The following is a 109,795-nucleotide window of genomic DNA, read 5'->3' as shown; positions in this document are numbered from 1 at the left end:
CGCCTCATACTCCGTCATTGCGAGCGCAGCGAAGCAATCCAGTCTGCCGCCGCGGAGGGATTCTGGATTGCTTCGCTGCGCTCGCAATGACGATGTGGAGAGAGTGTGTGCCACACTCCGCTCCCGTGCCCCGGACGCAGCGCAGCGCTCTTGCGGTACGCTGGAGAGCCGGGGCCCATGTCGCGACATGGGACCGTGTCGCCATCTGGATCCCGGCTCTGCGCTGCAAGGCTTCGCGCTGCAGCTTGTCCGGGATATGAGAGACGAAATTGTCCGCAGCGCAAGCTCCGCGCGCGGAAATCACGCGTGCCTCACCCCTGGTTCGCCACGCGCGCGCGGTCGAGATGCTCCTCGATCTTGGGACGGTCGCGGGTGCGCTCGAAACTGGTGCAGAGCAGTTCGGTCTCATCCAGCGAAACCGGGGCGCGATACAGGCGGCACATGAATTCGGCCGTAGCGCGTCCCTTGCCGGTACCCGGCCCGCGTTCGGCGAGAAACATGCAGTCCCGGCAGATGCTGGCATCGAGCCGCTGATGTGCCGCGTCGAGGTGATTGAGGATCTCGCGCAGCGAATCGCGAAGCCTGACGCACTCGTCGGGTCCGAGCGCCGTGACCGCGTTCAGCACGTGATTGATCGGATCGTGCTGGCTCAGGCACTTTTCGCCCTGCGCAGTGACGTGCAGCACGACAGAACGCTTGTCTTCGTGCGACGGCTTTCGCACCAGGAAGGACTTGCCCTCCAGCGTCTTCACGATCTGCGATGCGGTCGCCCTGGTGGCGCCGATGAAGCCGGCAAGCGCGGACGGCGTACGCGAAAACCTGTTGGCGCGGCCGAGAAAGCGCAGCGCCATCCATTCCCGGTCGCGCAACCCATGTTGATTGCCTTCGAAATACCAAGCCCTCGCCGCCTGAACCAGCAGCTCGACGGCTTCTCTTGCCAATGGCATGAATTCCTACCTTGCCCCGGGAGTCACGTTTGCGGCGCCCCGGAGCCGCCTTCCGTCGTTGCGCACGAGCCGTTTGCGAGAAGTCGTACCGACCGCGATATCCGACACATGCACCGTGCTCTTCTCTCGCGTGAAGGCACGGCCTGCCTGGCGCCCGACATGGACGGATGGGCACTGCAGGTTATGACGCGGGAAGCGGTGTTGCTGTTGGTATGCCATTCGCGGCGTCGTCGCACGGGAGCCCGAATAGCCGTCGCCAGCAGACGATGGATCGGAGTAGTTCAACCGAAGCCCCTAAGGTTCAAGTCACACGCAGACGTTTCTTATGTTCGACGAAACGATGAATGAGCTTCTCAACAAAATCAAGTAGAGACCCTCTCTGAGACAGGATGTCGTCGCAGGCGAATGTAACGTTCAAGACAATCTCGCACTTCGGGGACACATGATGGTGAACGCAATACCCTGTCCCACGAGCAACATGCACGTGACTATGCGACGGTTTTATTGCACGGCACGTTGTTGGCTGTCGTTGATGCAAGTTGGTCGAAGCTTGTGCATGACGACGATGTGCGTCGGCATGTCATCCACAACTTGTGCGTTCTGCCAAGGATTGTCTGAGGGAACTCACAGGAATTACACGCGGCGGTTGTCCGGACCGAATCGAGGAATCGCCGTTTAGTCGCATTCGGCGCGGCTGCGCGATTTTCTCACCCGAACGGCGGAGGCGATCGCGGCGGAAACCAGAGATGGTCGCGCATGCGCGGCAAGCGTGGCTACATGCGCAAGCGCCTGTCGAAAACCACGAGCAGGGTGCGATCGCGGGGCGCCTCGCCGACTCAAGCTGAGACTTGCTAGTCGCCCTTGAGCATGTCCCGCAGCTCGCGGAACGGATCGGCGCTTGGCGGAGCCGAAGCGTCCTGCCGCATCGCGCCGTAGATTCTTGGGACCATGTCGACCGCCTGGTCGAGCCCCGAATCACGTCCCGCCTGGTATCCGCCCATCAGGCGAAGGTCGCGCGTGTCCTCGTATTTCGCGATCATGGCGCGCAGTTTGCTCACCAATTCGCGCTCTTCGGGGTCCCAGACGTTATGGGCGAGGCGGGAGACCGAACCCAGAACGTCCACGGCCGGGTAACGCGCCTGGTCGGCGATGTGCCTGGAGAGCACGATGTGTCCATCGAGTGTGCTGCGGATGGTATCGGCGATCGGCTCGTTGTGATCGTCGCCGTCCACCAGCACGGAGAAAATCCCGGTGATCGTCCCGGATCCCTCCTCACCAGGTCCGGCGCGCTCCAGAAGGCGCGGCAGATCGGTGAAGACGGTGGGTGCGTAGCCGCGCGCGACCGCGGGCTCACCCGCGGCGAGCGCGACTTCACGGGCGGCGTGGGCGAAGCGGGTGATCGAATCGACCATGAGCAGGACCGATTCGCCCCGGTCTCGGAAATATTCGGCAACCGCCATGGCCGTCTTCGGCGCCAGTCGCCGCATCATCGGGCTCTCGTCTCCCGTCGACACGATCGTGACGGCGCGGTGACGGTCGGCGCCCAGCACGTCCTCGATAAATTCGCGCACCTCGCGGCCGCGCTCGCCGACCAGGGCCAGCACGACGGTGTCAAAACCCTGACTGCGGGCGAGCATCGCAAGCAGCGTCGATTTGCCGACGCCGGAGCCGGCAAAGATGCCGACGCGCTGGCCGGCGCAGATCGGGGCGAACAGGTCGATGACGCGTACGCCGGTGCGCAGCGGCTTGTGGACCCGCGCGCGCTTCATGGCCGAAGGCGCCTCCGCCTCGGCCGAGACCGGACGCGACCCGGGGGCGAGAGGGCCCTGTCCGTCCAGCGGCGCTCCGAGCGCGTTGATGACGCGGCCCTTCCAGCTCGGATCCGGCGCAAAGGACATGGGGGGCATCCGGTAGGCGACGGAGCCGAGGCCGCCGGCGAACTGCCGGTCGAACGGCTTGGCGATGATGCCCTCGCTGTCGATCCGCACCACCTCGCCGATCTGGGGCTTGCCGCCGGAGTTGACGCCGATCAGTTCGCCCAGCCTGACGAAGCGCGACAGGCCGGAGACGCGGAAATGCGTCGACGCGATCTCGGAGATCGCGCCGCTGACGCTTGCCAGGGGAGTGCTCTGCTGAAGCTCCAGCAGCGCCCACTCAAGTTGCCGAAGAGCGTTCAAGGAAACCGTCCAACCTCATTGCGCGCGGGGCGCGCAGTCTATTTGCCGGGTTCGCCCAGCGTCCGGATTGCGTTCTGGAGCGAGCTCTCGGTGCCCTCGATCATCGAATTGGTGCCGTCGAAGGCGCGCGAGGCCGCGATCAGCTTCGTCAATTCCATCATCGGATTGGCGCCGGAACCTTCGACATAGCCCTGCTTGAAGCCGTCGCGGGAGAAGTCGGCGATGGCGGTCGCAGGCCGGTCGGGCGTGACGCCCGAATTGCCGTAGCGGTCGAGATTGGCGTCCGCGGGAATGTTGAACAGGCCGATGGTGCCGATCTCGTTGTTGTCCTGGGTGATCGCGCCGCTCCGCGCAATCGAGACCGGTCCGCCGTTCGGATCCAGGGTGATCTGCGCGCCGCCGGAATCGATGACGGGGAAGCCGGACACGGTCTGAAGGTCGCCGTTGGCGGCGATCTGGAAGCGACCGTCGCGCGTATAGACCGTGCCGTTCGGACCGGCGAAGGCGATCCAGCCCTGTCCGACCACGGCGACGTCGAGCGGGTTGCCGCTCTCGGTGATGCTGCCCATCTCGCGCGAGATGATGTTGTCGCCGGGCGAGGAGAAGGCGACCGGGTTCGCGCCCGCCTTGGACAGCACCGTCTCGAACTTCACCACGTCGGTGCGGAACGCCGCCGTGTTGACGTTGGCGACGTTGTTGGCGATCGTCTGGAGGCGCTTTTCGAGGGCGACCTGCGCCGACAATCCTACATAGAGGGCCGATTGCATGACTTACCTGTTGAACTTGATGTTCTGAAGTGTCGTGAGCACGTTGGTATCCATGCCGATCGACGTTGTGGCGCCGCCGATCAGGACCAGCGCCGGGTTGGTCGAGTTATCGCTCTGGGCCTGGGTCGCATCCCACAGCGCCGCGAAGCGCTGCACGAATTTGGTGACCTTGGCCGGGTCCTGGAAATCGGTCAGCTTGATCTTGCTCGCGATCATCTTGGCCTGGGCATCGATATCAGCCGAGCTGACCGTCGACGGCAGGCCGAGCGCCGTCTGGACCACTTGCGTCATCGCCTTGTCCGCGAGGATCTGGTAGGAATTGGTGATCGTGGAGGCCTTGCGCGTGAAATAGAGCGCCAGCCGCAGACCCTCGTTCTGGTCGCCGGCCTTCTCCTCCATCGTCTGCATGACGAACTGGGTCGCCGTGCCAGTCGTGGCCGCGGCGGTTTGGGTCGCCTTGTCGCCGAGGGCGGCGAAATTGAATGCTGCGGCGATTTGCCGGTAGCGGGTGTCGGTCAGCTTGTTGGCGAAGGTCTTGTTGTCGGCGATACCCTCGGTCAGCACCTTGCGCATGAACGCCTTGGCGTAGGTCATGTCGCTGAGGCCATATGCCTTCATCGCGTAGGAATAGAGGCGATAGTCCTTCAGGAAGTCGTCGATGGTCTTCACGTTGCCGATGTGGCTGAGGAAATAATCGGTGTCGCGGCTGACGTCCGGCTGCGTCGCGACCTGTGTCAGCGACTTGCCCATGTCCTTGGTCAGTCTGGTGTAGTCCGCGATGGTGGATAGCATGACACGCGCCCCTCTGGCCGCTCTCGCGACGTCGTCCCAAGCTGCCGTGAATCGCTTGCGCGAGGCTGGCGAGGGGGAAGCCAGCCTCGCGCAAGGCTCGCCGACTAGATATTCCCGATGGGATCGGTGATGGAGCGGCGCGTTGGGCAGTTTCGTGGGGATCGTCATCACGGTAGCGGCACTGCTGGGCGGATTCGCCGCCATGGGCGGGCATCTGGGCGTGCTGATGCAGCCGTGGGAGTTCGTGATCATCATGGGCACCGCGGCCGGCACCTTCATCATGGCCAATCCCTGGAAGACGGTCGCGGATACCGGGCTTGCCTGCGTGCAGGCTGTGACGGGGGCGGTGCCCGGTCAGCGCTACTATCTCGATCTGCTCGGTGCACTGCACGCGCTGATGCGGGAGCTGCGGGGCAAGGGCCGCAACGAGGTCGAGGCGCATATCGACGATCCCGCGTCCTCCGAGATCTTCAAGGCGTTCCCGAGCGTGCTCGGAGATCCGTCGCTGCTCCAGTTCATCTGCGATTACGTCCGCCTCATCATCATGGGTAACGCGCGAACGCACGAGATCGAAGCGCTGATGGACGAGGAGATCCACACCATCGTGAAGAGCAAGCTGGCGCCCTACCACGCGCTGGTGGTGGTCTCGGAAGCGCTGCCTGCGCTCGGCATCGTCGCCGCGGTGCTCGGCGTCATCAAGGCCATGGGCGCGCTCGACCAGTCGCCGAAGCTGCTGGGCGGCTTCATCGGCGCCGCCCTCGTCGGCACTTTCGCTGGTATTTTCCTGTCCTACGGCATCATTTCGCCCTTCGCGATGAAGGTGAAGATGACGCGCGAGAAGCGCTGCCGGCCCTACATCATCGTCAAGCAGACGCTGCTGGCATTCATGAACGGCGCCATGCCGCAGATTGCCGTCGAGCACGGCCGCAAGATGATCGCGAGCCCCGAGCGGCCCTCGATCGACGTCGTCGAGAACGAGACGATCGCGGGCCCCAAGGCTGTTGTGACCGAGGTTGAACCGAAGGCTGCGCGCGCATCATGATGGAAGCCCTCGACGTCGATCAGCGCAAACCGCTGCCGAACTATCTGCTGGACGCCGCCGGCATCTCGATCGAGCGCATGCCGATGCTCAATGTGATCTTCGATCGCATGGCGGCATCGTGCACGGACAGCCTGCAGCCGATAGCGGGAACGCCGTGCTATTTTTCAGTCAACGGCATCACCAACGACCGTGTCGGCGACATCATCAAGGACTACGAGGCCAATGCGGTTGCGGCTGTGCTCTATGCCGAGCAGTGGGATTCCCGCATCATCATCATGCTCGACCGCGACTTCGTGTTCACCATGGTCGAGGCGATGTTCGGCTCCGACGGCGCCGAACCGCCGCTCGACGTCGAGCGCAGTTTCTCGAACATCGAGATCCGCCTGGTCCAGGCGCTGTTCGAGCGGTTCGCCAAGGCGCTGCAATCCGCTTTCGCCGGCACCTCCAACGTCACCTTCCGCGTGGAGCGGGTCGAGACCGCGATGGCGTCGCTGGCGATCGGGCGGAGCGGCAACATGTCGATCTGCGCGAACATCATGCTGCAGGCACTCTACCGCGGCGGCCAGATGTTCCTCATCATTCCGCACTCCGCGCTCAACCCGCTCAGGCAGAAGCTCGCGACCGTCGTCGTCAGCGACGGCCGCGCGGCCGATCCGCGCTGGCGCGAGCAGATGGAGACCGAGGTTCACCGCACCGAGGTGACGCTGAGCGCGGTGCTGGACGAGAAGATGATTTCGCTCGGCGATGTCGTGAAGTTCCAGGTCGGGCAGGTGCTCGAACTCGAAGCCACGCCGCGCACGCTGGCTCGGCTCGAGAGCAACAACCAGGTGCTGTTCTGGTGTCAGATCGGCCAGCTTGATGGCTATTACGCCATGCAGGTGGCAGATCCCGTCGATCAGAAACGGGAGTTCGTCGATGATATCCTATCTCGTTGATGCCGTGCTGCTGATTGCGCTCGCCTTCACCAGCATGCGGGTGACCAGGATGCATCGCGAGCTGGCGCGGTTGCGCAGCTACCAGGGCGAGTTCTCGACCATCGTCCAGGAGACGGCGGGCGCCTTCGACACGGTCATCACCGCGGCGCATGATTCCACCGCAAATCTCGGACGGCTCGCCAACGTGCTGAGCACGAAGATCGATCAGGCCCACGAGGCGATCGCGGCGCTCGATGCGAGGAGCGGGCTCGCATCCCCGGCGACCGCGGGCGGCGCCGACGTGAACAAGCATTGAAGCCGAAGCCGGCGGAATAGATACGATCGGAACGTCGCGGCGCTCCGGGAGCGGAAATACCAAGAGGCGATACCAGATGGCGCAATCCTTCGATTATGAGTCAGCATCGGCGTCCGACGACGGGCATACCGAGACATCTCCGTTGGAGCGGCTGGCGGAGATCGCCGCGCGCACCGCGGAAGAGACCGGCAAGTTCGCCAATGTCGATGCCATCCTGCGCATTCCCGTGACGATGCAGGTGGTGCTGGGATCGGCCACCATTCCGGTGGCGAACCTGATGAAGCTCGGCCGTGGCGCGGTGGTTCCGCTCGACCATCGGGTCGGCGAACCCGTCGACGTCGTCGTCAACGGCCGCGTCGTCGCCCGCGGCGAGGTGGTCGTGGTTGAAGAAGACAATTCCCGCTTCGGCGTCTCCCTCACCGAGATTGTCGGGCCGTTGGGGCAGGGTGATACCTGACCATGGCGGCACAGGTCGGCATGGCTCCCATCAAGCAGCGAGGCGTTGCCACGCTGGGCGGGACAGAGAAGGTCGCGGCACTCCTGCTCGCCATGGGCCGGCAGGCGGCCGCGAGCGTGCTCGCGCAGTTCGAGCCGCAGGATATCCGCACCGTTACAAAGGCCGCGGCCGAGCTGCGGCCGATCACGGCGCAGGAACTCGAAGCGATCGTCGAGGAGTTCGCCCAGCAATTCTCGATGGGTGCCAACATTCTCGGCACCCTCGGTGGCCTGGAAGCCGTGCTCGGCGACGTGCTTCCGGCCGACCAGGTCTCGGCCATCATGTCGGACCTGCTCGGCAATTCGAGCCGGTCCGTGTGGGACCGCGTCTCGTCGGTGTCGGAAAACTCGCTGGCAAGCTACCTGTCCAAGGAGCATCCGCAGACCGCGGCGCTCATCCTGTCCAAGGTCAAGCCGTCCTGCGCCGCCAAGGTCATGAGCCAGCTGCCGTCGAGCCTGCGCAACGAGCTGATGCGGCGCGTTCTCAGCCTCAAGCCGATCGTCGACGACGCCCTGAGGGTCCTCGAGAAGACGCTGCATGAGGATTTGACGCTGAACTTCGCCCGCAACCTCGGCGCGGACACCTATGCCCGCGTCGCCGACATCATCAACAAGATGGAGCGTGGACACATCGAGGACATGCTCAAGAGCCTGTCGGAGAAGCGGCCGAAGTCGGCCGAAGTACTGAAGGAGCTGCTGTTCACCTTCGACGACGTGACTAACCTGACGCCGAAGGCGCGCACCATGATCTTCGACCAGGTGCCGACCGATCGCATCGTCATCGCGCTGAAGGGCACCGACAAGCACTTCCGCGAGATGATCCTGTCCTCGGTCGCCTCGCGCGTCCGCCGGGTCGTCGAGCACGAACTCGCCATTGGCGAACCGTCGAACCAGCGCGACGTGCTGGAGGCGCGGCGCGTGATCACCGACCTCGCGCTCGACCTCGCGGAAAAGGGCGAAATCGAGCTCAACCCCGAGCAGGAGGATGAGCTGGTCTTCCGCTGACCGCTGAACGGGCATGGCAGAAACAACCGATCAGGAGAGCAAGACAGAAGAGCCGACCGAGAAGAAAGTCCGCGATGCGCTCGAACAGGGCAAAATCCCGGTCTCTCGGGAGGCTTCCATCTTCGCATCGATGGCGGCTCTGATGGTGATCCAGATGTTTCTGATCGGCCAGGGCGTGCAGCAATTGACGCCGATGCTGACGGGCTTTCTCGACGATCCCGACGGCTTCCCTCTCAGCACCGGGGCTGACGCACTCAATCTCCTCACCGTAGTGGGCCTTCAGGCACTGCGGTTCCTGACGCCGCTGGTCGTCACCCTGGCGGCGTTCGGGCTCGCAGCCTCGCTGTTGCAAAATGCTCCCAGCCTGGTGCTCCAGCGTATCACGCCGGATCTGTCGCGAATCTCTCCGCTCAGCGGCTGGAGCCGGCTGTTTGGATCGCAGGGTCTCGTCGAGTTCGCGAAGTCGCTGTTCAAGCTCGCTGCGGTTACTATCGTCGTCGTGTTCGTGCTGCGCTCGTCGGAAGCGAAGGCGTTCGAGGCGATGTACACCGATCCGGTCGCGCTGCCGGAGATGATTCTCAACATCGCCATGCGAATCGTTTCGGCGATCTGCATCGCGACCATCGTCCTGGTCGCGGTCGATCTCGCTTGGGCCCGCTTCCACTGGCGGCGCGAGCTGCGCATGACGCGGCAGGAGATCAAGGACGAGCACAAGCAGGCCGAAGGCGATCCGCTGATCAAGGCGCGCCTGCGTTCGCTGGCGCGCGACCGCTCGCGCCAGCGCATGATCGCTTCCGCATCGCGCGCGACGCTGGTGATCGCGAACCCGACCCACTTCGCGATTGCGCTGCGCTACAATCGCGAGGAAAATCCGGCGCCGATCGTCGTGGCGAAGGGTATGGACGTAATTGCGCTGAAGATCCGCGAAGTCGCCGAGCAGAACCGGATTCCGGTGATCGAGAACAAGGCGCTGGCGCGCGCGCTCTACGAGGCGGTTCAGGTCGACCAGGTGATTCCGGCGGAGTTCTTCCGGCCGGTCGCCGAGATCATCTACTTCCTGCAGTCCAAGCAGACGCCGCGGTCCGAGAAGGTCCAGTAGAATTCCGAGGACGGCGTCCCTTCCATCAGCCTGACGAAAGCTTGCGACCCTAAGGTTACACCGTCTGAACCAGAATGGTGCTGCCGTGGGACCGCTCTATCTCTTCGAACTAGCATCCTCGCAGGCGCGATACCTCGAGCTCCGCCAATCGACGATCGCCACCAACGTGGCCAACGCCAACACGCCGGGCTTCAAGGCGCGCGACGTCGAGCCCTTCAACAAGGTGCTCGATGGCACGCCGGTGAGGCTCGCGACGACGGCGCCATCGCACCTGCAGCTCTCCGCTGCCGAAAGCGACACGCGGGCGACCGCGAAGAAGGACAGCTGGGATGTAGTTCACTCCGGCAACTCCGTCAGTCTCGAGCAGGAAATGATCAAGGGCAGCGACGTCAGTCGCGATTACTCGATGAACTCGGCAGTCGTGCGGTCGTTTCACCGCATGCTGCTGTCGAGCGCGAAGACCTGAGGTGAACTGACATGCTGGACTCACTGCAATCCTCCTTGACGGTCGCGAGCTCCGGGCTCGAAGCGCAGTCGACGCGCATGCGCATCGTCTCGGAGAACCTCGCCAACGCGACGTCGACGGGGCGCGTCGCCGGCGCCGATCCGTATCAACGCAAGACGATCACCTTCGATGCCGCGATGGACCGCGCGTCGGGCGCGCAGCTGGCGAAGGTCAAGGAAATCGGGGTCGACACCACGCCGTACCGCGTGGAGTACGATCCGGGGCATCCCGCCGCCGACAAGGCCGGCTACGTCAAGCTGCCGAACGTCAACATGATGATCGAGATGGCCGACATGCGGGAAGTCAACCGGTCCTATGAAGCCAATCTCCAGGTCGTGAAACAGGTGAGGTCGATGCTGGGCATGACCATCGACCTGCTGAGGAGCTGACAATGCTTGAGGCAATATCATCCACCGCGATCTCAACTGCGCAGGCGGCGAGCCGCGCGACCGAGACGCAGGCCATCTCGCCGGCGGCGACGCCCGCGATCCAGTCCGGCGGCGACGTCGGATTCGAATCGGTCATGAAGCAGGTGACGACCGACGCGATCGGGACGCTGAAGGCGGGCGAGGCGGCCTCGATCTCGGCGATGCAGGGCAAGGAATCGACGCGGCGCGTCGTGGAGGCGCTGATGTCGGCCGAGCAGGCCTTGCAGACGGCCGTCGCAGTTCGCGACAAGGTCGTGCAGGCCTACCAGGAAGTCGTTCGGATGTCGATCTGATCAAGGAGTGACGCTGTGAAATCGCTTGCCATCGCGGCCACGGGCATGAACGCCCAACAGACCAACATCGAAGTCATCGCGAACAACATCGCCAACATCAACTCGACGTCGTACAAGCGGGCACGCGCCGAGTTCACCGATCTGTTCTACCAGATGGACCGCATGCAAGGCGTTGCGAACACCAGCGGCTCCTCGCCGATCCCGGAAGGTGCCAATCTCGGCCTCGGCGTCAAGTCGGCGGCGATCCGCAAGCTGCACATCCAGGGTGCTCTCACCCAGACCGGCAATCCCTACGACATGGCGATCAACGGCCGCGGCTGGTTTCAGGTGCTCGGCCCGAACAACGAGGTGCAATACACCCGCGCGGGTTCGTTCAATACCAATGCCAACGGCCAGCTCGTCACGATCGACGGCTACCTGCTGGATCCGGCCATCACGGTGCCGCAGGGGACGGTTCAGGTCACGGTCAACCAGACTGGACAGATGTTCGCCAAGCTGGACACCGAAGTGAACCCGCGGCAGATTGGCCAGCTCAACCTCGCCAATTTCGCCAACGAGGCTGGCCTCGAACCGCTGGGCAGCAATCTCTATCGCGAGACCACGGCGTCCGGCACGCCGGTCGTCGGGCTGCCCGGCGATTCTGGCTACGGCAAGATTAACCAGCAATATCTCGAAGCCTCGAACGTCGACCCGGTCAAGGAAATCACCGAGTTGATCTCTGCCCAGCGCGCCTACGAAATGAATGCCAAGGTCATCCAGGCCTCGGATGAAATGGCCCAGACGGTCTCGAAGGGCATGCGCTAGTTCCGGTGTATCCATGTTGAACAGGATGGGCTTGATGGTGCGCGGGTTGGCCGCCGTGCTGCTGGTTCTCGTCTCGGCGCGTCTCGCCGCGGCCGAGGAGAAGCGGCTCCCCGTGCCAGCCGTCTCGATCCGCGCCGGCGAGCTGATCCGGGACGACATGATCACCGAGCGCGCCTTTGCGCGGAACGTGCTCGGCGTCGCCATGTTCATCGAAGGACGCCAGGTCCTGGTCGGTCGCATGGCGCGCCGCCTGCTGCTGCCCGGCCAGCCGATCCCGACCAACTCGGTGGAGGATCCCTGGACGGTCGCCCGCGGCGCGATGGTCAAGGTCGTGGTCGAAGACAGCGGCCTGTCGATCGTGACCTACGGCGCGGCGATGCAATCGGGCGCGCCCGGCGCGCTCATCCCGATAAGAAACACCGATACGGGCGTGATCATCAGGGGCGTCGTCCAGCCGGACGGCACGGTCAAGGTCGTGGACGGGTCATGACCAGAGTCCTGCTTGCGCTCGTCCTGCTCGTTTCCGCCGTCAGCGCCCAGGCCGCCGTCCGCATCAAGGACATCGCGGACATCAAGGGATTGCGCGAAAACCAGATCGTCGGCTACGGCCTCGTCATCGGCCTGAACGGCACCGGCGACACGCTCCGCAATGCGCCGTTCACGGAGCAGTCCCTGCAATCGATGCTCGAGAACATGGGCATCAATGTCCGGAACGAGACCACCAGCACCAACAATCCGCCGCGTCCGACGACGCTGCGCACGCGCAACGTCGCGGCCGTGATGGTGACCGCGGACCTGCAGCCCTCGATCGGTGCGGGCGAGCGCATGGACGTGACCGTGTCGTCGCTTGGCGATGCGACCTCGCTGCTCGGCGGCACCCTGGTGATGACGTCGCTGCGTGCGGCGGACGGTGCGGTCTATGCAGTGGCGCAAGGCGCGGTCACGGTCGCCGGTTACAGCGTCGGGGGCCAGGCCCAGAACGTCAGCCAGGGCACGCCAACCGCGGGCCGCATCCCGAACGGCGCGCTGGTTGAGCGCGAGGTGCAGGGTAGTCTCCATGAAATGGAGTACCTCGTGCTGGAGCTCAAGAATCCCGACTTCGTCACCGCAACGCGAATCCTCGACGCCATCAACCGCTACGCGGGCGGACGCTACCGCGCCCAGATCGCCTTCGAGCGCGACTACCGCACCATCGTGCTGTCGAAGCCGCGCCACATCGGACCTGTCCGCTTCCTTGCCGAGATCGGCGAGCTGACGGTCGAGCCGGACACGCCGGCGCGGGTGGTGATCAACGAGCGTACCGGCACAGTGGTGATCGGACGCGACGTACGGATATCGACCGTTGCCGTAACGCATGGCAATCTGACGGTCCGCGTCACCGAGCTTCCCGTGGTGTCGCAGCCGGCGCCGTTCTCGCGGGGGCAAACGGTGGTGGTGCCCCAGACAGTGGTCGAGGCCAACGAAGCCGGATCGCAGGTGGCGATCCTGAGCGGCGTCGATCTGCAGCGCCTGGTGCGCGGGCTGAACCAGATCGGCCTGAAACCATCCGGCATCATCGCGATCCTCCAGGCGATCAAGACGGCCGGCGCCCTCCAGGCGGATGTCATCGTGCAATGACGCGTAAGCGCCGTGCAAGCTTGCTCGCTCAATGCTCTCTCGACCGAGAATCTCGCGCGGGCCGATGTTGAAGCTGGATCATAAAGCCAAACTCCTCCTCCTGGTCGCGGCCTCCGCGCTCGCGAGCGCTTCGCCCGTTCTGGCGCTGGATGAGGCCAAGCCGTCGAAGCCGCTCAACCTGCTGTCCTTCGCGCGCGCCCGCGCGCCTGGCCCGCAGAAGCCGATCTCATCGATCCCGAGCGACAATGCGTCGATGCGGGCGACGGCGTGGGCAGCCGAAGATTCGGGACCGGCGACCACGGGTGCCGTGCCGGCCTCCGAGAAGCCCGCGCCCGCACCCACAGCCGCGCCGCGACCGGCCAAGCCCGGCAGCGTCACGGCGCCGCCGAAGCCGGTGCCGCCCCCGGCCGCTGCAACCGCGGACAACGAAGTCGCCCTGTTCTGCAGCAATGTCGCCGACCCCGCAGTCGATGCAAGGCTGGCCTGGCAGCTCAAGGAGCTGGAGAAGGCCGAGAACCAGCTCCGCGAGCGGATCGCCGAGGTCGAGGCCAAGCGCGCCGAATATGAGAAGTGGATGGCGTTGCGCGACGACTTCCTGAAGAAGGCCGAAGCGAGCGTCGTCGAGATCTACTCGCGCATGAAGCCGGATGCCGCCGCAACCCAGATCGCCGGGATGGCGGACGAGACGGCTGCGGCCGTGCTCGCAAAGCTCAGCCCGAGGAGCTCGAGCGCAATCTTCAACGAGATGGAGACGGGGCGCGCGGCGCACCTCGCCGATCTGCTCGGCGGAATGCGTCGCGTGGATGACGGAAAGACCAAATAGATGAAGAATCTGATCCTCATCCTGTCGCTGTTATCGCTTGCCGGATGCGTCACTGATCCGGCCGAGGTTCTGACGGGCCCGCGATTGTCGCCGGTCGGGAGCGGCCTGAGGACGCAGGCCGATCCGATTCCCGTGACGCCCCGCATGCGCTCGCCCGTCAGCTATCGCTCGACCTGGGACGACGGCACCGACCTCTACCGCGATCCCCGTGCCCGGCGGACCGGCGACGTCGTGACAGTCATCATCTCGATGCAAGACAAGGCCAAGCTTGACAACAAGACCGACCGCTCGCGCGATTCGCAGATCAAGTTCGGGCTCGACTGGCTGATGGACGTTGCGGGATGGCAGGACAAGGGCTCGACGAGCGCCAACCTCAACACCAACACCCAGATCAAGGGCAACGGCCAGATCGACCGCACAGAGGATATCAAGCTGTCGATCGCGGCCATCGTCACCGACGTGTTGCCGAACGGCAATATGATGATCAGCGGCTCGCAGGAATTCAAGGTCAACACGGAGATGCGCGTGCTCAACGTCGGCGGCATCGTGCGTCCACGCGATATCTCGCGAACCAACACGATCTCATACGACAAGATCGCCGAGGCGCGCGTGGCCTATGGCGGTCGCGGAAATCTCTCTGACGTGCAGCAGCCTGGATGGGGACATCGGATCTATGACGCCGTGGCACCGTTCTGAGATGCGCGACCGTCGGGCCGGGTCGCGGGGGCAGGGGACGGCATGCGCCTGATTGCAGCCATCCTGGTGCTGACCCTGATCGCGATCGGCGCGGGCGCGCTTGCCGGCCTGCATCTGTTTGCGGCCGCCGAGCGCGTCGCGGATGCGAAGAAAACCGCCACGCCGCCACCTCTTGCCTCCAGCTACGCCGGCAGCGCGCGGCTCAGGAAGCTGTCCCCGATCGTGACCAATCTCGGCGCGCCGGCCAACAACTGGGCCCGCATCGAAGCCTCCATGGTGACCGACAGCATGAGCGACGAGGATGCCGGCATCCTGGCGGCCCATATCAGCGAGGACATCGTCACCTATCTGCGCTCGGCGACGGTTGCGCAGTTCGAGGGATCTCGCGGGCTTCAGCATCTGCGCGACGACCTGACCGAACGCGCCAATATCCGCTCCTCGGGCAAGATCCGCGAATTGATCATTGAGACGTTGGTGATTCAGTGAAACTGAGAGTCCTGCTGCTTGCGTTGCTCCTGGTCGTGCTGCCCGAAGTGGCGCTGGCCCAGATTCCGGACCTCAATTCGCTGCTGCCGCCGGGCAACGGCTCGACCAGCGGGCGCATCATCCAGCTGATGGCGGTGATCACGGTGCTGTCGGTGGCGCCGGGACTGCTCATCATGGTGACGAGCTTCACGCGATTTGCGGTGGCGCTGTCGTTCCTGCGCGCCGGACTCGGCCTGCAGACCACGCCGGCCAACCTGGTGCTGATCAGCCTCGCGCTGTTCATGACCTTCTACGTGATGGCGCCGACCTTCGACCGCGCCTGGGAGACCGGCATCCAGCCGCTAATGAAGAACGAGATCTCGGAGGAAGAGGCCTATCTGAAGATCACCGATCCGTTCCGCGAATTCATGCTGGCCCATGTTCGCGACAAGGATCTGCAGACGTTCGAATCGCTGGCCGCGGAGAGCTTCCGCAGGAAGTTCGATGACAAGCGCGTCGACATGCGCGTCATCATTCCGGCCTTCATGATTTCCGAGCTCAGGCGTTCGTTCGAGATCGGCTTTCTCATCATCCTGCCGTTCCTCGTCATCGACATGATCGTGGCGACGCTGACCATGTCGATGGGCATGATGATGATGCCGCCGACGATCCTCGCACTGCCGTTCAAGATGCTGTTCTTCGTGCTGATCGACGGCTGGAACCTGCTCGCCTCCGGGCTGGTGCGGTCGTTCTCTTGACGGCAACGAGCGCCAGGCCGGATGGTTATGGTTAGCGAGAAGTACCGGCCTATGGTTAGCAATAAGTAACGTTAACCATCTGATTTTACAGCACAATTCAAGTCGATCTTAATCTGCGCGCAAGATTCGGCATGTTAGCAATGCGTCACGGCGGGTTGGACCCCACCCACATCAGTCCAAAGGCATGATGCCGCCCCTCCGTACCGGTGAAAGCCCGGTATGTCCCCTCGTGAAAATGTAACGCGTACATAAAGGGACATTCGCAATGTCAAGCCTGCTTACGAACTCGACTGCCATGACCGCTCTCCAGACCCTGCGGTCTGTGAGCTCGCAGCTCTCCACCACGCAGACCCGCATCTCCACCGGCCAGCGCGTCTCGACCGCTTCGGACAACGCTGCGTACTGGTCGATCGCGACCTCGATGCGCGCTGATAACGCCGCGCTCTCCGCCGTCTCCGACTCGCTTGGTCTGTCGGCTGCGACCGTCGACACCGAATATACCGCTCTGACCACGGTCATCGGCGACAAGGACTCCGGCCTGACCAAGCTCCAGTCCCTGCTGGTCGAAGCCAAGACCGCCGGTATCGACCGCAGCAAGATCCAGGCCGACGTCACCCAGATCCAGCAGCAGATGAAGGCGACAGCCACTGCGGCGACCTTCAACGGGATCAATTGGCTGAGCACGACCGCCACCACGCCGACGACCTTCAGCCTCGTGTCGTCGTACTCGCGTGTCGGCGGTACGCCCACCATCGGCTCCATCACCGTGACGACCGCGAACTATTCGCTCTACACCTCGACGCAGACCGGCATTCTGGATACGGCCGGTTCGACCGCTCCGTCGATCAACACGATGAGCATCTCCGCGTTGACCGACTCGGCAGCTGACCAGACCACGCTCGATGGCTACATCGCGCAGGTCACCGCTGGCATCAATTCGGTGGCCTCGGCCGCCGCCAATCTCGGTGCCGTCAAGAACCGCCTCTCCACCAACACGGACTTCGTGAAGTCGCTGATGGACTCCGTGGACCGCGGTATCGGTCAGCTCGTCGACGCCGACATGAATCAGGAGTCCACCCGCCTGTCGGCCCTCCAGGTCCAGCAGCAGCTCGGCGTGCAGGCGCTCTCGATCGCCAACAACAGCAGCCAGAGCATCCTGTCGCTGTTCCGCTAAGCCTCAAACGATTTTGGGGAGGGCCGCGCTTCTCACGAGGCGCGGCCCTTTCATTTTGGCGTGACATCGCGCGCCGCAATTTCGGCCGCCTTGTTGCGGCAAAGACACAGAGCCACAAGCCCCGCACAAGCTTCGCGGGCTATCGTCGCCGTTACGACAGGTTGGGCCTTGACGCTTTTGCGCAGCCCAAAGGCATGACGCCGCCCTGCCGTACCGGTGTAAGTCCGGTATGTCCCCAAATCTAATTCAATCTCCAAAGGGACATCAAAATGGGTTCTAGCCTCCTCACCAACTCGTCTGCAATGACCGCGCTGCAGACCCTTCGCAACGTTAGCTCGCAGCTCGCGACCACGCAGAACCGGATCTCGACCGGTATGCGCGTCTCGACCGCTTCGGACAACGCTGCCTACTGGTCGATCGCAACGTCGATGCGCTCCGACAATGCCGCGCTCTCCGCCGTCTCCGACTCGCTCGGTCTGTCGGCTGCGACCGTCGACACCGAATATACCGCTCTGACCTCGGTTATCGGTGACAAGGACTCCGGCCTGACCAAGCTCCAGGCGCTGCTGGTCGAAGCCAAGACCGCCGGTATCGACCGCACCAAGATCCAGGCTGACATCACCCAGATTCAGCAGGATATGAAGCTCAAGGCCAACTCGGCGACCTTCAACGGCATCAACTGGCTGAGCACGACCGCCACCACGCCGACCACCTTCAACCTGGTGTCGTCGTACTCGCGTGTCGGCGGTACGCCCACCATCGGCTCCATCACCGTGACGACCGCGAACTACTCGCTCTACACCTCGACGCAGACCGGCATTCTGGACACGGCCGGTTCGACCTCTCCGTCGATCAACACGATGAGCATCTCCGCGTTGACCGACTCGGCAGCTGACCAGACCACGCTCGATGGCTACATCGCGCAGGTCACCGCCGGCATCAACTCGGTGGCCTCGGCCGCCGCCAATCTCGGTGCCGTCAAGAACCGACTCGCGACCAACACGGAGTTCGTCAAGACCCTGATGGACTCGGTGGACCGCGGTATCGGCCAGCTCGTCGACGCCGACATGAACGCGGAATCGACCCGCCTTCAGGCGCTCCAGACCCAGCAGCAGCTCGGCGTTCAGGCGCTCTCGATCGCCAACCAGAACAGCCAGAGCATCCTGTCGCTGTTCCGCTAAGCGGCGGCTTCGAAAACGACCGTGCTCCTCAGGGAGCACGGTCTCCGCCATGAACGGCGGATCTGACGGCACACGAAGTGCCCACATCGGTCTCCTGACGCCACCTTCCAGGCAACACGCCGTCGCCGATCGCACCGCGATGCGACCGGCCGTCCGCTTGTTGCCGACGCGCGCGATCGCGTCACTCAGTCTCTTGTAAAATTGCAACGCCTCGCCGGCGAACCGACACATTCGTGATCTCGCGCAACCTTCAGACAAGGTTGGCAGCAGAGTGTCCTCTACGTTCGCATTGGTACGAGGTCACATGCTGCTCAGTCGTGCGCAGGTACAGCAACTGCTCAACAATCTGCTCGAGCTTGGGCCGCGACGCCTGATGGCCTTGGGATTGATCGGTTTCGCCGTTCTCGTCACCGTCGTGGGCGGCGCCTATTATCTGAGCCGGCCTGAATTCGAAACGCTCTATACCGGCCTTTCCCGCGAAGACGTGACGCGTATGGGTGCCGCGCTGCGCGAGCAGAACATCACCTTCGACGTCAACACAGCCGGCGACGCGGTCTCGGTGCGTCCGAGCCAGACGATGCAAGCGCGGATGCTGCTCGCCGAGAAGGGGCTGCCGACCAGCGCCAATTCCGGCTACGAGCTCTTCGACAAGATCGGCTCGCTCGGTTTGACCTCGTTCATGCAGGAGGTCACCAAGCTCCGGGCGCTGGAAGGCGAAATCGCCCGCACGGTGCAGTTGATGAAGGGCGTGAAGGCGGCGCGGGTGCATATCGTGATGCCGGTGCGGGGGTCGTTCCGCGCGACGCAGCAGCCGCCTTCGGCATCGGTCGTGCTGCGCACCGACGGCGCAATCGAGGCACGCACGGCGCAGTCGATCCGTCATCTCGTCGCGGCGGCCATTCCGGGCATGAGTCGCGACAAGGTCACGGTGCTGGACGCCGACGGTTCGATGCTGCTTGCCGAAGAGGATGAGGCGACGGCTGCTCCGACCAAGATGGCGAGCCTGCAGAAGACGGTCGGCGGGATGGTGCAAGAGAACATCCGCAAGGCGCTGACGCCGTATCTGGGCCTCGACAATTTCGAAGTGAGCGTTGCATCGCAGCTCTCCACCGACAAGCGGCAGATCAACGAGACCGTCTACGATCCGGAGAGCCGCGCAGAACGTTCGGTGAGGAACGTCCGCGAGAACGAGAAGTCGCAGAATGCGGACCGTTCGCAGCCGACCACGGTGCAGCAGAACCTTCCCGACCAGCAGGTGAACGCCGGCGGCACCAAGAATTCCAGCGAGGACAAGACCCGCCGCGAGGACGTCACGAATTTCGAGGTCTCTTCCAAGACCACGACGACGGTGAGCGACGGCTATTCGGTGAAGAAGCTGTTCATTGCCGTGCTGGTGAACCGCGGGCGGCTCATTGCCGACCTCGGGGACAAGAGCAACCAGGCCATCGTCGACAGCAAGCTCGCCGAGATCAGCCAACTCGCAGCCACGGCCGGCGGGCTGGACAAGGCGCGCGGCGACCAGATCCAGGTGACAGCCGTCGATTTCATCGAAGGCTCTCGCGAACTGGCACCGGTGCCGCCGATCAGCTTCGTCGAGATGATCAACAAGCAGCTCGGCAGCGTCATCAACGCAGTGACGATCCTGGCCGTCGCTTCGATGCTGGTGTGGTTCGGACTTCGTCCTGCGGTCAACGGCATTTTGACCCATCGTGCGGCGCAGGAGCAGACCGAGGCGGCGGAAGCTGCCGAGCTCGAGTCGGCCGCTGGCGCCCTTGCATTGGCGGACAACGAGGAGGCCGAGCTCAACCTGGTCGAAGACCTCGAAGGCAAGATGCAGCGAACGCCGCAGAAGCGGTTGGAGCAGATCGTCCGTCTCGATCAGATGCAGGCGGCAGCGATCCTTAAAGACTGGATGCGACGCGAGGAGGCGGCATGAACGCGGCAATCGGAAAGCTCCTGACGCAGTTCGACGCGAACGGGCGGGTCAAATCGCCTCCACCTCCACCGCCACCCAAAATCCAGGACGTGCTGACGAGGCCGAAGGAAGCCCGGCGCGAGCCTCAGCCTCAGCCTCAGCCGCAGCCCCAGACCCATTCGCAACCGCAGTCGCACCCGCAGCTTCAGTCGCCGCCTCCGGCGCCGAAGGCGGAAGCCCCGGCGGTCAATCTCCTGGACGATGCCTTTCGGCGCGGCCATGCGGCCGGCGTCGCGGAGGGCGAGTCCAGGATCGCCGAGGAACGAGTGCGCAGCGCAATCCGGCTCGGCGAAGAGCGGGCCAAGTGGTCCGACCAGCAGGCGGTGGCGGTCGTCACCGGTTTCGAGACGGCGTGTCGCGAAATCGAGACCAACATCGCGAGCTCCGTTGCGCGGATATTGCTGCCGTTCCTGGCCGATGCGGTCCGCGACAAGGCGATCGGGTCGCTGGTCGAGCAGATTGCGGCGCTGACCGGAAATTCGCCGGTGCCGGTGTTCAAGGTCACGGGCCCGAGCGAACTGCTCGACCTGGTGAAGACGCAGCTCGGGACGGCCCGGCGAACGGGCTTCGAGTATGAGGCCGCCGATACTTTCGAGGTTCGCGTCGTGGCCGACCAGACAGTGATCGAGACGCAGATCACGGCCTGGAGCGAGCGCCTGAAAGAGGCGCGCCGGTAGTCCGTCATGAATGAGGTCAAGTCAGAACTCGTCATCATCCGCCGGCGGAGCGCCTTCGACGATGAGAAGCCGCACGGCGGCGTCTGGAAGATCGCCTATGCGGACTTCATGACCGCGATGATGGCGTTCTTCCTGGTGATGTGGCTGATCAATGCACTCAACCAGGACCAGAAGCAGGTGGTTGCGAGCTATTTCAATCCGATCAAGCTCGCGGAGAACGCACCTGCCCCGAAGGGGCTCAAGGATCTCTCCAAGAAGGAGCCGTCGTCGTTCGACGGCCAGGACGGCAGGCGTCAGCCGGGAGGACCGAGCGAGGAACGTCGCGGTGACTCTCCGACCGCCGAGAAGCCGCCCTTCTACGAGGAGAAGGTCCTGTTCCGCGATCCCTATACGACGCTCGCCGAGATCGCCAGCAGCGCGAACCAAGCCTCGGGCCAGCGGCGCGCCGGCGCTCTGACGTCCGCCGAGGAGGACGGCCTCAAGGGAGGCGACGCCTACCGCGATCCGTTCGATCCCGGCTATTGGAAGCTTGCGCCGCAGGCAGCGAAGGACGCCGATCGCATCATCGAGGGCGAACCCAAGCCCGAGTCCAAGCCGAATGCGGCCGCGCGCGACACTGCGCCTGGCACGGGCCAAGGCGAGACGCAGGCACGCCGAGCCAGGCAGGACGATGCTGGCGGAAGCGTGGCTCCGAACGCCGATGCGTCGTCCGCAAGCCTGTCGGCCTTACTGCCGCCGGGGCCCGCGCCGTCGCAGTCTTCACGCGAAGGGAGCGCGCAGCCGGGTGCCCAGGCCGGTAATCAAGCCAATGCCGTCGCGCAGCCGCGTCCCAACGACACGACCAAGGAATCCGAGCGCGACGCGATTCAGGCCCAGCAGCTAGCGATCAGACAGCTTCAGTCGGCGATCGCGGATGCGCTGTCGGACGTCAAGGCCGGCGCGGGACCGGTGGCCGAGGTGCGCCAGGTCGAGGACGGCCTGCTGATCAGCCTGACCGACGATGCAAACTTCGGCATGTTCGCGGTCGGCTCGGCTGAGCCGCGACCCGAACTCATCCGTGTGATCGACAAGATCGGCCCGCTGCTGACGAAGCGTCCCGGCGTGATCATCGTCCGCGGCCACACCGACAATCGGCCATACCGTTCGGAGACCTACGACAACTGGCGGCTGTCGACGGCGCGTGCGCAGATGGCCTATTACATGCTGGTCCGCTCCGGCGTCGATGCGCAGCGCATCGAGCATGTCGAGGGCTATGCCGATCGGCGGCCGAAACTTCAAAACGATCCGGCGGCCGCGCAGAACAGACGGATCGAGATCATGGTCCGGGAGAAGCGTCCTTGATCAGGCCTCTTCTCCGCGCTGCGCTGCTGATGCTGCTGTCGTTCACGGCGGCAGGCGCATTCGCCGAGGCGGCACCGACATCGAGCGAGCCGTATGAGCTCGTTCGGGCGTTGCAGGCCGTGCAAGACGGCATCGCCAACGGCGATAATGCGGCGCACGGCAGCCACGGTGCATTGATCCGGCAGATCGGCGAAAAACTTCTCGCGGCCGATCCGGCCGTGTGGAGTAATCCGCAGAACGGCCAGGCCGCCGTCATCTACCTGCTCAGCGGCGGCGCGCCGCAAATCATCCGCAAGCTGCCGCGCGACAAGCTGAATGTCGACGGACGGCTGTTCGACGGCGCGCTTGCCTATGTCGAGGGTCGTCAGGACGAAGCGCGCGAACTGCTCAAGGATGTCAAGCCGCGGACGATTCCGTCGGGTCTGGGCGGGCAGCTCGCGCTGGTCCAGGGCGCCCTGTTCGCACGCGCCGAAGCATCGTTTGCCATCGAGCGTCTGGATGACGCGCGCCTGCTCCTGCCGGGCACATTGGTGGAGGAGGCCGCTCTGCGGCGCGAGATCCTGCTGGTCGGGCAAGCAGAGGATTTCGACAAGTTCGAGTTCCTGGCGCTGGCCTACATCCGGCACTATCACAAGTCAGTCTATGCCGGGGACTTCTGGCAGCGGTTTTCCACGGGTCTGACGCAATCGAGCCTCGCGCTCGACGAGCGTCGGTTTGCGCGGATCTCCACCCTCCTGGAGCAGATCGACCGCGCGAGCCGCCTCAAGCTGTATCTCGTGATCGCGCGCACCGCGATGGTGCGCGGGGGGCTGGTCGTGACCCGGCTCGCCGGCGAACGCGCGCTGACTCTCAGCGCCGATGCCTCGGCGGAGCGCGAGCGGGCGCATTTGTTCCGCGGCGTGGCGCGGGCGCTCACCGACGAATATGACGGCGGTCTCGCCGAGTTGAAGGCGCTCGAGCGGTCGAAGCTGCCGGAGCGCGACATTCCCTTTCTCAATGCAACGATGCAGCTCGCACTCGACGTTCGCAAGCCGTTCGCCGGCGGATCCGCCGCCGCAGCCGACAAGCCCCCGGTCACGCCGGCGCGTGTCGATCTCGCGTCGTCCACCGCAACGCTCGCGCGTGCACAGAAGCAGCTCGGTGAGCTCGCACTCCTCACCAGGGATCGCCGTCCATGACGAAGCTCAGTGGAACCTCCGGACCGGTCTTTTCGGGTCTCGCCGAAAGCCTCAACATGCGGGGCACATCGCGCTCTGGGAAGGGCGCCGGGACGAAAGCGCAGGCGGAGTCGTCCTTCAACGATCTGCTGCACACCGTCTCGAACCTCGCGAAGCGCGCGCTCAACGACGAGGGCAGCGACACGGCCGTGAAAGCCGGAACGCTGCGGACGCGCCTGGCGCATCAGAGCGGGAAGGACAAGGCGACGGACGAGACGGTGCACGAACGGACCGCGTCGGTCGAAGAGCCCGGATCCAGCGAGAAGCCCACCGAGAAATCTTCCGACAAAAAGATCGACAAATCGTCCGGCAAACATGGTCCCCTCGATGATATGGAGCAGGCCGACGTCCAGAGCCGATCGAGCATCGCCGGGATCATCGGACAGGAGATCGTCGCCGGGCAGCCGGTCGTGATGCCGCAGATGCAAGCACCGGCCGGCGACAAGAAGGATGCGTCCGGGCGTGAGGAGCGGTCTTCCACGACGAAGCGCGACGTTCAGGGCATGGGCACGGCGAAGGCGACGACAGCCGAGCCCCCATCTCCCGCGGCTCCGACCGCCGCGCACTCGCAGGCCGCGGCTTCGCACGCGACGGCTACCGACCAGGCGACATCGGCGGACGGCAGTGAGCCATCGCCGACGCAAACGGCACCCGGCTTCGAGGCCATCGCGGCCAATGTCGAGCGTGCCGCCAAGGCCTCGACGCGGGACGCATTGCCCGAGACGACCAAGGTCACCGTGGTCCAGCAGGAGACCCATCTGCCCCCGGCGCAGTTCAACGCGCCGCAGCAGGTTGCCAACGTTGTCGTCGCCGAGCTGAAGGAAGCTCCGGCACCGACGGCGTCCGCAGCTCCAGATCTTGCAGCGTCCCAAGCCAATGCGCCGGATCAGCCGCTCAAGATTCTGACCATCAATCTCGAGCCTCCCGCGCTCGGCAATGTCACCGTGCGCCTTCGTCTCGTCGGCAACGAGGTGTCCGTCCACCTCGCCGCCGAACGAAAGGACACGAGCCAGATGCTGGACCAGCAGCGCGATTCGATCCGCGATTTGATGCAGTCGGCGGGCTACGTCGCCGAAATTGCGCCCGTCCAGCACGGCTCGCTGGATGGATTCCAGAGTGGCTCCGGCCAGTCGCAGCCGCAGCTCTCGGGCCAGCAACAGTCCTCGTCGCAGTCGCAGGGCACGTTCGACGGCACCAGCAATTCGTCGGGACAGTCGGACGGCGGCGCGAAGCAGGCTCGACAGGAGCGCCAGTCCAACCAGGAGACGCGTCATGATCAGGACGTGGCGCCGCAAATTCGTCGCGGCCCTGTTTATCTGTAACGCCGGCACCGCGGCCGCGGCGACCGATAACGCGCGCCCGTGCGAGCGCGAGATGGCGCGTGCGTCCCAGCAGCACGGAATTCCGCTCGGCATCCTCTACGCGGTCGGCCTGACCGAGACCGGGCGGCGCGGCGCGCTTCATCCTTATGCGCTCGGCGCCGAAGGACAGACCGTGTTCGCCAAGGACATGAACGACGCGATCGCCAACTTCGAAGCCATGCGAGCCAAGGGGATCAAGCTGATCGACCTCGGCTGCATGCAGATCAACCACTACTATCACGGCGACAAATTCGCCTCGGTCCGGGCGATGTTCGATCCCGCCGTGAATGTCGACTACGCCGCGCGCTTCCTGAAGGAGCTGAAGCAGCGCGAGGGCAGCTGGACCATGGCAGTCGCCCGTTACAATGCAGGCCCCAACAACCAGCCGGCGCAGAAACGCTACGTCTGTCACATCGTCGCGCATCTTGTCTCCAGCGGCTTCGGCGCGTGGACCGACAAGGCGCGCTCGTTCTGTCAGCCCAAAACGAGCTGAAGGGCCGACATCAAGTTGTGCATCGGTCCCCATCATCAGCCTCGCGCAAGCAACAGCCTCCATTGTAACTGCAACCTACCAAAGGAGCCCAATTCATGAGCCTGTATGGTGTTATGCGCACCGGCGTTTCCGGGATGAACGCGCAGTCCAACAAGCTGTCGACAGTTTCGGACAACATCGCGAACGTCAACACCACCGGCTACAAGCGGGCTTCGACCGAGTTCTCCTCGCTGATCCTGAAGAGCGGTTCGGGCAATTACGATTCCGGCGCGGTCGAGACCACGGTCCGCTACGCCATCAGCGATGCGGGCAATTACCAGTTCACGACCTCGGCGACGGACCTCGCGGTCCAGGGCAACGGCTTCTTCGTCGTGCAGGATCCGAACGGCAACAATTTCCTGACGCGCGCCGGCGCGTTCGTGCCCGACAGCACGGGCAATCTCGTCAACTCCGCCGGCTTCCAGCTGATGGGCTACAACATCGCGAACGGCGGCACGCCCACCGTCGCCGCCAATGGCTTCGGTGGTCTCCAGGTCATCAACGTCAACCAATTGGCGCTGCAGGCCGCGCCATCGACCAAGGCAAGTGTCGCCGCCAATCTGGATCCGAGCGCTGCGATCATCGCGGGCCCGCCCGGTCCCGGTGCCTATACCTCGAAGACTTCGGTCGTCACCTACGACAACATCGGCAACGCCGTGACCGTCGACGTCTATGCCGCGAAGACCGCCGCGAATACCTGGCAGATCCAGCTCTACGATTCCTCGACAGGTACCGCGCTCGCGGGTGGTCTCAACACCTTCACCTTCGACGTCACCGCAGTGGGCAAGGGCAAGCTCGCCGCCGCAAGCCCGACATCGCTGACCGTGACCATCCCCGGCGGCTCGTCCTTCAACATGGACCTGTCGGCCATGACCCAGGTCGCCTCCAGCTTCGACTTCAAGGCGACGGTCGATGGCAACGCTCCATCGGCGGTCGAGAAGGTGAACATTGACGACAAGGGCGTGGTCACGGCTGTCCTGAAGAATGGCACCGAGCTGCCGAGCTTTCAGATCGCGCTCGCGACCGTTCCGAGCCCCGACCATTTGACGCCCGAAGTCGGCAACGTCTACTCGCCGAACCTGGATTCCGGAAACGTGCAGGTCGGCCTCGCCGGCCAGGGCGGGCTCGGTACGATCCAGTCGGGTGCGCTGGAAGATTCCAACGTCGACCTCGCGGACGAGTTGACCTCGATGATCGAGGCGCAGCGAGGTTTCACCGCGAACTCGAAATCATTCCAGACCGGCGCCGATCTGCTGGACGTGGTCGTCAACCTGAAGCGCTGATTTCTTCAGCGCTCGTTCCCGGCAAGAGCAGATCATGAACCTTACCGCCGCTCTCGAATCCGCCCGCTCCTCGCTGATGGCGTCGGGCATCCAGTCGTCGGTCATCTCGCGCAACATCGCCGGTGCCAGCTCCACCGGCTATTCGCGCAAGATTGCCGTGCTGGACAACCTCCCGGGAACCGGTGTCTACGTGGCGGCGATCCAGCGCGCCGCCAGCTCGGGTCTCTACACCAACGTGCTGACCGCGACCTCGTCGTCGGCCAAGCAGAGCGCGATCCTTGACGGTCTCCAGAAGATCGCAGCTGCCACGGTGGACGATCCGGAGCTCGACCAGTCGCCGACGGCGCAACTCAATGCGCTGAAGAAGGCGCTCCAGCAATATGCCAACGCCCCGGACAACACCACGCTGGCGCAGGCGGCGGTGGCGTCGGCCAAGGACATGGCGACCACGCTCAACCAGGCAACCCAGACCGTGCAGTCTGTCCGGGAGGGCGCGGATGCCGACATGAATACGTCGGTTCAAAACATCAATCGGTTGCTCTCCCAATTCCAGACCGTGAACACCGCAATCGTGAAGGGGACGATCTCCGGCGACGACATCACCGACTACCTCGACCAGCGCGACAGCATCGTCTCGCAGCTGTCGCAGGAGCTCGGCGTCACAATGTCGACCCGTCCCAACGGAGACGCGGCGCTCTATACCGACAGCGGCGCCGTCCTGTTCGACAAGTTGGCGCGCACGGTGAGTTTCGCGCCGACCAACGCTTATACGGCCGGTACCACCGGCAATGCGGTCTATGTCGACGGCGTGCCGGTGACCGGCGCCAATTCTGTGATGCCGCTGAAATCAGGCAAGCTCGCAGGCCTCGCTCAGCTGCGTGACCAGGACACAGTCACCTATCAGAGTCAGCTCGACGAAATCGCGCGCGGCCTGATCGATACCTTCAAGGAGAGTGATCAGTCCGGCGCGGCGCTGCCCGACGTTCCCGGTCTCTTCACTTATCCCGGTTCGCCGGCGATGCCGGCGAGCGCCACCGTCTCGGTGGGACTCGCTGGCACGATTTCGGTTGCTGCATCGGTCGATCCGGCCCAGGGTGGCAATCCTAACCTGCTGCGCGACGGTGCGATCAGCGGCAACGTCGCATACCAATACAATACTGCCGGCAACGGCGGGTACTCGGCCCGGCTGCAGCAGCTCATCGGCGGCATGGATGCGTCGCAGCCGTTCGATGCAACCGCGCAAGGAAAGCCGAACGGCAGCTTGATCGATTTCGCGTCGTCCTCGACGAGCTGGATCGAAAACCAGCGCAAGACCGCCGACTCCAACGTCACCTACCAGAAAACGCTGCTCGACCGCAGCACCGCGGCGCTGTCGAACGTCAGCGGCGTCAACATGGACGACGAGATGTCGTTGATGCTTCAGGTCGAACGCACCTATTCGGCTTCGTCGAAGATCATCTCGACCGTCGACGAAATGCTGCAGAGCCTGCTGGCCGCCGTGGGAAATTAAGTGATGATGAGCGCGAACTACATCTCGACCTTGATGCTGTCTTCGTCGTTGAGGTCCTCGATCACGAACAATCAGGCCGCGCTGGCCAAGGCCTCGAAGGAAGCCACCACCGGCCGCTTCGCCGATGTCGGCCTCGAGCTTGGCGCCACGACGGGAAGCGACGTCAGCCTGCGGGCGGACCTGAGCTTCGCCGATCAACTCGTCGATACCAACGGGCTGGTCTCGGGACGCCTGGACATAACGCAGAGCCGGATCACCCAGCTTGGTTCGACCGCAACGGACTTCCTCAAGGACCTTATCGCGGCTCGCAGTACCGACGGCGGCGGGCGGATCATCCTGCCGCCTGCGTCCTCCAACCTCCAGGATTTGATTGGCGCGCTGAACGTATCCTATAACGGCTCGTCTCTGTTCTCGGGCATCAACACGCAGAACACGCCGATCACGGCCTACACCGCGGGCTCCGCGAGCAAGAACCAGGTCGACGCCGACTTCCTTGCGACCTTCGGCTTCTCGCAATCATCGCCCAGCGTGAGCAGCATCACCCCGGCTCAGATGCAGACCTTCCTGGACACCACCTTCGATGCGGAGTTCGCGAGCCCGGCCTGGAACACCAATTGGTCGTCGGCGACCGACCAGGTCATGCAAAGCCGTATCTCCACGACCGAGATCGCTGATACCTCCGTCAGCGCCAATCAGCCAGGCTTCCGCAAGCTCGCCGAGGCCTACACCATGATGGCGGATCTCGGAAACGCCAGCCTGGATCAAGCGACGTTCCAGGTCGTCGTGGACAAGGCCATCGGCCTTGTCGGAAACGCCATCAGTGACCTTGCGACCCTCGGCGGCAACATCGGTACGGTCCAGCAACGGATCACCTCCGCAACCGACAAGCTCAAGACGCAGCAGGATATTCTGAACAATCAGATCGTCGGTATAGAGAAGGTCGATCCGACGGAAGCATCGGTCCGGGTCAACACCTTGCAGACGCAGATCCAGACGGCGCTTGCGCTCACCTCGCAGCTCCAGAAGATCAGCCTCATCAACTATCTCTGAGTCCAGCTCCTTCGTAAGGTTCGTAACCCTTGTCTTGTTGTTCGGTCTCCTGCGCAGAGTTGTCCTGATGACGTTTGAAGCCTATGAAGCGGTCGTCGACGAGAGCGGCTATGAGGCGCGGGGCCGCGAGCGGCAGGCGCTCAGCCTCGGCATCGACCGGCTCGAGCGGATCCAGAAGGACCGCTTCAGCCTCGAGGATCTGGTCGAGAGCCTACTCTATGTGCGGCGGCTGTGGACGATCTTCATCGAGGATCTCGCGCATCCGGAAAACGGGCTTCCGGAAAAGCTGCGCGCGGACATCATCTCGATCGGCCTGTGGGTCGTCAAGGAAGCCGACCGCCTTCGCGAAGAAAGGTCGAATGACGTGATGCAGCTCATCGAAATCAACCGCCTGATCCGAGACGCTCTTTGATGAAAATATCCTTGCGCGCGGGCGAACGGGTCTACATCAACGGCGCGGTGCTGCGCGTGGACCGCAAGGTCTCCGTCGAGCTCGTCAACGACGTGATGTTCCTGCTCGAAGGGCAGATCATGCAGGCCTCCGACGCCACCACGGCGCTGCGGCAGCTCTATTTCATCGTCCAGCTCATGCTGATGAATCCGACCGACGTCCGGGACGCTGCAGCTCTTTACGGGCAGCATCACGCGGCCCTGCTCGCCGTGTGCGAGAGCCAGGAGATGCTGGTCGGGCTTGGCGCGGTCGACGACCTGGTCGGGGCCAGCCGTTACTTCGAGGCGCTCAAGCGGATCCGGGCACTGTTTCCGGTGGAGCAGGCCATCCTGGCCGGCGCCAAGATCGATTCCCCATTCGAGGCTGCCTGACAGCGGAGAGATACATGAACGTCACCAGCGCGACCGATAGCACCAGCAAGTCGTCCAGTTCGACGACGTCGACGTCGAGCACCGGCGTCGACTACAACACGTTTCTTCGGCTCCTCATTGCGGAGATGAAGAATCAGGATCCGACCAATCCGATGGATACCTCCCAATACATGAGCCAGTTTGCGCAGCTTTCGTCGGTCGAGCAGGCAATGCAGACCAATAACAAGCTCGACGCTCTGCTGTCTTCGCAGTCGCTGTCGCAGGCCAATGGGTTGATCGGAAAGACCGTGAGCTTCACGGACTCGACCGGCGCGAGCTTCAGCGGCAAGGTCGCTTCGGTTTCCATCAACAGCGACGGCTCCGTCGCGACACTCGAGAACGGTACGAAAGTCGCGATCGGTCCCGGTCTCACGATCAGCCAGTCATGAACGAACGGGATGCTCTCGACATCGTCCAGGCGGCGATCTGGACCATCATCGTTGCCTCCGGGCCTGCCGTCGGTGCCGCGATGCTGGTCGGCACTATCATCGCGCTGATCCAGGCGTTGACCCAGATCCAGGAGGTGACGCTGACCTTCGTTCCGAAGATCATCGTCATTCTCGTGGTCGTCGCCGTCTCCGGCTCCTTCATCGGAGCCCATCTCTCCACCTTCACCGAGATGGTCTATTCGCACATCGAGCGCGGCTTCTGATCCGGACTGTCCTGGTCACTCTGCCACCCTGCCACCACCCCCGCGTAAGCTTTGCACGGCAGATTACGGGCCGGATCCTCTGCCGGTGACCCATGGCCGATACGTTAGCTGCTAGCCTGCCGACCCCGCGACGATTGGGCGCCGATGCCTTTTTCGCAGGCGGCATCGTGGCCATGCTCACGATCCTGTTCCTGCCGATACCGCCAATCCTGATCGATCTCGGTCTCGCATTCTCGATCGCGCTGTCGGCGCTGATCCTGATGGTCGCGCTGTGGATCCAGCGGCCGCTCGATTTCTCGGCATTCCCGACCGTGCTCCTGATCGCGACAATCCTGCGGCTTGCGCTCAACGTCGCAACGACCCGTCTCATCCTGTCGCGCGGTGGGGAGGGGGAAAACGCTGCGGGCCATGTCGTTGCCGGTTTCTCGAAGTTCGTCATGGGTGGTGATTTCGTCATCGGCCTGATCATCTTCGCCATTCTGGTCACGGTGAACTTCGTCGTGATCACCAAGGGCGCAACGCGTATCGCCGAAGTCGGCGCCCGTTTCACTCTGGATGCCATCCCCGGCAAGCAGATGGCGATCGACGCGGATCTGTCCGCGGGCCTGATCGACGACAAGGAAGCCCAGCGCCGGCGCCGCGAGCTGGAAGAGGAGAGCGCGTTTTTCGGCGCCATGGACGGTGCCTCGAAATTCGTCCGCGGCGACGCCGTCGCCGGTTTGATCATCACCGCGATCAACATTTTCGGCGGTATCATCATCGGCGTGACGCATCACGGGTTGACGCTGGCACGGGCCGCCGACGTCTACACCAAGCTCTCCGTGGGCGACGGTCTGGTAACGCAGATGCCGGCGCTGATCGTGTCGCTGTCGGCGGGCCTGCTCGTCTCGAAGGGCGGCACCAGGGGTTCGGCCGAGCAGGCGGTGTTGCGGCAGCTCGGCGGCTATCCGCGCGCGGTGTCGGCCGCCGCGCTGATGATGTTCGTGCTCGCCTTGATGCCGGGGCTGCCGACGGCGCCCTTCCTGCTGCTCGGCGGCGTCATGGCTTTCGTCGGATACTCGCTGCCGAGGCGGCAGGCAGCCCTGAAGCAGAAGGAAGATGCGCGCAAGGCCGACGAACGCGCCCAGGTCGATGCCAAGGAATCCGTCAAGGAATCGCTCAAGACGGCGGAGATCGAGCTGGCGCTCGGCGGCCACCTCTCGGTCCACCTGCTGGGCTCGCGCCACGAGCTGGCGCACCGCGTGGCGAAGATCCGCAAGAAGTTCGCCAAGCAGTACGGCTTCGTGGTTCCCGAGATCAAGCTCACCGACAATTTGTCGATCGATCCCAAAGGATACCAGATCCGGATCCACGACACCCGCGTCGCGCAGGGCGAGCTCCGGCTCGGCGAAGTGCTGGTGCTGGTCGACAAGGACGGCAAGCCCGACGTGCCAGGCGAAGAGGTGATCGAGCCGGCCTTCGGCATGAAGGCGTTGTGGGTGACGGACGCGTTCACCGACGAGGTCAAGCGTCAGGGCTGCAAGCCGGTCGACAATCTGTCGGTGCTGCTCACGCATCTGAGCGAAGTGATCAGGGCCAACCTCGCCCAGCTGCTGTCCTACAAGGACATGCGCGGCCTGCTCGACCAGCTCGATCCCGAATACAAGCGCCTGGTCGAGGATCTCTGCCCGTCGCAGATATCGTATTCGGGGCTGCTGGCGATCCTGAAGATCCTGCTGGCCGAGCGCGTGTCGATCCGCAACCTCCATCTGATCCTCGAAGCCATCGCCGAAATCGCGCCCCATGTGCGGCGCTCCGAGCAGGTGGCAGAACATGTGCGTACACGTCTTGCCCAGCAGATTTGCGGCGATCTCTCCGACAATGGCGTGCTCAACGTCGTCCGTCTCGGCAACCGTTGGGATCTCGCGTTCCACCAGAGCCTGAAGCGCGACGCCAAGGGCGACGTCGTCGAATTCGACGCCGACCCGCGCCTGATCGAGCAGTTTGCGACCGAAGCCAGCGCCGCGATCCGCAAGTTCACCGAGAACGGCACCAGCGTGGTGCTGGCGGTGACCCCGGAAGCGCGTCCCTACGTCCGGATGATCCTGGAGCGGGTCTTTCCGACACTGCCGATCCTGTCGCATGTCGAAGTCGCGCGCAGCACCGAGATCAGGGCGCTTGGAGCCATATCGTGATCAGCGGCCTCACCGACAGCGTGCTGGTGACGTTCATCGTGTTCTGCCGCATCGGTGCCTGCCTGATGCTGGTGCCCGGCTATTCCAGCGTCAACGTTCCGGCCCAGGTCCGATTGTTCGTCGCGCTCGTCACGACGTTTGCGCTGACGCCGATCCTGATTGCTGTCCTGAAGCCTCTCACGGACAACGCGGCGCCGCTGACGCTCGTGCTGCTGATCTGCTCCGAGCTCGTGGTCGGCAGCGTCATCGGGCTCGGCGGTCGCGTGTTCTTCCTCGCACTCCAGACCATGGCCACCATGATGGCCAGTGCGATCGGGCTGAGCAACATCCCGGGGACGCCGGTGGGCGACACCGATCCGGCGCCGGCCCTGGTGCCGCTGATCATGACGGCCGTCACCACGCTGTTCTTCATGACCGACCAGCACTGGCAGGTCCTGCGCGGGCTGATGAACTCCTACGACGTCTGGCATCCCGGCGACCGGCTCGGCGGCAGCATGCCGCTCGACCAGCTCGTGGGCCGGTTGTCGGAGGCATTCGTGCTGACGCTGCGGATCGCCAGTCCTTTCATCGTCTATTCGGTCGTCGTCAACCTGGCGGTCGGGCTGATCAACAAACTGACGCCGGCGATTCCTGTCTATTTCATCTCGGTGCCCTTCGTGCTGTTCGGCGGATTCCTGCTGCTCTACCTCACCAGCGACGAGCTCTTGACGCAATTCATGCTTGGCGTCTCGTCCTGGCTGGCGGAGTGATCGGTCATGACGTCGCGCGCGGACAAGCTCGGCCGGATGGTTTCGCTCGTGAAGCTCCAGCTCCGGCTGTCAGAATGGCAGCTCGCGCATCTGCGGCAGCAGGAGCGCAGCTTGCAGGACGAGCAGGAATGGCTGGTCGGAACTCTCAACGAGGGGAAGCCGCCGGCGGGATCATCGAGCGAATCGATCGCGCGGCGCCTGACCAGAACCAGCCTCGGCGCGCGCGCGATTCAGGCGCAGGCCTCGCAGCAGCTCGACCAGGTTCGCGCGGAGAGCCGCCGTGTGAAGCAGTTCGAGCAGGTCGCGAAGGCGGCGCTCGCGGACAAGCTTCGCGACGCCGAGAAGCGATCGCTCGAGGAGATGACGGGAACAAGCCTCACCGTGCGCGAGTGGACGCCACGGCTAGCCAACCGGAACAAGACATGATCGTGACAGCGACGCCCGACCTCGTTCTCGACGTCCTCGACGCAGCCGATCCCGTGACGCAGCGCGCGGCCGCCGCGAAGCTCGATGCGCTGAAATCATCGGACACGGATTTCGCCGCCACGATGGACACGGAGGTCGGCAAGGCGAAGGCCAAGGCGGCTGCTGCCGATCAATCCGCGACGAAGATTTCGGAACCGCAGTCGGGTGCGGTGAACGGGGCGCCGGTGCAGGTGATCAAAGCGCCGGCATCCGGCGAGGTGTACCGCAAGTTCGAAGCCTTCATCCTCCAGACCTTCGTCGAGACGATGCTGCCGAAGGAGTCGGAGGAGGTCTTTGGCAAGGGCACGGCCGGCGGTGTCTGGAAGTCGATGCTGGCGGAGCAACTTGGTGCTCAGCTGGCAAAGGGCAAGGGCATTGGCATTGCCAAGCAGCTCGCTGCCGCGCATCCGGCGGGACCGGACGCTACGGGCAAGGCCGGATGACGATCCGGCAATGGATGACAGAAGTTGAAGGATGAATTTCCTATGCAGGCACAAGAAGGCGCGGCGGCCATGGTAATGGAACAGCCGGCCGTGGACACCGAGGCGATGACGACGGCAGCCGTGTCGGGCGATGCGCTGCTGCCCGTGCTGCTGTCGAATGTCGGCGGCGAGGTCGCGAACGACGGCGCGGACGCGGCGAGATCGGACGAGGTGCGCGGCCTGCTGGCTGCGATTCGCCGGCTCGCAAGCATCGTCGAAGAGGAGACGGCCGCGCTCGCGACGGGCAAGAAGATCGACTTCGACGAGTTCAGCGCCCGGAAGAGCCGGAGCATGCTGGAATTCGTCCGCCTGATGCGGGCACGAATGCATCTCGGCGGCGAGGTCGAGATCACCGAGGAGATCCAGCGGCTGCGCGAGAAGCTCGAGCGTAACCGTTCCATCCTCGAAATGCATTACGATGCGGTGCGCGAGGTCGCGACCATCATTGTCAAGGCTATCAAGGACGCCGAGTCGGACGGCACCTATACCGGCCGCGCAGCGCAGGACGGAAAATGATCAGACTCGTGCTGGCCGGGCTCTGGGTATGCATCCTCACCGCGGGAACGAGCTATGCCGTGGCCTATTGGAAGGAAAATGGCAGCCTGCTGCCTGCAAAGGACGAATATCTCGAGGGGCTGCAGTACCAGAAGACGCGGGCGCTGAGCGTGCCGATGGTCGAGAGTGGCAACGTGCAGGGCTACATCGTCGCGCGCTTCGTCTACACCGTGGAGGCGCGGACCATGCACCAGCTCAACGTGCCGCCCGAGCCGTTCGTCGTCGATGAAGCCTTCCGCAGGATCTATGCGGACGATCGCCTCGATTTCAGAAAACTCGCCCGTTACGACCTCTCCATCCTCACGACGGCCATCAAGCAGCGTGTCAACGAGCGAATGCAGGCCGAAGTCGTCCAGGACGTCCTTGTCGAGGACTTCAATTACGTGTCGAAGGAAGAATTCCAGCAGAAGCCCTAGGGCATTATCGGTTCTGATCGAATCAGAAGCGAAGCTCTAGAACCTAGTTTGGACGCGTGCCGCAGCGTCGGTACTGCCGCGCCTCTGTTCGCCATTGACGTCGCTGAAACTACAACGGCCTCTGCGAAGGAAGTTCGCAGGGGCCGTTGTCGGTTTCGTGGCAGCGCCCTGCCGATCAGTTTCCGGCCGGATACGCCGCCGGAGCGGCATGCGTCCTGTTCAGCAGGATGCCGACCTCATCGAGCTCCTGCATCGGCACGTCGATGGTTTCGCCGGCCGGGATGTCGAGCCGGTATCCGACGTAGCGCCGGGCCACGATCGCATCGAAGCCGAGGCGATCGCGGAGTTTCTTGCGCAGCTTGCTGACGTGGCTCTCGATTACGCTCTCGTCGAATGTCGCTTCGAAGATGCCGTAGACCGCGTTGAATATCTGCGTCTTGGTGACCCACTTGCCGTGGTTGCTGACCATATATTCGAGAATGCGCAGTTCGCGGCGGGGCAGGGTGAGGGCGTGGCCGGCGACCTCGGGGTCACGTCCGTTGAAGAAGACCTGGATCCTGGTCTCGCAGGGCCTCGGCAGTTCCCCGACCCGGCGGCGCGCAATTGCGGCCGTTCGGGCGAGGATCTCCCGGAGGTGAATCGGCACGTAGACGACGTCATCGACGCCCGATTCGAACAGCTCCAGCGTGTTCTTGAGCATCTTCTGGCCGCTCATGGCGATGATCGGCGCCGAGGAGCGCTTGCGCATCGCCCGCGGCAGGCTTCCGCGGGTGTCGCAATCCCCGAGGAGGAAGGCGTCCACCGCGGCCAAATCCGGTTCACTCGCAGATTGCAGCCAGTCCCAGAATTCTCCGGAGGAGAAGCCGATCGACGATACACCTTCGCGAACGAGCCCTCCGACATAGCTGTTCGTGACGCTCTCGCGATCATCAACGATAATATACATCAGTTTGTCGCCCCTGTTTCGCACTTGTTACGGCCGGTTGGTTGTTGTGATGCCCGGCTCGGCAACTGTGCTGTTTGACGATATTCCTTCCCGCGAACCGTTATTATGGTTTCGATATTCGCGGGCAGCCCTACGCATTCAGTGCCTGCGTCTCGCAGGCCTGCTACTTCGACTCGATACTGAACGCTTACTGCGTGAGGCTCGGCGGGTGTCTTGCGGATCACCTCGCGGAGCGGATTGAGAAAGCGACCTAGAACAGTTGCGCCAAGTTGCTCATTGCATCCGAACGCTACTGCACTGTGTCGATCTCCTCGCCAACTGGCGAGAATCACTTGAGTAGGACCGTAACAATTGCCGATTTCCGATCAAGCGTGCGCAACTAAGCGTTTGCTACACGTGCTTGATGCTGTTGATTCGGTTCGAGTTGTTTCTTTGTATATTCGATCGCATCAGTTGATTTGGAATTCGAACTAGTTTTGCACCCTGGCGGTTCTAAAGTTCCGCATCCCCGTATGATTACAGCTATTTTGGGTAATGCTGCGCATCATGCATATTGAGGGATTTTCAACCCCGGATTGACTCTCGTCATCGTGTTTCCACGTGCGACAATTCGACTCATGTATGGCGAGGCGACTCCAGCTTGGCGAAATCTTGGCAAGGGTGTGTCTTTCGAGTCGCACTCTCGCCACGTGCATGACGCTTTTGACTCATGTGACGTCGCATCGCGCGTGATGAAAAGTTTTCGATCCGCACGTTTCAGGCAAGCTTCGGCAAATAACGTCACCGTTCGACAGATCGAACCGAACGGAGCATTCTCGCATGTTGTCCGATGGACAAGCTCGTCCCAACGCAACCGCCGATGCTTCCGTAACGGCGAAGCCGGCTACAGATGCGCGCGATCCCAGGGACAATGCGGCGCCGACCGCCAAGCCTTTTGCAAATACCCAGCCTTTTGCAAATACCAAGCCTTTTGCAAATACTAAGCCTACTGCAAATACCAAGCCTGCTGCGAATACCAAGCCTGCGTCGGCAGCAGCTAGCGATGAAACTCTGGCGAAAGAGGCGCTCGAGGGCCTGAAGCGTATTCGCGCCAAGGCGCGCCTCGACAAGATGGCAATCCCCAAGCCTACGCCCACCGTGATCAAGCCGGCCGTGATCGTGGCCAAGCCGCCGCCGCCGCGTCCGACATGGGTCGTGCCGCTCGCGACATTGGCGGTCGCTGCGGTCCTGGTCGTCTGCGCCTGCACCGGCGTGATCGCCTATCTCACCACGCAGCCCGCCCAGAGCAACGTCGCCGCCAATACTGAGATCAGGAATCTGCGCGAGACGGTGGCGCAACTGCGCAGGCAGGTGTCGGGCGTGTCCGATAATCTCGACGGTCTGCGCACCGCGGTCGATCAATCGAGCAAGGCGACCAATGACCGTTTTGGCCGTTTTGGCGAAAATCTGGATCGCATCGAACGGGTGAGCTCGTCCTCTACGGTGAAGCTCGACAAGCTTGCCCAGGCGCAGGCCCAGGCTCCGGCGCCCGTGGCTTCACAGCCAATGATGGCCTCGGCCGCTACGCCCGAGATCACGGGATCGGTAGCTCCGGCCGAGCGCATTTCGGCGCCGCGCAAGACGGTCAAGGGCTGGTCGGTCCGCCAGGCCTACGAAGGGATTGCGATCCTGCAAGGCCCGAACGGCGTCATCGAGGCGGTGCTGGGACAGCAGGTGCCCGGCCTTGGCCGCATCGAGGAGATCAGAAACGAGAACGGACGTCTGGTGGTCGAGTCCAGCGGGGGCGTCATCTATTCGTCACGCAAGGCAACGCCCTGATCGAGGGCCGCCTTCTATTTGCGGTGATGCTCGAAGCTGGTACATAGCAGATCGACCTCCGCCTCCGCGATCGGCGCCCGAAACAGGCGGCAGCTGAACTCGGCCGTCGTCCTGCTGTCCGTGGTGGTGCGATCTTCGCGGAGGAAGATGCATCGCTTGCAGACGTCGGTATGGTGCCGCTGTTCGGCTGCGTCCGACTGATCCAGCACGTGGCGGAGCGCGTCGCGGAAGCTGACTTTCGCCTCGTCCTCGAGCACGGCGATGGACTCGACGAGGACATTGACGGGGTCGCGCACCAGGAACTTCCTGCCCTGTTGTGTCACGCTCAGCATCACCGACCGCTTGTCCTGGGCCGAGCGCTTTCGCTCGAGATATCCGAGCCGCTCCAGCTCCCCGATGATGAACGAGGCGGTGCCACGCGTGGTGCCGATGTAACTCGCGAGCGCCGACGGCGTCCGGGAAAACCGGTTGGCGCGAAAAAGGAAACGCAGCGCCATCCACTCGCGATCGCGCAAGCCGTGCTTGGCGCCTTCGAACCACAGGATACGGGCGACCTGTTCCAGCAGTTCAATCGATTCGCGAGCCAAGTTCATTTCGATTCCAGGTCGGTAAATCTTAATTCAATTGAGCTTTGGTAGCGCAATCCGGGCGGCTGATAATGAAGCTCCCTGAGAGAGGCGGAACCTTCGGCCGTGGAACTAGAGCGTCACGAAGAAAGTTCGAGTAAATCGCCCGGCTCAACTCTTCTGAAAATTTCAGTCAAATGGACGCGGTGTACGCGCAAATTCCGCTAGCGCGGGATGTGCGTGCAACATAATGTGTCGCTGCGACCATCGCGGAGCCCATTTGTTGCGTGAACCGCTTTGGATTGCGCGAGCAGGCCGATGGGCCGCAACTCGTGGCAGCGCAAATGGGGACGAGCGAACCGCTATTTTCGGTTAATGGATGTTGCGCCGCAATGCGGCCAAGCGGTTAAATCGAAATAGGATCGAGCCGGAAATGCCAGTGTGTAGTCCGTGATCGAGCAAGTGAAGCCGTTCAGCGTCAAGCGCGCAGCATTGGCCGCCACCGTCGGCAACATGCTCGAATTCTACGACTTCACCACCTACAGCATCTTCGCCATCCAGATCGGCCATACCTCTTCCCGACGGGAAGCGAGTACGGCAGCCCGATGCCGTCGCTGGCGACCTTCGGCGCCGGCTTCGTGACGCGGCCGATCGGCGGAATCGTGCTCGGGATCTATTCCGACCGGATTGGCCTGCCATGCTGCTGAGCTTCGCACTCATGGGGCTATCGATCCTGACCATCGCGCTCACACCGTCCTATCAATCGATCGGCCTTGCAGCGCCCGTCATCGTGATCGCGGCGCGTATGGCGCAAGGCTTCGCCAGTGAAACAGCATCAGATCAAGACCTGAAAACAAGGCCTGAAAGCGGTGCGCTCGCAGGCTGGTGATTTGCGTTTCGCCGGCAATTATTGGCGAATGCGCCGCCTGAAGGATCAGGCGCGCATCAGGAAGGACGAACCGATGAGTATCGAAACCACCATGACATCCGACGTCGTCGGGCTGACCAAGGTCGCCCCGGTCTCGCGCCGCGGATTCATGAGCGCGACCGCGGCGGTCGCGGCCGGCTACACGCTTGCGGCAGGGCCCGTGCGCGCCGAGGCGATCACCACTGATACCGGCGGCCTCCAGATCAGCGACGTCAAGATCAAAGTCGGCTCCGAGGAGATGCCTGCATATTTCGCCCGCCCCGCCGGCAACACCAAGGCGCCGGTGATCATCGTGGCGATGGAGATTTTCGGCCTGCACGAATACATCAAGGACGTGACGCGGCGCCTCGCCAAGCTCGGCGCCTTCGCGATCGCGCCGGACTATTACTTTCGCAAGGGCGTCGATTTGACCAAGATCTCCGAGATCAAGGACCTGCTGCCGATCGTCAATGCCAAGCCGGACGCGGAGCTGCTGTCCGATCTCGATGCGACGGTGGCGTGGGCGGGATCGCAAGGCGGCGACACCGCGAAGCTCGGCATCGTCGGCTTCTGCCGCGGCGGACGCACCGTCTGGGAGTATGCCGCTCAAAGCGGCGGCCTCAAGGCTGGTGTTGCATTCTACGGCACCGTCGTCGATCCCGCCAATCCGCTGTGGCCGAAGAGCCCGATGCAGCTCGCGCCCGAGATGAAGGCACCGGTGCTCGGCCTCTATGGCGGCGCCGATACCGGCATTCCCGTCACTCAGGTCGAGCAGATGAAAGCCGCGCTCGAGCAAAACAAGAAGCCGGCCGGGTTCAAGATCTATCCGGAAGCGCCGCACGGCTTCCATGCCGACTACCGCGGCAGCTACCGCAAGGACGCCGCAGAAGATGCCTGGAAGCAGGCCCAGGCCTGGTTCAAGAAGTATGGCGTGTTGAGCTGACGCTGATTTTAAAAGGGCGGCCCGAGTGGCCGCCCTTTCTATTTCAAGGCGTCGACCTCACTTCACCATCGCGCCATAGACGATGTCCTGGACCTGTTCGCGATAATATTTGCGTAGCTCGCCCGGCGCCGCCGTTCCGACCACAACGACAAGACGCTCCTTGGGATCGCAGAAGAACTGCGTCCCGTAGGCGCCGTTCCAGGTGAACTCGCCGGGATTGCCGGGGACCGACGACAATCCTTCGCTGGTGCGGACCGCTACTGCGAGGCCAAAGCCGAAGCCGGCGCGATGCGGTTCGATGTTCGCCACGTTGTTCTTGATCTCGGGGCCGAGATGATTGGTCGTCATGTGATGCACGGTCTTGGGGCCGAGGATGCGCTGGCCATCGAGCTCGCCGCCGTTGAGCAGCATCTGTCCGAAGCGGATGTAGTCGCCGACGGTGGCGAACGAGCAGGCGCCGCCGCAGTCGAATTTTGTCGGCGTGTCCAAAAGCTTGATGGGTTGCGGCTTTCCGGTCAGCGGATCGTTGGCGAACGGGCGGGCGAGGCGAGGGCGCTGTGCGTCGGTCGGATGGAAGGTCGCGTCCTTCATGCCGAGTGGCTGCCAGACATTGGCGGCGAGATAGTCGCCGAGCTTCTGCTCGCTCACCTTCTCGACGACGGCGCCGAGCACGTCGATCGAGAAGCCGTATTCGAACTCCGTCGAGGGCTGATGCGCCAGCGGCAGCTTTGTCATCCGATCGATGAAGGCCTGGGTGTCGCCCTCGATCGCCGGTGCGACACCGTCGGGATATTGCCGCGCCACCGGGCTCGATGAGGCCGGGCGGCCGCCATACATCAATCCGGACGTATGGCGGTACAGGTCGTGAATGAAGATCGGTGACGCCTGCGGTTCGAGTTTCAAAGAACCGTCGCCCTGCTGAAGGCCGACTTTCATGTCGGCAAAGCCGGGATAGTAGTCGGACAGCTTGGCCTGAAGCGGCAGCTTGCCCTGTTCCAACAACGTCAGGCCCGCGACCGCCGCCATCGGCTTGGTCATCGAGGCCAATGCGAAGATCGCGTCAACAGGCATCGGCGTGCCCTTGTCCGGATCGAGCATGCCATAGGCCTTGTAGTGCACGAGCTTGCCGTCCCGCGCCACCGCCACGACGGCGCCGGGCACGCGCTTGGCGGCGATCTCACGCGCGAAGAAATTGTCGAGCCGTGCAAGGCCTTGTTTCGAGAAGCCGGCCTCGTCTGGGCTGGCTTCGGGCAGCGGCGCGGCGCGCGCTGCACCGAGTGTGATGACGGCAGCCGCCGCGACCATGGCGATCGTCTTCATTGGATCCTCCCAAGCGCGGGCTCGTTTTGCAGTGGCCCGCTCGGTGGTTAGATCACGACCGTACCGGAGCGAAGTCAAGCGCGAGCAGGGCATGTCTGGGACGCCGGGAATGCCGGAACGCTATCGTCCCTCTCCCGCGTGCCACAACGTATCCAGGGCGTGGCGGTAGGTCGGATACGCAAGCGTGACGCCGAGCTCGCGCTTCATTTTCGCGTTGGAAACACGAGCGCTGCTGGCATAGAAGCTGCGGGCCATCGCCGACATCTCGGCGGTCTCGAACGCCTCTTCGGGCGGCGGTGCAACATTCATCAGCTTCGCCGCGTACGCAATCACATCCTGCGGTGGTGCGGGCTCGTCGTCGCAGACGTTCCAGATGCCGCCGCTCGGGTGACGAACCGCGGCTATGATCGCGTTCGCGATGTCGTCGACGTGGATGCGGTTGAACACCTGTCCCGGCTTGATGATGCGCCGGACCGTTCCAGCGCGCAGCGTCACCAGCGCGTTACGGCCGGGGCCATAGATACCCGCAAGCCGCAGGATCGCGGCATCGCCACCGGTCGTGTCCGTCCATGCCTGTTCCGCCGCGAGCCGCATGCGCGTGCGGTCGAGGTCGGCCTTCGGCGGCGTGCTCTCGTCGACCCAGCCGCCGGCATGGTCACCGTATACGCCGATGGTGGAGAGATAGATGATCCTGAGGTGGCGGTCCGCTGCCAGCACGTCCGAGAAGGTCGCGATGGCAGGATCGCCGGCGCTGCCGGGCGGGATCGAGATGAGAAGGACGTCGGCGTCGCTGATACGTTCGACCGTCTCGCGTGCCGGACTGCCGCCGGAGAAGGCGTGCACCTCGATGCCGGCGAGATCGCCCCGCTGCACGGGATCGCGCACCGTGCCGGCGATATGCGAGAAGCGGCCACCGAATAGGCGGACGAAGTGCCGGGCACTGTAGCCGAGGCCAAGGATAAAGAGCCGCATACGTCTTCCTTGCAGGTCGAAGTTCCCGTTCGCGCCGCAGCGCTCCTCCGCTCATAAGAGATTTTTGGGTTCGGCAAAAGATATTGCGATTTGTTCCGCCCGCCTGTGCAGGCGATGCTCGCTCATCGGGAGGAACGCATCGAACATGCAGGCAGAAGCGCCCGCCATCATGCTGTCTGACGCGGTTGAGCTGGTCCGCCGCGCCGCCGCGCTGATCTTCGATGTCGACGGCACCTTGGCCGAGACAGAAGAGCTGCATCGGCAGGCTTTCAACCATGCCTTCGCCCGCCACGGCCTCGACTGGAAGTGGGACCGGGCCGTCTACAAGGACCTGCTGCGGGTCACCGGCGGCAAGGAACGGATCCGCGCCCACCACGAAAGGCTGCCGATCGCGGCGCCATTGTCGGACGTGGACATCGCGGAACTCCATCGCATTAAGACTGCGCGTTATGCCGAACTGGTCGAGACCGGCTGCTGCCCCTTACGGCCCGGGGTGACGGATCTGCTTGCTGCTGCCAAGGCGCGCGGCCAGCGGCTCGCGATCGCGACGACCACGTCGCACGGCAATATCGATGCACTGCTGTCGCAAGCCTTCGGAAAGCGCTGGGCCGCGGATTTTGATGCGATCGTCGCGGGGGATGACGTGCGGCATAAAAAGCCTGCGCCGGACGTCTATTTCGAAATCCTGGCGCGGCTGAAGCTCAACGCGTCCGACTGCGTCGCGATCGAGGATTCCGCCAACGGCCTGATCGCAGCCTCAAGGGCGAACATTCCCGTGCTCATCACCAGAAGCATGTTCTTCCGGGACGACGATTTTAGCCAGGCGCGGGTCGTGCTGGATGATCTGTCCGGGCTCGGGTGAGGCGCCAGAACAAAAAACTGAAAAACAACCCCATGCACAGTAGAATGTGCTTGCGGGCCGGGCGCCCTCAATGGACGCGGTGGCTCGCTCTATCGTCCTCAGCTTGCTCGACAATTTGCGCGATCGGACTCGACTGGTGGCGCACCAGGCGCCAGTCGTCCCCGACGCGCCGAAAATGGTTGGCAGCGGCCAATGCCGTGCCGTCGACGATCTCGATGCAGAGCACGCGCGCGCTATCGCCATCGACAATGGCCTGCGGTTCCGCGCAGACGATCTGCGGGCGTTCCGGACTCTGCAGGATGTCGCGCCAGCTTCCGATCACCGTGGCCCGGCCGATGATGGCCGGCCAGCCGGGATGAATGCAGGAAATGGTGTCATCGTCCGCCCACATCCGCTCCATTTCGTCGAAATCGCCGGTCGAAAAGGCGGCGTAGAACGCTGCGTTCGCGGCGATCACCTTGTTGTCCTTTGCCATGCCTCTCGGGTGGGGCAATGACAGGGAAAAATCAAGCGCGACTTCCGTCGACTTTCCGTTCGATCTGGACCGCAATGCAGCATTGCTGCCCGTTTTGTGGTCACGCTGAGACAAGCGTCTCCACCGCACGCCGCGCGCCATCCTTATAGAGTCGGCCGAGCGCCACGGTCACGGCCTCGCGCAGGCGCGGCTCCGCGCCCAGCGGCCCGAACACTTTTCCGACGCCGAGCAGCGCGGGCGCCAATCGTTCGGCGACGGGACCTGCCTCGCGCGCCAAGCCAGCGAACTCGGCGGCGAGCGGATCACGCACGTCGATGGTGCGGTCCTTCTCGTCGCGGCCGGTGACGTAGCGCATCCAGCCGGCCACCGCGAGCGCATGCGTCGCGATCGGCAGGTTCCTGGCGAGACGATCCTGGATCGCGCCGAGCAGGCGCTGCGGTAGCTTTTGCGAGCCATCCATCGCGATCTGCCAGGTGCGGTGACGCAGTGCCGGATTGGCGAAGCGCTTGAGCAGCGAGGCGCGATAGGCGGCGAGATCGGTGCCCCCGGGCATCGTCAGCGTCACCGCGGCCTCTTCCATCACCTGCGCGGCGAGGCGTGCGAAATGCGGATCCTGCATGGTGTCGGCGATAGTCTCGTAGCCGGCGAGATAGCCGAGATAGGCCAGCGCCGAATGGCTGGCGTTGAGCAGCCGCAGCTTCATCAGCTCGAACGGCTTGACGTCGTTGACGAGCTCGACGCCGGCAGCGGCAAGATCGGGCCGGCCTGCCGTGAAACGGTCCTCGACCACCCATTGCGTGAACGGCTCGGTCATGACGGGCCATGCGTCGCGCAAACCGAGCGCCGATGAAACCGCATCGCGGTCACCATCCGTCGTCTCCGGCACGATGCGGTCGACCATGGTCGAGGGGAAGGCCGCGGTATCCGCGATCCACTTGCCGAGATCCTTCGAGCGCAGCGCGGCGAATTGCGTCACGATCCGCTGCACGGTGTGGCCATTGGCGGCGAGGTTGTCGCAGCTCAGCACAGTGAAGGGCGGGGCGCCCAGGGCCCGCCGGCGCGCCAGCGCTGCAATGATGAAGCCGGGTGCCGAGCGCGGTGCGTCGAAATTGTTGAGGTCGTGCACGACATCAGGATGCCGCTCGTCGAGATCGCCGGTCTGCGGCGTGTGGCAATAGCCTTTCTCGGTGACGGTGAGGGAGACGATGCGAATGGCGGGATCGGCCATTCGCTCGACCAATCGTGCCGGGCTCTCGCGCGCGACCACGCTGTCGAGCAGCGAACCGATGATGCGGTGCTCGGTGCCTTCGGCGGCACGGACGGCGACCGTATAGAGATGATCCTGCGGGGCGAGGGCGTCGCGTGTGTCAGGGCTGCGCAGGCTGGCGCCGACGATGCCCCACGAGGTGGCGCCGGCCGCAAGGCAATCGTCGATGACGACGGCCTGGTGGGCGCGATGAAACGCGCCAAGGCCGAGATGCACGATGCCGGGCGTGACGCGCGAACGATCGTAGGCCGGGCGGCGGATACGTGGTGGCAGCCGGTCGAGATTGGCGCGGCCAAGGCGCGTTGGATCAAGGCGCATGGTCGTCTCTCCCCTTGTTTGGCCGCTGCTTGACATGGCGCCCGTCCTCGGTCAATGCTGCGGTCAATTGGTAAGACCAATTTTCCAAAATTGGCGGGCTGCCTGCAGCGAGAGCTGCCGGCGTGACCCTTTTCGGGAGGACCAGCGTGCCGCTGGAAGCTGTGGAGGCGAGACGGCTTTATCGCCAGGTCGCCGATCAATTGCGAAACCTGATCGACAGCGGCGAGTACGCGGTCGGCAGCCGCTTGCCGACCGAACGCGAGCTCGCCGAGCAACTCAAGATTTCCAGGCCGACGGTGCGTGAAGCCCTGATCGCGCTTGAAGTCGAGGGCCGCCTCCGTATCCGCGTCGGCTCCGGCATTTATGTGATCGAGCCCGCGGCCGTTGCCGCGATCGCGCCTGCTTCCGTCATCGAGGGCCCGTTCGAGCTGCTGCGCGCCCGCGAGTTCCTGGAAAGCGCCATTGCCGAAGAAGCCGCGCGCGTGGCGACGAAGGACGACGTTGCCCGCATCGATGCGTCCCTTGTCGCGATGGAGAATGTAGAACACCCCGGCGAAGCCTCGATGGTCCATGACCGCGCCTTCCACGTCGCGATCGCCGGAAGCCTCGGCAATGCCGTTCTGGTGCGCGTGGTCGGCGAGTTGTTCGACCAGCGCCTCAATCCCTATTTCGCGCAGCTTGCGCATTATTTCGAGAGCCCGGGCACGTGGCGCACTGCGCTCGACGAGCATCGCGCGGTGCGCGACGCGATCACGGCGCATGATCCCGAGGCCGCGCGCGATGCGATGCGCGATCATCTCGCACGATCCCAGGAGCGCTTTGCGCAGAATTTTGGCGCCGAGACCGCGGCAGGATCGTCTTCGGCACGCGGCCGATCGGCAGGCTCGCCGGTAACGCCGGCAAAACCGGAGCGAGCGCTGAAGAAGCGGGCCAAAAGCGGCAGCGCGCGGCGGCGATGAGATTGGGCGGCCCGCGTCCACTTCAGGCGGGCGAACAAGAAGTAGACTTGAAAAATGGAGGAAAAGTCAGTGTTGAAAAAGATGACAATGGTGGTGGCGGTCTCGGCCGCGGCGATGATTGCTACGACTGGCGCCGGCATGGCGCAGACCAAGCTGAAATGGGCCCACGTCTACGAGACCTCGGAGCCCTTCCACACCGCGTCGGTCTGGGCCGCGCAGGAGATCGGCAAGCGCACCAACGGGCGCTATGCGATCGACGTCTATCCGGCGTCGCAGCTCGGCAAGGAAGCCGACATTAACCAGGGCCTCTCGCTCGGCTCGGTCGACATCATCATCTCCGGCTCAAGCTTCGCCGCGAAGAGCTTTCCGCCGATCGGCGTTACCTATTATCCCTACACCTTCCGCGATGCCGATCATCTGCTCGCCTACACCAAGAGCGACATCTTCAAGGAGCTTACCAAGGGTTATGAGGACAAGAGCGGCCACCACATCGTCGCGGTGACCTATTACGGGGTGCGCCAGACTTCGTCGAACAAGCCGATCAAGACCTGTGCCGACCTCAAGGGCCTGAAGATGCGCGTGCCCGACGTTCCCGCCTATCTGGCGATGCCGCGCGCCTGCGGCGCCAACACCGCGCCGATCGCGTTCGCCGAAGTCTATCTCGCGCTCCAGAACGGCACCGTCGAGGCTCAGGAGAACCCGCTGACCACGATCGAGGCCAAGAAGTTCTACGAGGTGCAGAAGCACATCGTGCTGACCGGCCACATCGTCGACCATCTCAACACGGTAGTGGCCGGCGCGCTCTGGAAGAAGCTCAGCGACGAGGACAAGAAGATCTTCACCGACGTCGCGCAGGAGGCCGCCGCCAAGGCGACCGCGGAGATCAAGCAGAACGAGGCCAAGCTGGTCGCCTTCTTCAAGGAGAAGGGCCTGACCGTGACCGAGGTCGACAAGAACGAGTTCCGCGACACCGTGCTGAAGAACGTCGCGTTCGAGACGTTTGGCTATCGCAAGGCCGACTGGGAACGCATTCAGGCGGTGAAGTAACGACGTATCGTCATCCCGGGGCGGTCCGCAGGACCGAACTACGGTGCGCAATCGCGCACCTGAGAATCTCGAAGGTTCCGGGTCTGGTGCTAGCGCACCATCCCGGAACGACGTGATCAGTTTGAGGAGCACACCCATGTCCACCGCCGAAACGCACCGGCAGATCACCGCGGACGAGATCGCCCACACCTTCGAGGAGGAGGCGGCACCCAAGGTCGATCTCGGCATCTACGCTTTCGAGGACTGGGTCGCGCTGGCGATCTTCTGGGTAATGGCGCTCGCCGTCTTCCTCCAGTTCTTTACCCGCTACGTGCTCAACGACAGCTACGCCTGGACCGAGGAGATCGCGACCTACTGCCTGATCGGCGTGGTCTTCATCGGCTCCTCGATGTGCGTGCGGCTGTCGCGGCACATTCAGGTTGACCTGCTCTATCGCTATCTGTCGCACCTCGTGGCGCGGGCGTTGTCGACGGTGATCGACCTGATCCGGATCGCCTTCTTCGGCTACGCCATCAAGCTGGTCTGGGTCTACATCCAGATCATCGGCGACGAATCCATGACCACGATCAATCTTCCCAAGGACTACGTCTACTACGCGGTGCTGCTCGGCTTCGTGCTGATGTTCGTGCGCTCTCTGCAGGTGGCCGTGCAACATTTGCGACAGGGCTATTCGATCCTCGAACGTCCCGGCGCCTACGACGGTTTTGAAGGGTAATCCCATGTTGCTGTTGCTTGGAGGCTTTCTCGTCCTGATGCTGCTCGGCGTACCCGTGGCGATTGCCATGGCGGCGTCGTCGCTGCTCTACATCCTGGTCAGCGGCGTGACTCCCGACGTCACGCTGGCACAGCGCATGATCGCCGGCGTCGAGAGCTTTCCGCTGCTCGCCGTGCCGTTCTTCATCCTGGCCGGCAATCTCATGAACATCGCCGGCGTCACCGGGCGCATCTACAAGTTCGCCGTCGCGCTGGTCGGCTGGATGCGGGGCGGCCTTGGCCATGTCAACATCATCGGCTCGGTGATCTTCTCCGGCATGTCCGGCACCGCTATCGCGGATGCCGCCGGTCTCGGCACCATCGAGATTAAGGCGATGAAGGACCACGGCTACTCGACGGAATTCTCCGTCGGTGTCACCGCGGCGTCGGCGACGCTCGGGCCGATCATCCCGCCGTCGCTGCCTTTCGTGATCTACGGCATGATGGCCAATGTCTCGATCGGCGCGCTGTTTCTGGGGGGTGTCATTCCAGGCGTCGTGCTGACGCTGCTCATGATGGCTACCGTCACCTATTTCGCGCACAAGAACAAATGGGGCAACGATACGCCGTTCTCCTGGCCGCAATTGGGGTCGGCGGGGCTCGAGATCCTCGTCGTACTGAGCTTCCCGATGGCTGTCTGGCTTCTGACGGTCGCCGGTCTCTCCACCAATTGGGCAGTTGGGATTGGTCTGGTCGTGCTGCTCGCGATGGACTGGTACTTCGACTTCTCCGCGGTGATGGCGCTGATGGCGCCGGTCATCCTGATCGGCGGCATGACGCTCGGCTGGTTCACGCCGACGGAAGCGGCGGTCGCCGCCGTGATCTGGTCGCTCTTTCTCGGCCTCGTGCGCTACCGCACCATGACAATGAAGACGGTGGCGAAGGCGACCTTCGACACCATCGAGACCACGGCGTCGGTTCTGTTCATCGTCACGGCCGCCTCGATCTTCGCCTGGCTGCTCACGGTGTCGCAGGCAGCCCAGATGCTGTCGGACTGGATGCTCAGCATCACCCACAACAAATGGGTGTTCCTGGCGCTCGCCAACGTCCTGATCCTGTTCGTCGGCTGCTTTATCGACACCACGGCGGCGATCACCATTCTGGTGCCGATCCTGTTGCCGATCGTGCTCAAGCTCGGCATCGACCCGATCCATTTCGGTCTGATCATGACGCTGAACCTGATGATCGGCCTGTTGCATCCGCCGCTCGGCATGGTGCTGTTCGTGCTCGCGCGCGTCGCAAAGCTCTCGGTCGAGCGCACGACGGTGGCGATCCTGCCCTGGCTGGTGCCGCTGATGCTCGCGCTGCTCGCGATCACCTACATTCCCGAACTGACCCTCTGGCTGCCGAAATACATGGGACTTTCCAAATGACCTCAACTGCTCTCGCCGCAACCCTGTTTGGCCCCGAAGATCTGCGCATGGTCGAGCATCCGCTCGACAAGCTCGCGGAAGGCATGGTGCGCATCCGCTTCGGCGCCGGCGGCATCTGCGGCTCGGACATGCATTATTTCCGTCATGCCCGGACCGGCGATTTCGTGGTGAAGTCGCCGCTGGTGCTCGGCCACGAGATCTCCGGCGGGGTCGTGGAGATCGCGGGCTCCGCAGCGAACCTGAAGGTCGGCGACCGTGTCGCCGTCAACCCGTCGCGCTGGTGCGGCCACTGCGTCGCCTGCCGCCAAGGCCGGCAAAACCTCTGCGAAAATATCTACTTCATGGGCTCGGCCTCGAAGACGCCGCACATGCAGGGAGGCTTTGCCAATTACTTCGACGCAATCCCGGCGCAGTGCGTGAAGATCCCCGATCATGTGTCCTATCAGGCCGCGGCGCTGGCGGAGCCGCTCGCGGTCTGCCTGCACGCGGTGGCGCGTGCCGGCAACATCGAAGGCAAGCGCGGCATCATTTTCGGTGCCGGTCCGATCGGGCTTCTGACCATGCTTGCCGCGCGCCGCGCCGGCATGACAGACATCACAGTGGCCGACATCGCGCCGGCGCCGCTGGCCTTTGCGACCCGGCTCGGCGCCTCACACGTCGAGAATGTCGCAGCCGGCGAGGAAGGCCTGAAGGCGCAGGCCGCGTCGCGCCCCTACGATGTCGCTTTCGAAGTCTCGGGCACGGCTGCAGGCCTTGCCAGTGCGATCGGTATCGTCAGGCGCGGCGGCGTGGTGGTGCAGATCGGCAATTTGCCGGGTGGCCAGATTCCGGTACCGGCCAATGCGGTGATGGCCAAGGAGATCGACCTGCGCGGCTCATTCCGCTTCGGGCTCGAGTTCATGACGGCGGTGGAGCTGATTGCGGACGGCAGCGTCGACGTGCTGTCTCTGGTCACCGCCGAGCGGCCGCTGTCCACCGCGCCGGACGCGCTGCGGCTGGCCCTCGACCGCTCGCAGAGCGTCAAGGTCGTGCTGACCGCGAACTGATCCGGGGAGAATTCTTATGATGCTCGAGGGATGGCGCTGGTACGGGCCCGATGATCCCGTGTCGCTGGATGATGTCAGGCAGGCCGGGGCGAGCGATATCGTCTCGGCACTGCATCAGGTGCCGATTGGCGAAGCCTGGACACGCAAGGCTGTCGAGGAGCGCAAGAACTTCATCGAGAACGGCCAGCCCGGCCGCTCGCAGCTGACCTGGTCGGTGGTGGAATCGATTCCGATCCCCGACGACGTCAAGCGTCTCGGGGCTAAGGCAACGCGCTCGATCGAGACCTGGATCGCCAGCATGGAGGCGGTCGCCGCTTCCGGCATCAAGATCATCTGCTACAACTTCATGCCGGTCGTGGATTGGTGCCGCACCGATCTCGAATGGGAGTTGCCGAACGGCGCCCGTGCCATGCGCTTCGACCAGGATCGCTTTGCTGCGTTCGAGCTGCACATCCTGAAGCGGCCGGCCGCGACCGCCGAGTATTCGCCGGAGCAGCAGGCTCGCGCGAAAAAGCTGTTCGACCAGATGAGCCAGGCCGATATCGATTACCTCGTCATGGTGATCGCCAGCGCGCTGCCGGGCTCGACCACCGAGCCCATGACCATCCCGCAATTCCGCGACCGGCTCGCAACCTATCGCGACGTCACGCCAAAAATCCTGCGGCAGCATCTCGCCGAGTTTTTGGGCCGCGTCACACCCGTCGCCGAGCGGCTCGGGGTCTCATTGACACTGCATCCGGACGACCCGCCGCGCCCGTTGTTCGGCCTGCCGCGCGTCGCGTCCAGCGCCGATGACTATCAGGCGTTGTTCGATGCCGTGCCGTCAAAGGCGAATGGTATCTGCCTGTGCACGGGGTCGCTCGGCGTGCGCGCCGAGAACGATCTTCCCGCGATGGCCGAACGCTTCGGTCCGCGTATTGCCTTTGCGCATCTGCGCGCGACCAAGCGCGAGGGGGATGGCCTATCCTTCTACGAGTCCGATCATCTCGACGGTGACGTCGACATGGTCGCGGTGCTGAAGGCGCTGCTGAAGGAGAACGCGCGACGTTCGCCCGACAAGCAAATCGTCTTTCGTCCCGACCACGGCCACCGCATGCTGGACGATCTCGCCGCCACCAAGCGCACCAATCCCGGCTACACCGCGATTGGCCGCCTCCGCGGTCTCGCCGAGCTGCGCGGCGCAATCCGCGCGATCGAGCATCAGTAGCACGCGGCCATCGCGCCGAGCTTCGGATAGAGCCGGTCGATCGCGGCAATCTCGCCTTGCATCTGCGCGATGATCCAGTCGCGGATCTCGGCGGCGATGGGGCGCATCGGCCGGTTGCGCGGTGGCAGGAATTCGCAGATGCGGCGTGTGGTGGTGAGCGTGTCGGAGGCCGGCACCAGCGCGCCGGTCAACAGCCAGTGCGAGGCGACCGTCAGCCAACCGAGCGCGATGCCCTGGCCGAGCAGGGCGGCCTGCATCACGACGGCATAGTCCGTGAAGCTCAGCGCCTTGGCCGCGCCGCGGCGCCCGGTGAGAAGCGATGCGTAATCCGCGGCCCAGTCGCCCGGCGTCTCGGCGAGCCGAATTATGGTGTTGCCCTCGGCGGGATCGGTTTCGCCGAGATAGGCTGGGCTGCACATCGGCAGCATGACCTCCTTCATTACCAGCGTGCCGCCGGATGACGGCTCCTCGCGATCGCGGAAGCGCATGCCGAGATCGACATTTTCCACCGGTCCGCGCAGCGCGCCGGAGATCAGTTGAAAGCGCAAATCGACCTGCGGGAATTGCCGCTGCAGCTTGTCGATCCGCGGCATCAGCCAATGCGTTGTGAAGGCGGAGGAGACCGACAGCGTCACCGTCTCGGTGCCCTTGCGGCGTCGCTCGATCTCGACCAACCCGCTCTCAATGCTGCGAAAGCCTTCGAGCACGCGGCGATACAAGAGTTCGCCTTCCTCGGTGAGCACCGCGCGTCCCGCCTTGCGGTCGAACAGGCGCACGCCGAGATGGTCCTCGAACTGGCCCAGCATCCGGCTCACCGCAGGCTGGGTGACGTTCAGTTCTGCGGCAGCCGCCGTGAAGCTGCCATTGCGCGCCGCTGCGTCGAAGACGAACAGGGCGTTACTTGAGGGCAGCATCCGGCGCAGCTCGGGCATAACACCATGTTATGAGCCAGGTGAGAATTTGGCAATTGCCGAGTTTTGCCAAGTCTGGTGTCATCGCTATCACAGCCTAAAGACAGGGCTTGCGAGCGAAGAGGTGGTGCGGTGCACGCTTCCACCGTAAGTACTCAAATTTCCTGTCTATAAAGCAGGCTTATGGCGCGCAGTGAGGCACGCCATTGTAGGGACATGGCGAGGTCGATCGTTGGACAAACGAGCGGAAAGCGTCGAGATCAGATCCGCGAGCAAGGCCTATGGCGCCGTTCGCGCTCTCGACGACGTGTCCCTCAATGTCGCCGCCGGCGAATTCGTCTCGCTGCTCGGCCCCTCCGGCTCCGGCAAGACCACGTTGCTCGGCATCCTCGGCGGCTTCATCCTGCCATCGAGCGGAACGATCCTGTTCGGCGGTCGTGACGTCACCTGGATGCCGCCGCACAAGCGCGACATCGGCGTCGTGTTCCAGAACTACGCGCTGTTCCCGCATATGAGCGTCGGGGAGAACGTCGCCTTTCCCTTGCGCGCGCGACGGCTGCCGAAGGCGGCCTGGCCGGACAAGGTACGCGCGGCACTTTCGATGGTCGGCCTTGCCCGCTACGAAGAGCGCGGCATCGCGCAACTCTCCGGCGGCCAGCGCCAGCGCGTGGCGCTCGCACGCGCCATGATCTTCGAGCCGCGGCTGGTCCTGATGGACGAACCGCTGTCCGCGCTCGACAAGCAGCTGCGCGAATCCATGCAGATCGAGCTGCGCACGCTGCACAGGCGCATCGGCGCCACCATCATCTACGTCACCCACGATCAGCGCGAAGCGCTGACCATGAGCGACCGCGTCGCCGTGATGAAGGACGGCAGGCTGATCCAGATCGACGCGCCCGAGCGGCTGCACGATCATCCCGTTGATTCCTTCGTCGCGAGTTTCATTGGCGAAGCTACGATGCTGCCGGTGCGGCGCATCGATGCCTCCGGCGTTGCACTCGGCAATGTCCTTCTGCGCAGCGCCCGCGCCATTCCTGACGGAGACTCGCTGATGCTCGCCGTGCACAGCGAAAAGCTGCTGATCGACGACGGCGCGCAGGACACCGCCTGCAATCGGCTCACCGGAACGGTCACCGACATCGTCTATCAGGGCGAGAGCCTGCGCATCTTCCTCGCGCTCGCCGATGGCATCGTGCTCAGCCTGCGCCAGGCGAGCCACCACGAAGCCTACAGCCGCATCCCGCCGCTCGGCGGCAGTCTCACCGTGACCCTTCATCCCGAGGACACCATCATCGTGCCCAGGGTGAGGGACTGAACCTAAGTCTTGTCCAACCGAGAGAAGAAGCCAAAAATGTCGTCAGCAGCCTCGTTCAGCAATTTCAAGGTTCTCACCTTCGACGTCGTCGGCACCTTGATCGATTTCGAGACCGGCGTGCTCTCCGCGGTGCGCAGGATCTCGGGCAAATCGCCGGCCGAGCTCAGCGACGACAAGATCTTCGAATCCTATAAGCGTGGCCGCGACAAGCACCATGAGCGTTCGAGCGAGGTGATGTTCCATGTCTATCGCTATCTCGCCAAGGAGCTCGGGCTGCAGGCCGATGACGCCTCCTGCGACGTTTTCCAGCTCGCGGTGCTGCGCTGGGGACCGTTCCCGGACTCGGTCGAGGCCTTGAAGCGCCTGCGCACCAAATTTCGGCTGGTCGCCATGACCAACGCCGACCGCGTCGCGCTCTCCTGTTACGCGCATGCGCTCGGCAATCCCTTCGACGATACCGTGTGCGCCGACGAGACTGGCGTTGCGAAACCAGATCCGGAGTTCTTCGCCTACAACAAGGGCCGCCAGTCCGCTTTCGGCTACAAGCAGTCCGATATCCTGCACGTCGCGCAGAGCCAGTATCACGACATCGGGATCGCGCGGAAACTCGGCTACAAGGTGTGCTGGATCGAGCGCCGTCAGGGCATGGCCGGCTTTGGCGGTACACCGGCCGTGGAGACGCTGACCAAGCCAGATTTCCATTTCCCGACATTGAAAGCGCTTGCCGATGCGGCCATCGGACCGGCGGCGTAGGGCATGAGCGGCGGCATGACACGGGACTGGAACGCGCTGCCATCGGCCAATTCGCTGTGGGCCGCCACGGCGGAGCCGGCGCGCGAGTTTCCGGTCCTGTCGGGCGAGCAGCAGGCGGATGTGGTGATCATCGGGGCGGGCTATACCGGCCTGTCGGCGGCACACCACATCGCCAAAAGCGGTTTGTCGCCGATCGTGCTCGAGGCCAACCGCCCGGGCTGGGGCGCGAGTGGCCGCAATGGCGGCGTGATCACCGCAAAATTCCGCCTCTCGTTCCGCGACATCGACGCTGTGCACGGCCGCGCCGTGGCGCAGCGCATGTACGAGATCGCGCATGAATCGATCGACATCGTCGAGGAGCTCGTCGCCGAATATGACATCACCAGCGCAAATCTGACGCGCTCCGGCCAGGTCAAGGCGGCGCACAACGAGACGACGCTCCGGGCCGCGATAGACGAAGCCAACTGGATGACGCGCGAGATGGGGAGTGCCGAGGTCCGCATCCTCGACAAGGGGCAGGTGCGCGACGAGACCGGCTCCGACATTTTCGTCGGCGGCGTGCTCAATCCCGGCTCCGGCGGCATCCATCCGCTGAACTATCTGCGCGGCCTCGCCGGAGGCGTGGCGCGCCGCGGCGTGCCGATTTACCAGGAATCGCCGGTCGTAAGCCTCCGGCACGAGAACGGCGGCATCGTCGCCGAAACGCCGCAAGGCGCGGTGCGGGCAAAGCAGGCGATCATCGCCACCAACAGCTACTCCGACCTCACCGGCGCGACCGCGAACATGCAGCGCACGCTGATCCCGTTCCGCAGCGCCATGATCGCGACCGAAAAGCTGCCGCGCAATCTGGCGGGCAAGCTGATGCCGGCGGGCCGCACCTACACCGAGACCAAGCGCATGATGCGCTGGTTCCGGATGGTCGACAATCGCGTGATCTTCGGTGGCCGCGGTGCCTTCGGCAAGCAGGACTCCGCAGCCGCGTTCGATGCGCTGCGCAAGGCGATGGTGGGTATCTTCCCCGACCTTGCCGATATCCCGCTTGCCTACAAATGGTCGGGCCTGGTCGCGATGACGCTGGACTCGGTGCCGCATATCGGCCGCATCGACGACCGCACGCTGTTCTCGATGGGCTACAACGGCGCGGGCGTGGCGATGTCGAGCCTGATGGGCCGCTATCTCGCCGCCTTCGTGCGCGGCGAGACGCCAGAGGTCGGACTGCTCGACGCGCGGCGATTGAAAGCTATCCCGTTCTATCCGTTGCGCGAGCCCGCCGTGCGCATGGTCGCCGGCTGGTACCAGTTTCTCGATGCGATCGGTCAGTGAATTTAATTGGTGACAGAGGAGGCGAGGATGACGACGAAACGAGATTTTCGATTTGGCTACGCTTTGTTGGGCGGATCGCTCGGATTGTTTGCAACAACCGGCATCGCCGCCGCCGAACAGATCACCTTCGTCTCGCAGGGCGGGGCCTACCAGCAGGCGCAGACGGTGGCGATCCTCGATCCCTCCGCCAAGAAGCTCGGCATCACCGTCAACCAGGACTCCATTCCCGACGCCTGGCCCGCGATCAAGACGCAAGTCGGCAGCGGCAAGCCGATCTGGGATGTCGTGGATACTCCGACCGGCAACTGCCTGCGTGGCGGCGAGCAGGGGCTGATCGAGAAGCTCGACTTCTCGAAGATTCCGAACGGCGCGGCGATGCCGGAGGGCTATCGTAGTCCGTACTCGGTGTCCTACGAGTTCTATTCCAGCGTTCTGTCCTACAGCCAGAAGACATTCCCGAAAGAGGCGCCGAACAGCTGGGCCGACTTCTGGGACGTGAAGAAATTTCCCGGCCGTCGCGCACTGCGCAACCACCCGTTCGCGACGCTCGAGGCGGCGCTGATGGCCGACGGCGTCGCGCCCGACAAGCTCTATCCGCTCGACGTCGACCGCGCCTTCAAGAAGCTGGAAGAAATCAAGCCGAATATCACGGTGTGGTGGACCTCCGGCGCCCAGTCGGCGCAGCTTCTCAATGACGGCGAGGTCGACATGGAGATGGCCTGGAACGGCCGCGTCAGCGCGGTCGCCAAGGAGGGCGCCAAGGTCGCCTTCACCTACAACCAGGGCGTTTTGCAAAGCACCTCGCTCTGCATCCTCAAGGGCGCGCCGAATCTCGAGACGGCCGTCAAGTTTCTCAACGAGGCCGTCGATCCCGTGCACCAGGCCAATCTGCCGCTGCATATCGACTACGGTCCGGGAAATCCAAAGGCGTTCGAGGCCAACGTGATCAAGCCCGAGCGCGCCGCGCAATTGCCGAGCGAGCCGGCCAATGCGGCCAAGCAGGCGCTGATGTCCTACGCCTGGTGGTCCTCGCCGGCGGGCGAAGCCGCCGAGAAGCGTTGGGCGTCGTTCATGCAGAAGTAAGCGAAGCGAGGCTGCGTTGACGATATCCGTGCCAGATCCATCGCAAAAGCATCAGCGCCGCGAGCATGCGCTGATGCTGGCATTGGTGTCGCCGGCGCTGCTGGTGATCTTGGCTCTGATCGTGCTGCCGGTCGGCTGGCTCGCCTGGCAGTCGATCTACCACAACGGCTTCACGCTGGAGAATTATCGCCGCGTCTTTACCGAAGACATCTACTGGCGAAGCTTTGCGCTGACCTTCGAGATCAGCCTCGCGGTCACGGGAATCGCGCTGCTGCTTGGCTATCCCGTGGCATATCTCGCCAATTCGGTGCCGAAAGGGTGGAGCATCCTCATCCTGTCGCTGGTCGTGCTGCCATTCTGGACCAGCGTGCTGGTGCGGGCCTATGCCTGGCTGGCGCTGCTCCAGCGCACCGGCGTGATCAACCAGTTGCTGCGTTATCTCGACGTGACAGGCGAACCGCTTGCTCTGGTGCACAACACCTTCGGCACGGTGGTTGCGACGGTACACATCCTGTTGCCGTTCATGGTGCTGCCGCTCTACGCCACCATGCAGAAGATCCCGTCCGATCTGATGCAGGCGGGCGCCAGCCTGGGGGCGAGCCCGTCGCTCACTTTCGTCCGCGTCTTTCTGCCGCTGTCGTTGCCGGGCGTGCTCGCGGGCTGCACCATGGTGTTCGTGCTCTGTCTCGGCTTCTACATCACGCCGGAACTGCTCGGCGGCGGCCGCACGGTGATGGTGTCGATGCTGGTGAGCCGCAACGTCGAGCTCTACAACCAGTTCGGCGCTGCGAGCGCGGTCGCCGTCGTGCTGCTCGTCAGCGTGCTCGCGATCTTTTTCGCCGTCAGCCGCTTCATCTCGCTCGATCGCATATTGGGGCAGAAATGATGCGATTGTCGCCCGCCCGGATCGCACTCTATATGATCAGCGCGCTGGTGCTGGTCTACCTGATCCTGCCGGTGCTGATCATCGCGCCGATCTCCTTCTCCAGCGCGCGCTTTCTGACCTTTCCGCCGCCGTCGTTCTCGCTGCGCTGGTATCAGCAGTATTTCTCCAGCACGGCCTGGATGCAGGCGACGCGGGTGACGCTGACGGTCGCGCTGCTGACCGTTGTTATCGCGACGCCGCTCGGCGTCGCCGCCGCCTACGCCATCAACCAGTCGAAGCTGCGCATCATGCGGCTGATCCACATGATGCTGCTGTTGCCGCTGGTCGTGCCCATCATCATCACCGCGGTGGGCATCTTCTTCCTCTATGCCAAAGTCGGCTTGGTCGCGACACTGCCGGGCCTGGTGCTGGCAAACGTCATGTTGGGCCTGCCATACGTCATCATCTCGGTGCTGGCGGGCCTGCAAAGCTTCGATCCGGCGCAGGAAATGGTGGCGCGTAGCCTCGGCATGAACCGCCTGCGCAGCTTCTTCGCGGTGACCTTGCCGCAGATCCAGTCCAGCGTGGTTGCAGGCGGCATCTTCGCCTTCATCTCGGCGATGGACGAGACCATCGTCGCGCTGTTCATCTCCGGCGGCCAGTATCAGCCGCTGACCAAGCGCATGTTCACCGCGCTCCGCGACGAGATCGACCCGACCATCGCCGCGATCTCGACACTGATGACGGCGGCCTCGTTCATGCTGGTGCTGCTGGCGAGCGCGCGGCAGCGCAAAGGGGCATGATGGCAAGGGGGCCTGCTCCCCGGTCGACGTCCGAGAGAGGCATGGCTGCCGCCGCTATTTGCCGGAGAGGCATGACGAGGCCGTAATGCCGGGCAGCGGTTTCGGCCTTGCACCTTGTTTCCGGCTGTCCTACGCCAGCCCGGAACAAAATTTTTCGCGAAGCTGCGAAACGCATCGCCAAAGCCTTGAGGGAGCCGTCATGACCATTCGCAACACCCGCACCGGGGGCCAGATCCTGATCGATCAGCTCGTCGCGCAAGGCGTCGAGCGTGTCACCTGCGTGCCGGGCGAGAGCTACCTTGCGGCGCTCGACGCGCTGCACGACAGCCCGATCGACGTCATGATCTGCCGCGCCGAAGGGGGGGCCGCAATGATGGCGGAGGCGTATGGCAAGCTCACCGGCCGCCCCGGAATCTGCTTCGTCACCCGCGGCCCCGGCGCCACCAATGCCAGCCATGGCGTCCACATCGCGATGCAGGATTCCACGCCGATGATCCTGTTCGTCGGTCAGGTCGACACCGGCATGCGCGAGCGCGAGGCGTTCCAGGAGCTCGACTACAAGGCGGTGTTCGGCACCATGGCGAAATGGGCGGTCGAGATTGATCGTCCCGACCGGATTCCGGAACTGGTCGCGCGCGCCTTCCGCGTCGCCATGCAGGGCCGTCCCGGTCCCGTCGTGATCTCGTTGCCCGAGAACATGCTGACCGAGACTGCTGCCGTTGCGGACGCCATGCGGATCGAGCCGGCGGTGAGCTGGCCGGCGCCTGCCGATATCGAGCGCGTTGGCGCCATGCTTGCCAGCGCCAAGGCGCCGCTCGTCATTCTCGGCGGCTCGCGCTGGACCGATGAGGCGACCAGGAGCATCGCGCGCTTTGCCGAGCGGTTCGACCTGCCGGTCGCGACCTCGTTCCGCCGCGCGTCGCTGATCGACGCCGATCACTCGCACTATGCCGGCGATCTCGGCATCGGCCCGAGCCCGGGCCTGAAGGCGCGCATCGACGGCGCCGACGTCATTCTGTTGATCGGCGGCCGTATGTCGGAGATGCCGTCCTCGTCCTACACGCTATTCGATATTCCGACTCCGCAGCAGAAGCTGATCCACGTGCATCCGGGTTCGGAAGAGCTCGGCCGCGTCTATCAGCCGGCACTCGCGATACAAGCCACGCCCGCCGCGTTCGCGGCCGCGGTCGAGACGCTGAAGTCCGCCGGCGCAGTCGCCTGGAAGGGCGAGGCCGCCAAGGCGCATTCCGATTATCTCGCCTGGACCGACAAGGCGCGCGAGCTGCCGGGCACGTTCCAGTATGGCCAAGTCATGACCTGGCTGCGCGATCGCCTGCCCAAGGACGCCATCGTCTGCAACGGTGCCGGCAACTACGCCGGCTGGATTCATCGCCATCATCGCTTCCACAGCTTTGCCTCGCAGCTCGCGCCGACCTCGGGCTCGATGGGCTATGGCGTGCCGGCGGCGGTGCTCGCGAAACGGCAATATCCGGATCGCACCGTTATCGCGTTCGCCGGCGACGGCTGCTTCCTGATGAACGGGCAGGAATTCGCGACCGCCGTGCAGTACGATGCAGCCCTCGTCGTTATCGTCGTCGACAATGCGCAATACGGTACCATTCGCATGCACCAGGAGCGCGACTATCCCGGTCGCGTGGTCGGCACCCAGCTCAAGAACCCGGATTTCGCGATGTACGCGAAAGCGTTCGGCGGCCACGGCGAGCGCGTCGAGCGCACGGAAGAGTTCGCGCCGGCGTTCGAGCGTGCGCTCGCCTCGGGCAAGCCGTCGATCCTCCACTGCATCATCGATCCGCGGGCGATGTCGGTCGGCAAGGACTTTGCCCCTGCGGTGAAGGCCTAAGCGATGTCGGAGGGCCGCCACGTCGCCATCATCGGTGCTGGCGCGGTCGGCGTGATCAGCGCCATCGAAGCGCTACGCGAGGGCCATCGCGTCACGCTAATCGATCCGGGCGAGCCCGGTGGCGAACAGGCGGCGAGCTACGGTAATGCCGGCTGGCTCTCCTCGCATTCGGTGATCCCGCCGGCCGAGCCCGGCGTCTGGAAGAAGGTGCCCTTCTATCTGATGGATCCGCTTGGACCGCTCGCGATCCGCTGGTCTTATCTGCCGAAGGTGCTGCCCTGGTTGATCAAATATCTGCTCTCGGGCTGGACCGAGGCGCGGGTCGAGACGACGGCATTTGCGCTACGCGACCTTCTGAAGGACGCGCCACTGCTGCACAAGAAGCTCGCGGAGGAGGCGGGCGTTCCTGAATTGATCGAGCGTAACGGCGTGATGCATGTCTTCCCGTCGCGCGGCAATTTCGACAATGATCTCGGCTGGCGCGTGCGCAAACGCGTTGGTGTCGAATGGCTGGAGCTTTCGGCCGACGAGATGCGTCAGCGCGAGCCCGATTTGCATCCGCGCTACACTTTCGGCGTGGTGGTGGAAGAGGCCGGGCGCTGCCGCGACCCCGGAGCCTATGTCGCGGCCCTCGCGCAACATGCGCTGGCAAGCGGCGCCAAGCTTGTGCGGAACAAGGCGACAGGCCTCAGACTCAACGACGGCAAGTTAGTCGCCGTCGTCACGGAGACCGGCGAGATTGCGTGCGATGCCGCGGTGATTGCCGCCGGTGCGCATTCAAAGCGGCTCACGGCGTCCGTCGGCGATCCGCTGCCGCTGGAGACCGAGCGCGGCTATCACGTCATGATCGAGAATCCGGAAACGGGCCCGCGCAGCTCGATGATGGCCTCGGATGCGAAGATGGTGGTGAATTGGACCGACAAGGGTTTGCGCGCCGCTGGCACGGTCGAGATCGCAGGCCTCGAGGCCGAGCCGAACTGGAAGCGCGCCGAGATTTTGCGCAACAACCTCTTCAGCATGTTCCCAAAACTGCCGACGGACATTCCGGCTTCGCGTATCAAGACCTGGTTCGGCCATCGGCCGAGCATGCCGGACGGACGTCCCTGCATCGGTTACGCGCGGGCCTCGCGCGACATCGTCTATGCCTTCGGCCACGGCCATATCGGCCTGGTCGGCTCGGCGCGCACTGGTCGTCTCGTCGCCCAGCTTCTGAGCGGCAAGTCGCCGGAAATTCCGCTCGCGCCGTTTTCGCCCGATCGTTTTCTCTGAGACCGCATCATGACCGCTCCAGCCAACTCGTCCTCCCGAATCGCCCGCGGCGGCAAGGCCATCTATGGAGCGCCGCTCGGCATCCTGATGCTGGAGGCGCGCTTTCCCCGCATTCCCGGCGACATGGGCAACGGCACCACCTGGCCATTTCCCGTGCTCTACCGCGTGGTGAGCGGTGCCTCGCCGGAGAAGGTGGTGTTGAAGGGCGCCGCCGGTCTGCTCCCGGATTTCATCGATGCGGCAAAGGATCTGGTGCGGCTCGGGGCCGAAGCCATCACCACCAATTGCGGCTTCCTCTCGCTGTTCCAGAAAGAGATCGCAGCCGCGGTCGGCGTTCCCGTCGCGACCTCGTCACTGATGCAGGTGCCGTGGGTGCAGGCGACCTTGCCGCCGGGCAAGCGCGTCGGCCTCGTCACGGTATCCGGTTCGACCTTGACGCCGGCCCATCTCGCAGGTGCCGGCGTGCCGCTCGATACGCCGCTGGTCGGCACCGAGCGCGGCAAGGAATTCTTCCGCGTCCTGATCAAGGCCGAGAAGGACGACATGGACATCGCGCAAGCCGAACGTGACGTGGTCGAGGCCGGCAAGGAGCTGGTCGCCAGGAACCCGGATGTCGGCGCGATCGTGCTGGAATGCACCAACATGCCGCCCTATGCGGCAGCTTTGCAGGCCGAAGTTGGACTGCCCGTCTATGACATCTATTCCATGATCACCTGGTTTCATGCCGGACTGCGGCCGCGTCGGTTTGGCTAGAGCTCGAGAAGCTGCCGATGGCTCCTCTTCCTTCTCCCCTTGCGGGAGAAGGTGGCGCGAAGCGCCGGATGAGGGGTATCTCTCCGCGCATATAGATGCGGATGAGTGCACGGAGAGATACCCCTCACCCAAATGAGTTTGTATCTATCAGCGGTGATGCCCTCTCCCGCAAGGGAGAGGGCGCAGCCATGCGCATCGTGCGCTGTCCCACCGGCAGTGGAAGAGGCAGCTATACAATCCCTCGATACCTGATCGCGCCAGACGGTAAGAGCTTTCGGGCCTGAACATCGCTAGAGTGCCGCTCGAAATCACGGAGACAAGCGGTGCACAGCCTTCAATCCAATCCCGACACGCGCGCAGACGATTGGCCGTCCGAGCTCTACCGCATCCTGAAAGCCGCCGACGTGCGGCAGATGTCCTACGTCCCCGATGCCGGCCACAGCCAGCTCATCAGCCTGTTCTCGGCCGACCGCGACGTCACCACCAACGTGCTGACGACGGAAGAGGAGGGCGTTGCCATCGCCGCAGGCGCCTGGCTCGGTGGACAGCGCAGCGTGCTCTTGATGCAGTCGAGCGGGGTCGGCAATTGCATCAACATGCTGTCGCTGTCGGCAATCGGACGATTTCCACTGCTGATGCTGGTGACGATGCGCGGCGAATGGGCCGAGTTCAATCCCTGGCAGGTGCCGATGAGCCGGGCTACCCAGCCCTCGCTGGAGGCGATCGGCCTGAAGGTGATGCGCGCGGAGACAGGAGAGGATCTGATCGAGACGGTCGAATCGGCCGCGCCGCTTGCCTACGAATCCGATCAGCAGATTGCCGTTTTGATCGGGCAGCGCCTGATCGGCAAGAAGAAGTGGTGATGCCAATGCAAGCTCAACTCGATCGCCGCGCCGCGGTCGCCGCGCTCCTGAAGAATCGCAAGGACACGCTGGTCGTCTCCGGCCTCGGCTCGCCGACCTATGACCTTCATTCGGTCGGCGACCACGACGGCAATTTCTATCTCTGGGGCGCCATGGGCGGCGCCGCGCTGATCGGGCTTGGCCTCGCGCAGGCCCAGCCGGGAAAGCGCGTCCTCGCCTTGACCGGGGATGGCGAGCAATTGATGGGCCTCGGCGGCATGGCGACCATCGGCGTCGCACGCCCGCGCAATCTCGACATCGTCGTGATCGACAATCAGCATTTTGGCGAGACCGGGATGCAGGCCAGCCACACCGGGCGCGGCGTCGATCTCACCGCGATTGCTGTGGCCTGCGGCTTTGCCGCGACCGGAACCGTGCGGACGCTCGAGGAGGTGGCACGTCTGGCGACGCAGCTCGACGAGACGGCCGATGGCCCGCGGCTTTTTGTCATCAAGGTACTGGCCGAAAATCCGCCGCGCTCGCTGCCCTCGCGCGATGCTGTCTTTATCAAGAACCGGTTCCGTGCTCATCTCGGCTTCGCGGCGGCCTGAGCCGGGTTTCTCGCCCGGCGACAGTCTGCTGTCGAAGCAGATACTCTGGAGTGAGACCATGAAACAATCCGGCAAGGTCGCCGCCATCACCGGCGCGGCGCGCGGTATCGGCAAGGCTTGCGCGAAACGATTCCTGGACGACGGCGTCAAAGTCGTCATCTCGGACGTCGATGCCGATGGCTTGGCCGCGACGGCTGCCGAGCTCGGACGGCCGGAGGCCTTGCGCACTGTCGTCGGCAATGTCGCAAAGCGCGCCGATGTCGACCAGCTGGTCGCAACTGCCGCAAAGGAGTTCGGCCGGCTCGACATCATGGTCAACAATGCCGGCGTCGCCCGCAACCGGGACCTCCTGGAGATTTCCGAAGAAGAATTTGACGAGATCATCGGCATCAATCTGAAGGGCGCGTTCTTCGGCGTGCAGGCGGCGGCGAAGCAGATGATTGCGCAAGGTAGCGGCGGCGGAGTCATCATCAACATGTCTTCGGTGAACGCGCTGCTGGCGATCCCGGCGCTTGCCACCTACGCCATGTCCAAGGGCGGCATGAAGCAGCTCACATCAGTGGCCGCCGTCGCGCTGGCTCCGCACAATATTCGCGTCGTCGCTGTCGGGCCGGGCACGATTTTGACCGACATGGTGGCATCGTCCATCTACACCTCGGAGGATGCCCGCAAAACCGTAATGTCACGCACGCCGGCCGGCCGCGGCGGCGAGCCGGGCGAGGTGGCCTCCGTCGTGGCGTTCCTGGCAAGCGACGATGCGTCGTATATCACGGGACAGACGATCTATCCGGATGGTGGGCGGTTGATCCTGAATTACACGGTGCCGGTGAGGGACAAGTAGGGCGGACCCATTCTCTGTCATCGCCCGGCTTGACCGGGCGATCCAGTACGCCAAGACGCCCGCGGTGAACCGAGGTGCCGCGGCGTACTGGATGCCCCGCCTTCGCGTGGCATGACAGCGGAGGTCGGATGAGGCAGCGAGCCCCTCACTCCGCCGCAGCCGTTATCCCGTGACCCAGCCGCTTCGAGATCCCGCCGGCGCAGTCGCTTAGCGCGTGGGCGATGGGGCTGTCCCAGCGGGCATCGAACGTGCCTTCCGGCCCCATCGCGGTGATCACCAGCGCGACATGGCCGGAATGGTCGAACACGGGCGCTGAGAATGCGTTGACGCCGGGCAGGGGGTCGCCGAGCGCGCGGGCGAGGCCGTGCTTGCGGACCTCGGTGAGCATGTCGGCGAGCTTCGCGCCTTTCACGGTGCGTTTCGGATTGTAGCCGACGCCGTGACGATCGAGGCCGCTTTCGAGTGCGGCGTTGATGGTTTTCTCCGGCAGGAAGGCGGCAAAAGCCCGGCCCGTGGCTGTCTCCAGCAGCGCCATCACCGAACCGGCCCGCATCACGATATGCACCGGCTGGCCGGGTTCTTCCAGCTGCACCACGGTCGGGCCGTGCGTCCCCCAGACCGCGAGCGAGACCGCATGCCCGATCTGACTTGCGAGCGCCGCTATCTTCGGTCCTGCGATGCGTACGCCGGACAGGCGGCGCAGGCTGATCAGGCCGAGCTCCAGCGCCAGCGCGCCGATCTCGTAACGGCCGGTGGTCTCGTCCTGCTCGATCAGGCCGATGCGGGAGAAGCTGGCGAGATAGGGATGCGCCTTGGCCGGCGTCATGCCGGCCTCGCGCGCGAGATCGCGCAGCATCATCGGCTCGCCGCATCTCGCAAGCGCGCGGAGCAATTCTCCGCCGACCTCGATCGACTGGATGCCGCGGCTTTCTCTTTTCATGCGCCTCCTGGCGTGCGGCTCGCTTACGCCGCGTTGCGCTTGGCGGCGCTGTCGGCGAGATGACGGCCGGCAATGTAGCCGAAGGTCAGCGCCGGCCCAAGCGTGATGCCGGCGCCGGGATAATTGCCACCCATGATGCTCGCCATGTCGTTGCCGGCGGCATACAGCCCGGGAATCACCCGTCCTTCAGCATCGAGCGCCCGCGCATTCTCGTCGGTGACGATGCCGGCATAGGTGCCGAGATCGCCGACTACCATCTTGATAGCGTAGAACGGGCCGTTCTCGATTGGGGCGACGCAGGGGTTCGGGCCGTGCAGCGCATCGCCCTGGTAGCGGTTATAGGCCTTCGAGCCCTTGCCGAAGGCCGCATCATGTCCCTGTGGTGCGGTCGCATTGAACTGCTTGACGGTCCCGACGAACGCCGTGCTGTCGATGCCCGCCTTTGCCGCGAGCGCCTCCAGCGTCTCGCCGCGCATGAGATAGCCGGTCTTGAGGTGATGACCCAGCGGCATCGGGAATGGCGGTACGCAGCCGAGGCCGTATTTGCGCAGGGTCTGGTGATCGCAGACCAGGTAGGCCGCGATCTCCTCGCCGGGCTTCGCCGCCTTGACCATGGCCTGGACGAAGTCGTGATAGGAATTGCCCTCGTTGGCAAAGCGCTTGCCGTCACGCATCACCGCGATCACGCCGGGTTTGGCGCGGTCGATGAAATGCGGCATCACGCCGTTTGAGCCGTCCTTGCGCTTGGTGACCGAGACCGGGACCCAGGCTGCCGCGTTCGGCAGGCGGTCCTCGATGTGTCCGCCGGCGTTCTCGGCAAGCCGGAGGCCGTCGCCGGTGTTGCCGGTCGGTCCCGGCGAAAAGTGCTCGTTGCCGGTCGGCGCGTGTGGGAACATCTTCTTGCGCCGTTCGACATCATGCGGGAAACCGCCGCAGGCGAGCACGACGCCTTGTCTTGCACGAATGCGGACGTCGCGTCCCTCGCGGGCGACAATGGCGCCGGTGACAGTGCCGTTCTCGACCGTCAGCTCGCGTACCGGCGCGGACAGCCACATCGGAATCTTCATGTCCTGCGCGGATTTCGCGAGGCGCCCGGCGAGCGCATTGCCGTTGGTCAGCGTCATGCCGCGGCCGTAGCGCAGCACGTCCATCAGATGCCGCGACAGGCGCTTTGCGACATAGACCGCTGAGGTCAGCGACTTCGTCGCGCGCATGAAATGGACGATGTCCTTGCCGGATCCGAGCATCATGCCGAATACGGTCAGCTCGGGCAGGGGCATGCCGAGGGTCTTGATCTGGCCGCCGAGCTCGCGGCCGTCGAACGGGCGTGCCACCATCGAACGACCGCCCTGGGTGCCGCCGGGCGCCTCGGCGTGGTAGTCCGGGAACACCAGCGGCATGTCGAAACGGAGCGCCGTCTTGCTGGTGAAAAAATCGACCGCCTCGGGCCCGGCGCTCAGGAACGCATCGACCCGCGCGGCGTCAAAGTTGTTGCCGGCTTCGTGCCGCAGGTAAGTCCGCGCCTGCTCCGGCGTGTCCTCGATGCCGTAAGCCTTTGCCAGCGACGTGCCGGGAATCCACAACCAGCCGCCGGACCGCGCGGTCGTGCCGCCGAATCGCGGCTCCTTGTCGACGATCAGGACGTCGAGGCCGCGATAGCGTGCGGTGATAGCGGCCGACATGCCGGAGCAGCCCGATCCGGCCACGAGCACATCGCACTCATAGGTTTCGCCTGCGTTGCGCTCGTTGCCGGTCATGCGGGCCTCACTTCTTCAGCAGCGGACATTTGGACTCGGAGACCGGGCGGAAGGCGTCCTCTCCCTTCACCGTCTTGATGATCTCCAGATAATCCCAGGGTTCTTTGGACTGCTCGGGTGTTTTCACCTTGGCGAGATACATGTCGCGAATGACGCGGCCATCCTCGCGCAAGCGTCCGCCATGGACGAATGTATCCTCGATCGGCAGCTCGCGCATCTTGGCCATCGCCTTGGCGGGATCATCGGTGCCGGCGGCCTTGATGGCCTTGAGATAATGCAGCACCGAGCCGTAAACGCCGGTCTGGATCATGGTCGGCATCACCTTGGTGCGCTCGTAGAATTTCCGTGACCATGCGCGGGTCGCCTCGTCCATGTTCCAATACGACGCGGTGGTCATGTAGGTGCCCTGCGCGGATTTGAGGCCGATCGCATGCACGTCGGTGTCGAACATCAAGAGGCCGACCAGTTTCTGTCCGCCTTGGACCAGGCCGAACTCGCCCGACTGCTTGATCGCATTGTCGGTGTCCTGGCCGGCATTGGCGAAGGCGACGACGTCCGATTTCGAGCTTTGCGCCTGGAGTGCAAAGGAGGAGAAATCGGCCGTATTGGTCGGGTGCTTCACGCCACCCAAAACCTTGCCGCCCATCTCGTTGATGAAGCGCGTGGCGTCCTTCTCGAGCTGCTGGCCGAAGGCGTAGTCGGCGGTGATGAAGTACCAGGATTTTCCGCCTTCCTTGATCACGGCGGAGGCCGTCACCTTTGACAGCGCGTAGGTATCGTAGGTGAAATGCACGGTGTTGGGGCTGCAAAGCTCGTCGGTCAGCGAACTCGCGCCGGGGCCGGAGAGCAGCGCAACCTTGTTGCGCTCGCGCACCATGTTGTGCACGGCGATCGCGATGCCGGAATTTGGGATGTCGACGACGGTATCGACCTTGCCGTTGTCGAACCAGCCGCGCACGATCTGTACGCCGACGTCGGTCTTCATCTGGTGGTCGGCGCTGATGATCTCGATCGGCTTGCCGAGCACGGTGGGCCCGAACTCCTCCACCGCCATTTTCGCGGCCTCCACGGAGCCCGGCCCACTGTTGTCGCGGCCCCAGCTCGACAGATCCGTCAGCACGCCGATCCGCACCGCGTCGTCGGAGATTTGCGCGTTCGCAACGGTGGTCATGGCAACCGAAGTCATGGCCGCGAGCATGGCGCAGGCCAAAAGCCCTCTCATCGTCGTTCCCTCTCTTTTTGGGCCGCTTGGCGCGGCTGGTTGTTCTGGCAGATAAATTAGATAATGGCGAATAAGTTTGTCAATGGCGAATACGGACTACGTCGTCCCGGCGAAGGCCGGGACCCATACCGCGTGATCTATCGCTGCCGGGCGGTCGCAGTACCGGAGCACCGGTCCTCGCCAAGCTCCTCCCTGTGGTTATGGGTCCCGGCCTTCGCCGGGACGACGGTGAGGAGGCAGTGGCGCGAAAATCTCGCATCGTGATTTGGGGAGACCTGACACTCCCACAAGTTGCAACCGCCACAACGTTTAGCCATGATGCCACCTGGAATTTTGGGGCGGATGGTAATGACGGCAGCATCGGGGATCTCCACGGCGAGGGAGAAATCGACGACGGCGCATGTGGTGTGGGCGAGTGCGCTCGGCACCGCGATCGAGTGGTACGACTTCCTGATCTACGGCACGGCGGCGGCGCTGGTGCTGAACAAGCTGTTCTTCCCGAGCTTCGATCCCTTCGTCGGCACGCTGGCGGCGTTCTCGACCTATGCGGTCGGCTTCGTCGCGCGGCCGATCGGCGGCGCGATCATCGGGCATTATGGCGACCGGCTCGGCCGCAAGAAGATGCTGGTCGCGACCATGATGGCGATGGGACTGGGCACGTTCCTGATCGGCTGCCTGCCGACCTACAGCCAGATCGGCGTCTGGGCGCCGATCTTCCTCGTCATTTTGCGCTTCGTCCAGGGCATCGGGCTCGGTGGCGAGTGGAGCGGCGCCGTGGTCATGGTGGCCGAGCACGCCGGCAACCGCCGCGGCTTCTACGGCAGCCTGGTGCAGATCGGCTTCCCCGTCGGCGTCGCCGCCTCCACCGGCATTTTTGGTCTGATGACGCAGCTGCCCGAAGCGGACTTCCTGAGCTGGGGCTGGCGCGTGCCGTTTCTGATCAGCATCCTGCTCGTCGGCGTCGGGTTCATCGTGCGGCTGAAACTCGCGGAGACGCCGCACTTCAAGGAGGTGCTCGAGCGCAAGGAGGTGCTGGCGCAGCCGGCGCTGGAAGTCCTGCGCCGCGATTGGCGCAGCTTCCTGCTGGCGGTCGGTATCACCGTGTCCGAAGTCGGGCTCGCTTATCTCCTCACTGTCTTCACCGTGGTCTATGCAACGACGCAGCTCGGCCTGCCGCGGCAGGTGATCCTAAATGCGGTGGTCTATGCCGCACTCGTCGAGCTCGCGACGCTGCCTCTCGCCGGCTGGCTGTCCGACATCTTCGGCCGCAAAGCGCTGTATCTCGCCGGCGGCGTGTTCTCGGTGGCGTTGGCGTTTCCGTTGTTCTGGTTCCTCGACACCAGGGAGCCGGCCCTGATCACGCTCGCGCTCGTCGTCACGATGACACTGACGCATGCGCTGCTGTTCGGGCCGAAGGCTGCCTTCATGCCGGAGCTGTTCCGCACTCAGGTGCGCTACAGCGGCGCATCGCTGGGAGCCAACGTTGCCGCCGCGCTCAGTGGCGGCTTCTCGCCGCTGATCGCAACCGCGTTGCTCGCGTGGGCCGGTTCCTATTGGGCGGTGTCGGTCTACATCATCGCGCTCTCGATCATCACGATCGTCGCAACCCTGATGGCGCCGGAGACGGCGCGGGACTCGCTCAGATCCTGAACGCGGTCATCGGCACGCCGGGTTCGCAGCGCCCGGGACGACGAGGAAGGTGATGGTCTCAGGCGCGAGGCGCACTGCGCTGGCCGCAGTCTTGCGCGCGGCGAGGTGCGGCAGCCCATCTTCGTCGGTCAGCGCGAGCGTCTTGCCGTTCAGTTGCACGGTTGCACCATTCAGTCCTGCTGCCTGCAAAGTGTAGCGTTTGGCGGACAGCGGTAACATGATCGTGCGCGTTGCGCTGCGCGAGATATTGATCGCGAGCACGGTCACGGCGCCGCGCATCGACGGGTGACAGTGCGCGTAGACATGGAGGCCGGGCGCCATCGCTGCGCCTGCGCCGAGCACCGTCGTGCCCATCAACCGATGCCAGAGCAGCGCGCCCCAATAATTGGGTCTCGGGCGGAACGTCTTCTCGTCCAGCAATCCGTAATCGCTCGCGGCCAGCGTGTTGTGCATCACCACTTGAACGCCAGCCTTGGCCAGGCCTCCGAGCTGGTCGAGATAGCGGAACGTATCGGGGAAAGTCTTATCCCAGCGGTTGCCGCCGCAAGCGGCATCGGCGGTTTCCGTCAGCCAGATCGGTTTGCTCGGCGCGAATTCATCGCGCAGGCCACGGTAGATCGACAGCGTCGCATCGGTTCGGGCGAGCCATTCTTCGGACAACGCGCGTGCCGGCTCATCGCGGCCGCCGCAGCGTGGTGAGATCGTGTTGTAGTGATGGTACGAGAAGCGATCGACGTCGGCTCCGGAATTGGCAAGCAGATCGCGGGTGCGAATACTTGACGCGGAAGAGGACGTGGAATCGCCGACCGAGCCCGGGCCGACGATCAGTGTTTCCGGCGCCGCGCGCCGTATCCAGTCGCGAAAGACGTCGAAATCGCGAACATAGGCTTTCGCGTCATATCCTCGCGGCGCTCCGCTCATCGCCGCGAGCGTCGGCTCGTTCATGAATTCGGCGGCGGCGATGTGGCCGCTCAGCGAACGCGTATAGTCGATTAGGCGTTGCGCCTGATCCGGCCTCCAAAGGCCATCCGCATCGCGGCTGCCCGGGCTGATGGCAAAGGAGGTGACGATCTCCGCACCAGTCGCGCGCGCAAAGTCGACGACGCCGCGCCACTGCGCGCGGCTTAGCACTGCGTCGAATCCCGGGGGCGGTGCAGCCGGCGCATTCGCGGTGTCGGCGAAGAACGTCGCATTGGCCCAGGTGCCACTCACGCGCAGATACGCCGGCGACAACGCCACCGCGAGCTTGCGCAGACGCGTGTTGCCGAGATCGATTGGAGGTCTGTAACTGTAGCGATCCTTGTCAACCCGCGTGCGCATCGTTTGCGGATAAGGCTTCCAGAACCGCCCGCCGGTCAGCTCCACCATCTCGATGTTGTAGGACTGGAAGCGGGGATCGACGGTGCCGATCGCTTGCAGCCCCGCAGGTGCGATCGACACGGCGCCGGCGTGCGCCGCGCACGATGTTCCGGCCGCGAGCAGCGCAAGCCTTGTCACACGTGCTGCGTGAAAAAGTCCGCCGCGCCGCATTCGCCGTCTTGTATGCACGTCCTGACGCCTTCTTATGCGTGCTGCCAAAAGCAAATGCAGCCGTCCGAACCATTAGCCTCCCTTATAGCGCGAATTTTTACTTCCAATTTTACTTCGCAAAGTTCCGCCCATAGCCTCCTGTGCAATCGATCATATCGCAGCCGGTCAATGGCGATCGGTGCGAGCGTTCATCGTAGCCAACGAGGGTTGCCATGCTTGACAGGGACAAGGGGACATCCACTGCCAATCCGGCGGGGACGAGCGACAAGTCTGCGAAAAAGCTGAGCCGGCGCACGCTGTTGAAGGGCGCCGCGGCGGTGGCCGGCGCGGCCGCAGGATCGGACGCGATCCGCGGATTCCCGACCATCTGGGCGCAGGAGATCAAGGATATCGAGCTGCGCCATGTCGGCGTGTCCTATTCGGTGGTGAAGGCGATCGGTGACCAGGCGGCCAAGGATCTCGGCTTCAAGGTAACGATGCAGAACCTCGACACCTCCGCCGCCATCAACCGCTTCATAAGCCAGCCTAATACGGTCGATATCGCCGATCTCGAGGGCTGGCAGGCCAAGCTCGCCGCCAAGCGCGGCGTGATCCAGGGCATCGAGGTCAAGAAGGTCAAGGAGTTCGACAACATCCTGCCGATCTTCACCAAGGGCGAGATCGACGGTCACAAGATCCCGCGCCAGGGCATCTCGCCTTACGAGGCCATGTATATCGCCAAGCCCGATTCGACCGACCTCAACGACGGCGTCACGGAATGGGCGACGTTCCTGCCACAGGTCTACAACGCCGACTCCATCGGCTACCGCCCCGACCTCGTCGGCCATGAAGTCACGGAATGGAAGGATCTGATCGATCCGAAATTCAAGGGGAAGGCCGCGATCCTCGACGTGCCCGCGATCGGCATCATGGACGCCGCGCTCTGCTTCGAAAGCGCCGGCCTGATCAAGTACGGCAACAAGGGCAACATGACCAAGGAGGAGATCGACTTCACCTGCAACAAGCTGATCGAGCTCAAGAAGCAGGGCCAGTTCCGCGCGACCTGGACCACCTTCGACCAGTCGGTGCAGCTGATGGCGGCGGGCGAAGTGGTGATCCAGTCGATGTGGTCGCCGGCGGTTGCCGCGGTGCGCGTGAAAGAAATCCCCTGCGTCTACGCGCCGGTCAACATCAAGAACGGCAAGGAAGGCTATCGCGGCTGGTGCAACGGCATGGGCCTGATGAAGCATCTCTCGGGCAAGAAGCTGGACGCGGCCTACGAATATCTCAACTGGTATCTGTCGGGCTGGCAGGGCGGCTTCGTCGCGCGTTACGGCTATTACAGCCCGGTGCCTTCGACTGCGAAGAAATTCCTCACGCCGGCCGAATGGGCGTTCTGGTACGAGGGCCAGCCCGCGCCCGAGGTGGTCAACGACCCCTATGGCGTCCCGATGGAGAAGAGCGGCACCAAACGCGACGGCGGCTCGTTCCTCGACCGCGTCAAGAACATCTCCTGCTGGAACACGCTGATGGACGAAGCCGCCTACATGAACAAGCGCTGGAACGACTTCAAGGTGGCCTGAAACCTGCTTTCCCTGACGTGAACGAAGCGCCGGCGCGACGATGCGCCGGTGCCAAAAGATCGACTTCGAGGCGTTTGCCGACATGCAGCCAAGTCTTAGTCCAGCTCAAACCTCACCACACGCAAATCTCGCCGGCTGGCTCTACGTGTCGCCGCTCGTGCTGGTGCTGGTGCCGTTCTTCGTGGCGCCGATCCTGGTCGTGCTGGCGGCGAGCTTTTTCGCCACTGACGGCTTTGGCGGGCTGACGCCGGGTTTCACGCTCGCAAGCTATGTCGAGGTGCTGCATTCGGCACTGACGCTGAAGCTGTATCTGGCGACGATCAAGTTCACGGTTCTGACCTGGATCTTCACGCTGATCATTGGCTTCTTCGTCGCATACTTCCTGGTTTTCCACGTCCGCAACCAACTGCTGGCGATTGGTCTGTTCCTGCTCTGCACGGTACCGTTCTGGACCTCGAACATCATCCGGATGATTTCCTGGATACCGCTCCTCGGCAAGGAAGGCCTGATCAACCAGGTGCTGCTGGGGCTCGGTGTGATCCGCCAGCCGCTTGAAGTGTTGCTGTTCTCCGACCTCGCGGTGGTCATCGCCTATGTCCATCAGCTCACCATTTTCATGATCGTGCCGATCTTCAATTCCATGGCACGGATCGACAAGAAGCTGATCGAGGCCGCGATCGATGCAGGCGCCAGCCGTTTCGACATCATGCGCCTGATCGTGGTCCCGATGTCCAAGAGCGGCATCGCGCTCGGCACCATCTTCGTCGTCTCGATCGTGATGGGCGATTTCTTCGTGGTCAAGGTGATGTCCGGCGGCGGCTCGGCCTCGGTGGTCAGCGCGTTCTACGAGGACGTCGGTGTATTGCAATATCCGACCGCAGCCGCGAGCGCCGTGCTGCTGACGCTGGTGCTGGTCGCGATCGTCTCGCTGATCCTGCGCACCGTCGACATCAGGCAGGAGATCACGCGATGAGCGCGGTTCTCGCCGACATGCCCAAAACCGACATGTCAAAGATGGTCGCGCCCGCGACGACCAAGGCGATAGCACCGAGCAAGGGCGGCCGGCCGTGGACGTTCTATCTTCTGGCGACGCTATTCGGGTTCTATGTGATCGCGCTGTACGGCCCGATGTTCTGCATCTACGTCCTGTCGTTCCAGGACATCCGCGGCGGCCTCGTCTTCCCGATGAAGGGACAGTCGCTACACTGGTTCGTCGATCTCTTCACCCAGGTGCGGACCGGCGACGTCAAGGGCTCGTTCGATCGTTCGATCAAGCTCGCCGTCATTGTCACCGTCATCACGGTGGTTGTCTCGTTCCTCGCCGGTCTCGGTTTTCGCAAGCGCTTTCGCGGCGACACCGTCGTGTTCTACATGATGATCGGCAGCCTGGTCGCGCCCGGTCTCGTGCTCGGCCTCGGCACCGGTCTGTTATTCCAGGCCCTCGGGCTCAATGCGAGCTGGTACACCTCGGCGCTCGGCGCGCAACTGTCCTGGACGCTGCCGTTCGGCGTGCTCGTGATGTTTGCGGTGATGTCGCGCTTCAACCACGTCTGGGAGGAGGCGGCCTACGACCTCGGCGCCAGCCGCTGGCAATCGATCCGGCTGGTGATGATCCCGGTACTGGCGCCCGGCCTGGTCGCGGTCGCGCTGTTCGGCTTCACGCTCTCCTACGACGAGTTTGCGCGTAGCCTTCAGACCGCGGGCTCACTGAACACGCTGCCGCTGGAGATCTGGAGCATGACCCTGAACGTCACGTCCCCCTCGCTTTACGCGCTCGGCACGGTGACGACGATTGTCTCCTTCATCGTCATCGGCGCGAGCCTGGGCAGCATCGTGCTGATCCAGAAGAAGCGCGGCAGCAGCACAAAGGGTTGAGCTGGGAATGAAGAGCGATCGCGGCGATATCGAACTGGCGGGCATCTGCAAGAGCTTTGACGGCGTCACCAACGTGGTGGACGGCGTCAATCTCAAGATCGCCGACGGCGCCTATTGCTGCTTCATCGGCCCGTCCGGCTGCGGCAAGACCACGATTCTGCGCATGATCGCGGGGCATGAAGACCCGAGTGCGGGTGAGATCGTGATCGGCGGCCAGAACGTCGTCGGTCTCGCGCCGGTGCAGCGGCGCACCGCGATGATGTTTCAGTCCTACGCGCTGTTCCCGCACCTAACCGTGCGCGACAACATCGCGTTCGCCTTGCGCGTGCGCGGCATGTCGAAGGCCGATCGTCTGCGCGCTGCGGATGCCATGATCGAGAAGGTGCGTCTGACGCAATTCGCCGACCGCCTGCCGGCCCAGCTCTCCGGCGGCCAGCAGCAGCGTGTGGCGCTGGCGCGCGCCGCGATCACCGAGCCGAGGGTACTTTTGCTCGACGAGCCGCTGTCCGCCCTCGACGAACAGCTCCGCGTGCAGATGCGCCAGGAGCTTAGGCGGATGCAGCAGGAGCTCGGCATCACCTTCATCCACGTCACCCACACCCAGCTCGAGGCGATCGCGCTCGCCGATCTGGTCGTGGTGATGGAGCAGGGCAGAATCAAGCAGGCGGGCGCGGCGCGCGACGTCTATGCCCATCCGCACGATCGTTACGTCGCCGAATTCATGGGCGGGCAGAACGTCCTGTCGGGGCGCGTCGAGAAGGTCAACGGTTCGACTTTTACGCTCGCGCAGGCCGCGCCTGACGGCATCGAGGTCCCGCTTCAGGCGCGGTCCACGGTCAGCGTCGGTGACAGGATCGATATCGCCGTGCGTCGCGACGATGTCGCGCTGGTCCGGCCGGGCAGGGAGCTGCCGCCGGGCTGCTCCACGTCGCTGCCGAGCCGCGTGCTTGCGATCGAGTACCAGGGCTATTTCGTCAAGGTCATGCTGGACACCGTGCCGGATGACGCGTTCGTCGCCTACGTGCCGGAAAAGACCTTCTTCGCGGATCCCTTCACCGTCGGCGACGTCGTGATGGCCACATGGGCCACCGGCAGCGCGCTTCCACTCGCCTAAAGACCCGTCGCGCACAGGAGTATGATCGTGCAGATATCCTTCACACTCAACGGACGGCCGACAACTGTCGAGGTCGAGCCGGCGACGCTGGTTGCCGAGCTGCTGCGCGAGCGGCTGAATCTCACCGGTACCCATATCGGCTGCGACACCAGCCAATGCGGCGCCTGCGTCGTGCATCTCGATGGCCTGCCGGTGAAGAGTTGCACGCTGCTGGCGCCTGCGCTCGACGGTGCGGCGCTGCTCACCATCGAGGGCCTGCAAGGTGCGCCCGGTTCGAACCAGCTGCATCCGATGCAGGAAGCGTTTCGTGAGCATCACGGTCTGCAATGCGGTTTTTGCACGCCCGGCATGCTGATGACGGCGGTGGCGCTCGCGACCGAAAAGCCGGACCTGACGGAAGCCGACGTCCGCCACGGCCTTGAAGGCAATATTTGCCGCTGCACCGGCTATCAGAACATCGTCGTCTCGGTCATGGCTGGCGCTGCCGCCATGAACGCCGCCAAGGGAGAGTGACCATGGGCAATGTGATCGGGATCGGCGCTTCACCCAAGCGGAAAGAGGACCAGCGCTTCCTCACCGGCCGCGGCAATTACGTCTCCGACATCAAGCGGCCCGGCATGACGGCGGGTGTGTTCGTGCGCTCGCCGCACGGACACGCGATCCTGCGCGGCATCGACAAGGGTGCGGCACTCGCATCGCCTGGCGTCATTGCGGTTCTTACCGGCGAGGATGCCGCCACGGACAATCTGGGATCGCTGCCCTGCGGTTGGGGTATCACGGATGCCAAGGGCGCGCCGATGAAGGAGCCGCCGTTCCCGATGCTGGCGCGGGGCAAGGTGCGCTTCGTCGGCGACATGGTCGCCTTCGTCGTCGCGGAGACGCCGGCGCAGGCCGGTGCGGCAGCCGAGCTGCTGACTGTCGATTACGAGGTGCTGCCCTCGGTGGTCGGCGTGCTCGAAGCGGTGCGGCCCGGCGCGCCACAACTGTTCGACGACGTTCCGAACAACATCTGTTGCGATTGGGAGCTCGGCGACAAGGCCGCGGTCGAGACCGCGTTCCGGAAAGCGGCACATGTCGCGAAGCTCAGCCTCGTCAACAACCGTCTGATCGGCAACCCGATGGAGCCGCGCGCGGCGATCGCCGAATATGAGCCCGGCACGGATCGCTTCACGCTGTGGACCACCAGCCAGTTCCCGCATGTCGTTCGCTTCCTGATGGGTGCGCTGGTGCTGAACATCCCGCAGCACAAGCTGCGCGTGGTGGCGCCCGATGTCGGCGGCGGCTTTGGCGTCAAGCAGTTCCACTACGGTGAGGAGGCCGTGATCACCTGGGCCGCCAAGCGCGTGATGCGGCCGATCAAATGGGTGGCGAGCCGCTCCGAAGGCTACGTCTCCGATCGCCACGGCCGCGATCACGTCACCGAGGCCGAACTCGCACTGGACGAGACCGGGAAGTTTCTGGCCTTCCGTGTCAACACGCTCGCCAATATGGGCGGCTATCTCTCGACTTTCGGACCGAACATTCCGACCAATCTCTACGGTCCGCTGCTCGGCGGCGTCTACACCACACCTGCCATCTACTGCAACGTGAAGGTGGTGTTCACCAACACCGTTCCGGTCGACGCCTATCGCGGCGCCGGCCGACCCGAGGCGACTTTCGTCTTGGAGCGCATCGTCGACGTCGCGGCAACCGAGATGGGGATCGACCGGGTGGAGATCCGCCGACGCAACATGATCCCGAAGGAGGCCTATCCGTATCAGACGCCGGTGCTGGTGCAGTACGATTCCGGCGATCCGATGGGGTGTCTCGACGGCGCTCTTGTCGCGGCCGACGTCAAGAGCTTCGGTATCCGCAAGGCGGAGTCGGCGCGCAGGGGCAAATTCCGCGGGCTCGGCTACTCGACCTATGTCGAGGCCTGCGGCCTCGCGCCGTCGCGCTTCGCGGGACGATTGGGCGCGCGCGGCGGGCTCTATGAGAGTGCCACGGTGCGGGTGCATCCGACCGGCCAGGTCACGGTCATGATCGGCACCCACAATCACGGCCAGGGCCACGAGACGACCTTCGCGCAGATCGTCTCGGAAAAGCTCGGCGTCGCGTTTGACAATGTCGATATCGTGTTCGGCGATACCGATCGCGTGCAGTTCGGCATGGGTACCTACGGCTCGCGTTCGCTGGTAGTCGGCGGCGCGGCGCTGTCGAAGGCGACGGACAAGGTGGTTGCGAAAGGCAAGAAGATCGCGGCGCATCTGCTCGAAGCAGCCGAAGTGGATATTCACTTCGAGGCCGGAAAATTCTCGGTCGCGGGCACCGACCGCATGAAGACGTTCGAGGAGATCGCGGGTGCCGCCTACGTGCCGCACGACTATCCGCTCGAAGTGCTGGAGCCGGGGCTCGAGGAGCAGGCTTATTACGATCCCGTCAACTTCACCTATCCCGGCGGCTGCCACATTGCCGAGGTCGAGATCGATCCGGAAACCGGCACGGTGACGCTGGTCAACTACACCGCGGTCGACGACGTCGGCACCGTCATCAATCCGATGATTGTCGAGGGCCAGTTGCACGGCGGCATCGTGCAGGGCGTCGGTCAGGCGCTCTATGAGAACGCGGTCTATGACGAGGGCTCGGGCCAGCTGCTGTCGGGCTCGCTGATGGACTACTGCATGCCGCGCGCCGACCACATGCCGATGATGAAAATCGCGACCCATTCGACTCTGTGCACGCACACGCCGATGGGCGTAAAGGGCTGCGGCGAGGTCGGCACCATCGGTTCGCCGGCGGCGGTCATCAACGCGGTGGTCGATGCGCTGTCGCATCTCGGCGTCACCCACGTCGACATGCCGGCGACGCCGAACCGGATCTGGCGCCTGCTGCAAAACGCGTCGCTGCCGGTCGCTGCTGAATAGGGAGGATGACAATGAAGCCGTTTGCCTATCACCAGCCGGACCGGATTCCCGACGCTGCCAAACTGCTGACCTCGATCGAGGACAGCAAGCTCGTCGCCGGCGGCATGACCCTGATCCCGACGCTGAAGCAGCGGCTCGCCAGTCCGCCTGCCCTAGTCGACCTGTCGAGGCTCGGACATCTGAAGGGCATCACCGACGATTGCGCCGCTATCACCATCGGTGCGATGACGCCACATGCGGTGGTGGCCGCCTCGAAGCTGGTGCAGGCAAAGATTCCAGGTCTTGCCGCGCTGGCTTCGATGATCGGCGATCCCGCCGTGCGCATCCGCGGCACCATCGGCGGCTCCGTCGCGAACAACGATCCGGCGGCCGATTATCCGGCAGGTGTGCTCGGTCTTGGCGCGACCGTCGTCACCAGCACGCGCGAGATCGCGGCCGACGGGTTTTTCCGCGGCCTGTTCGAGACCGCGCTTGAACCAGGCGAGATCATCACGGCGATCCGCTTTCCGGTGCCGGTCAAGGCGGGCTACGCCAAGTTCAAGGCGCCGGCGTCGCGCTATGCGCTGGTCGGCGTGTTCGTGGCGAAATTCGCCGATGGCGTTCGCGTGGCCGTGACCGGAGCGGGCTCCGGCGTATTCCGCGTTCCCCCGATGGAGGAAGCGCTGTCGCGAAATTTCGATCCGTCCGCGATCGCGGCGATCAGGATCGACACCGACGGTCTCACCTCCGACATCCATGCCGAAGCGGACTACCGTGCGCATCTCGTCACGGTCATGGCCAAGCGCGCCGTCGACGCGGCGCTCAGCTAGCACTTTTAGGGTTGATGATGACTGATGGTTCCGGCCGAACGGCCTTCCCGCCGGCGCCGACTGGCCTTGGCTCGCTTTCTGCAACCGAGATCCTGGCCGGCTACCGGCGCAAGGCGTTCACTCCGCGCGATGTCGTCGACGACACCATTGCCGCGCTGGAGGTGACGAACGAGGCCTGCAACGCGGTGGTGACGCCGATGTACGAGCAGGCGAGGGCGGAGGCCGATCGTCTCACCAGGGAGATGCGCGCCGGCGATGCCAAGGGACCGCTCGCCGGTGTACCCGTCACGATCAAGGATCTGGTCTTCGTCGCAGGCGTGCCGGCCTATGGTGGCTCGCCGATGAACAAGGCCTTCGTGCCCGATGTCGATGCGGCGGTTGTCTCGGCGCTGAAGGAGGCGGGTGCCATAATCACCTGCAAGACCACGACCTGCGAGTCCGGTTACAAGTTGACGGCGGACAGCCTGGTCACCGGCACCACGCGCAATCCCTGGAACCCCGGTCGCACCAGCGGCGGATCGAGCGGCGGCGCGGCGGCGGGCGTCGCCGCCGCCTGCGGTCCGATCGCGATCGGAACCGATGGCGTCGGCTCGATCCGCGTGCCCTCGTCCTTTTGCGGAGTGTTCGGGCTGAAGCCGACCTTTGGCCTGGTGCCCCGTTCGCCCGGCTTCTCGCCACCGTCCTGGGGCTCGCTCGCGCATACCGGGCCGATCACGCGCACGGTCGCGGATGCCGCGCTGACGCTGGAGATCATCGCCGGTTACGATCTGCGCGATCCCGCGAGCCTGCCGGTTGCGGCGCGGCGGTTCGATGCGAATGCCGAGCCGTTGAACGGCATTCGTATCGGCGCCAGCGTCGATCTCGGCTACGCCGCCGTCAGTCCCGATGTGCGCGCGGCGTTCGGCAAGGCGCTGGCCATTCTGGATGCCTGCGGCGCGCAGGTCACCATGGATGGTCCTGGCCTTGATCCCGGCATCCTCGAGCACACGCTGAAGCCGATCGCCTTCACCGAACAGGCGGCCGCGGTCGCGAGCAAGAGCACGGCTGATCTCGCCAGCTCCGAAGCAGATTATCTCGATGTCATCAGTGCCGGCCGGCGCTACAGCGGCACGGACTATATCGAAGCGGGGTATCGCCGCGGCCAGGCTCGCAGCGGCTTCCTGAAGCTTTTCGAACGCGTCGATGCGCTGGTGACGCCGACCGTCGCGGTGACCGCGTTCGAGGCCGGCCGCCTCGGCGTCGACACGATCGACGGCGGCAAGGTCGATCCGCATCTGGGCTGGTCGCCCTTCACCTGGCCGATCAATCTCGCCGGCCTTCCGGCGGCGACGCTGCCCTGCGGCTTCGATCGCGATGGAATGCCGATCGGCCTTCAGATCGTTGCGCGCTGGCTCGACGAGCCTACGATCTTCCGCATCGCGGCTGCGTTCGAAGAGGCCCAGCCATGGGCGGCGTTCTGGCCGTCACTGGCGCTCCGCGAAAGTGCCGCGCGCGCGAAGGTTTGAAGCTCAGGACAGCTCGATCGGGTCGCCGCGGCCGCTGAGCTCCTCGTCGAGGCGGAGATAGTGCGCGAGGTAGTCGTGCAAGGCGGTCGCCGCCTTCGAGGTCGCGGCGCTCGACTTGTAGAGCAGCAGCTCGATCTTCGGCAATGGCGGCAGGCCCTCGTTCGGGCCGATCTCGCGCATCGCCGGCACCAGGGCGCTGCGGCCGAGTACGGTCACGGCCATGCCGGCGAAGGCCGCCGCCTGAAGGCCGCCGACGCTTTCGCTGACGCAGGCGATGCGCCAGCGCAAATTCGCGCGTTCCAGCGTGTCGATCGCGTAGTCGCGATAGATGTTGCCGGGCGGCAGCAACGCCAGCGGAATGGGCCGTTCCTGGTGCGCGGCGGACTGCTCGCCGGTCATCCAGACCAGTTGCTCGCGCCGTACCACCTGGCCGCCCGTAAAATCGTTCATGCGGGTGACGAGCGCGATGTCGACATCGCCGCGCTTGACCAGGCCCACCAGCGGCGTCGAGAGCGCGCAATTGAGCTCGACCTGGACGCGGGGGAAGGATTTTCGGAACACGCTGAGGATCTGCGGCAGCATGAAGGCGGCATAGAGGTCGGGCGTGCCGAGCACGACCTGACCCTCGATCTCCTGCGACGCCAGTTGCGAAATCAATTCGTCATGCAACCGCAGGATGGATTTGGCGTAGGTGAGAACCGTGGTGCCGTCCTCGCTCAGCGTCAGCCGGCGGCCTGCATGCTCGAATAATTGTTTCCCGGTGAGCTCCTCCAGCCGCTGCAATTGCAGGGTGATCGCCGGCTGGGTGCGGCCCAGCCGCCGCGCGGTCTCAGTGATGCTGCCGGTCTCGACCACGGAGATCAGCGACCGGAGCATGCGAATATCGAGGCTGATGAGGTTCATGCGGCGTCCATGTCGCCCAGAATTTATGCAAGTTCCATGCTAGGGCGAAGGGGAGCCGGGGTGGGAAGGCTCGGTCGCAGACGGCGTGTTCTCAATTGGACGACGTGCCGGTTCCAGCATTGCTGGCATACTGAATATTGATTATCAGGCGGCTCGGCGCGCATGATGCGCCCAACGAACATAAAAAGGGAGCGCAAACATGAAAGAGATCTCAGCAACGCGACGGGAGCTGCTCGCAATTGCCGCGGCGGCGAGTGCTGCCTCAATCGCGGAAGTTGCGCCGGCTGCGGCGCAGGCCGGCCTGAAGCCGATCTTTCCGGTGCCGATGGTCACCATTCCGATCGTCGGCGAAACCCAGGTGTTCCAGGTCCGCCGCATCTACTGCATCGGGCGTAACTATGCGGCGCACGCGATCGAGCGCGGCTCGGACCCGAACCGCGAGCCGCCGTTCTTTTTCCAGAAGCCGACCGACGCAATCCAGAACGTCGCTGTGGGCGAGGTTGCCGATCATCCCTACCCGTCGCTGACCAAGAACTATCACCACGAGGTCGAGCTGGTCGCCGCGCTGAAGTCCGGCGGCTCCAACATTCCGGCTGAGAAGGCGCTCGACCATGTCTATGGTTACGCGCTCGGCCTCGACATGACCCGGCGCGATCTCCAGAACGGGATGGCCGCGGAGAAGAAGCCGTGGGAGATAGGCAAGAGCTTTGACCACGCCGCGGTGATCGGGCCTATCCACCCGGCCAGCAAGACCGGTCATTTCGACAAGGGCGCCATTTCGCTGGCGATCAACGGCACCGTCAAGCAGAGCTCGGATCTCAGCAAGATGATCTGGAGCGTGGCCGAACAGATCGCAAAACTGTCGGAAGCGTTCGAGCTCAAGGCCGGCGACATCATCTATTCCGGCACGCCGGAGAATGTCGGCCCGGTCGTGAAGGGCGACGTGCTCTTGTGCAAGCTCGACGGCCTGCCGGACATGTCGATCAAGATCGTCTGATTGTCTTCGCCTCTCCCCGCTTGCGGGAAAGTGAGGGGCGGGACGTTGTCGCTTCGTCATGCCCGGGCTTGTCCCGGGCATCCACGTTCTTGGGCGCCGGTTGCGTGGAAGCCCGTGGATGGCCGGGACAAGCCCGGCCACGACGATGCTGAGAGCGGCTTCGATCCCGTCTGTCGCAGCGCGGCGTCCTGATCTAGCTCTGGCCGAGGATCTTCATCGCGGCACGAAGATGCGGCTTGTCGATCATCTGGCCGTCGAGGCGCAGCGTGCCGGAGTTCGGATTGTTCGCGAACGCCGCGATCACCTTCTCCGCCCAATTGCGCTCGGCCTCGGTCGGCTCGAACGCCGCGTTGACCACGTCGACGTGCTTGGGATGGATCAGCGCTTTCGCCGAAAAACCGTCGCGCCGCGCCGCGCGCGTTTCCTGTTCGAGCCCCGCCAGATTGTCGATATCGGTATAGACGGTGTCGATCGGCGCGACCTCGGCCGCGGCGGCCGCCATCAGGCAGAGATCGCGCGCCAGGCGATAAGGACTGTGGAACACGCCGCCTGACGCCTTTTCAGTAGCGCCGAGCGAGGCCGAGAGATCCTCCGCGCCCCACATCAGGCCCGCGAGGCGAGGGGAGCAGCCCTTATAGCTGCCGAGCCCGAAGATCGATCCTGCGGTTTCGGTCGCGACGCAGACGATGCGTGTTGAGCCGATTGCGATACCAGCCGCAGCTTCCAAAGCTTCCAGCCAGGTCGCGACCTGCCGCACGTCGTCGCCGCCCTGCGATTTCGGCAGCACGATGCCGTCGGGCTTGCCTGGAATCACCGCGGCAAGGTCAGCGAGCGTCATGCCGGTGTCGAGCGCGTTGACGCGGACATAGAGCTGATGGGGCTTGTTGCGGCCCTTCAGCATCGCCAGCGTCAACCCGCGCGCCTCCGGCTTCTTGTCTGTGACGACGGAATCTTCGAGATCGATGATCAGCGCGTCGGCGTTGCCTTCGCTGGCCTTCTCGAATTTGCGCGGGGAGTCGCCCGGCACGAACAGCATCGAACGCATCAGACCGGCCTCTTGTGCATCATCGCCATGCGGCGGCATTTGCCGACGATCTCGTCGTTCTGGTTGAGAGCGTGGTGCTCGAACTCGACGATGCCCGCCTTGGGGCGCGATTTGGATTCCCGCAACGAAAGCACCTTCGTCGTCGCCCGCAAAGTGTCGCCATGGAAGACCGGTTTCGGAAAAGTGACGTCGGTCATGCCGAGATTGGCAACGGTGGTGCCCATGGTCGTATCATAGACCGTCATGCCGATCATGATGCCGAGGGTGTAAAGGCTGTTGAAAATGCGCTGGCCGAACTCGGTCTGGGCCGCAAAATGTGCGTCGATGTGCAGCGGCTGCGGATTGAGCGTCAGCAGGCTGAACATGGTGTTGTCCATCTCCGTGACGGTCCGCGTCAGGGGATGCCTGAACTCCTGGCCCACGGAAAACTCCTCGAAATAAAGTCCGGCCATCGCGGTCTTCCTCCCTGCGAAATAACAGCGCGCTCGCACCGTCGCGCTGCATGATCCCATGCATGGTACACACAGTTGGCAGGCAAATTCACGTATCTGTCCCCCGTTTTTCGAGCTAAAGAACGCAAGCGAGGGCACGTCCGGGCACAGCAATGGGCCACGGCCTTCGCGTGGGAAACGCGAAGAGGCGGGGAGATTGCGCGGGCGCGGTTCCCAACAAGGAGACCATCATGGATTTCGCGCTCACCGATCAGCAGGAGGCCATTCGCGACGCGATCGCGAAGATCTGCGAAGGCTTTCCTGATGCCTATTGGCTGAAGAAGGACCATGACGGCGGTTTTCCGCACGACTTCCACAAGGCGCTGGCCGACGCCGGCTGGCTCGGCATCTGCGTGCCGGAGGCCTACGGTGGCTCCGGGCTCGGCATCACCGAAGCCGCGATCATGATGCGCGCCATCGCCGAATCCGGCGCCGGCATGTCCGGCGCATCCGCGGTGCACATCAACGTGTTCGGCCTCAATCCCGTGGTCGTGTTCGGCACCGAGGAACAGCGCAAGCGCATGCTGCCGCCGATGGTCGAGGGTCGTGAGAAGGCCTGCTTCGCCGTCACCGAGCCCAACACCGGCCTCAACACCACCCAGCTCAAGACCCGCGCGGTGGCCAAGAACGACCGCTACATCGTCAACGGCCAGAAGGTGTGGATCTCGACCGCGCAGGTCGCGCACAAGATCCTGCTGCTGGCGCGCACCACGCCGCTGGAGGACGTGCGCTCGCCGACGCATGGGTTGAGCCTGTTCTATACGGACTTCGATCGCAACAGGATCGAGGTCCACGAGATCGAGAAGATGGGCCGCAAGATCGTCGATTCCAACGAGCTGTTCTTCGAGGACTTCGAGATCCCCATGGAAGACCGGATCGGCGAAGAAGGCAAAGGCTTCCAGTACATCCTCGAAGGCATGAACCCGGAGCGCATCCTGATCGCAGCGGAAGCAGTCGGCCTCGGCAAGCTCGCGTTGTCGCGCGCGACTGAATACGCCAAGACCCGCGTGGTGTTCAACCGACCCATCGGCAAGAACCAGGGCATTCAGCATCCGCTGGCCGTAAACTGGGTCGAGCTCGAGGCGGCCTGGTTGATGGTGATGTCGGCGGCCTGGCAATACGACAAGGGCATGCCCTGCGGCGGCGCCGCCAATGCCGCGAAATACATTGCGGGTGAGGCCGGATATCATGCCTGCGAGCAGGCGGTGATGACCCATGGCGGCTTCGGCTATGCCAAGGAGTTCCATGTCGAGCGTTACTTGCGCGAAGTTCTGATCCCGCGCATCGCGCCGGTCAGCCCGCAGCTCGCGCTCAGCTTCATTGCGGAAAAGGTGCTTGGACTGGCCAAGTCATACTAGCTAACGCGCGACCTTTTGGCCTAGACGAGTTCGCGCGCTAGCCCAGTGGCCGTGCTTATTCAGCAGCGATCCGCTCCATCGCCATAGCCCGAAGCCGGGCGCGCTGGATCTTGACGCCATTCGCGCTGTCGGTGACGGGGAAGGCCTCCACGACATAGATCCGCGCCGGGACCTTGTAGCCGGCGAGCCGCTCGCGCAAGCGCGTGATCAACGCGTCCTGCCGCGGCGGCTCGTGGTGGGGGTCCTGGATGGGGATCACGAAGGCAACGCAGCGGGCGTTTCCCTTCAGATCGACCGCGACGACCTGGGCGTCGGCCACGCCAGCGCACGATTTGAGCTCGTCCTCGATCTCGCCGGGCGCAACCAGGAAGCCGCCGAGCCGCATGGCATCGCCCGCGCGGGTTTCGTAGACGAAGGAGCCGTCGCCGCGCAGCCGGCCGATATCCCCGGTGCGGAAGAAGCCGTCCGCGGTGATGGCGTCGCGCGTCGCGTCGGGATTGTTGTAGTAGCCGAGGAAGCGTGACGGCGCACGGATCTCGATCTCGCCGGAGACACCTGGAGCGGCGAGTTCGCCGGTCTCGGTGTCGCGCACACGGACCTTGGCCTCCGGCGACATCGGCCAGCCGCCGCCCTCGATGCGATCGGTGAAGGCGTCACTCGCGCGTGCGATCGAGAACAGCGCCTGCACCTCGCTCGAACCGTAGAGGCCGAACAGGGGCATGCCGCGCGCCTCGGCCTCCGCGGCGAGTTCGCGCCAGCCGGGCTGGAACGCGGCAAAGCCGCAGATTTCGAGCTGCGGAAACGGATGCAGCGCGTCGGCGAGGGTGAGGATGCGGCGGAACATCTCGTCCGAGCCAAAAGCGTGGGTGATCCCGTACTCGCGGAGAATCTTCAGCGCCGGCGCGCCCTCGAAGGCGTCGAGCGCATGGACGGTCGCGCCCGCTGCGATGAAGCCGAGCAGGCTCGTCATGCCGAAGGTGCCGCAGAACGGCAGCATGGCCAGCAGCGCATGGCGCTGCGGCGAGAGTTTTAGCGCCTTGGCAACGGAGGCGGCGTGCGTGGCCAGCGTGCGCTGCGAATGCGCGACAAGCTTCGGTCCCTTGGTGGTGCCCGATGTCGTGTAGAGCAGCAAAGGCAGATCGACGTCCTCATCCGCTGGGGGAGCCGGCGGATAGGGCTTGTCGAAGGCATCGAAGCGCACGCACGGCCAATGTGCGGGGATCGCATCCCCGCCAACTACCGCGAGTTCTCGCAGCGCAGGCACCTCGTCCTTGGCGACGTCAGCGAGAATAGCGGCAAAGTCGATCGAGCGGAACGCGGCTTCGATCACCATCAGCCTGGCGTCGGACAGCTTCAGGAGATGAGCGACCTCCGCGCTGCGGTAGCGTGTATTGACGGCGGCGACGATTGCCCCGAGCCGGGCGGCGGCGAACAGCAGCGCGATCCATTCGATCCGGTTGACCAGCCAGACCGCGACGACGTCGCCCTTGCCAATACCCTGCGCGGCAAGCCAGGCGGCGGTCTGCTCGATCTTTTCCGAGAATTCCGCGCGCGAGACCGGCGTGCCGTCGAACACGAAGGCCGGATCGGCGGCGGCTTCGGTCCGGATCAGTGTTTGCAGCGAAAATACGTTGGCGCTCATGACAACCGGACTAACCCGACCGCGCGAACCTGTCTACTTGGTGCCGAACATCCGGTCGCCGGCGTCGCCCAGCCCCGGCACGATGTAGCCGTGGTCGTTCAGCCGCTCATCGATCGCGGCGGTCCAGACCGGCACGTCGGGATGTTCGCTCTGGAACTGCGCGACGCCTTCAGGCGCGGCCAGAAGGCAGACGAAGCGGATGTCGCGGGCGCCGCGCGCCTTCAGCAGCGAGGCGCCGGCGCAGGCCGAGTTGCCGGTCGCCAGCATCGGGTCCATCAGGATCACGGTGCGGTCCGACAGGTCCTGCGGCGCCTTGAAGTAATATTCCACGGCCTGCAACGTCTGGGGATCGCGGTAGAGTCCGATATGGGCGATGCGCGCCGAGGGCATCAGCGCCAGCATGCCGTCGAGGAAGCCGACGCCGGCGCGCAGGATCGGCGCCAGCGTGAGCTTCTTGCCGGCGATCTTGGGCGCCCGCATCGGCGCAATCGGCGTCTCGATCTCGACCAGCTCCAGCGGCAGGTCGCGCGTCACCTCGTAGCCGAGCAGCATCCCGATCTCGTTCAGGATCTCGCGAAAGCTCTTGGTCGAGCGGTCCTTCTCCCGCATCAGGGAGAGCTTGTGCTGGACCAGGGGATGGGCGACGACGTTGACGTTGCTGGTGCTCATGAACCCGATCTACACGGTTCCGCGAAATTTCGCCAGATCGGCCGGGTGTTTTTGGCCACGCCCTCTCCGAGGGGATACGCACCCTCAACCGGGCATCGTGACCGCGCTGCGGAGCCGGTTGCTCGCCTCCTAGGCAGCCATGGTCAATTCGCGGTCGATGGCGTGAGGGCTTATGCTCCGAGCCCGCGCGCCACGAGTGTGATGACGAGCGTCAGGACCGCGCCCCACTAGCCGAAATTCTCGCAGCCGACCGGCTCATAGAGCGGGTCAGGCGCGGAACGAACAGTGGGAACGCTCGGACGCGAGACGGCCAGGATCGATGCCTCGACCTCGACGAAGGCCGACAGCAGCGCGAGCGCGAGATCGGCGTGGTGGGCTTCGACCGCGGCGTCGAGCCAGTCCGGCAATTCGCGCTCGCGCGAGAGAGCACAGTGCCATTCGCCCTCGTCATAGGCGATGCGGCGGACCTGCCAGAGTGGCAGCTCCAGCTCCATCAGTGCCAGCGCGGCATCGGCCCAGGCCTCGACATCGACCAAGCGCATGATGCGTGCGGTGCGTTCGCTTTGTCCAAGCGAAGGGAAGCGACGGCAGGCGTGCGCGATGATGTCGAGCATCAAGGGCCGCGTCATCGCCTGCGTGCTGCGCAAGCGGTCGCTGAGTGACGGCGGTTCGTGGTGTCGGCGGGCGGCGGTCATGTCAGGCCTCCTGGATTGGCGTCGGTCAGTCGGCCGGCCTCTCCAAGATGGCCAAAACGGCATTTGAAAACGAGATGGGGACGGGGCGGGAGATATAGCGATTTCATAAGTGTGGGCATCGGACCGCCGCCGGCCTTTATGCGATTCCTATAACTTCGCCACGGCCCTCGTCTCGAAAACCTATCCCCGCGGTGGCACTTCAGCCCGGTCAAAAGTCCCGGTAGGCCCCGTGGAAATGCACCGGCATTCCTTTCACGCGCCGACCGGGTCTCCCAAGAAAACGGTTGCACCGAAATCAAGGGCGCAACGAGGAGTATCTCCATGATGGACATTCTGATGCTGGCGCTGGGCTTCGGCTTCTTCGCGCTCGCGATCGGTTACACCTACGCCTGCGAACGGCTTTGAGGGAGCGGACCATGATCTTCGATTATTCGCTCGCCGGTGCCGTCTCGCTCGGTCTCCTGTTCTACCTCACTTACGCGCTGCTGCGGCCCGAGCGGTTCTGATCGTGCTTACGAAGCCTGAAGGGTTAATTCCATGACTGTGATCGGTTGGCTCCAGATCATTCTTTTCTGCGTCATTATCGTTGCGCTGACAAAACCGCTCGGCTGGTACATGACGCGCGTGTTCAACGGCGAGCGGACCTTCCTGTCGCCGGTGCTGCGTCCGATCGAGGCCGGCATCTACTGGTTCTCCGGCGTCGACGAGAAGCGCGAGCAGCATTGGCTGACCTATACGGTCGCCATGCTTTTGTTCCACGTCGGCGGCTTCCTCATCATCTATGGCGTGATGCGGCTGCAGGATGTACTGCCGTTCAATCCGGCCGGGCAGTCGGCGGTCGCCGCGGATTTGTCCTTCAACACCGCGATCTCCTTTATCACCAACACCAATTGGCAGAACTACGGCGGCGAGAGCACGATCTCCTATCTCGTGCAGATGCTTGGCCTGACGCACCAGAACTTCCTGTCGGCGGCGACCGGCATCGCCCTCGCGGTGGCGCTGATCCGCGGCTTCTCGCGCGCCTCAATGCGCACGATCGGAAATTTCTGGGTCGACGTCACGCGCTGTACGCTCTACGTACTGCTGCCGATCTGTATCGTCTACACGCTATTCCTGGTCTGGCAGGGCATGCCACAGACGCTTGGTGACTATGTCGAGGCCACCACGCTCGAAGGCGCCAAGCAGACCATTGCGGTCGGGCCGGTCGCCTCGCAGGTCGCGATCAAGATGCTTGGCACCAATGGCGGCGGCTTCTTCAATGCCAACGCGGCGCACCCGTTCGAGAACCCGACCGCGCTGTCCAACTTCATTCAGATGCTGTCGATCTTCACGCTTGGCGCCGCGCTCACAAACGTGTTCGGTCGTATGGTCGGCAACCAGCGCCAGGGCTGGGCAATCCTGTCCGTGATGGGCGTGCTGTTCCTCGCTGGGGTCGCCATCACCTATTGGGCGGAGGCCAAGGGTACTTCGACCATGCACGCGCTCGGCCTGACCGGCGGCAACATGGAAGGCAAGGAGGTTCGCTTCGGCATCGTGGCGTCCTCCCTGTTCGCCGTGATCACGACGGCCGCCTCCTGCGGCGCTGTCAACGCCATGCATGACAGCTTCACCGCACTCGGCGGCATGATTCCGCTGATCAACATCGAGCTCGGCGAGATCGTCGTCGGCGGCGTCGGCGCCGGCATGTACGGCATGCTGCTGTTCGTCATCCTCGCGATCTTCGTGGCGGGCCTGATGGTCGGTCGCACGCCGGAATATGTCGGCAAGAAGATCGAGGCGCGCGAGGTCAAGATGGCAATGCTGGCCATCCTGGTGCTGCCGCTGATGATCCTCGGCTGGACCGCGGTCGGCGTGGTCTATCCGGCGGCGGTCGCCTCGATGGCGAATGCCGGCCCGCATGGCTTTACCGAGGTGCTCTATGCCTTCACCTCGGCGACCGGCAACAACGGCTCGGCCTTCGCAGGCCTCACCGGCAACACCTTCTTCTACAACCTCACGCTGGCAAGCGCGATGTTCGTCGGCCGCTTCTTCATGATCATCCCGGCGATGGCGATTGCGGGCTCGCTGGCCGCCAAGAAATCCATCCCGCCGTCCGCGGGTACCCTCCCGACCACCGGCGGGCTGTTCGTTGGCCTCGTCGTCGGCGTGATCCTGATCATCGGCGGCCTGACCTTCTTCCCTGCCCTCGCTCTCGGTCCCATCGTCGAGCATCTCGCGATGAACGCCGGCCAAATCTTCTGAACAACAAGTGTTCTGAACAGCAAATCTTCTGAACAGCAAGTGTTCTGATCGACAGCCTTCTGATTGTTTTGGAGTGACCTCCATGGATACCATGAAACTGCAAAAACGCGCGTCCGTCTCGGCGATGCTCGATCCCAAGATCGTCGTGCCTGCGATCCGCGCGTCCTTCACCAAGCTCGATCCGCGCTTGATGATCAAGAACCCCGTGATGTTTGTGGTCGAGATCGTGGCCGCGCTCACCACTGTGATCTTCCTGCGCGATCTCGTCACGGGCGGCGCGAATCTCGGCTTTACCTTCCAGATCATCGTCTGGCTCTGGTTCACGGTGCTGTTTGCCAATCTTGCCGAGGCCGTGGCCGAAGGCCGCGGCAAGGCGCAGGCGGAATCGCTGCGCAAGACCCGCACCGAGAGCCAGGCCAAGCTGCTGGCCGGCGCCGGCCAGGCCTTCAATCTCGTGCCGGGCACCAGCCTCAAGGTGGGGGACGTTGTGCTGGTCGAGGCCGGCGATACCATTCCCTCCGATGGCGAGGTGATCGAGGGCGTCGCGTCCGTCAACGAGGCCGCCATCACCGGCGAGTCCGCACCCGTGATCCGCGAATCCGGCGGTGACCGTTCGGCAGTGACCGGCGGCACCCAGGTGCTGTCCGACTGGATCCGCGTGCGGATCACCGCAGCACAGGGCTCGACCTTCATCGACCGCATGATCAAGCTGGTCGAGGGCGCCGAGCGGGCGAAGACCCCGAACGAGATCGCACTCAACATCCTGCTGGCCGGCCTCACCATCATCTTCGTGTTCGCCACCGTCACCATCCCGAGCTACGCGGCCTATGCCGGCGGCTCGATCTCGGTGGTCGTGCTGGTCGCGCTGTTCGTCACGCTGATCCCGACCACGATCGGCGCGCTGCTGTCGGCGATCGGCATCGCCGGCATGGACCGCCTGGTCCGCTTCAACGTGCTGGCGATGTCCGGCCGTGCCGTCGAGGCCGCCGGAGACGTCGACACGCTGCTGCTCGACAAGACCGGAACGATTACACTCGGCAACCGCCAGGCGACCTCCTTCCGCCCGGTGCGCGGCGTCACCGAGCAGGAGCTCGCGGACGCGGCCCAGCTCGCCTCGCTCGCCGACGAGACCCCGGAGGGCCGCTCGATCGTGGTGCTGGCCAAGGAGAAATACGGCATCCGCGGCCGCGACATGGCCGAGTTGGGAGCCACCTTCATCCCATTCACGGCGCAGACTCGCATGAGCGGTGTCGCTGCCGGCGGCTCGTCGGTGCGCAAGGGCGCGGTCGATGCGATCCTCAACTATGTCGGTGGCGGTGCACCGCTGGCGGTCGCCTCAGGCAACACGGCTCGTTCCATCCAGCCCGCCGGGTTCTCGGACATCGGCCGCGAGATCCAGACCATCGCCGACGACATATCGAAGGCCGGCGGTACGCCGCTGGCGGTCGCCAGGGACGGCAAGCTGCTCGGCGTCATCCAGCTCAAGGACATCGTCAAGGGCGGCATCCGCGAGCGCTTTGCCGAGCTGCGACGCATGGGTATCCGCACCGTCATGATTACCGGTGACAATCCGATGACGGCCGCCGCGATCGCAGCGGAAGCCGGCGTCGACGACTTCCTGGCGCAAGCGACCCCCGAGGACAAGCTCAAGCTGATCCGCGACGAGCAGGCCAAGGGCAAGCTGGTGGCGATGTGCGGCGACGGCACCAACGACGCGCCGGCGCTCGCGCAGGCGGACGTCGGTGTCGCCATGAACACGGGCACGCAGGCGGCTCGCGAGGCCGGCAACATGGTCGACCTCGACTCCAATCCGACCAAGCTGATCGAGGTGGTCGAGATCGGCAAGCAGCTGCTGATGACGCGCGGCGCGCTGACCACGTTCTCGATCGCCAACGACGTCGCGAAGTATTTCGCGATCATCCCGGCGATGTTCCTGGCGTTCTACCCCCAGCTCAACGTGCTCAACGTCATGAACCTGTCGAGCCCGCAGAGCGCCATCCTGTCGGCGATCATCTTCAACGCGCTGATCATTATCGCCCTGATCCCGCTGGCGCTGAAGGGCGTCGTCTATCGTGCGGTCGGCGCGGGCGCACTGCTCCGGCGCAATCTGCTGATCTACGGCCTCGGCGGCATCGTCATTCCCTTCATCGGTATCAAGGCGATCGATCTCGTCGTCGTTGCCTTGCACCTGGCTTAACGTCATTGCGAGGAGCGAATCTCTCTGTCATTCCGGGGCGCCTCGGAGAGGCGAACCCGGAATCTCGAGGTTCCGGGTTCGATGCTTCGCATCGCCCCGGAACGACGGCAGGGATGCTCCGCTCGAGATGGCGAAATAACTGGAGACCTAACATGCTCAGAGAAATCCGCCCCGCCATTGTCCTGCTGCTGGTGCTCACCGCCATCACTGGCTTGGCCTATCCGCTCGCGATGACCGCTATTGCCGGCGCAATCTTCCCGGTGCAGGCGCAGGGCAGCCTGATCGAGAAGGACGGCAAGGTGATCGGCTCCGCCCTGATCGGGCAGGAGTTCAAGGACGACAAATATTTCCACGGCCGCCTCTCGGCGACGGTAGCCCCTGATCCGAGCGATTCGACCAAGACCGTGCTGGCGCCCTACAACGCCGCCAATTCGGGCGGCTCCAATCTCGGCCCGACCAGCAAGGCGCTGGCCGACCGGCTGAAGGATGATGTGGACAAGCTCAAGGGCGAGAATCCGAATGCCGCCGTGCCGGTCGACCTCGTGACGACCTCAGCCAGTGGCCTCGATCCGGATATCTCGCCGGAAGCGGCGCAATTCCAGGTGCTGCGGGTAGCAAAGGCGCGAAACGTGCCGGAGGATCAGGTCAGGCAAATGGTGGCTTCCAACATCCAAGGCCGTCTGCTCGGCCTGATCGGCGAGCCCCGCGTCAACGTGCTGGCTCTGAATCTCGCGCTCGATCGTGCCACGAAGTAGTCTAGGCTAGGCCCGCGCGGATGTTATATTGACTTGATGGTCCGAGAGCGCCGCGATCCCGAACAACGTCCTTCGCCCGAGGCGCTGCTGGAAGCTGCGCGCCGGGAGGAAGGCGTGAGCGGCAAGCTGAAGATCTTCGTCGGCGCCGCTCCCGGCGTCGGCAAGACCTACGAGATGCTGCAAAGCGCCCACGCCAAGCGCAAGGCCGGCATCGACGTCGTGGTCGGCTTCGTCGAGACCCATGGCCGGGCCGAGACCGAGGCGCTGGTGCGCGGGCTGGAAGTGATCCCGCGCAAGAAGCTCGATTACCGCGGCCAGATTGTCGAGGAACTGGATCTCGACGCCGTGATCGCGCGCCGGCCGAAAATCGCGCTGGTCGACGAACTCGCTCACACCAATGCCGCCGGCAGCCGCCATCCAAAGCGTTATCTCGATGTCGAAGAACTGCTGTCCCACGGCATCGACGTCTACACCGCCGTCAATATCCAGCACATCGAGAGCCTGAACGACGTCGTCGCCCAGATCACCCATGTGCGGGTACGCGAGACCGTGCCGGATTCGGTGTTCGACCGCGCAGACGCCATCGAGCTGATCGACCTCACGCCTGACGACCTGATCCAGCGGCTGAAAGAGGGCAAGGTCTATGTCCCCAGGCAGGCCGAGCGGGCGCTGGAGCATTATTTCTCGCCCGGCAACCTGACCGCGCTGCGCGAACTCGCGCTGCGGCGCACGGCCGAACGGGTCGACGAGCAGCTGCTCACTCACATGCAGGCGAACGCGATCGCCGGTCCTTGGGCCGCGGGCGAGCGCATCCTCGTCTGCATCAGCGAAGATCCGTGCGCGGCCAGCCTCGTTCGCTACACCAAGCGGCTGGCCGACCGGCTGCACGCGCCGTTCATTGCGGTGTCGATCGAGACGCGGCGCTCCCTGCAAATGTCCGATGAGGAGCGCGACCGGCTGGCCGATACGCTGCGGCTCGCAGAATCGCTCGGCGGCGAGGCGCTGACGATTCCGGGCGTCGGCCGCCGCATCGCCGACGACGTCGTCAACTTCGCGCAAGGCAACAACGTCACCCAGATCGTGATCGGCAAGTCGACGCGCTCGCTCTGGTTCGAGATGACGCGCGGCTCCGTCGTGCACGATCTGGTGCGCCGCGCCGGGAATATCAGCGTACATGTCATTCCTGGCGACGAACTCACGAGCGAGCCGGCGCCGAAGACGGCGGTGCAGACCGCAACGCGATCGGACCCGTTCGATGCGCGACCCTACCTGAAGGCACTCGAGATCACCGCGCTTGGCCTCGCTGCCGCCGTGGCCATCAAGCCCTATTTCGGCATTGAGAACGTCGACCTGATGTTTCTGACCGCCGTGGTGACGGTTGCCGTGCGCTACGGATTGTGGCCGTCGTTGCTTGCGAGTGTCGCGGCGTCGCTCGCCTACAATTTCTTCTTTCTGCCGCCGGTCTATACCTTCACCATCACCGATCCGACCAATGTCGCGGCGTTCTTTTTCTTCATGCTGATTGCGTTCGTAGTGTCGAACGTGGCGGGGCGGGTACGTACCCAGGCCGATGCTGCGATCGGCCGCATCCGGACCACCGAGCAGCTCTATGCTTTCAGCCGCAAGCTCGCCGGCACCGGCACGCTCGACGACGTGCTGTGGGCGACCGCCTACCAGATCGCGCTGATGCTGAAAGTCCGCGTGGTGCTGCTGTTGCCGGACGAGGGCCTGCTCACGGTGAAGTCGGGCTATCCCCCCGAGGACGATCTTGATCAGGCCGACCTTGCCGCCGCCAACTGGGCCTGGAGCAATGATCGCCCTGCAGGCCGCGGCTCGGACACGCTGCCGGGTGCAAAACGGCTGTTCCTGCCGATGCGCACCGGGCGCGGCCCGATCGGCGTCATCGGCATCGACGACGACCGCACAGGTCCCTTGCTGACGCCCGACCAGCGCAGGCTGCTCGACGCGCTGGTCGATCAGGGCGCGCTGGCGATCGAGCGCGTGCTGCTGGTCGAGGACGTCGATCGCGTCAAGCGCTCCGTCGAATCCGAGCGGCTACGTTCCGCATTGCTCACCTCGATTTCACACGACCTGAAGACACCGCTCGCATCCGTGCTGGGTGCGGCCTCGACCATGCGCGATCTCGCCAGCGCGCTCTCCGAGACCGAGAAGCGCGACCTGCTCGCGACGGTTATCGACGAATCCGAACGGCTCAACCGCTTCATCGCCAATCTGCTCGACATGACCAAGCTCGAATCCGGGGCCATCGTGCCCAACGCTGCGTTGCACGATCTCGGAGAGATCGTCGGCAGCGCGCTCCGGCGTGCAGCCAAGATCCTCACCGCCCACAAGGTGGAGCTGGAGTTGGCCGCAGACCTTCCTATGCTCCAGCTCGATGCCGTGCTGTTCGAGCAGGTGCTGTTCAACCTGCTCGACAACGCCGCCAAATATTCGCCGCCCCACGCGACCGTCTCGATTCGCAGCCGGCGCGACAGCGATCATGTGGTGCTCCAGATTGCCGACGAGGGCGACGGCATTCCGTCCGAGGAGCTCGAGAGCGTGTTCGACAAGTTTTATCGCGTGCAGAAGGGTGACCATGTCCGGCCCGGCACCGGGCTCGGGCTCGCCATTTCCCGCGGCTTCGTCGAGGCGATGCATGGCACGATCTCGGCCGCGAATCGCAGCGACCGGAGCGGTGCGGTTCTGACCATCCGTCTGCCCATTCCGGCCCGGACCCGCGCATTGGATACCGCCGCATGAGCGCTGCCCCGATCAAAGTGCTGGTCATCGACGACGAGCCGCCGATCCGCAAGTTGCTGCGGATGGGGCTCTCGACGCAGGGCTATGAGATCCTGGAGGCGTCGAACGGCAAGACCGCGCTGGAGAAGCTCAGCGAGGGTCCCGCGCTGATCATCCTCGATCTCGGCCTGCCCGACATCCAGGGCCATGAGTTGTTGCGCACCATCCGCGCCCGCAATGAAGCTGTGCCGATCGTGGTACTGTCGAGCCGTGGCGACGAGGCCGGCAAGGTGGAGGCGCTCGATCTCGGCGCCGACGATTACCTGACAAAGCCGTTCGGCATGGACGAGCTGCTGGCGCGCCTGCGCGCCGCGCTGCGGCACCAGCTTCAGATCCAGGGCGAGCGCCCGGTGTTCCGTGCCGGCGATCTCTCGGTCGATCTGGTGCGCCGGATCGTCAAGGTCGGCGAGCGCGACGTCAAACTGTCGCCGAAGGAATATGACCTCCTGCGCGTGCTGGTGCAGCACGCCGGCAAGGTGCTTACCCACCGCTTCCTGCTGAGGGAGCTCTGGGACGAACTGACGGATGCACAATATCTGCGCGTCTATGTCCGCCAGCTGCGGCAGAAGATCGAAGCCGATCCGGAACGGCCGCAATATGTGCTGACGGAGACGGGGATTGGGTATCGACTGAAGTCGGCGGATTAGGCTGCCCACGTGCGACGATCCGTCATGGCCGGGCTTGTCCCGGCCATCCACGTCCTGATGTGGGGGACCCGAGAACGTGGATGCCGGGACAAGCCCGGGCATGACGACCGAAATGGCGGCGCAAGCCTGCATCAACATCGTCATTGCGAGCGCAGCGAAGCAATCCAGAATCCCTCCGCGGAAAGATACTGGATTGCTTCGCTGCGCTCGCAATGACGGAGCAGGTCAGCTCGCCTTCCTCTGCCGCGCCGTCGACCGATGCGTCTTCTTCGCGGCGCGCGTTCGCCCCGACGCCCGGCGCGCATGGGACTTCGCCGCGGTCTTCTTCCCGCCGCGGCCCTTCAGGCTCTGCTTCAGCGCATCCATCAGGCTGACGACATTGCTCGGCTTCTCCTCGGGCTCCGGCAGTTCGATCGTCTTGCCGCTGGCCTTGCGCTTCACCAGGGCCTTCAGCGCGTTCTCGTAGTCGTCCTTGAACTTGCTGGGATCGAAATGGGAAGCCTTGGTCTGGAGGATGTGGCCCGCGAGCTCGACCATGTCCTTGGCGATCTTCGGGCTCTTGATATCGTCGAAGAACTGGTCTTCGTCGCGCAGTTCGTAGGGGAAGCGCAGCGTGGTGCCGAGCAGACCTTTGCCGAGCGGCTCGATCGCGATGATGTGCTCGCGATTGGTGAGCACGATCTTGGCGAGCGCGACGCGATCCTGGTCCTTCATGGCGTCGCGGATCACGGCAAAGGCATCGACTGCGGCCTTGCCGTCGGGCGCGATGTAGTAGGGATGGTTGAGATAGCGCTGGTCGATCTCGTCGCTCGGCACAAAACTCTCGATGTCGATGGTGTGGTTGCTCTCGATCTGGACCGCTTCGAGCTCCTCCGGCTCGATCTCGACGTATTTACCCTTGCGCAGCTCGTAGCCGCGTCCCTTCTGGTCGCTTTCGACGACGTCGCCGGTCTCGGCGTCGATCATCTGCTGCTTCAATCGGTTGCCGGTCTCGCGGTTGATCATGTGAAACCGCGTCTTCTCGGCCGCGGTGGTCGCCGGATAAAGCACAACGGGGCAACTGACCAGCGAGAGCTTCAACGTTCCCTTCCAATAGGCGCGCGGTGCCATTCCGTTCTCCAGCGTCTTCGAGTCAGTTTGGAACCCCAACCGTCCCGCGGGGTTTTGGTTCCGGGTGGGGTGCGGGCCGTGATAGGCTTCCACGCCGAAAGAGAATCCGGGACCAGTCGTGCTGCAAAAGCTCTCCAAGTATCGACAGAAACGTGATTTCGAGAAGACGCCGGAGCCGTCGGGAAAGACCGCGGTGGCGCAATCGAAGCAGCGGCGCTTCGTGATCCAGAAACATGACGCCTCGCGGCTGCACTACGATCTGCGGCTCGAGTTCGACGGCGTCTTCAAGTCCTGGGCGGTGACGAAAGGGCCCTCGCTCGATCCGCACGACAAGCGGCTGGCCGTCGAGGTCGAGGACCACCCGCTCGACTATGGCGACTTCGAGGGTACGATTCCGGAGGGCCAATACGGCGGCGGCACGGTCATGCTGTGGGACCGCGGCACCTGGGAATCCGAAGATCCCGAACGCGGTTTCAAGAAGGGCGATTTGAAATTCACCCTGCATGGCGAGAAGCTGCACGGTAGCTGGGTCCTGGTGCGCATGCGCAACGACCGCACCGGCGGCAAGCGGACCAATTGGCTCTTGATCAAGCATCGCGACGAACATGTCCGCGAGGGCGCAGACAACGACATTCTCGAGGAGGACAAGTCGGTCGCCTCCGGCCGTGCGATGGAGCAGATCGCCGGAGGCAAAGGCCGGGCGCCAAAACCGTTCATGCTGGCGAAGGGCACCAAGGCCAAGGCCGACGCGGTCTGGCAGTCCAACCGGGCGGACGAGGCGAAAGAGCGCACGGTCAAGCCGGCACCCCGCGCGGCGTTGAAGACCGGCAAGACGGCAAAGAAGAAAGCCACAACCGCGACGACCGCGAAGAAGGCGGAGATGCCGGATTTCGTCGCGCCGCAGCTCTGCACCTCGGTCGAGCGCCCGCCGGGTGGCGATGGCTGGTGCCACGAGATCAAGTTCGACGGCTACCGCGTGCAGCTGCGGGTCGAGGGCGGCAAGGCGACGTTGAAGACGCGCAAAGGCCTCGACTGGACCGAAAAATTCGCAAGCATCGCGAAGGAAGCGGGCGCGTTGCCGGATTTGATGATCGACGGCGAAATCGTCGCGCTCGACCACAATGGGGCACCGAACTTTTCGTCGCTTCAGGCCGCGCTCTCGGACGGCAAGACCGACGAGCTCATCTTCTTCGCTTTCGACCTCCTGTTCGTCGAACGCCTCGATTTGCGGCGGCTGCCGCTCGGGGAGCGCAAGGACCGCCTCAAGGAGCTCCTGGAGGCACGCAAGAAAAAATCGAGCCAGATTCGCTATGTCGAGCATTTCGAAAGCGGCGGCGACGCCGTGCTGCAATCGGCCTGTAAGCTCGAGCTCGAGGGCGTGGTGTCGAAGAAGCTGGACGCACCTTATCGTTCGGGGCGGACAGAAAGCTGGACCAAGGCCAAATGCCGTGCCGGCCATGAGGTCGTGATCGGCGGCTACAAGACCACCAATGGTAAATTCCGTTCGCTGATGGCCGGCGTGCACCGCGGCGATCATCTCGCCTTCGTCGGGATGGTCGGAACCGGCTTCGGCGCCGACAAGGTCAAGCGCATCATGCCGTCCTTGAAGGCTATGGAGGCCAAGCAAAGCCCCTTTGGCGGCAAGAACGCACCGAAAAAAGCGCGCGAGGTGCACTGGCTGAAGCCGGAGCTTGTGGCGGAGATCGAGTTCGCCGGCTTCACTGCCGACGGCAACATCCGCCAGGCCGCCTTCAAGGGTCTGCGGCAGGACAAGCCGGCGGAGGAGGTCGAGGCCGAGACACCGGTCGATACCGAGCTTGCCGAGCCCTCGACCAAGCGGCGTGCCAAGCCGCGCGCGCAAGCGAAGACCGGCGCACGAACGGCGCAAGGTGGCAGTGCCGAAGTGATGGGTGTCGTCATCTCCAAGCCGGACAAGGAGCTCTGGCCGGACGACGGCAATGGCGATCCCGTCACCAAGCTGGATCTCGCGCGCTATCTCGAAGCCGTCGGCGAGTGGATGATCGTGCACCTGAAGGGCCGGCCATGTTCGCTGATCCGCGCCCCTGACGGCATCAAGGGCGAATGCTTCTTCCAGCGCCACGCCATGCAGGGCACGTCGAACCTCCTGGAGCTCGCGCGGGTCTCCGGCGACCGCAAGCCTTATTTGCAGATCGATCGCATCGAGGGGCTCGCGGCCGTGGCGCAGATCGGCGGCGTCGAGTTGCATCCCTGGAATTGCGCGCCTTACGCCTACGATACTCCGGGCCGGCTGGTGTTCGATCTCGATCCCGCGCCCGACGTCGTCTTCGCCGACGTCGTCGAGGCCGCCAAGGAGATGCGGCAGCGGCTGACCGACATCGGCATGGAGAGCTTCTGCAAGACCACCGGCGGCAAGGGCCTGCACGTCGTGGTACCGCTGCGACATGGCGCGCGCGACCAGGTGAGCTGGAAAGAAGCCAAGGCCTTCGCGCAAGGTGTCTGCCAGTGGATGGCGGACGACAATCCCGAGCGCTATCTGCTCAACATGTCGAAGAAGCTGCGAATGGGAAAGATCTTCCTGGACTATTTGCGCAACGATCGCATGTCGACGGCGGTGGCCCCGCTGTCGCCGCGTGCGCGCGCCGGTGCCACTGTGTCGATGCCGCTCACCTGGGCGCAGGTGAAGACCGATCTCGATCCGAAGCGCTACACGCTGCGTAGCGTGCCCGGCCTGCTGCCGCGGTCGAAGGCGTGGGATGGTTATGACGATGCGGCCGTGTCGATCAAGGCAGCGATCAAGAAGCTGGCGGATAAAAAGAAGTAGGGTGGGTTAGCGAAGCGTACCCACCCCTTCTGTTGACGCGGAAAGAAAGAGGGGGGTTACGCCTTGCGGCTAACCCACCCTACCGAACCCGGCTAGATCCGTCCCAGCAGCAGCAGGATCAGCAGGATCACGATGACGAGCCCGAGACCGCCGCCGCCGTAATAGCCGGTGCCGTAGAACGGGCCGCCGCCGATGCCGCTGAAGCCGCCGAGCAGCGCGATGACCAAAATGATCAGAATAATCGTACCGATAGACATGCGAAATCTCCTCCAGCCCTTCGTTGGAAGGGTCGTTGCAACCTGTCCCGTTGTGCGAGGGCAACTTGCCGCAGGTTTTAAAGTTCCCCCAATGAAACACCGGTTGCACGCTCCACTTGCATGGAACCTTTGTGGCACTGGCGGGCATGATTATGTGAGGTTCAATCACTAACCGGGCAGAGCCATGTCAGCACCGCTTGTCGTCTCCATTCCCCACCGCCTCGGCCGCGAGGAAGCGGTGCGCCGTCTCAAAACAGGGCTCGGCCGCGCTGCCGCCAGCATTCCGGTGATGCAGGTCGAGGAGGAGCGCTGGAACGGCGACAGCATGAACTTCCGCATCCGCGCGCTCGGGCAGATCGCAACGGGGCAGGTCGACGTTGGCGACGATCATGTCAAGGTGCAGGTGGTGCTGCCCTGGCTGCTGCAGCGCTTTGCGGAGATGGCGCAGGCCACGATCCGCAAGCGCGGCCAGCTGCTGTTGGGCAAAGACGCGAAAGGCTAGCGTTCAAGCGCGGCTGCGCTGTCGGACTGGCTTCGCCGCATCCGCGGGGCGCGCCGGGATGACCGAAGCGGGAAAACCGCGAAGCGCCTGCGCGAGCGGCAGATCGTTGCCGGCGAAGCCCGGCACGTTGTAGCCTGTGACGTCGATGGTGGCGTCGAATCCCTCAAACGCCGGCCATTCGCGTCCTGCTTGCGTGAAAGGAGCGAAGTGGCGCCCGACCGCGACGATCGCAGCAGTGCGGCCGTGGCGGCGGGCAAAGGCCACGACATTGTCAGCATGTGCGCCCCGCACCGGAAGCGGCTGGTAGTCGCCTCGCGCGAAAACGTCGGGCAGCTCATTGCGCAGCTTGAGCAGGTGCCGCGTCCAGGCCAGCTTGAGCTGGCCGTCCGGCCAGCTCTTGATCAGATGATTCCAATCCGGATTGTCCAGCGTGCCCAGCGCCGCCTGTCGCGCGGAAAAATCCACCGGGCGGCGGTTGTCGGGATCGACCAGCGACAGGTCCCAGAATTCGGTGCCCTGATAGAAATCGGGCACGCCCGGGAGTGTCGCCTTGAGCGTGAGCTGGCTTAGCGCATTCAGCGCGCCGAGCAGCGCGACGCGGCGTGCCAGGGTTTGCAGCGCCTCCAGGAATTCGCCTGACAGCGCGGGATCGAGGATCTTCGCGATGAAGCTCTTGACGCCGTTCTCATAGGCCTCGTGCGGGTTGAGCCAGCTGGTCTCCTCCTTGCCCTCGCGCGCGGCCTTGAGCGCATAGGCCTGGATACGCTCGACAAAACCGGCATCGGCCGGCACCCGGAGGGACCAGGCGCCGAGCAGGGTCTGGTAGAGCATGTATTCGAACGTGGCCGAAGGAGCGCGCAGATTGCCGTCGAGCGCGAGGTGCGGTGCGTTCAGGACTTTCCAGCGTGACACGGCACTGGTCCATTCGCCGGGAATTTCACTTAAGGCAGCGATCCGCGCGCGGGCGTCCTCGCCGCGTTTGGTGTCGTGCGTGGCGGTCGCCGTCATCCCCTGCGGCCATTCCCTGGCGCGGGTCTGCATGATCTCGTGGAAAGCGGGAATGGTGAGGCCCTTGCTCGCGGGATCGCCGCCGACTTCGTTCAGGGCGAGCAGCCGGTGGAATTGATAGAAGGCGGTGTCCTCCAGCGACTTCGCCATCATCGGCCCGGTGAATTGCTGCACCTTCAGCGCAAACCGACGCACGCGCGGGGCGCTGTGCGGGGGACGGCCGGGCTTGAGCAAATCCATGGTGAGCGCGTCGCGCAGGAAGTCGAAAATGCCTTCGTCCGCGGCGAACCATTGCCGGCGAGCGGCATCGATGGTGTCGTCGATCAGCTTGCGATCGTTCGCCGTTGGCGCGCTTGTCGTCAGGTAGGTCCGGTACACCGGGAAATGCAGCACGTAGAGTTCGAGCGCCTGCCGCAGGCTGTCGGCTGAAAAGTCGCGGGTCGAATAGTGCCCGTTGGCGATGCGCGCAAGCAGGCGCGTCAGAACCGTGAATTCGCTGGTCAGCAACGTCTCCAGCACGCGCCGTTTGGCGTCCTTGACGTAAGGCGCGAGCCGTGGCGACCGGTTGCTGATCTGCCGCCAGGTCTCGTCCAGGGCCTCCAGCCCCTTGGCGTCGACCAGAACGTGAGTGATGGCATTCATCCACTCATAGCCGGTGGTGCCCTGGACGCCGGCGAAATGCGGCAGGCGCTCGTGCTCGCACAGGATTTTCTCGATCACCGTATAGAACGGCTTTGTGGTGCCCTGCGCGTCGCGCACCAGCCGGCGCAGCCGCTGACAATATTGCGCGGGATCGCGCAGGCCGTCGATATGGTCGAGCCGGATGCCTTGCAGTTTGCCATCGGCAATGAGTTGCTTCACCAGCCGGTGCGTGGCGGCGAACGTGCCGGGATCCTCGACGCGCATGCCGGCGAGCCCGTTGACGTCGAAGAAGCGGCGATAGTTGATGTCGCTGGAGGCAAGCCGCCAGTGGCCGAGCTTGTAGTGCTGGCGCTCCAGCAAATGATGCAGCGCCAGCGTCTGCGCGGGGCGGTCCTTGGCGGCGCGATAGGCGCCGAGGCCGCGCGCGATGATATCGGCACTGCCTGCGATCTCCCTAAGCTCCGCCTTGAAGCCGGGCGCTTCCTTGCGGTTGGGACGGCGCAGTCCCGTGTAGCGGGCCGCGAGCGACAGCAGGCGCTTGCCGGCCTCGGTCTCGGCGGCGTCGGCTTCCTTCACGATCATCCGCAGCATCTCGCCATAGCGCTCCGGCGCGATCGGCAATCGATGCTCGAAATACCAGGCGGAAAAACTACCTTCGTCGGGATCGTAGCGCAGCTCGATATCGCCGCTCTCGAGCGCTTCGCCATAGGACGCTCCGAGGATTGGCAGCAGCACGCCGCCGCGGGCGCGGAAAGCCAGTTGATCCCAGTCGATATCGAAGGAAACGGCGTGCGGCGAGGCTTGGCCCCATTCCAGCACGTCCAGCCACCAGGGATTGTCGGCAAAGTGCACGCCGACATGGTTCGGTACGAAATCGATGATGAGGCCGAGCTCGTTCTGCGTCAGCGCCTCGCTCAACCGCGCGAAGGCGGCCTCGCCGCCGAGCTCCGGATTGAATTGGCTGTGATCGACGGTGTCATAGCCGTGGGTCGAGCCCTTGCGGGCCTTCATCACCGGCGAGGTGTAGAGATGCGTGATGCCCAGCGCCTTCAGATAAGGCACCACCGCGGCGGCCTTGTCGAAGTCAAACTCCGCGGTGAGCTGAAGCCGGTAGGTTGCGAGAGGAACGGCTGAAGGCATGTCACCCTCCGAGGCGCCAGACCACCGACCAGGGCGCAAGCCGGTCGCTGGTCGCGCCGCCCCAGATCAGGGTCCCCACGCCGTCGTCGGAATACGCAATGTCCTTGTCGGAGAGATTGGCCACGAGGCGCAGCGTCGTGCCATCTCCCATGTGCCAATGTGCGGTGAGCAGGCCGTTATCGGCCACGGCGCCATCGCCGAACCGCGCGCCTTTCAGTCGTGGCGCGATCTCCTTGTGGCGGAGTGCGAGCAGCTCGCGCACCAGCGCGAGACGTGCACCCTGCTCCGGCGTGTGACCGGTCCAGTCGAGCACGGCCGATTGCAGCGTTGCCGGATCGAGCGGGTCGGGCACCTCGTCGCCGTACGTCTCATAGGCCCAGGCGTATTCGTGCTTGCGCCCCTTGCGCACGGCATCAGCCAGTCCGCCCTGGAAGTCGCAGAAGAACGGGAAGGGCGCGGTGGAGCCCCACTCCTCGCCCTGGAACAGCATCGGTACCATCGGCGCGAGTAGGGTCACCGCGAGTGCGGCTTCGATCTGCTTGGGCGATGCCAGGCTTTCGAGCCGGTCGCCGAGCGGCCGGTTGCCGATCTGGTCGTGATTTTGCAGGAAGTTGACGAAGGTTGCCGGCGGCAGCGCGTCACTCTTCTCGCCGCGCGGCTTCTTGCCCCAGAATTCAGAGATCTCGCCCTGATAGACGAAGCCGGAGGCGAGCGCACGTGCGAGATCGAGCCGCGGCGTTTGATAGTCCGCATAATAGCCGGCCAGCTCGCCCGTCAGCATCACGTGCCAGACGTGGTGGTAGTCGTCGTTCCACTGGCCGCGATATTTACCGTTCGGGGGCTCCTGCGCGGCGTCGAGCAGGCTCGCGCGGTTGTCGCCGTTCTCCAGCACGAGATGGATATGCCGCCCCGTCGCCTTGGCAAGCTCGCCCGCGGCGACGCTGAGGTCTTGCAGCATCGATTGCTCGCCGGGGATCGCCATGATGTGATTGGCGGCATCGAGCCTCAGGCCGTCGAAGCGATAGTCGCTGAGCCACGACAGCGCGTTCTCGACGGCAAAAGCGCGAACCTGCGGCACGCGATAATCGATCGCACTGCCCCATGGCGTGTGCGCGTCGGTGAAGAAGGCCGGCGCGTAACGGCCGAGGTAATTTCCCTCGGGCCCGAAATGATTGTAGACGACGTCGAGGAACACCATCAGCCCGCGCAGATGGGCTTCGTCGATCAGCGTCTTCAAATCATCGGGACGACCATAGGCGCTGTCGGGCGCGTACCACAGCACGCCATCATAACCCCAGCCGCGGCGACCGGCGAAGTCGGCCAGCGGCATCAGCTCGACCGCGGTGATGCCGGTCGCGACGAGATGATCGAGCTTGTCGATCATGGCGCGATAGGTGCCTTCCGCAGTGAAGGTGCCGACATGCGTCTCGATCAGCACCGTCTCTTCCCAGGGACGGCCGCGCCAATCGGATGCGCGCCAGGCGAAGGCGTCATGATCGATCACCTCGCTCGGGCCGAACACGTCGTCGGGCTGGAATGCAGACGCCGGATCGGGCACGTCGATCTCGTCGTCGATCCTGAATTTGTAGTTGCTGCCGACGGGCAGGTCGGCAATGTCGGCGACATACCATCCATCCTGCCGGCGCTGCATCGCGTGTCGTCGGTCGAGCAGGAGATCGACGCGGCGCGCGGCAGGCGCCCACAGCCGGAACGACACGCCGTCCTTCGTCGGCCTCGCCCCGAAGGATGGCCTCATAGCGCCCCCGCGAAAGCGAGCACGGAGCGCGGCGGCGCCTTGCTGTCGCTCCCGGGCAGGAAGTCGACCGTGTTCAGCTTGGCGTCGGTCGTGTTCAGGATTTGCTGCCAGCTCTTGTATTCGGTCAATTTTGGCAATTTGAATGCGATCTCTTCGGGGGCTGCGTTGAGTACGATAAAGATCGCCGCGCTGCCCGGTTCCATCGGCCCCATCACATAGGAGAGAAACCGCCCTTCCGGGAATTTCCAGTCGCTTTCCGTCATTTCGTCACCCGCCGGCGTCAGCCACAGCGCGCCATAGGAGATGCCGTCCTTGGGGCGGCCGTCGAGCCAGCGATGGCTGCGAAGCTGCGAGAATCGGCGGCGGATCTCGGCGAGTTCGGCGACGAAATCGACCATGTCGTCGCCGTCCTTGCCGAGATTGTCCCAGCCGACCCAGCCAACCTCGTTGTCCTGGCAATAGGCGTTGTTGTTGCCCGATTGCGAATTCCCGACCTCGTCACCGGCGAGGATCAGCGGGATGCCCTGCGCCAGCATGAGGCAGGCCAGCACGTTCTTGCGAAGCTGTCGGCGCAAGCTGACGATTTGGGGATCGTCGGTCGGGCCCTCGACACCGCAATTGTTGCTGTGGTTGTCGTTGGAGCCGTCGCGATTGTCCTCGCCATTGGCCTCGTTGTGCTTCTCGTTGTAGCTGAAGAGGTCGGCGAGAGTGAAACCGTCATGCACGGTGATGTGGTTGACGCTGGCGCGCGGCCGCCGTCCATCGTGGTTGAACAGGTCTGAGGACGCCGTCATGCGGCTGGAGATGTCGCCGATCAGGCTGCCTTCGCCGCTCCAATAGCGGCGCATGGCGCTGCGGTAACGGTCGTTCCATTCCGACCATTGCGAGGGAAATGCGCCGACCTGGTAGCCGCCGAGCCCGAGGTCCCAGGGTTCGGCGACGAGCTTGACGCTTGCCAGCACAGGGTCCTGGCGGATCGCGGTCAGGAACGAACTGCCGCGATCATAACCGTTCGGCCCGCGCGCCAGCGTGGTGGCGAGGTCGAAACGGAAGCCGTCGACGTGGCAGACCTCGACCCAGTAGCGCAGGGAATCCATCACCATCTGCAGCACGCGCGGGTGGGTGAGGTTCACCGACGAGCCGCAGCCGGTGAAGTCGTCGTAATAGCGCGGGTTCTCGCGGTTCAGCCAGTAATAGGAGGCGTTGTCGATGCCGCGGTAGCACAGCGTCGGGCCGAGGTGATTGCCCTCGGCGGTGTGGTTGTAGACGACGTCGAGCATCACCTCGATGCCGGCATCGTGCAGGCGTGCGACCGTGGTCCGGAAGGAATCGAGGGCGTTGTCCTGGGCGTAGCGCTGCTCGGGCGCGAAGAAGGACAAAGTGTTGTAGCCCCAGTAATTGGCGAGCTTCTTCTCCACCAGGATGCGGTCATCGACGAAGCTGTGCACCGGCAGAAGCTCCACCGTGGTGACGCCGAGCTTCCTCAGGTGCTCGATCATCGCGGGCGAGGACAGGCCGCCATAGGTGCCGCGCAAATTCGGCGGCACGTCGTCGCGCTTCTGTGTCAGTCCCTTGACGTGAGCCTCGTAGATGATGGTGTCTTCCCAGGGAATGTTGGGCCGGATCTCGCGGCGGCCCCAGTTGAAAGTCTCGTCGACGACGAC

The 109,795-nt window shown here is 64.2% G+C and carries 103 protein-coding genes and 1 pseudogene (1 of these 104 running past the window's edge); 78 read left to right on the top strand and 26 right to left on the bottom strand.

Translation table 11 applies throughout. The features are described from left to right. Positions 1-311 precede the first annotated feature (311 nt). The 4 genes from AC0L27_RS23825 to AC0L27_RS23810 all read right to left on the bottom strand — a co-directional run bounded on the left by AC0L27_RS23825 (position 312) and on the right by AC0L27_RS23810 (position 4,683). On the bottom strand, positions 312-947 hold the full coding sequence (locus tag AC0L27_RS23825; RefSeq protein ID WP_275169387.1) for a MarR family winged helix-turn-helix transcriptional regulator: 636 nt from the start codon (positions 945-947) through the stop codon (positions 312-314). 851 nt (positions 948-1,798) lie between these two features. Beyond that, positions 1,799-3,124, bottom strand: coding sequence for a flagellar protein export ATPase FliI (gene fliI, locus AC0L27_RS23820; RefSeq protein ID WP_354204979.1), 1,326 nt, complete (start codon positions 3,122-3,124; stop codon positions 1,799-1,801). 38 nt (positions 3,125-3,162) lie between these two features. Next, entirely contained in the window at positions 3,163-3,891 is a 729-nt protein-coding gene (flgF, locus tag AC0L27_RS23815; protein WP_473320514.1) for a flagellar basal-body rod protein FlgF, read from the bottom strand. A gap of 3 nt (positions 3,892-3,894) precedes the next feature. Continuing rightward, positions 3,895-4,683, bottom strand: coding sequence for a DUF1217 domain-containing protein (locus AC0L27_RS23810; protein WP_354204981.1), 789 nt, complete (start codon positions 4,681-4,683; stop codon positions 3,895-3,897). A 142-nt stretch (positions 4,684-4,825) separates the two neighbouring features. Between AC0L27_RS23810 and motA the strand changes: the two genes are divergently transcribed. The 37 genes from motA to AC0L27_RS23625 all read left to right on the top strand — a co-directional run bounded on the left by motA (position 4,826) and on the right by AC0L27_RS23625 (position 35,598). After that, complete coding sequence (motA, locus tag AC0L27_RS23805) at positions 4,826-5,725, top strand: flagellar motor stator protein MotA (RefSeq protein ID WP_007613972.1); 900 nt, start codon at positions 4,826-4,828, stop codon at positions 5,723-5,725. Further along, positions 5,722-6,660 (top strand): flagellar motor switch protein FliM, encoded by a 939-nt coding sequence (locus AC0L27_RS23800; protein ID WP_245446762.1) that lies wholly within the window; start codon positions 5,722-5,724, stop codon positions 6,658-6,660. The genes motA and AC0L27_RS23800 overlap by 4 nt, the downstream gene beginning before the upstream one ends. Continuing rightward, positions 6,641-6,955 (top strand): hypothetical protein, encoded by a 315-nt coding sequence (locus tag AC0L27_RS23795; protein ID WP_275169383.1) that lies wholly within the window; start codon positions 6,641-6,643, stop codon positions 6,953-6,955. The genes AC0L27_RS23800 and AC0L27_RS23795 overlap by 20 nt, the downstream gene beginning before the upstream one ends. Positions 6,956-7,031: 76 nt before the next feature. Next, positions 7,032-7,412 (top strand): flagellar motor switch protein FliN, encoded by a 381-nt coding sequence (gene fliN / locus AC0L27_RS23790; protein WP_007613969.1) that lies wholly within the window; start codon positions 7,032-7,034, stop codon positions 7,410-7,412. A gap of 2 nt (positions 7,413-7,414) precedes the next feature. Continuing rightward, a complete protein-coding gene (locus AC0L27_RS23785; protein ID WP_007595897.1) occupies positions 7,415-8,455 on the top strand; it encodes a flagellar motor switch protein FliG in 1,041 nt (346 codons plus the stop codon). Positions 8,456-8,468: 13 nt separating this feature from the next. Next, the gene (gene flhB, locus AC0L27_RS23780; protein WP_275169382.1) at positions 8,469-9,554 is read left to right on the top strand and encodes a flagellar biosynthesis protein FlhB; all 1,086 of its coding nucleotides are present in this window, start codon (positions 8,469-8,471) and stop codon (positions 9,552-9,554) included. An 85-nt stretch (positions 9,555-9,639) separates the two neighbouring features. Beyond that, positions 9,640-10,020: a flagellar basal body rod protein FlgB gene (gene flgB, locus AC0L27_RS23775; protein ID WP_354204985.1), complete on the top strand. Its 381-nt coding sequence runs from the start codon at positions 9,640-9,642 to the stop codon at positions 10,018-10,020. An 11-nt stretch (positions 10,021-10,031) separates the two neighbouring features. Further along, entirely contained in the window at positions 10,032-10,448 is a 417-nt protein-coding gene (gene flgC, locus AC0L27_RS23770; RefSeq protein WP_063995056.1) for a flagellar basal body rod protein FlgC, read from the top strand. A 2-nt stretch (positions 10,449-10,450) separates the two neighbouring features. Further along, positions 10,451-10,780: a flagellar hook-basal body complex protein FliE gene (gene fliE, locus AC0L27_RS23765; protein ID WP_219681287.1), complete on the top strand. Its 330-nt coding sequence runs from the start codon at positions 10,451-10,453 to the stop codon at positions 10,778-10,780. A gap of 15 nt (positions 10,781-10,795) precedes the next feature. Beyond that, positions 10,796-11,584 carry a flagellar basal-body rod protein FlgG gene (flgG, locus tag AC0L27_RS23760; RefSeq protein WP_007613959.1) on the top strand — a complete coding sequence of 263 codons (789 nt, stop codon included), beginning with the start codon at positions 10,796-10,798 and terminating at the stop codon, positions 11,582-11,584. A gap of 13 nt (positions 11,585-11,597) precedes the next feature. After that, entirely contained in the window at positions 11,598-12,074 is a 477-nt protein-coding gene (flgA, locus tag AC0L27_RS23755) for a flagellar basal body P-ring formation chaperone FlgA (protein WP_275169380.1), read from the top strand. After that, complete coding sequence (flgI, locus tag AC0L27_RS23750) at positions 12,071-13,201, top strand: flagellar basal body P-ring protein FlgI (RefSeq protein WP_275169379.1); 1,131 nt, start codon at positions 12,071-12,073, stop codon at positions 13,199-13,201. The genes flgA and flgI overlap by 4 nt, the downstream gene beginning before the upstream one ends. A 64-nt stretch (positions 13,202-13,265) precedes the next feature. Further along, positions 13,266-14,024, top strand: a complete 759-nt coding sequence (locus AC0L27_RS23745; protein ID WP_275169378.1) for a MotE family protein — start codon at positions 13,266-13,268, stop codon at positions 14,022-14,024. Beyond that, the gene (gene flgH, locus AC0L27_RS23740; RefSeq protein ID WP_275169377.1) at positions 14,025-14,720 is read left to right on the top strand and encodes a flagellar basal body L-ring protein FlgH; all 696 of its coding nucleotides are present in this window, start codon (positions 14,025-14,027) and stop codon (positions 14,718-14,720) included. Between the two features lie 42 nt (positions 14,721-14,762). Next, positions 14,763-15,206 (top strand): flagellar basal body-associated FliL family protein, encoded by a 444-nt coding sequence (locus AC0L27_RS23735; protein WP_275169376.1) that lies wholly within the window; start codon positions 14,763-14,765, stop codon positions 15,204-15,206. Continuing rightward, on the top strand, positions 15,203-15,943 hold the full coding sequence (gene fliP / locus AC0L27_RS23730) for a flagellar type III secretion system pore protein FliP (protein ID WP_007595877.1): 741 nt from the start codon (positions 15,203-15,205) through the stop codon (positions 15,941-15,943). Before AC0L27_RS23735 ends, fliP begins: the two co-directional genes overlap by 4 nt. A gap of 265 nt (positions 15,944-16,208) precedes the next feature. Further along, positions 16,209-17,117, top strand: coding sequence for a flagellin N-terminal helical domain-containing protein (locus AC0L27_RS23725; RefSeq protein WP_275169375.1), 909 nt, complete (start codon positions 16,209-16,211; stop codon positions 17,115-17,117). 269 nt (positions 17,118-17,386) lie between these two features. Continuing rightward, positions 17,387-18,298 (top strand): flagellin N-terminal helical domain-containing protein, encoded by a 912-nt coding sequence (locus tag AC0L27_RS23720; RefSeq protein WP_275169374.1) that lies wholly within the window; start codon positions 17,387-17,389, stop codon positions 18,296-18,298. A gap of 304 nt (positions 18,299-18,602) precedes the next feature. Then, positions 18,603-20,234 (top strand): flagellar basal-body MS-ring/collar protein FliF, encoded by a 1,632-nt coding sequence (gene fliF, locus AC0L27_RS23715; RefSeq protein WP_275169373.1) that lies wholly within the window; start codon positions 18,603-18,605, stop codon positions 20,232-20,234. Then, on the top strand, positions 20,231-20,950 hold the full coding sequence (locus AC0L27_RS23710) for a hypothetical protein (RefSeq protein WP_275169372.1): 720 nt from the start codon (positions 20,231-20,233) through the stop codon (positions 20,948-20,950). The genes fliF and AC0L27_RS23710 overlap by 4 nt, the downstream gene beginning before the upstream one ends. Before the next feature lie 6 nt (positions 20,951-20,956). Beyond that, positions 20,957-22,291: a MotB family protein gene (locus AC0L27_RS23705; protein ID WP_275169371.1), complete on the top strand. Its 1,335-nt coding sequence runs from the start codon at positions 20,957-20,959 to the stop codon at positions 22,289-22,291. Then, a complete protein-coding gene (locus tag AC0L27_RS23700; RefSeq protein WP_275169370.1) occupies positions 22,288-23,469 on the top strand; it encodes a chemotaxis protein in 1,182 nt (393 codons plus the stop codon). Before AC0L27_RS23705 ends, AC0L27_RS23700 begins: the two co-directional genes overlap by 4 nt. Continuing rightward, a complete protein-coding gene (gene fliK, locus AC0L27_RS23695; RefSeq protein WP_275169369.1) occupies positions 23,466-24,830 on the top strand; it encodes a flagellar hook-length control protein FliK in 1,365 nt (454 codons plus the stop codon). The genes AC0L27_RS23700 and fliK overlap by 4 nt, the downstream gene beginning before the upstream one ends. After that, the gene (locus AC0L27_RS23690) at positions 24,781-25,362 is read left to right on the top strand and encodes a lytic transglycosylase domain-containing protein (RefSeq protein WP_354204993.1); all 582 of its coding nucleotides are present in this window, start codon (positions 24,781-24,783) and stop codon (positions 25,360-25,362) included. The genes fliK and AC0L27_RS23690 overlap by 50 nt, the downstream gene beginning before the upstream one ends. Positions 25,363-25,457: 95 nt before the next feature. Next, complete coding sequence (locus AC0L27_RS23685; protein ID WP_473320509.1) at positions 25,458-26,684, top strand: flagellar hook protein FlgE; 1,227 nt, start codon at positions 25,458-25,460, stop codon at positions 26,682-26,684. A 34-nt stretch (positions 26,685-26,718) separates the two neighbouring features. Then, entirely contained in the window at positions 26,719-28,194 is a 1,476-nt protein-coding gene (gene flgK / locus AC0L27_RS23680) for a flagellar hook-associated protein FlgK (RefSeq protein ID WP_275169366.1), read from the top strand. Between the two features lie 3 nt (positions 28,195-28,197). Further along, positions 28,198-29,244 (top strand): flagellar hook-associated family protein, encoded by a 1,047-nt coding sequence (locus tag AC0L27_RS23675; RefSeq protein WP_275169365.1) that lies wholly within the window; start codon positions 28,198-28,200, stop codon positions 29,242-29,244. Positions 29,245-29,311: 67 nt separating this feature from the next. Then, positions 29,312-29,656, top strand: coding sequence for a flagellar biosynthesis regulator FlaF (gene flaF / locus AC0L27_RS23670; RefSeq protein ID WP_275169364.1), 345 nt, complete (start codon positions 29,312-29,314; stop codon positions 29,654-29,656). Next, positions 29,656-30,066 carry a flagellar biosynthesis repressor FlbT gene (flbT, locus tag AC0L27_RS23665; protein ID WP_275169363.1) on the top strand — a complete coding sequence of 137 codons (411 nt, stop codon included), beginning with the start codon at positions 29,656-29,658 and terminating at the stop codon, positions 30,064-30,066. Before flaF ends, flbT begins: the two co-directional genes overlap by 1 nt. 14 nt (positions 30,067-30,080) lie before the next feature. Next, positions 30,081-30,494 carry a flagellar hook assembly protein FlgD gene (flgD, locus tag AC0L27_RS23660; RefSeq protein WP_275169362.1) on the top strand — a complete coding sequence of 138 codons (414 nt, stop codon included), beginning with the start codon at positions 30,081-30,083 and terminating at the stop codon, positions 30,492-30,494. After that, positions 30,491-30,757, top strand: a complete 267-nt coding sequence (fliQ, locus tag AC0L27_RS23655; RefSeq protein WP_018453982.1) for a flagellar biosynthesis protein FliQ — start codon at positions 30,491-30,493, stop codon at positions 30,755-30,757. The genes flgD and fliQ overlap by 4 nt, the downstream gene beginning before the upstream one ends. A gap of 92 nt (positions 30,758-30,849) precedes the next feature. Then, the gene (gene flhA / locus AC0L27_RS23650; protein WP_275169361.1) at positions 30,850-32,931 is read left to right on the top strand and encodes a flagellar biosynthesis protein FlhA; all 2,082 of its coding nucleotides are present in this window, start codon (positions 30,850-30,852) and stop codon (positions 32,929-32,931) included. Further along, entirely contained in the window at positions 32,928-33,680 is a 753-nt protein-coding gene (gene fliR / locus AC0L27_RS23645) for a flagellar biosynthesis protein FliR (protein ID WP_275169360.1), read from the top strand. The genes flhA and fliR overlap by 4 nt, the downstream gene beginning before the upstream one ends. 6 nt (positions 33,681-33,686) lie before the next feature. Next, positions 33,687-34,106 (top strand): hypothetical protein, encoded by a 420-nt coding sequence (locus AC0L27_RS23640; RefSeq protein ID WP_275169359.1) that lies wholly within the window; start codon positions 33,687-33,689, stop codon positions 34,104-34,106. Then, the gene (locus AC0L27_RS23635; RefSeq protein WP_275169358.1) at positions 34,103-34,588 is read left to right on the top strand and encodes a rod-binding protein; all 486 of its coding nucleotides are present in this window, start codon (positions 34,103-34,105) and stop codon (positions 34,586-34,588) included. The genes AC0L27_RS23640 and AC0L27_RS23635 overlap by 4 nt, the downstream gene beginning before the upstream one ends. 42 nt (positions 34,589-34,630) lie before the next feature. After that, positions 34,631-35,143: a flagellar biosynthesis protein FlgN gene (locus AC0L27_RS23630; RefSeq protein WP_275169357.1), complete on the top strand. Its 513-nt coding sequence runs from the start codon at positions 34,631-34,633 to the stop codon at positions 35,141-35,143. Beyond that, complete coding sequence (locus AC0L27_RS23625; RefSeq protein ID WP_007613914.1) at positions 35,140-35,598, top strand: hypothetical protein; 459 nt, start codon at positions 35,140-35,142, stop codon at positions 35,596-35,598. The genes AC0L27_RS23630 and AC0L27_RS23625 overlap by 4 nt, the downstream gene beginning before the upstream one ends. A gap of 175 nt (positions 35,599-35,773) precedes the next feature. Here the strand turns inward: AC0L27_RS23625 and AC0L27_RS23620 are convergent, their stop codons facing one another. Continuing rightward, positions 35,774-36,544 carry a response regulator transcription factor gene (locus tag AC0L27_RS23620; RefSeq protein WP_354256039.1) on the bottom strand — a complete coding sequence of 257 codons (771 nt, stop codon included), beginning with the start codon at positions 36,542-36,544 and terminating at the stop codon, positions 35,774-35,776. Between the two features lie 819 nt (positions 36,545-37,363). On the opposite strand from AC0L27_RS23620, the gene AC0L27_RS23615 reads away from it, so the two are divergent. Beyond that, positions 37,364-38,362: a hypothetical protein gene (locus AC0L27_RS23615; RefSeq protein WP_275169355.1), complete on the top strand. Its 999-nt coding sequence runs from the start codon at positions 37,364-37,366 to the stop codon at positions 38,360-38,362. A 14-nt stretch (positions 38,363-38,376) separates the two neighbouring features. Here the strand turns inward: AC0L27_RS23615 and AC0L27_RS23610 are convergent, their stop codons facing one another. Continuing rightward, positions 38,377-38,955: a MarR family winged helix-turn-helix transcriptional regulator gene (locus AC0L27_RS23610; protein WP_275169354.1), complete on the bottom strand. Its 579-nt coding sequence runs from the start codon at positions 38,953-38,955 to the stop codon at positions 38,377-38,379. Positions 38,956-39,441: 486 nt separating this feature from the next. On the opposite strand from AC0L27_RS23610, the pseudogene AC0L27_RS23605 reads away from it, so the two are divergent. Together AC0L27_RS23605 and AC0L27_RS23600 are read left to right on the top strand one after the other, a co-directional pair. After that, positions 39,442-39,751 (top strand): annotated as a pseudogene (locus AC0L27_RS23605) (MFS transporter); the annotation flags it as partial. A 139-nt stretch (positions 39,752-39,890) separates the two neighbouring features. Continuing rightward, the gene (locus AC0L27_RS23600) at positions 39,891-40,778 is read left to right on the top strand and encodes a dienelactone hydrolase family protein (RefSeq protein WP_275169353.1); all 888 of its coding nucleotides are present in this window, start codon (positions 39,891-39,893) and stop codon (positions 40,776-40,778) included. Between the two features lie 57 nt (positions 40,779-40,835). On the opposite strand, the gene AC0L27_RS23595 is transcribed toward AC0L27_RS23600, so the two are convergent. Then, complete coding sequence (locus AC0L27_RS23595) at positions 40,836-42,098, bottom strand: serine hydrolase domain-containing protein (RefSeq protein WP_354205002.1); 1,263 nt, start codon at positions 42,096-42,098, stop codon at positions 40,836-40,838. A gap of 120 nt (positions 42,099-42,218) precedes the next feature. Then, positions 42,219-43,070: an SDR family oxidoreductase gene (locus AC0L27_RS23590; protein ID WP_354256045.1), complete on the bottom strand. Its 852-nt coding sequence runs from the start codon at positions 43,068-43,070 to the stop codon at positions 42,219-42,221. 145 nt (positions 43,071-43,215) lie between these two features. On the opposite strand from AC0L27_RS23590, the gene AC0L27_RS23585 reads away from it, so the two are divergent. After that, the gene (locus AC0L27_RS23585) at positions 43,216-43,932 is read left to right on the top strand and encodes an HAD family hydrolase (RefSeq protein ID WP_354205513.1); all 717 of its coding nucleotides are present in this window, start codon (positions 43,216-43,218) and stop codon (positions 43,930-43,932) included. A 67-nt stretch (positions 43,933-43,999) separates the two neighbouring features. Here AC0L27_RS23585 and AC0L27_RS23580 read toward each other — a convergent pair whose 3' ends face one another. Next, the gene (locus AC0L27_RS23580; RefSeq protein ID WP_473320521.1) at positions 44,000-44,407 is read right to left on the bottom strand and encodes a nuclear transport factor 2 family protein; all 408 of its coding nucleotides are present in this window, start codon (positions 44,405-44,407) and stop codon (positions 44,000-44,002) included. A gap of 100 nt (positions 44,408-44,507) precedes the next feature. Further along, positions 44,508-45,992, bottom strand: a complete 1,485-nt coding sequence (locus AC0L27_RS23575; RefSeq protein ID WP_354205006.1) for a mannitol dehydrogenase family protein — start codon at positions 45,990-45,992, stop codon at positions 44,508-44,510. Between the two features lie 146 nt (positions 45,993-46,138). Between AC0L27_RS23575 and AC0L27_RS23570 the strand changes: the two genes are divergently transcribed. From AC0L27_RS23570 to uxuA, 6 genes are all read left to right on the top strand, one after another. Then, positions 46,139-46,951 carry a FadR/GntR family transcriptional regulator gene (locus tag AC0L27_RS23570; RefSeq protein WP_354060180.1) on the top strand — a complete coding sequence of 271 codons (813 nt, stop codon included), beginning with the start codon at positions 46,139-46,141 and terminating at the stop codon, positions 46,949-46,951. An 87-nt stretch (positions 46,952-47,038) separates the two neighbouring features. Continuing rightward, on the top strand, positions 47,039-47,998 hold the full coding sequence (locus AC0L27_RS23565; RefSeq protein WP_354205516.1) for a sialic acid TRAP transporter substrate-binding protein SiaP: 960 nt from the start codon (positions 47,039-47,041) through the stop codon (positions 47,996-47,998). A 136-nt stretch (positions 47,999-48,134) separates the two neighbouring features. Further along, a complete protein-coding gene (locus AC0L27_RS23560; protein ID WP_473320505.1) occupies positions 48,135-48,713 on the top strand; it encodes a TRAP transporter small permease in 579 nt (192 codons plus the stop codon). Between the two features lie 4 nt (positions 48,714-48,717). Next, a complete protein-coding gene (locus AC0L27_RS23555; protein ID WP_354060183.1) occupies positions 48,718-50,124 on the top strand; it encodes a TRAP transporter large permease in 1,407 nt (468 codons plus the stop codon). After that, positions 50,121-51,170 carry an L-idonate 5-dehydrogenase gene (locus tag AC0L27_RS23550; protein ID WP_354060185.1) on the top strand — a complete coding sequence of 350 codons (1,050 nt, stop codon included), beginning with the start codon at positions 50,121-50,123 and terminating at the stop codon, positions 51,168-51,170. The genes AC0L27_RS23555 and AC0L27_RS23550 overlap by 4 nt, the downstream gene beginning before the upstream one ends. A 16-nt stretch (positions 51,171-51,186) precedes the next feature. Further along, the gene (gene uxuA / locus AC0L27_RS23545; protein ID WP_473320504.1) at positions 51,187-52,377 is read left to right on the top strand and encodes a mannonate dehydratase; all 1,191 of its coding nucleotides are present in this window, start codon (positions 51,187-51,189) and stop codon (positions 52,375-52,377) included. On the opposite strand, the gene AC0L27_RS23540 is transcribed toward uxuA, so the two are convergent. After that, positions 52,371-53,309 (bottom strand): LysR family transcriptional regulator, encoded by a 939-nt coding sequence (locus tag AC0L27_RS23540; RefSeq protein WP_354205012.1) that lies wholly within the window; start codon positions 53,307-53,309, stop codon positions 52,371-52,373. The genes uxuA and AC0L27_RS23540 overlap by 7 nt on opposite strands. Before the next feature lie 211 nt (positions 53,310-53,520). Here AC0L27_RS23540 and AC0L27_RS23535 point away from each other — a divergent pair, with 211 nt between their 5' ends. The 12 genes from AC0L27_RS23535 (at position 53,521) to AC0L27_RS23480 (ending at position 65,607) form a co-directional block, all read left to right on the top strand. Continuing rightward, a complete protein-coding gene (locus AC0L27_RS23535; protein ID WP_354256048.1) occupies positions 53,521-54,603 on the top strand; it encodes an ABC transporter ATP-binding protein in 1,083 nt (360 codons plus the stop codon). 36 nt (positions 54,604-54,639) lie between these two features. Continuing rightward, positions 54,640-55,356, top strand: a complete 717-nt coding sequence (locus tag AC0L27_RS23530) for an HAD family hydrolase (RefSeq protein ID WP_018454007.1) — start codon at positions 54,640-54,642, stop codon at positions 55,354-55,356. A 15-nt stretch (positions 55,357-55,371) separates the two neighbouring features. Continuing rightward, positions 55,372-56,679, top strand: coding sequence for an NAD(P)/FAD-dependent oxidoreductase (locus AC0L27_RS23525; protein WP_354060193.1), 1,308 nt, complete (start codon positions 55,372-55,374; stop codon positions 56,677-56,679). A gap of 27 nt (positions 56,680-56,706) precedes the next feature. Then, complete coding sequence (locus AC0L27_RS23520) at positions 56,707-57,762, top strand: ABC transporter substrate-binding protein (RefSeq protein WP_354060195.1); 1,056 nt, start codon at positions 56,707-56,709, stop codon at positions 57,760-57,762. A gap of 73 nt (positions 57,763-57,835) precedes the next feature. Continuing rightward, complete coding sequence (locus AC0L27_RS23515) at positions 57,836-58,648, top strand: ABC transporter permease (protein WP_354060884.1); 813 nt, start codon at positions 57,836-57,838, stop codon at positions 58,646-58,648. Beyond that, positions 58,645-59,430 (top strand): ABC transporter permease, encoded by a 786-nt coding sequence (locus AC0L27_RS23510; RefSeq protein WP_354205017.1) that lies wholly within the window; start codon positions 58,645-58,647, stop codon positions 59,428-59,430. The genes AC0L27_RS23515 and AC0L27_RS23510 overlap by 4 nt, the downstream gene beginning before the upstream one ends. Positions 59,431-59,629: 199 nt before the next feature. Further along, a complete protein-coding gene (locus AC0L27_RS23505) occupies positions 59,630-61,291 on the top strand; it encodes a thiamine pyrophosphate-binding protein (protein WP_275169338.1) in 1,662 nt (553 codons plus the stop codon). A 3-nt stretch (positions 61,292-61,294) separates the two neighbouring features. Beyond that, positions 61,295-62,560, top strand: a complete 1,266-nt coding sequence (locus tag AC0L27_RS23500) for an NAD(P)/FAD-dependent oxidoreductase (RefSeq protein ID WP_354205019.1) — start codon at positions 61,295-61,297, stop codon at positions 62,558-62,560. 9 nt (positions 62,561-62,569) lie between these two features. After that, positions 62,570-63,313 (top strand): aspartate/glutamate racemase family protein, encoded by a 744-nt coding sequence (locus AC0L27_RS23495; RefSeq protein ID WP_275169336.1) that lies wholly within the window; start codon positions 62,570-62,572, stop codon positions 63,311-63,313. Between the two features lie 323 nt (positions 63,314-63,636). Then, positions 63,637-64,176 (top strand): thiamine pyrophosphate-binding protein, encoded by a 540-nt coding sequence (locus AC0L27_RS23490; RefSeq protein ID WP_275169318.1) that lies wholly within the window; start codon positions 63,637-63,639, stop codon positions 64,174-64,176. Then, positions 64,176-64,766, top strand: coding sequence for a thiamine pyrophosphate-dependent enzyme (locus AC0L27_RS23485; RefSeq protein WP_275169317.1), 591 nt, complete (start codon positions 64,176-64,178; stop codon positions 64,764-64,766). The genes AC0L27_RS23490 and AC0L27_RS23485 overlap by 1 nt, the downstream gene beginning before the upstream one ends. A gap of 58 nt (positions 64,767-64,824) precedes the next feature. Continuing rightward, positions 64,825-65,607 carry an SDR family NAD(P)-dependent oxidoreductase gene (locus AC0L27_RS23480; protein WP_354205022.1) on the top strand — a complete coding sequence of 261 codons (783 nt, stop codon included), beginning with the start codon at positions 64,825-64,827 and terminating at the stop codon, positions 65,605-65,607. Between the two features lie 145 nt (positions 65,608-65,752). On the opposite strand, the gene AC0L27_RS23475 is transcribed toward AC0L27_RS23480, so the two are convergent. The 3 genes from AC0L27_RS23475 to AC0L27_RS23465 are packed head-to-tail and all read right to left on the bottom strand — an operon-like array spanning position 65,753 to position 69,526. Next, a complete protein-coding gene (locus AC0L27_RS23475; RefSeq protein WP_275169315.1) occupies positions 65,753-66,547 on the bottom strand; it encodes an IclR family transcriptional regulator in 795 nt (264 codons plus the stop codon). A 23-nt stretch (positions 66,548-66,570) separates the two neighbouring features. Further along, complete coding sequence (locus tag AC0L27_RS23470) at positions 66,571-68,304, bottom strand: FAD-dependent oxidoreductase (protein ID WP_275169314.1); 1,734 nt, start codon at positions 68,302-68,304, stop codon at positions 66,571-66,573. 7 nt (positions 68,305-68,311) lie between these two features. Continuing rightward, positions 68,312-69,526, bottom strand: a complete 1,215-nt coding sequence (locus AC0L27_RS23465; RefSeq protein ID WP_275169313.1) for an ABC transporter substrate-binding protein — start codon at positions 69,524-69,526, stop codon at positions 68,312-68,314. A gap of 348 nt (positions 69,527-69,874) precedes the next feature. On the opposite strand from AC0L27_RS23465, the gene AC0L27_RS23460 reads away from it, so the two are divergent. Continuing rightward, positions 69,875-71,176: an MFS transporter gene (locus tag AC0L27_RS23460; protein WP_275169312.1), complete on the top strand. Its 1,302-nt coding sequence runs from the start codon at positions 69,875-69,877 to the stop codon at positions 71,174-71,176. A gap of 6 nt (positions 71,177-71,182) precedes the next feature. Here AC0L27_RS23460 and AC0L27_RS23455 read toward each other — a convergent pair whose 3' ends face one another. After that, positions 71,183-72,673, bottom strand: coding sequence for a glycosyl hydrolase family 79 N-terminal domain-containing protein (locus tag AC0L27_RS23455; RefSeq protein ID WP_354205025.1), 1,491 nt, complete (start codon positions 72,671-72,673; stop codon positions 71,183-71,185). A 245-nt stretch (positions 72,674-72,918) separates the two neighbouring features. Here AC0L27_RS23455 and AC0L27_RS23450 point away from each other — a divergent pair, with 245 nt between their 5' ends. Genes AC0L27_RS23450 through AC0L27_RS23415 form a run of 8 tightly spaced genes read left to right on the top strand, consistent with a single transcriptional unit; the run spans position 72,919 to position 82,474 of the window. Then, positions 72,919-74,268: an ABC transporter substrate-binding protein gene (locus AC0L27_RS23450; RefSeq protein WP_354256057.1), complete on the top strand. Its 1,350-nt coding sequence runs from the start codon at positions 72,919-72,921 to the stop codon at positions 74,266-74,268. 40 nt (positions 74,269-74,308) lie between these two features. Further along, positions 74,309-75,241: an ABC transporter permease gene (locus AC0L27_RS23445; protein WP_354205029.1), complete on the top strand. Its 933-nt coding sequence runs from the start codon at positions 74,309-74,311 to the stop codon at positions 75,239-75,241. Further along, positions 75,238-76,143: an ABC transporter permease gene (locus AC0L27_RS23440; protein ID WP_275169308.1), complete on the top strand. Its 906-nt coding sequence runs from the start codon at positions 75,238-75,240 to the stop codon at positions 76,141-76,143. The genes AC0L27_RS23445 and AC0L27_RS23440 overlap by 4 nt, the downstream gene beginning before the upstream one ends. A 7-nt stretch (positions 76,144-76,150) precedes the next feature. Next, positions 76,151-77,257 (top strand): ABC transporter ATP-binding protein, encoded by a 1,107-nt coding sequence (locus AC0L27_RS23435; protein ID WP_354060218.1) that lies wholly within the window; start codon positions 76,151-76,153, stop codon positions 77,255-77,257. Positions 77,258-77,281: 24 nt separating this feature from the next. Then, positions 77,282-77,770: a (2Fe-2S)-binding protein gene (locus AC0L27_RS23430; RefSeq protein WP_473320519.1), complete on the top strand. Its 489-nt coding sequence runs from the start codon at positions 77,282-77,284 to the stop codon at positions 77,768-77,770. Positions 77,771-77,772: 2 nt separating this feature from the next. Beyond that, positions 77,773-80,160: a xanthine dehydrogenase family protein molybdopterin-binding subunit gene (locus tag AC0L27_RS23425; protein ID WP_473320502.1), complete on the top strand. Its 2,388-nt coding sequence runs from the start codon at positions 77,773-77,775 to the stop codon at positions 80,158-80,160. A gap of 11 nt (positions 80,161-80,171) precedes the next feature. After that, a complete protein-coding gene (locus tag AC0L27_RS23420; RefSeq protein ID WP_354205036.1) occupies positions 80,172-80,969 on the top strand; it encodes an FAD binding domain-containing protein in 798 nt (265 codons plus the stop codon). Positions 80,970-80,986: 17 nt separating this feature from the next. After that, positions 80,987-82,474, top strand: a complete 1,488-nt coding sequence (locus tag AC0L27_RS23415; protein ID WP_354256063.1) for an amidase — start codon at positions 80,987-80,989, stop codon at positions 82,472-82,474. A gap of 3 nt (positions 82,475-82,477) precedes the next feature. Here the strand turns inward: AC0L27_RS23415 and AC0L27_RS23410 are convergent, their stop codons facing one another. After that, positions 82,478-83,377, bottom strand: a complete 900-nt coding sequence (locus AC0L27_RS23410; protein ID WP_354205040.1) for a LysR substrate-binding domain-containing protein — start codon at positions 83,375-83,377, stop codon at positions 82,478-82,480. Positions 83,378-83,576: 199 nt separating this feature from the next. Here AC0L27_RS23410 and AC0L27_RS23405 point away from each other — a divergent pair, with 199 nt between their 5' ends. Then, entirely contained in the window at positions 83,577-84,374 is a 798-nt protein-coding gene (locus AC0L27_RS23405) for a fumarylacetoacetate hydrolase family protein (protein ID WP_354205042.1), read from the top strand. Positions 84,375-84,567: 193 nt separating this feature from the next. Here AC0L27_RS23405 and AC0L27_RS23400 read toward each other — a convergent pair whose 3' ends face one another. Both AC0L27_RS23400 and AC0L27_RS23395 read right to left on the bottom strand, forming a co-directional pair. Continuing rightward, on the bottom strand, positions 84,568-85,419 hold the full coding sequence (locus tag AC0L27_RS23400; protein ID WP_354205044.1) for an HpcH/HpaI aldolase/citrate lyase family protein: 852 nt from the start codon (positions 85,417-85,419) through the stop codon (positions 84,568-84,570). Continuing rightward, positions 85,419-85,871 (bottom strand): MaoC family dehydratase, encoded by a 453-nt coding sequence (locus AC0L27_RS23395; protein ID WP_247818300.1) that lies wholly within the window; start codon positions 85,869-85,871, stop codon positions 85,419-85,421. Before AC0L27_RS23395 ends, AC0L27_RS23400 begins: the two co-directional genes overlap by 1 nt. 230 nt (positions 85,872-86,101) lie before the next feature. On the opposite strand from AC0L27_RS23395, the gene AC0L27_RS23390 reads away from it, so the two are divergent. Then, positions 86,102-87,268 carry an acyl-CoA dehydrogenase family protein gene (locus tag AC0L27_RS23390; protein ID WP_354205048.1) on the top strand — a complete coding sequence of 389 codons (1,167 nt, stop codon included), beginning with the start codon at positions 86,102-86,104 and terminating at the stop codon, positions 87,266-87,268. Between the two features lie 55 nt (positions 87,269-87,323). On the opposite strand, the gene AC0L27_RS23385 is transcribed toward AC0L27_RS23390, so the two are convergent. From AC0L27_RS23385 to AC0L27_RS23375, 3 genes are all read right to left on the bottom strand, one after another. Next, positions 87,324-88,910, bottom strand: a complete 1,587-nt coding sequence (locus tag AC0L27_RS23385) for an AMP-binding protein (RefSeq protein WP_354205050.1) — start codon at positions 88,908-88,910, stop codon at positions 87,324-87,326. 33 nt (positions 88,911-88,943) lie between these two features. Further along, positions 88,944-89,579: a uracil phosphoribosyltransferase gene (gene upp, locus AC0L27_RS23380; RefSeq protein WP_275169298.1), complete on the bottom strand. Its 636-nt coding sequence runs from the start codon at positions 89,577-89,579 to the stop codon at positions 88,944-88,946. Between the two features lie 227 nt (positions 89,580-89,806). After that, positions 89,807-90,274: a hypothetical protein gene (locus AC0L27_RS23375; RefSeq protein WP_354060235.1), complete on the bottom strand. Its 468-nt coding sequence runs from the start codon at positions 90,272-90,274 to the stop codon at positions 89,807-89,809. Positions 90,275-90,690: 416 nt separating this feature from the next. On the opposite strand from AC0L27_RS23375, the gene AC0L27_RS23370 reads away from it, so the two are divergent. The 6 genes from AC0L27_RS23370 to AC0L27_RS23345 all read left to right on the top strand — a co-directional run bounded on the left by AC0L27_RS23370 (position 90,691) and on the right by AC0L27_RS23345 (position 98,913). Next, positions 90,691-90,780, top strand: a complete 90-nt coding sequence (locus tag AC0L27_RS23370; protein ID WP_018454042.1) for a K(+)-transporting ATPase subunit F — start codon at positions 90,691-90,693, stop codon at positions 90,778-90,780. Positions 90,781-90,811: 31 nt separating this feature from the next. Then, the gene (gene kdpA / locus AC0L27_RS23365) at positions 90,812-92,515 is read left to right on the top strand and encodes a potassium-transporting ATPase subunit KdpA (RefSeq protein ID WP_473320499.1); all 1,704 of its coding nucleotides are present in this window, start codon (positions 90,812-90,814) and stop codon (positions 92,513-92,515) included. An 82-nt stretch (positions 92,516-92,597) separates the two neighbouring features. Then, the gene (gene kdpB / locus AC0L27_RS23360; RefSeq protein WP_275169294.1) at positions 92,598-94,712 is read left to right on the top strand and encodes a potassium-transporting ATPase subunit KdpB; all 2,115 of its coding nucleotides are present in this window, start codon (positions 92,598-92,600) and stop codon (positions 94,710-94,712) included. 152 nt (positions 94,713-94,864) lie between these two features. Then, positions 94,865-95,467, top strand: coding sequence for a K(+)-transporting ATPase subunit C (locus AC0L27_RS23355; protein ID WP_275169293.1), 603 nt, complete (start codon positions 94,865-94,867; stop codon positions 95,465-95,467). A 36-nt stretch (positions 95,468-95,503) separates the two neighbouring features. Then, positions 95,504-98,227 (top strand): DUF4118 domain-containing protein, encoded by a 2,724-nt coding sequence (locus tag AC0L27_RS23350; protein WP_473320518.1) that lies wholly within the window; start codon positions 95,504-95,506, stop codon positions 98,225-98,227. Next, positions 98,224-98,913 (top strand): response regulator transcription factor, encoded by a 690-nt coding sequence (locus AC0L27_RS23345; protein WP_354060246.1) that lies wholly within the window; start codon positions 98,224-98,226, stop codon positions 98,911-98,913. Before AC0L27_RS23350 ends, AC0L27_RS23345 begins: the two co-directional genes overlap by 4 nt. 225 nt (positions 98,914-99,138) lie before the next feature. On the opposite strand, the gene ku is transcribed toward AC0L27_RS23345, so the two are convergent. After that, a complete protein-coding gene (gene ku / locus AC0L27_RS23340) occupies positions 99,139-100,023 on the bottom strand; it encodes a non-homologous end joining protein Ku (RefSeq protein WP_354205056.1) in 885 nt (294 codons plus the stop codon). Between the two features lie 118 nt (positions 100,024-100,141). Here ku and ligD point away from each other — a divergent pair, with 118 nt between their 5' ends. After that, positions 100,142-102,826: a DNA ligase D gene (gene ligD, locus AC0L27_RS23335; RefSeq protein WP_354060248.1), complete on the top strand. Its 2,685-nt coding sequence runs from the start codon at positions 100,142-100,144 to the stop codon at positions 102,824-102,826. 92 nt (positions 102,827-102,918) lie between these two features. Here the strand turns inward: ligD and AC0L27_RS23330 are convergent, their stop codons facing one another. Beyond that, positions 102,919-103,083: a DUF3309 family protein gene (locus AC0L27_RS23330; protein WP_007595743.1), complete on the bottom strand. Its 165-nt coding sequence runs from the start codon at positions 103,081-103,083 to the stop codon at positions 102,919-102,921. Positions 103,084-103,267: 184 nt separating this feature from the next. Between AC0L27_RS23330 and AC0L27_RS23325 the strand changes: the two genes are divergently transcribed. Next, positions 103,268-103,585, top strand: coding sequence for a polyhydroxyalkanoic acid system family protein (locus AC0L27_RS23325; RefSeq protein WP_354205059.1), 318 nt, complete (start codon positions 103,268-103,270; stop codon positions 103,583-103,585). A 3-nt stretch (positions 103,586-103,588) separates the two neighbouring features. Here the strand turns inward: AC0L27_RS23325 and treY are convergent, their stop codons facing one another. The 3 genes in view from treY to glgX are tightly spaced (at most 1 nt apart) and all read right to left on the bottom strand, a layout consistent with a single transcriptional unit that may run on beyond the window. Beyond that, positions 103,589-106,375, bottom strand: coding sequence for a malto-oligosyltrehalose synthase (gene treY, locus AC0L27_RS23320; protein WP_473320497.1), 2,787 nt, complete (start codon positions 106,373-106,375; stop codon positions 103,589-103,591). 1 nt (position 106,376) lies between these two features. Beyond that, a complete protein-coding gene (treZ, locus tag AC0L27_RS23315) occupies positions 106,377-108,131 on the bottom strand; it encodes a malto-oligosyltrehalose trehalohydrolase (protein WP_354205062.1) in 1,755 nt (584 codons plus the stop codon). After that, positions 108,128-109,795, bottom strand: partial view of a glycogen debranching protein GlgX gene (gene glgX, locus AC0L27_RS23310; RefSeq protein ID WP_354205064.1) — the 3' portion only. 411 nt of this gene lie beyond the right edge of the window; only the last 1,668 of its 2,079 coding nucleotides appear in the window; its start codon lies beyond the right edge, outside the window — the gene reads right to left on this strand; the stop codon is at positions 108,128-108,130. The genes treZ and glgX overlap by 4 nt, the downstream gene beginning before the upstream one ends.

This window comes from Bradyrhizobium sp. Ken51 (assembly GCF_055807435.1).
Note: the sequence above shows the minus strand (reverse complement) of the source record. Positions and strands in the feature narration are given on the sequence as shown.

Coding starts and splice junctions, on each gene's coding strand:
- flgD (WP_275169362.1), top strand. CDS start 30,081: ATGAACGTCACCAGCGCGACCGATAGCACCAGCAAGTCGTCCAGTTCG.
- AC0L27_RS23800 (WP_245446762.1), top strand. CDS start 5,722: ATGATGGAAGCCCTCGACGTCGATCAGCGCAAACCGCTGCCGAACTAT.
- AC0L27_RS23560 (WP_473320505.1), top strand. CDS start 48,135: ATGTCCACCGCCGAAACGCACCGGCAGATCACCGCGGACGAGATCGCC.
- AC0L27_RS23580 (WP_473320521.1), bottom strand. CDS start 44,407: ATGGCAAAGGACAACAAGGTGATCGCCGCGAACGCAGCGTTCTACGCC.
- fliF (WP_275169373.1), top strand. CDS start 18,603: ATGCTGCTCAGTCGTGCGCAGGTACAGCAACTGCTCAACAATCTGCTC.
- fliE (WP_219681287.1), top strand. CDS start 10,451: ATGCTTGAGGCAATATCATCCACCGCGATCTCAACTGCGCAGGCGGCG.
- AC0L27_RS23385 (WP_354205050.1), bottom strand. CDS start 88,910: ATGAGCGCCAACGTATTTTCGCTGCAAACACTGATCCGGACCGAAGCC.
- fliK (WP_275169369.1), top strand. CDS start 23,466: ATGACGAAGCTCAGTGGAACCTCCGGACCGGTCTTTTCGGGTCTCGCC.
- flhA (WP_275169361.1), top strand. CDS start 30,850: ATGGCCGATACGTTAGCTGCTAGCCTGCCGACCCCGCGACGATTGGGC.
- AC0L27_RS23705 (WP_275169371.1), top strand. CDS start 20,957: ATGAATGAGGTCAAGTCAGAACTCGTCATCATCCGCCGGCGGAGCGCC.
- flgH (WP_275169377.1), top strand. CDS start 14,025: ATGAAGAATCTGATCCTCATCCTGTCGCTGTTATCGCTTGCCGGATGC.
- AC0L27_RS23525 (WP_354060193.1), top strand. CDS start 55,372: ATGACACGGGACTGGAACGCGCTGCCATCGGCCAATTCGCTGTGGGCC.
- AC0L27_RS23630 (WP_275169357.1), top strand. CDS start 34,631: ATGCAGGCACAAGAAGGCGCGGCGGCCATGGTAATGGAACAGCCGGCC.
- AC0L27_RS23420 (WP_354205036.1), top strand. CDS start 80,172: ATGAAGCCGTTTGCCTATCACCAGCCGGACCGGATTCCCGACGCTGCC.
- AC0L27_RS23710 (WP_275169372.1), top strand. CDS start 20,231: ATGAACGCGGCAATCGGAAAGCTCCTGACGCAGTTCGACGCGAACGGG.
- AC0L27_RS23590 (WP_354256045.1), bottom strand. CDS start 43,070: ATGCGGCTCTTTATCCTTGGCCTCGGCTACAGTGCCCGGCACTTCGTC.
- uxuA (WP_473320504.1), top strand. CDS start 51,187: ATGATGCTCGAGGGATGGCGCTGGTACGGGCCCGATGATCCCGTGTCG.
- AC0L27_RS23415 (WP_354256063.1), top strand. CDS start 80,987: ATGACTGATGGTTCCGGCCGAACGGCCTTCCCGCCGGCGCCGACTGGC.
- flaF (WP_275169364.1), top strand. CDS start 29,312: ATGACGTTTGAAGCCTATGAAGCGGTCGTCGACGAGAGCGGCTATGAG.
- AC0L27_RS23600 (WP_275169353.1), top strand. CDS start 39,891: ATGAGTATCGAAACCACCATGACATCCGACGTCGTCGGGCTGACCAAG.
- AC0L27_RS23615 (WP_275169355.1), top strand. CDS start 37,364: ATGTTGTCCGATGGACAAGCTCGTCCCAACGCAACCGCCGATGCTTCC.
- flgI (WP_275169379.1), top strand. CDS start 12,071: ATGACCAGAGTCCTGCTTGCGCTCGTCCTGCTCGTTTCCGCCGTCAGC.
- AC0L27_RS23475 (WP_275169315.1), bottom strand. CDS start 66,547: ATGAAAAGAGAAAGCCGCGGCATCCAGTCGATCGAGGTCGGCGGAGAA.
- AC0L27_RS23635 (WP_275169358.1), top strand. CDS start 34,103: ATGATCGTGACAGCGACGCCCGACCTCGTTCTCGACGTCCTCGACGCA.
- AC0L27_RS23405 (WP_354205042.1), top strand. CDS start 83,577: ATGAAAGAGATCTCAGCAACGCGACGGGAGCTGCTCGCAATTGCCGCG.
- AC0L27_RS23810 (WP_354204981.1), bottom strand. CDS start 4,683: ATGCTATCCACCATCGCGGACTACACCAGACTGACCAAGGACATGGGC.
- AC0L27_RS23540 (WP_354205012.1), bottom strand. CDS start 53,309: ATGCCCGAGCTGCGCCGGATGCTGCCCTCAAGTAACGCCCTGTTCGTC.
- AC0L27_RS23505 (WP_275169338.1), top strand. CDS start 59,630: ATGACCATTCGCAACACCCGCACCGGGGGCCAGATCCTGATCGATCAG.
- AC0L27_RS23445 (WP_354205029.1), top strand. CDS start 74,309: ATGCGCCGGTGCCAAAAGATCGACTTCGAGGCGTTTGCCGACATGCAG.
- AC0L27_RS23675 (WP_275169365.1), top strand. CDS start 28,198: ATGATGAGCGCGAACTACATCTCGACCTTGATGCTGTCTTCGTCGTTG.
- AC0L27_RS23735 (WP_275169376.1), top strand. CDS start 14,763: ATGCGCCTGATTGCAGCCATCCTGGTGCTGACCCTGATCGCGATCGGC.
- AC0L27_RS23510 (WP_354205017.1), top strand. CDS start 58,645: ATGATGCGATTGTCGCCCGCCCGGATCGCACTCTATATGATCAGCGCG.
- kdpB (WP_275169294.1), top strand. CDS start 92,598: ATGGATACCATGAAACTGCAAAAACGCGCGTCCGTCTCGGCGATGCTC.
- flgA (WP_275169380.1), top strand. CDS start 11,598: ATGTTGAACAGGATGGGCTTGATGGTGCGCGGGTTGGCCGCCGTGCTG.
- AC0L27_RS23795 (WP_275169383.1), top strand. CDS start 6,641: ATGATATCCTATCTCGTTGATGCCGTGCTGCTGATTGCGCTCGCCTTC.
- AC0L27_RS23690 (WP_354204993.1), top strand. CDS start 24,781: ATGATCAGGACGTGGCGCCGCAAATTCGTCGCGGCCCTGTTTATCTGT.
- AC0L27_RS23725 (WP_275169375.1), top strand. CDS start 16,209: ATGTCAAGCCTGCTTACGAACTCGACTGCCATGACCGCTCTCCAGACC.
- AC0L27_RS23720 (WP_275169374.1), top strand. CDS start 17,387: ATGGGTTCTAGCCTCCTCACCAACTCGTCTGCAATGACCGCGCTGCAG.
- AC0L27_RS23550 (WP_354060185.1), top strand. CDS start 50,121: ATGACCTCAACTGCTCTCGCCGCAACCCTGTTTGGCCCCGAAGATCTG.
- fliQ (WP_018453982.1), top strand. CDS start 30,491: ATGAACGAACGGGATGCTCTCGACATCGTCCAGGCGGCGATCTGGACC.
- AC0L27_RS23370 (WP_018454042.1), top strand. CDS start 90,691: ATGATCTTCGATTATTCGCTCGCCGGTGCCGTCTCGCTCGGTCTCCTG.
- AC0L27_RS23585 (WP_354205513.1), top strand. CDS start 43,216: ATGCAGGCAGAAGCGCCCGCCATCATGCTGTCTGACGCGGTTGAGCTG.
- AC0L27_RS23485 (WP_275169317.1), top strand. CDS start 64,176: ATGCCAATGCAAGCTCAACTCGATCGCCGCGCCGCGGTCGCCGCGCTC.
- AC0L27_RS23345 (WP_354060246.1), top strand. CDS start 98,224: ATGAGCGCTGCCCCGATCAAAGTGCTGGTCATCGACGACGAGCCGCCG.
- AC0L27_RS23440 (WP_275169308.1), top strand. CDS start 75,238: ATGAGCGCGGTTCTCGCCGACATGCCCAAAACCGACATGTCAAAGATG.
- AC0L27_RS23450 (WP_354256057.1), top strand. CDS start 72,919: ATGCTTGACAGGGACAAGGGGACATCCACTGCCAATCCGGCGGGGACG.
- AC0L27_RS23530 (WP_018454007.1), top strand. CDS start 54,640: ATGTCGTCAGCAGCCTCGTTCAGCAATTTCAAGGTTCTCACCTTCGAC.
- AC0L27_RS23495 (WP_275169336.1), top strand. CDS start 62,570: ATGACCGCTCCAGCCAACTCGTCCTCCCGAATCGCCCGCGGCGGCAAG.
- AC0L27_RS23500 (WP_354205019.1), top strand. CDS start 61,295: ATGTCGGAGGGCCGCCACGTCGCCATCATCGGTGCTGGCGCGGTCGGC.
- AC0L27_RS23325 (WP_354205059.1), top strand. CDS start 103,268: ATGTCAGCACCGCTTGTCGTCTCCATTCCCCACCGCCTCGGCCGCGAG.
- AC0L27_RS23620 (WP_354256039.1), bottom strand. CDS start 36,544: ATGTATATTATCGTTGATGATCGCGAGAGCGTCACGAACAGCTATGTC.
- AC0L27_RS23555 (WP_354060183.1), top strand. CDS start 48,718: ATGTTGCTGTTGCTTGGAGGCTTTCTCGTCCTGATGCTGCTCGGCGTA.
- AC0L27_RS23565 (WP_354205516.1), top strand. CDS start 47,039: ATGGTGGTGGCGGTCTCGGCCGCGGCGATGATTGCTACGACTGGCGCC.
- AC0L27_RS23515 (WP_354060884.1), top strand. CDS start 57,836: ATGCTGGCATTGGTGTCGCCGGCGCTGCTGGTGATCTTGGCTCTGATC.
- upp (WP_275169298.1), bottom strand. CDS start 89,579: ATGAGCACCAGCAACGTCAACGTCGTCGCCCATCCCCTGGTCCAGCAC.
- AC0L27_RS23465 (WP_275169313.1), bottom strand. CDS start 69,526: ATGAGAGGGCTTTTGGCCTGCGCCATGCTCGCGGCCATGACTTCGGTT.
- flhB (WP_275169382.1), top strand. CDS start 8,469: ATGGCAGAAACAACCGATCAGGAGAGCAAGACAGAAGAGCCGACCGAG.
- AC0L27_RS23480 (WP_354205022.1), top strand. CDS start 64,825: ATGAAACAATCCGGCAAGGTCGCCGCCATCACCGGCGCGGCGCGCGGT.
- AC0L27_RS23395 (WP_247818300.1), bottom strand. CDS start 85,871: ATGGCCGGACTTTATTTCGAGGAGTTTTCCGTGGGCCAGGAGTTCAGG.
- AC0L27_RS23625 (WP_007613914.1), top strand. CDS start 35,140: ATGATCAGACTCGTGCTGGCCGGGCTCTGGGTATGCATCCTCACCGCG.
- AC0L27_RS23520 (WP_354060195.1), top strand. CDS start 56,707: ATGACGACGAAACGAGATTTTCGATTTGGCTACGCTTTGTTGGGCGGA.
- AC0L27_RS23350 (WP_473320518.1), top strand. CDS start 95,504: ATGGTCCGAGAGCGCCGCGATCCCGAACAACGTCCTTCGCCCGAGGCG.
- AC0L27_RS23785 (WP_007595897.1), top strand. CDS start 7,415: ATGGCGGCACAGGTCGGCATGGCTCCCATCAAGCAGCGAGGCGTTGCC.
- AC0L27_RS23470 (WP_275169314.1), bottom strand. CDS start 68,304: ATGACCGGCAACGAGCGCAACGCAGGCGAAACCTATGAGTGCGATGTG.
- AC0L27_RS23425 (WP_473320502.1), top strand. CDS start 77,773: ATGGGCAATGTGATCGGGATCGGCGCTTCACCCAAGCGGAAAGAGGAC.
- flgK (WP_275169366.1), top strand. CDS start 26,719: ATGAACCTTACCGCCGCTCTCGAATCCGCCCGCTCCTCGCTGATGGCG.
- AC0L27_RS23825 (WP_275169387.1), bottom strand. CDS start 947: ATGCCATTGGCAAGAGAAGCCGTCGAGCTGCTGGTTCAGGCGGCGAGG.
- AC0L27_RS23460 (WP_275169312.1), top strand. CDS start 69,875: ATGACGGCAGCATCGGGGATCTCCACGGCGAGGGAGAAATCGACGACG.
- AC0L27_RS23595 (WP_354205002.1), bottom strand. CDS start 42,098: ATGAAGACGATCGCCATGGTCGCGGCGGCTGCCGTCATCACACTCGGT.
- fliN (WP_007613969.1), top strand. CDS start 7,032: ATGGCGCAATCCTTCGATTATGAGTCAGCATCGGCGTCCGACGACGGG.
- treY (WP_473320497.1), bottom strand. CDS start 106,375: ATGCCTTCAGCCGTTCCTCTCGCAACCTACCGGCTTCAGCTCACCGCG.
- AC0L27_RS23435 (WP_354060218.1), top strand. CDS start 76,151: ATGAAGAGCGATCGCGGCGATATCGAACTGGCGGGCATCTGCAAGAGC.
- AC0L27_RS23610 (WP_275169354.1), bottom strand. CDS start 38,955: ATGAACTTGGCTCGCGAATCGATTGAACTGCTGGAACAGGTCGCCCGT.
- ku (WP_354205056.1), bottom strand. CDS start 100,023: ATGGCACCGCGCGCCTATTGGAAGGGAACGTTGAAGCTCTCGCTGGTC.
- AC0L27_RS23685 (WP_473320509.1), top strand. CDS start 25,458: ATGAGCCTGTATGGTGTTATGCGCACCGGCGTTTCCGGGATGAACGCG.
- AC0L27_RS23640 (WP_275169359.1), top strand. CDS start 33,687: ATGACGTCGCGCGCGGACAAGCTCGGCCGGATGGTTTCGCTCGTGAAG.
- AC0L27_RS23400 (WP_354205044.1), bottom strand. CDS start 85,419: ATGCGTTCGATGCTGTTCGTGCCGGGCGACTCCCCGCGCAAATTCGAG.
- AC0L27_RS23355 (WP_275169293.1), top strand. CDS start 94,865: ATGCTCAGAGAAATCCGCCCCGCCATTGTCCTGCTGCTGGTGCTCACC.
- AC0L27_RS23410 (WP_354205040.1), bottom strand. CDS start 83,377: ATGAACCTCATCAGCCTCGATATTCGCATGCTCCGGTCGCTGATCTCC.
- flgC (WP_063995056.1), top strand. CDS start 10,032: ATGCTGGACTCACTGCAATCCTCCTTGACGGTCGCGAGCTCCGGGCTC.
- AC0L27_RS23390 (WP_354205048.1), top strand. CDS start 86,102: ATGGATTTCGCGCTCACCGATCAGCAGGAGGCCATTCGCGACGCGATC.
- AC0L27_RS23330 (WP_007595743.1), bottom strand. CDS start 103,083: ATGTCTATCGGTACGATTATTCTGATCATTTTGGTCATCGCGCTGCTC.
- AC0L27_RS23745 (WP_275169378.1), top strand. CDS start 13,266: ATGTTGAAGCTGGATCATAAAGCCAAACTCCTCCTCCTGGTCGCGGCC.
- kdpA (WP_473320499.1), top strand. CDS start 90,812: ATGACTGTGATCGGTTGGCTCCAGATCATTCTTTTCTGCGTCATTATC.
- treZ (WP_354205062.1), bottom strand. CDS start 108,131: ATGAGGCCATCCTTCGGGGCGAGGCCGACGAAGGACGGCGTGTCGTTC.
- AC0L27_RS23375 (WP_354060235.1), bottom strand. CDS start 90,274: ATGACCGCCGCCCGCCGACACCACGAACCGCCGTCACTCAGCGACCGC.
- flbT (WP_275169363.1), top strand. CDS start 29,656: ATGAAAATATCCTTGCGCGCGGGCGAACGGGTCTACATCAACGGCGCG.
- AC0L27_RS23575 (WP_354205006.1), bottom strand. CDS start 45,992: ATGCGCCTTGATCCAACGCGCCTTGGCCGCGCCAATCTCGACCGGCTG.
- flgF (WP_473320514.1), bottom strand. CDS start 3,891: ATGCAATCGGCCCTCTATGTAGGATTGTCGGCGCAGGTCGCCCTCGAA.